Below are 107,657 nucleotides of genomic sequence, written 5' to 3'. Positions count from 1 at the left end.
CAGTTTTCAAAGGTCTACATTGTTTAATAACACAACTTCTTGAGTTTAACATGTAATCCATTGCTTGTCAACTTGTTTTTTGAATAAATATTCAGAAACAAGTTGTTTTATTCAAAAGAATCTATTCAAGCTCAAGGTCATCAAGTCATCAAGGAGTAATACTAACTCCTGCGCCTCAACGACAATAAATATAATACCAAGTATAAGCTTCATGGTCAAGCCTTTTATCAAGGTTTTTTTATTATTTATACAAAAGCACATATTAATTCAACTTAATAAATTATTATTCGTGTTTTAGCAAAAAAATACTCAAAATTATAATTCAAATGGCTTTTTAAGTAATCAAAAAAATACAATTAAAATTTACTACACATTCTATATTCAATACAGTTATATCAATTTTGCTTTATCTAAATAACCAGCAAAAAAATTCTTTTGCTAATGGACTGAACATCTACAATATCAAACTATGTAGTACTTTTTAGCATGGCTAACTTTTGACTAATTCAGAATTCACAAATGATGCTCATATTAGCTACCTGTACAGGTTTCGAGTTCCACTGCCGTATAAATCCAGCTTTTTCCTAAACGCTGAGCTAAAATGCCGTTTTACACCTAATCATTTACCATATCTCGCCTGGCTTGCATTTCGTTTCAAATTCTATTTTGATATAAAATACAGTAATTTTTAAGCCATTCATTCAAATAAAAAAGTTTGGCGGTAAAGCAACTGCTTTACCGCCAAACCCAGATTTAAATCTTCTAAGCCATCACCAATTATAATTAGACTACTTGTTCTCATCCTTCAACTCAGGAGCATCAGTACTAAACAAATCAGTCGTAGATTACCACCATGTTCTTGAATCAAGCTCTTTTTATTCTTTTTGTAGCATTTTTTAGCTGTCTCATTCCATCACTATACTTGTAGCTGTAATCATTTTTATTAACCTTTTTAAAATTGGCAGGCGTGTAGAACCGTAACAAGTCACCTGTAATTATTTTATCTGACAGTGACAAGACTTTATCCGTACGTTCCTGTTGCTTGCTTACTTCTTCTTTTTGCTCTGTAGTCAAGTTATTCAGTTCTTTTCCAGCATTATCATAGACCTTGCTTCCTACCTTGCTTAACGATGGGGAGACAAAATCTCCATCTCTAAATGCAACTGTTTGATTTCGATCAGAAGCTAAAAGGTCATTTCCAAGTTGGATAGTATCATCATTTTTAATGCCTAAAAGATCTAGCAATGTCGGCATTACATCGATTTCTCCACCATAAGTATGATTAATTCCACCCTTTAATCCTGGCATATGGATCATAAACGGAACCTTCTGGAACATTGCAAGATCATAACTTGTTACGCTCTTCTTGCCAAGTAATTGGCTTATAGCCTTTTTATGGTTATTTGAGATACCATAATGATCCCCATAGGCAACAATCATAGAATTGTCATACAGACCTGACTTTTTAAGGTAGTTAATAAATTCTCCAAATGCCTGGTCCAAATAATGAGCAGTCTGAACATAGCCATCTACAGTCTGATCACCTGTATCTGTCTTAGCAATACTCTGGTTCATTTTATCCAATTCATAAGGATAATGGTTTGTGACCGTAATCACCTTTGCATAAAAAGGTTGAGGCAACTGTTCAAGATACTGGACTGATTGCTTTAAAAAGATTTTATCCTTTAGCCCGTAACCTACACTGTAATTTGTTTTTTCTTTAAAATAATTGTCGTTGAAAAAATACTGATATCCCCAAGATTTGTAAGTATTGTCGCGATTCCAAAAACTACCAACATCTCCATGCATTGCAGCAGTAGAATATCCCTGCTGGTCTAATATAGCCGGCATTGCTTGGAATGTGTTTGAAGTCCCATAAGAAGTCATAACTGACCCAGAAGGAAGCCCAAACAGGGAGTTTTCGAGCATTGTTTCTGCATCAGAAGTTTTTCCTTGTCCTACTTGGTTGAAAAAGTTATCAAAAGATAACGTACTATTATCACTGTAAAACTTATTTATATTCGGTGTAACTTCTTTTCCATCCACTTTGTAGTTAATAAGAAACTGTTGAAAACTTTCCAGATGAAAAATAAACACATTCTTCCCTTTTGCCTTACCATAATATGAAATATTAGGTGAAGTTCTGTTAGTTTTCATAAAATTAAGAACGGACTTCAAATCACTACTACTTGCGTTTGCACGCGTTGAACTTTCTTTATAAGTCTGATAAGCGTTATAACCAGCATAAAAGTTTATCCCTAAATATTTAACAATATAATTGTTATCGAATGTCCGCGTTAACAATTGTGGCCTATTTTTTTCGGCTAAAGAAAGGTTTACACCGAATAATAAGACTGCTGCCGCCGAAACCAAAGCTGCGGTACGCAACTTTATTTTGCGATCATCTATTTTGATAATCTTGAAAACCAATAACAAGCTGATAATGATAAAATCAAGAAAAATCAAAAAGTCGCTAGGATGAATTATCTCCATGATACTCAACCCTAAATTGTTAGAAACTGACCCGGAAGACTTTATTATCCCTAAGGACAAGAAATCGGAAAATTCACGGTAGTACAGAACATTTGCAAAAAGCCATATTGATTGGATCAAATTGATGGTCATCATTATCCAATATGACTTTCGACCTCTAAAATAAAGTGCAATTCCAAATAACAACACCCCTACAGGTATCGGATTAAGAACCAGCAGAGCCTGCTGCATACTGTCACTTACACCAAGATTGAACTTCGTCTGGTAAGTTATATAAGTCTTCAGCCAAAATACCGCAACTAAAAGTACAAAAAAAACTATTCGATTGTTCAAGGCATTTCTAATTTTACTCAAGCCTGACCACATCTAACTACCTCCATTATCTATCCAAAAAGCCCTTTTTCTAAACATTATAGTATGTTATATATACCATGGAAAACTTTTTGCATCCATCTTCAGCTATATTTAATAATTTCTTTTAATCATTCAGTAAATCATAAACTTCAATTGCAACCAAATCAATATTATCGAATTCGAATTGCTGCTTGTCAGGCAGTTCTTCTAAAACAAAAGTCTGCGTAGTTGGATCAAAACTAACTACCCCCAGCTCCTTACCATTTTTTTCAAAACGTCGTGTTTGAATCTCCTGACCTTCACTTTTAGTCATTGCATCTAACCTTGAGATTATCGCAATTAGTTGTGAGCTTTCCATAAAAAGGACCCTCTTTCATAATTTACTTTTAAACTCTAGCATCAACTTTTCCATTATACCCGATTTTAACAGACTAACCTATAACATACACTATATAAATCCAAATTCAGTACTAGATATTAAACAAATGTAAAATAGTTTTTTACTTATTTTCGTCAGTGTTCAATACTTTCTTTGGCTTGACTACCAATGCAACCATTCCCATAAACATTCCCAAATAGTAAGTAATCAATCGCCAGAGTAACATAGCAAGTACTAATTTGCTGGAATTTGAGATAAAACTTGTAAAAATAATTGAGAAGCTGTATTCAGCTCCACCTGAGCCACCTGGGATAGGAAACAATGAAATTATCATTACAATCAATACGTGCATTGTTGTCACCATTATCAAGTTTACATGTGTCACACCTAATGCAAGTAAAATAAAAAAGGGGATAATGTAGTAGAAAAACAGCTGTACCAATGTCAATAGGCTGATCTTAACGAGTAATTTCCAACTTCTTTTTAATCTCAAACTTTCATTATAGAAATTATCAATTTTCTCATCAACAACCTGTTCCCACTTTAGGTAACGCCCTTCCTTTTTAAAAAAGAATCTAAGTTGTCTAAAAAAGAACTTGACTATTTTCTTAGTGAAATTATACCAGTACATGATGAGCACTAGGCTGATGATAACTATAAAATGAACTGCGAACCCCAAAACGAAAAGAAGTGATAGCACATGTATTTTGTCTGATACGTACTGAAAACCCACCAACAATGAAACTATAAAGTTTATAACGATCATCGATTGGTAAACAACAAACTTCATTAGCAATACTGATGTCGCCCGACCAGCATCAACTCCAGACTGAAGCAATGCGAACAATTGTGCGGGTTGTCCGCCAGAGGAAAAGGGGGTTATTCCGTTAAAAAGCTGCTCAATCAAGGGTATTCTGATAGCATCGCGCATCGGAAACAGAGACCCCTCTCTTTTCAAAAGAACCCTTACAACCAAGGCCTCTAAAAAGAAAGAAAGCAACATACTCACGACAGCCACAATTAACCATTGCCATTTTAACTTTGTAATATCTCCGACAAGCGACCTAAAAGATACATTACGGACAGAAAAAGTAAATATCGCAGTTCCCAAAATAAGCATCAATACAAGTACAATTTTGTTATTCCTTGTCATTATTTCACCATCTCAGTCTGCTCTTTATAAAAAGAATACCACCTTTGAGCGAGGTGCTCCTCCGAATACCTAGAAGAGGCCTCTACCGCCTTTCCACGCAATTCTTTTAATTTTTCTTTATTATCACTCAGACACTTAATGCCTGCTTCCATCTCATCTACATTGCTTGTAGGTAGATAAGCTCCTGCGATAATTGATTTGTACAACGTTAGGTCCCTGAGCATCACTGGCAAAGCACAGCTAAAAGCTTCCAAAACACTCATTGGAAACAATTCATTGAAAGACGGAAGTAGAAATAAATCAGCTAAATTATAAAATTCATTCATTTGCTTCCGCTCTACAATTCCAGGAAATACTAAATTAGCAGGTGGATTATCCACAACTTTTTTTAGTTCGTTATAGCCATCAGTCATTTTTCCAAAAGAGAATCCGCCTACCCAAATAAACTGGATATGCGGCAATCGATAAGCCAATTCGATAAAATCAGCAACACCCTTTCTTTCCTGAATTTGGCCGGTGCCAATAACAACAAACTTGTCTACAGGTATTTTGTTTTTTTTACGAAGTTCTTTTTTTTCTTCTCTAGATAACTCAAAAAAGCTCTTTTTGGAAACAAAATTAGGAATGTACACTATCTTTTCCTTCGGTACACCGTAACGCATTAAATCCTCAATAAAACTTGGATTAACAACAACCAGCTGGTCCATCCTCTTATAAAAAGCTATGAGATAATGAAAAAAAATCCCCTTGAAAGGCTGGGGTATCTTCAAACTGCCATCTATAGTCTCTGGTAAAAAATGGACATAACCAATCTTCCTTCCTCTATTCGGTAAAAAAGTTGAAAGATAAAATTTAAAATCAACTGTATGGTAATGGCTAATATCAGAACGGCTAAATTTATTGATCTGAACATCAATCTCATCTGCAAAGTGCTCTCTTAGCAAGTTAACGAGTTCGGTGTAAGCACTTCCGACGCCCTGTCCCTTGACTTTAGTCGCGGAAGAAAACATGTGAACCTTCAACATAAAAAAACTCCTCAAAAATAAAAATTAACTGATTTCACTAGAATGGCTCGTTTGGTTCTCCTTAGCATAAATTATCTGACATCCCTTGTATAACTGCAGAACACGCTCCCCAAAATTATCAGCTGAAATATCATGTAATTTAGATGCTAGTTTCTTCTTATCATCGAATTTGGTTGTACTAGTTAAATATTGACAGATGCTAGCAACTAGCTCATCCTCATTCAAAAAAGTTGTGCCTATTGCTGGATCATCCAAAAGCTGATCGGTATAAGGGCTGTGTGTAGCCACAACCTGCAATCCCGAAGCTAGCGCTTCAATATACGTTAGGCCTTGCGATTCAGAAATAGAAGTTGAAACAAACAAATTCGCCATATGATAATAATGAGGAACGTCGTCATTATCAACTTCACCAGTAAAGACAATCTTATCTTGCAATGCTAATTTTTCGGTTTGCTCAACCAGATCTTCCCTTGCCGGGCCATCACCTACAATTAACAAACGTGCCCTAGGGACCTTCTCAATAATCTTAGGCATTGCTGCTATCAAATTATTAATATTTTTCTCATAGGCCAGTCGACTTACTGTCAAAAGTAAAGGCGTCTGCTCTGCAATGCCATATTTAGCCCGCCACTTTGGCACCGAGTCGTACTGTTGAAATTTTTCAATGTTGACACCCGTTGGTATTATTGAGATTGGTGCTTTTATCTTATAATTCTTGAGGGTGGTTAAAACCCTCTCACTTGGAGCGATAATTCCAGTCATATGGTAACAAAAAGAACGCGACATCTGCTTAACATGGTAAGGCTTTAACAGTCTCCCTTTAGCCACATAATGCAGATAATCTTCATACATCGTATGATAAGTATGTAGGCACGGGATTTTTAAGTTTTTTGCAACAAACTTTCCAATCCAGCCCATCGAGAACTCCGTTTGTGTGTGTACAATGTCTAAATTCAATTCCTTTGCAACCTGATAAGCGCGAAAAAGCCCTCTTACCGCTATTCTACGATCAGTAAAAGAAATGAAAGGTATGCTTTTAAATCTAAAAATATTGCGTTCATAATGATTTTGATCCACCTTGGGATCTGTAGTCGTAAAAATATAGACGTTATGCCCATGACTTTCAAGTTGTTCCTTTAATGTTTTAATAGAGGTAGCTACGCCACTAACTTGCGGATAATATGTATCCGTAAAAATACCAATATTCACGAGCATCCCCCCTAGTGTTAATTAGTCATCACTAATTATATTGTTTCTGTTACTGCTATGCAACAATTCATACGCTGTTCTTAGCAAAACGCCGTAAATCTTAACAAAAATATTATTTGAGTACCAATTTTTCGCAATTTTTATCATTAGATAGAGTAACATGCTCACACCAAAAAAGTCTGCGACAAAACGAGTGTTTCGTCACAGACCTTAAATTTAGATGTGCATAGTACACTAGCTATTTAGTGTATTCTTTAACCAATTCGACAACTTCTTCTGTCGTTTCACAATCATCAGTAGCTTTCTTTGCTAATTCTTGCATTTTGGTTGTATCAATCTTTTTCAACAAACTACGTGTCTTCAAAATTGAAGTAGCACTCATCGAAAATTCATCCAACCCCAATCCGGCAAGAATAGGAACAGCTATTTGATCTCCAGCCATCTCACCGCACATTCCGGTCCATTTACCTTCTTTGTGTGAAGCATCGATAATATTCTTGATTAATCTTAAAATCGAAGGGTTATATGGTTGATACAGATACGATACTCTTTCATTACCACGATCAGCGGCCATTGAATATTGAATCAAATCATTGGTCCCGATGCTAAAGAAGTCAGAATATTGTGCCAATTTATCAGCAATCATAGCAGCAGCTGGGATTTCCATCATCATACCAACTTCAATATCATTTGAAACTGCTACGCCTTTTTTAACAAGCTTTTCTTTTTCTTCTTCAAAGACAGCTTTAGCTTCTTTGAATTCTTTAACGGTTGCAATCATTGGGAACATAATTGCAAGTTTGCCATAGTTAGAAGCTCGCAGTAATGCACGTAACTGTGTACGGAAGATATCTTGTCGATCCAAACTAATTCGAATAGCACGATAGCCCAAGAAAGGATTCATCTCTTCTGGAAGCGGCAAATACGGTAATTCTTTGTCACCACCGATGTCCATTGTCCGGACTACCACTTGCTTGCCATTCATCCCCTCAACGGCTTGCTTGTAGGCTTCAAACTGATCATCTTCGCTAGGCAACTCACTAGCATCCATGTACAAAAACTCTGAACGAAACAGTCCAACTGCTTCCGCACCATTATCAGTAGCGCCTTCAACATCTTTAGGTGTTCCAATATTTGCACCTAAGATAAAGTTTTTACCGTCAGCTGTAACAGTCTTAGCATCCTTCAGCTCTTTCCACTCAGCCTTTTGCTTGGCAAAAGCATCAGATTTTTCAGCATACTTCTTCAATTCTTCGTTCGAAGGATCAACCAATGCATTGCCTTCTATTCCATCGATTATAACTGTTTGACCTTCCGAAATAGTCGTTGTAGCTGATCCAGCACCAACAATTGCAGGAATCTCCAAAGTTCTGGACATGATAGCTGAATGTGATGTTCGACCACCAATATCAGTAATAAAGCCCTTCACGTATTTGCGATCGAGTTGTGCTGTATCTGACGGTGTCAAATCGTGTGCCACTATTACAACTTCCTCGTCAATCAATGCAGGGTTAGGCAGTGTTACCCCTAAAAGATGGCTCAACACGCGCTTTGTAACATCGCGAATATCACCGGCACGTTCTTGCATATAGCATTGTCGGTCATACCTTCAAACATCGCAATAAATGTATCCGTGACATCTTTTAAGGCCTTTTCTGCATTCACCTTTTCATCTTTGATCTTATCATTAATGTTTCCCATCAACTCTGGATCAGAAAGAATAGTCAAATGAGCCTCAAAAACTTCTGCTTCCTCGGCACCAAGGTTTGCTGCAGCTTTTTCTTTAATGATCTTCAATTCATTTTTAGCAGCAGCTACAGCCTCTTCAAGGCGTTTAATCTCTGCTTCCGGATCATCAATGCTTGCTTCGGAAAATGATAAGTCGGGTTGTACAAGCATATAAGCTTTCGCAGCGGCTATTCCATCGCTAGCAGCAATCCCCTTCAACATTTTCGTCATTATTCAGCAAGTCCTTCCTTTTTCATTGCATCCCCAATAGCTGCGATAGCATCAGCTTCATCAGCACCATCTGCTGCGATCGTTACATCAGCATTTTGACCAACGCCCAAAGACATGACACCCATGATTGACTTCAAGTTAACTGACTTGTCCTTGTATGTCAAAGTAATATCTGCATTATACTTGCTTGCAGCCTGCACTAATAATGTAGCTGGACGAGCATGAATACCTGTTTCTGCAATGATGTGAAATTCTTTCTTCTCCATAATAAATCGTACCCCTTTACTATATATAAATGTTATTAAGAATCATCCCGCAAAATAATGCATCCTTTCAAGAACGCGTTTTCATTATTCAATGCGACATTATCCTCACTAGACTAAATGTTAGCATGAATCAAATTTCAAAACAAGTATTTTTCCATCATTCACTAGTATGTTTGTCTTCTCGTTTGTATATGATACTTCCTCCTCTTTGAGCAGTCCCAACTATACTTTTTCGATGTTGAAAATTCATGAAAATCTCCTGAAAAACCATAAACTCTTTCGGAGTTATCTCAAGACTTTCTATCTTCTCGTCCATTAATTGTTCTAACAATTCCTGATAATTTTTTTCCATTTGCTATCCCTCTCAAATTCACTGATTCTCCCCAGTAATGGTAACTAAAAAAAGTCTATAATACAAATTAAAATCTCATAAGCATTCTACTTGCGCTTTTTTATCTGACTATGTATACTATTCTCGAAAGGTCAAAGATAGTCAAATTGATCTTTATTCGATAATGAAAGGTCGTGATTAGTACTATGTTATGTCAAAATTGTCATCAAAATCCTGCTACGATCCATTTATCAACTAGTATTAATGGACGTCAAACTGCGATCGATCTCTGTCAAAACTGTTATCGCTCTATAAAGGAAAGAAATCAACAAAATAGTCAAAATATGATGTCAGATCCTTTTGGGTTTGGTAGTTTGGATGATATTTTCCGCACTATGAGTAATGAAAATGCAAATCCACAATTCCAAGGTCAACCTAAAGGACAGCGCCCATCTGCCGGCAGTACAGGCCGCGGCAACGGAGGCGGTATTATTGCACAGTACGGTTTAGACTTAACTGCAGAAGCTAAGAACAATCGTATTGATCCAGTCATTGGGCGTGATAAAGAAATAGCACGGGTCATTGAAATATTAAACAGGCGAACCAAAAACAATCCTGTTCTGATTGGTGAGGCTGGTGTCGGCAAGACAGCAGTCGTTGAGGGACTAGCTCAGAAAATTGTTGATGGTGATGTTCCGCAAAAGCTACTCAACAAGAAGGTCATTCGCCTTGATGTTGTTTCTTTAGTTCAAGGTACTGGAATACGTGGTCAGTTTGAGCAACGAATGCAACAACTGATGGACGAGCTAAAGCAACAAAAGGATATCATTTTGTTCATAGATGAAATCCATGAGATTGTCGGTGCTGGTAATGCTGAAGGTGGTATGGATGCTGGTAATGTGCTTAAACCAGCTTTGGCCCGAGGCGAATTGCAGCTGGTCGGTGCAACTACGTTGAATGAGTACCGTGCTATTGAAAAAGATGCGGCGTTAGCTCGCAGATTGCAGCCTGTCCAAGTCAACGAACCAAGCATTGAAGAAACTGTTAAAATACTGAAGGGAATTCAAGGCAAGTATGAAGGGTATCATCACGTTAAATACACTGATGCTGCACTCAACGCGGCGGTTAAACTTTCAAACCGCTATATCCAAGACCGCTTTCTTCCCGACAAGGCCATTGATTTACTAGACGAATCAGGTTCTAAGAAAAACTTAACTATCCAATCCATTGATCCAGCAGTTGTCGCTGAAAAGATAGCAAATGCTGAGAAACAAAAGCAAGAAGCTTTGAAAAATGAAGATTATGAGAAAGCAGCTTATTATCGTGATCAAGTCAATCGATTTAATAAACTGAAAGATTCAAGCATTGAGGAAAACAACGTGCCGGTCGTTACTGACCAAGACATGGAGAAAATCATTGAAGAAAAAACTAAAATTCCTGTTGGAGAATTAAAAGCCAAAGAGAAGCAGCAGTTACGAAATCTGTCGGAGTCGCTTGAGAATCATGTTATTGGTCAGGATGAAGCTGTTAACAAGGTTGCCCGCGCTATTAGACGGAATAGAATTGGCTTCAACAAGTCTGGGCGCCCAATCGGTTCATTTCTCTTTGTCGGTCCAACCGGTGTCGGTAAAACAGAAACGGCTAAACAGCTTGCAAAAGAGTTATTTGGTACGACAGATGCGATGATCAGATTCGATATGAGTGAGTACATGGAGAAGCACTCAGTCTCAAAACTGATCGGATCACCTCCAGGCTATGTTGGTTATGAGGAAGCGGGTCAATTAACCGAAAAAGTACGACGCAACCCTTATAGCCTAATTCTTTTAGATGAAGTTGAAAAAGCTCACCCAGATGTGATGCATATGTTCCTACAGATTTTAGATGATGGCCGTCTGACTGATTCGCAAGGACGCACTGTCAGCTTTAAGGATACAATCATCATTATGACGTCAAACGCAGGAAGCGGTGATGCAGTTGCCAGTGTAGGTTTCGGCGCTGCGGCATCCGGTACAACTCACTCAGTGATCGATAAACTCTCCAAATACTTTAAGCCAGAATTTCTAAATAGGTTTGATGATATCGTTGAATTCAATCCACTGTCAAAGAAGGATCTTGTCTCCATCGTTTCGCTGATGCTAACCGATGTCAATGATATGCTTGCCCAGCAAAACTTAACTATTAATGTAACACCGAAGGTTAAAGAAAAATTAGTAGATCTGGGATATAATCCACAAATGGGAGCTCGTCCGCTGCGTCGTGTTATCCAAGAACAAATAGAAGACAAGCTGGCTGATTATTACCTTGACCATCCAACTGTAAAGGAATTTAAGGCTTCTGTTGAGGATGAAAACATCGTAGTATCTTCACTTAATGATGTTCCAGCATCTAAGTAACTAGTTACCTTTATCAAGCCTAAAAATTTAATATTACTAGAATTAATCTAAGGGGCTGTGACAAAACTAATTGTGTTTTGCCTCAGCCCCTTATTATTTTTCCAAGAAATACTGTTTTAAACTAGCAAACCTTAGTTTAAGCTGCCAAGCTTTATGTTTTTCGAGTTATTACAATTTTTCTTTGTTTCATTTTCTAATTAATAGGTCTATATTAAGAAATGAGTTAACAAAGTACACATGTTCTGCTTTTTAGACATGATTAACATGTATATTTTTGTATAATGTAGTTAGTAGGATAAGGAGGAATTTATATGCACTTAATAGATGTCAGTAACAGTTACTCAAGAAAAATTCAAAGAGAACTAGCACAATCTTCTACTCACTTTATAAAAATTTATACCCTTGGTCGTACAAGAATAGTTTACAAAAAAAGTCCTAGCAAAGAAGAAATTGTCCTTTCAAACAAAATTCGTCAAGTTACGAATGAGGAAATCGATTTTACATTGACCAAACTAACTAATTTAACCAGAAAAGATGTCGAAATCACGAAAACTAAAGACTTGGTCGAGATCATCATCAATGATGGTGCTGATTAAAATTATAAATTTCAGTTCCTACTGTTAATAGTCGGTAAAGACGATTATAATTTATGTATTCAATAACTTATTAAGGTGGTGTTATTATTGTCTTTTTCTGACCTTGTTAAACGCTTAATTACCAGAAACCCTCTTCGCAAAAATAGGCATCCTAAAAGAAACTTCGACTCTGTTTCAGTAACTACTGCTCCCGCATCTCAATCAGCAGCACCTTTCCCAGAGCCAGCAGTAACTGAAAGAAATGTCACAAAGCCCGAAGAGGTTAATCGTCAGAAAGCGATAACGATTGCACCACAAAAAAATATCACTCGCCAAAATGCCTTACTTTTAATTGTTTATCAGGACATCCACAACAAGCTCCTTTTCCCTTCACAAATAATTAGTGGTCAGCTTGGCGAAAAACTAAGAATGCAATTTAAAGTCTTCCCCGACTATAATTTAGTTAGAATCAATGGTTTTACCAGCTATTTTGCTTCTCGTTATGGCATTATTACCTTAACTTACAACAAGAAAGATGCCGGTGTAATTTGGATACTTTGTCGTGATATTGATACTAACTTTTTCTTAAGTGATCCATATCTGATCAGGGGAAAAGTCAAGGAACCCTTTGAACTATATTCCCCTACGCTTGCAGGTTATAACTTGATTCGAGTTAAAGGTAACTTGCGTGGCAACTTTTCTTACGACCAGAAATTTGTCACCTTCTATTATCGACAAAGCAGCTGGAAAGATGTTAGAAAAGTCGAAAACTATTTAAAGATATTGGGTCCGCTTGCAAGTTATGAACAACCACAAGGAAAGGAATTGAATATTTCCTTCGCACTGAACACTGTCTGGCGCACTTTCTCATCAATTACCATGGAAAACGGTGATCTTTGGTACTGTTTAGGTGGGGCAATTTGGATCAAATTTGATCCTCAAAAAGTTGTTTATTCAAATAAACGAGCGGAGTCGACCTTGTTGCCGGCTAAGGCCTCAGTGGAAATCAACAACTTCAAAGAATCACGTGAAGCTCTAGTTGACTTTATTCCAAATGGGAAAGTAGCTGCTTACGACTCTCCATTCGGACAAAAAATCGGTCTTTTTGCAGATAAGACTAAAGTCGTTGTTACAGCTCAAGCTATAAATGATGGGGTCACATGGTTTAAATTGCGTCAAGGAGCTTGGATACCACGGCAGTATCTGAAATTTCTTTAGAACTTCGCTATAAGTCTAACGGAATCATTACCTTTGCCTAAGTCTTCAAATTACTACACGTAGTCCACATTCTATTCATAGCTGAACGAAAAAAACTAGCTACTAAAAATTTGTGCAACATAATCAATAAAAGGAGGAGCTGAGTCAAATTAAAATTTGACCCAGCTCCTCCTTCTATTCCGTATAAACGTGTTACAGTATACCTGTCACTAATTTCGTGCTTGTTTTTTCTTTGTAATAATTTCTAACTACTCAATATTTTATAGTTTAGCTGTCAGCTTAACCTTGGGATATTTATCTTGGAACCATCTTTCTGCAAATTCATTTTCAAATAAAAATAGCGGTCGATCTTGGCGATCTTTGACTAACAAATTCCGTGAAGTTGACATTTTTTCATCTAATTGTTCCGGCTCAATCCAACGCGCTGTTTTTTTACCCATCGGAGTCATTAAAACTTCAGAATGATACTCATTCAACATTCTAAATTGAAACACCTCAAACTGCAGCTGACCGACAGCTCCAAGAATGTAATCCCCTGTACTGTAACTTTTATATAGTTGAATTGCACCTTCTTGAACTAGCTGTTCAATTCCTTTATGAAAAGACTTTTGTTTCATTACATTTTTAGCAGTAACTTTAACAAATATCTCTGGGGTAAACTGAGGCAATTTTTCGAATTGAACAGCCTTTTTACCACTATAAATTGTATCACCAATTTGAAAGTTTCCAGTATCATACAACCCAATGATGTCTCCGGCAACTGCATAATCTAAAGTCTCACGTGTATCAGCCATAAATTGAGTTGAATTAGATAAGCGCATTTTTTTGTTTCCTCGGGTTAAGATGACATCCATTCCACGTTCAAATTTTCCCGAGCATATCCTGACAAACGCTATTCGATCACGATGATTCGGGTTCATGTTCGCTTGAATTTTGAACACAAAACCTGAAAATTCAGTGTCGATAGGTTTGACAACATCCCCCGTCTCCGTATGATGTTCATTTGGTGCTGGAGCAAATTGAAGATAAGCATCTAAAAATGTTTTTACTCCAAAATTAGTTAGTGCCGAACCAAAAAATACAGGAGTCTGTTTACCAGAACTTATCTTTTCAGTATCAAAATTATTCCCAGCATCGTTTAGCAACTCAACTTCGCCCAATACCTGTCGATAGATGCTCTCATCCTTCAATCGGATTGATTGCGCCAATAATTTCTCCCTTGTCATCAAGTTTAACAAAACTTTCCGCCTTATCTTCACGGCGGTAAAGTTCTATTCGCTTGTTGAAAATATCATAGATTCCCTTCAAGCCCTTTCCCATCCCAATGGGCCAATTCATTGGGTATGCTTGAATACCTAAGACATCCTCCAATTCAGTAACTAAATCCAACGGTTCTCTTCCGTCACGATCCATTTTATTAATAAATGTAAAAATAGGTATCCCGCGCATTTTACATACTTGAAATAGCTTTTTTGTCTGTGGTTCTATCCCCTTAGCCGAATCAATCACCATAACCGCTGAATCCACTGCCATTAAGGTCCGATAAGTATCTTCTGAGAAATCTTCGTGCCCTGGCGTATCCAAAATGTTAATTCTTTTATCAGCGTAATCAAATTGCATCACTGAACTGGTAACCGAGATACCACGTTTTTTTTCAATCTCCATCCAGTCAGATTTAGCAAAACTACCAGACTTCTTCGCCTTGACAGTTCCCGCCTTGCGAACAACTCCTCCAAAAAGCAGCAACTGTTCTGTTATAGTTGTTTTACCAGCATCCGGGTGAGAAATAATTGCAAATGTTCTTCGTTTATTAACGGCATCAATCAATTTTTCTTTTTCCATTTCAAACCTCTTTCTTGTACACATTTATAAAATTCAAATTAGACACATTTCAATCATGGATCAAATCCTATTTATTTGTTAAAGCTGATGAACACTTTTTTCCTTTCGCACATGTGCTATTACTAAAGCCGGTGGTAAAGTCACACGAACTTTCATGATACGCGAATCATCAATTTCTTCGGTTACAAGCACTACTCGTTCTTCGGTCTCAATTTTGAGCTTCTCACCATCATTTGGTATGAAGCCCAACTTTGTAATTATATACCCTGCAATTGTGTCAACTTCGTTCACCATCAAAGTTGTACCAAATTCATTATTAAAGTCATCCAACGAAAGTTTTCCTTGCACGATGAATTCATTGTCAGAAATCTTATGATAAATCTGATCAGGCTTGTCAGATTCATCATCAATCTCACCTACAATTTCCTCCAAGAGATCCTCTAACGTAACTAAACCGACAACTCCTCCATATTCGTCAAATAAAATTGCCATTTGATTTTGTGTTTTCTTCATCTCAAACATTACTTCGTCAATTGTCATCGTTTCAGGAATAAACAAGGCGGGCTGCATTACTCTTCTGATTGTAACGTGCTCAAAACCCTCTTTTCGTGCCGTGCGCAATAAATTTTTTATGTGTACCACACCTAAAATATTATCTTTATCCTCATTGTAAACCGGTACACGTGAGTAAGGCATCTGCAAGATAGCGTCAATATTACGATCATTGTCATTTTGAATATCGATCATAAAGCATCGGTTCGTGCAACCATCACTTCACGGGCCATTTTGCCGTGCATGGAGATAACCCCCTCAATCATCTCAAAGGCTTCATTATTGAGTTCCCCGTTTTCTCTTTCGTGTGTGATCATATCGATAATCGTTTTCCATGAAGCTTTATTCGAAAACTCTTTTTTCACAGGTTTGGCTATTTTTAAACTAACTTTATTTAAAAACCATGTACAAGGATAAAATATTCGTCCGAAAAATACCGCCAAACGATAAAAGTGCGTAAAAGATTTAGTTGGATTATTGTCAATCACTTTGAGAGGCAATATATACATTAATGGATACAAAACACAAGCTAGCAGACAATTGACGAGGACAAAGTAAACAATACCATCTAAGGTCAGACCGTACAGACTTAAACAAATAAGAGTCACAATAGCTGCATCCATCGCTATTAGAAAAACAACCGCCAGCTTTATCGCGCTTAAGTATTTGGCAAACCTTGTAATTTTTTCTGGATCTTTTTTTATATCATTATTTGTTTTCAGCAACGAAAAAGCCGTGACTGAAATTGAAAGGGAACATAAAACTAACGCTATTAAAATTATTAGCGACCATCCTATAGGTACAGAATATAAGCTCATATCAGTCCTTACTCCAATTCTAAAAATTAATCTTACCTCAGACTGTTCTTCTCACCCATTTCATTTTGGAACGCGAATAATATCACCGGATTTCAGTTGACTGTCTGAATTCATACTATTTATCTCTCGAATTTTATCAGCTGTCGTGGCATACTTTTGTGCCAAGCCTTCTAATGTGTCACCATCTGAAACATTAATAGTCTGCGTATTTTTCATTAGGTTTGCTTTACTTTCACTTGCTGCTTTGGCGGAACTTTCACTTGCTGCCGCCGCTGATGAAGAGGACGCAGCTTGGGAGGAAGATGCTTTTGCTTTTGACTCTGATTCTGATACTGCTTTTGTGCTACTCTGACTTTCAGAGGATTTTTGTTTTTTGGACACTGATTTTTGCGTTTGTTTATTCTTCTCAGCAATTGTTTGACTACTTTTGCTATCACCAAAACCAGCAAAAATATGACTGTCAAAACTAAGCCAAACGGCAGCCACAATTACTACAACCGCTAAGATACCAACAATGTACTTCACTTTACTTTGACTATTTTTACTTTGTGATATATCCTTCTTATCTTTTGTAATAATGCTTTCCTTATTCACTGGGTCTGCACCATGTTCTTTATAAAATGCTTTTCGCATTCTCGGCTCATCTTTACGAGTAAAACCGTGTTTGAACTGTTCAACTTTGAATGTTTCGTAAACTGAAGCAACATCAAAATTCAGCCGTTTTTTTTGATTTTCCGCAAGATAATCATTTTTTTCTGGCAAGCTTAATGCCCGGAACCAATTGATGTGGTATTCAAATTGTTCCAACACATCACGCGTTGGTCCAAAACCCTGAGCTACACCAAAATTGAGCCAGAGAGTTCTTTCGCAGAAACGCTCTATGTTAAATACATTTGTATCCGCAACAATAAAGGAAACCCCCATATCTTTAAGCGCTTGAATTTTTTGAGCCACTTTTATGTGGAATATGTTATCCAAATTATTCAAAACACTATCTAGCAGCACTAACTTAGGTGCCACAAAAAGAGCTATTCCCAAACTTAGCCGTGCGTAAACTCCAAGTGAATAGTCACGTACGGGGCGGTACAACCATTCACCTAGATCTACAAAATTAACGATCGCATTACATAAATGACCAACCTTTATTTCATCAAGATCAGCCGCCATAATTGCCTTTCGAATATTTTGCAGTCCCGTCAGGTCTTCCTCTAAACCACGACTCGCACTTGCGCGGTTGATCTTGCCATCAATAGTTATGAATCCTGTCGTCTGTTTAACAGTTCCAGCTAAAATATCAATCAGTGTCTGTTTCCCAGAACCGTTCGTTCCAATTACGCCGATTGCCTCACCTTGGACAATATCCAGCGAAACACCGCGGAGTTCCCAAAAACTTTGTTTTTCATCTAGTGGAAGTTTCGTTTTTCCAAGATCCTTTTTATCCAATACTAGCGGTTCATTTTTAGTAATATACTTTATTTCCATTTTTCCCATAATTATTCACCCAATATTTTGTTTACGTCGAAACTGACGGTCGTTACTATCACAATAAAATGCAACATCGTTGCTACAATAAAAATAGCCTCGGTTGACATAAAAATGTTACCAAAGCCTAAACCCACTTATTTTTCTAGTTCATTCCTAAATCATCTTTTATTCTTGCTGTCGAAATACCTTTGGTACGCGGCAAATAAACGACCTCACAGTAATCCTTCAAAAAATCAAATTTACCTTTCCAATCATCACCCATCACAAAAAGGTCGATCTTGTACTTAATAACATCATTTATTTTTTGATCCCAATTTTGCTCAGGTATCACTTGATCAACATACTTGATCGCTTCCAAAATATACTTTCGATCTTCATATGAGGTATACGCTTTTTTTCCCTTGATTGCATTAAACTCATCAGTCGAAACACCAACCGTTAAATGATCACCTAAAGCTGCTGCTCGTTTTAATAACCTAACATGACCTTTGTGCAATAAATCAAATGTTCCGTACGTAATAACTCTCTTCATTTTTTTCAACCTCATTGTTCAACTCGAAATCAAATCTTTCAATATAACCAGAAGAGCTACGAGCCCTAAAAAGGTTACTGTTCCACGCGAACTTCCAGCAGCAACAGGAACAGATCCCCATGAACTGACGGCACTTCTATAAACTTAATATACAATAACATAGTTGCATAATACCGTCAATCACGCTAAAAAGCAGCACCTATTTTGAACCATTGTCCTTTTCCAAGCGATATATATCCACAAAGTATTTAATGACGACTTTCAAAACTGCATATGTCGGAATTCCCAAAATCATTCCCATTAAACCAGCAATATTTCCAGCCACCAGAAGCAAGACAATAATCGTTAGCGGATGAATATCCAGCGACTTCCCAATGACATTCGGGTAAATAAGATTGCCGTCAACCTGCTGTACTATCACACAGATCACAATAACGGTGAACAACATTTTGGGGGAGATAAAGATCGCCAAGATCAAAGCCGGAAGCAAACCGATGTAAGGCCCCAAGTAAGGAATTATATTGGTAATGCCCGCTAAAACTCCCAGCAAAAATGCATAAGGCATTCCTACCGCCCAGTAACCTAAAAAGGTAAAAGTTGCAACAAACGCGCACTCGATAGCTTGCCCGCCAATATACTTAGAGATCGTATCTCCCATTTTCCCTAATAAAACTTCCGTTTTATCAGCGGGACGTGCCGGCAGCATTTTTTTAATGTTTGGAACCAGTCTATGACCATCTTTCAACATATAAAATAACATGAATGGGACAGTTATTGCTGTTACAGTAATGCTGGTTATTGTACCAATTACTGTTCCTAAACTAGTTGTGACATTGCCCATGAATCCCTGCAAAGATTCCTCAACTGTTTTTTCAAATTTTCCAGTGTAACTTTCAAGATTTAATTGTCTAATCCATTCATAGCGATTCAACTCAGTGTAATACTGATTGAAAATCTCCTGCAGTTTAGCAAGGTATGTAGGTGTTTTAGCTATTAATTGTCCAATTTGTGAAGCCAACAACGGAATTAAAAAAATTAACGCCAGTGCAACAATCGTTGCTAATAGTACGAAAACAATAACAACAGCTAAAGTACGGCTAATCTTGATATTTCTGATCTTGATCCTCATCAGCATGTTCACTAATGGTCGAAACAAATAATACAGAAATCCAGAGATGATGACTGGTGTAAATAGTGTTGAAATAAAGGTACCTATTGGTTCAAAAACAAAACCAATGTTAGAGCATACCCAGACAATAGTTGCCAAAAGCAGCAATTCAACTGTCCAAAATAAAATTTTCGATTTTTTAAAACTTTCAAACATTAAAATAACCATCCTTACAATATTTGCTGCAAAATCAACCGCTATCAGCCCAAATGTGTCAAAAAAAACTGTAATCACAAACCAAAGGACTTTGTAACTACAGATTTTTTGTTATAAACTGAGACATTCACTGCCGCCGTGACAACTCGAGATACCTTTTATACCAAATCTCGACGTATTCCTTCGAAAAGGGCCCCTTGCCTTGGTTTATCCAATCAACAAGTGTCAAAACATTATGCTTTAATATCTTGTCAATCTCATTTGAATAATGCCACTGTGCCCCATGCTCCTCATACTCATCAACGTCCAATAACTTTTTCTCTCCATTAGGAAAAACTTTGACATCAAGATCATAATCAATATACTTCAAAGCTTCCCTGTCAAGAACAGCTGGTGATGCAAGATTACAATAGTAAGACACTCCATTATCCCGAATCATCGCAATGATGTTAAACCAGTAATGTTTGTGGAAGTAGACCAGCGCGGGCTCCCGTGTGACCCAACGTCGACCGTCAGATTCAGTTACCAATGTATGGTCATTACATCCAATCAAAGCATTCTCACTCGTCTTCAGTACCATCGTGTCACGCCACGTTCGGTGTAAACTACCGTCATGTTTATAACTCTTGATGGTGATGAATTCACCTTCTCTTGGCTCTTTCGACTGACGCATTAAAAACCCTGCCTTCTATAAACACAGGTGTATGTTACACCGATATCATTCATATTATAGCAAATTTATTCAAAAAAACCTAAAGTTTATTGCATGTTTTCTTGAACTTCCAAACTTTTTTAATGCGCCAGTAAAAAATGATATAGTTTTGAATCAAACGCTATATTAAAAGGTCTATTAGCATTTGAATTGTTTGTCTGCAGAATCACAGCCTGCTGCCCATCAGCTGAGATATCGCTATTGTCTCGTAACCATACTCAATTCCGTGGAAATGATAACCATTATGTATACCCAAGCTATTAAATGGCTCCATATACTTTAGATGGTAAAGTCCAGAACTATACGTATTATTAGGTGGAAATACAGTATATAGTTCAGTTGTATATTTAGCGTTCAACACGCCACCCGTGATAAAGGCACGCAGCATTTTGTACAGGTCACCGTTTGTCATATACAGATTTCCAGTGCCCAACTCATTAGTATACTGATATCCCTTCTCACTCACAGGCATTCTGTAATCCCGTTTGTTTCCAGAACTATAGGCAATAGTCCTTCCGTCCGTCAGCTTATAATAGTCATTGAAAAAGTAAGTATTTCTTAGACCCAAGGGCTTTTGAATCATTCGTCTAAACTCATCATAGTAACTTCTCTTCGTCACTTTTTGAATTATCCCAGCCAGCAAGACAAAATTAGCGGGTTCATAATTCTGCTTGCCAATGTTTTTGGGATTTACCCTTACATTTTTTACATCGTATTTCACAAACTGATCCTGCGACATTGCTTTTACAGGCAAACTTTTTAAAGAAATACCCGAAATCATGTTGAGCATCTCTCTTAACGTGACCAAGCTGCCATAGCCGATACTGGGAAAGTACTTAGAAAGTTTGTCGTTAAGTGATACACGACCCTCTTGAACAAGCTTCATCAGCATCACCCCTGTCGCACCTTTTTGAACCGAACCAATTTGAAAAAGTGAATTGGGTGAATTCTTCTTATTTTCTAATCTCTCTGCGTAACCATACCCTTTTTGAAAGATAACCTTCCCATTTTTGATAATCAACGCTGTTCCGATAAAGCCATCATTTTTTAATTCATTTTCCACAAAGTTCGTGACTATTTTTTCATGCTTATCCTTGACAGTTGTTGCGAACTGGTCTCGCTTTCGTTCAGGTGTTTCTATTTTCTGAAGCGCCGGTGTTTTTCCTTCATTAACCACACTTGGTGTATTACTTTCTATCATTTGCTTACGTTCATTTAGTCTATGTCCTATAAAAATGCCGGTCAAAAGCGCAATTAAAAGAAACGCCACTATCCATTTGTATCTTTTCTTTGTCATCATAAATTACCTGCCAATAATAAAAATAAACAGCTTTTCAAGCTGTTAGATTACATTTGTCCACATACTACCTACTTCTTCTTGTCAGCTTAACGACAGCCTCGCACCTCGCAGTTTGTGGAAACATGTCAATCGATTGGATATACTCAACTCGATATTCCTGCGCCAACTTGACCAGATCGCGCGCTAAAGTAGAAGGATTGCATGAAACATAAACAAGCTTTTGAGGTTTGACGTATAAAATAGTTTTTATCAATTTAATATCCAACCCGGTCCGCGGTGGATCGACAACTATAGCACTGGGGACAAACCCTTTTTCAATCCATCGTGGTATCACCTCTTCAGCTTTTCCTGTCTCATAAGTTGTGTTAGTGTACCCATTCAGCTTGGCATTAAACTGCGCATCTTCAATTGCTTCAGGGATAATATCCATTCCACGTACTTCTTTGGCTTGCTCCGCAACGAATAATCCAATCGTCCCTACTCCACAATACGCGTCAAGCAAAATTTCATCTGGCTTCAAGGCTAACGCTTTTTTAATTTCCGTATACATTTTCTCTGTTTGTTCAGGATTTAATTGAAAAAAAGCACGCGCAGATAGTTTGAAGCTAATATTGCCTAACTTCTCCATCAGATACTCTCTTCCCGCTAGATGGATCGTCTTATCTCCCCAAACCAGAGCATGTCTTCCTTTATTAATATTTTGCATAACAGAGACTACCATAGGCAGTTCTTCCTCAATTTTCGCCAGTAATACTTTCTTTTGCGGAAGTTTAGCTGAATTTGTGATAAAAGTTAATTGTATATTTTTCTCAGCACGCGATTCGCGTACAACCAATGTTTTTACAATTCCTGAATTCTTCTTCTCGTCATAAATCGGTACTTCTAATTCTTGCAACATTCTACAGACTGTACGGATAACCTTCAATGTTAAGGGGCGTTGCGTACTAAAAGTCGGTAATGCAACCAAATCATGGCTGTTGCGTCGATAAAGTCCCGCAATTACCTGCCCGTGCACATTTTTACGCACTTGAAACTGGGCCTTATTCCGATACTCAAACGGTTTCTCCATACCAATCGTAGGCAAAATTTTGTATTTTTTGTAGCCAGAAGGTTTAAACTTTTCAAGCGCTTGTTTAATAACATCCCGTTTAAACTCTAACTGTCCTTCATAATTCAGATGTTCTAATTCAATACCACCAACATCATACTTATCTTTTTTTTCAACTCGCTTCTGGCTTTGTCGTCTGATTCTGTGTATTTTGGCAGTTGCATAATTGCTCTCAACATCTACAACTTCGGCAACAATTACCTCCTGTGGCAAAGCACCCGCGACAAAAATTACTTTGTGTTTAAAATACCCGATACCCTCCCCATTTATACCCAGACGTTTAATTGTGAGTGGAAAACGCTGTCCGATCTTAATTGGATAATCATTTTTTCTTTGTCTTCGATAATCTGCTGCCATTATTTTCTCCCTTTAAAATATTATAAATAATTATAGCATGTCTCTTTGAATATTTTATAATCCGCACTAAATTGTTATAATAATTGTAATGGTTTATAAATCACTATCAAAGGATGATTGCGCCTTGAAAATAACTAAAATTCAACTTCAAAAAAGAAAGGGACGCTTTAATATCTACATTGATGGCAAGTATTCATTTTCACTGAGTGAAGACGTACTTGTTAAATATCATTTGTTTAAAGATCAAGAACTGACAAGCACACAAATTGAGAATCTCTCCAATGCTGATGAGACAGCTAAAGCTCACTCAAAGGCACTCACTTACCTTTCTTCCCAGCTAAGAACTGAAAAAGAGGTAACTGATTACTTGAAGAAACACGATATCTCTCCTGAAAAGATCCAACTTGTTCTTGAAAAGTTACGCTATGAAAAATTGTTGGATGATAAAAAATATGCGGAAAGTTATATTAGAACAATGATGAAAACCTCAGATAAGGGTTTCAAAGTAATTCGCAACAACCTTCGCTCTAAAGGGGTCCTTGAAAAAACAATCGAAGATGCCGAAAAAGAATACAATAGCTCCTATATGATACAAAAGGGGATTGCTTTAGCCAAAAAATATGAAAGACAGTACTCTCGCTATCCTTTTAACCAGAAAATTCAGAAAATAAAGCAGCGCTTTTTAGCTAAGGGATTCTCTTCAGAGGAACTGCGCGCAATTACTGACAGCGTTGACTTTGGAAGGAATGAAGATGCCGAAAAACAGCTTTTGCAAGAACAAGCTACAAAACTATGGCACAAATACCATTCAACAATTCCTAAACAACGCTATTTTAAAGTAAAGCAGGCCCTTTACCGTAAGGGCTTCTCATTAAGTGAAATTGAAACTGTGCTTGCAAATTTCACCGAGTAAAACATTAATACTTTATTGTTTCTTCAAAACACCGGGCAGAATCAAACAAAGGGTTAAACCAAAATGGAAATAACACATTTTGGTTTAACCCTTTATTCTTCATGGATAAGGCCTTCCAGAAAACTCTGTACTATCAATAAACGCACCTGTTATATTTACAATACAAATTGCCCAATTCCATATCTTTAACTTTCATTTATCATAATTATTACGTAAGTATTTGCGTAATTTACCTTCTTTAGGTTTTATGATATTATGCTGCCGATACTCTAGAGTTGCATTAAGGCTGGCACCTAACATTATGACCCAGCCAGAATAGTTAAGCCAAAACAAAAGTACAATAAAGGTTCCAATTGTTCCATAACTTAGGACAGACCTAGCAAAATAATGTACATAAATCGAAAAGCCTTGCGCTAAAATAATCCAACCGACAGTCGCAAGTAACGCACCTGGGAAAACGAGCAACAAATGAAGGTTGGCATTCGGCAAGAAATAATACATCAAACTCAAAATGATAAACAACCCAAAAAAGGTAAGCGGCCATTTTAATCTGCCAAATATCCCAACAAACTCAACTGGTAAATTTAAAATTGGTGTGATATAACTTAGTACCATCTGACCAAAACTAAATAGGATAATAATTGAGATCAGCAAAATAGCAAAAACAATTGTCAAAAAAAAGGAAATCAATCTTGCTGTAATGGCTCCCTGTGAATCCTCAACATCATAGGCATTATTCATTGCTAACTTTAAAGCGTTGATCCCCTTGCTAGCCGCCCACAAGGCTACAAGAGCACTAATTGAAATTAGCCCTCCGCTTCCTCTATTTAAAAAAGATATAACAATTGGATGCAGTGTTTCATAAATCGTCGCCGGAACTGCAGTTTCTAAGTATGATAACACCGTTCCCGCTTTTATATTCAACAGCGGTAAAACATTACCCACCAGAATAATAGATGGAAAAAACGCTAAAAGAGAATAGTATGCGATCACAATTGACGTATTACTGATATCAATATCAGTTGCACGCTGAAACATTGATTTTATTATTTTGATTATTTCTCCAATACTGCTTTTTCCCCCTTTAATCATTTCCACCCCCAACATCTGTTAACTAAATAATCCTATTCACCAATCTACGATATATACGGGCTCAGATTACCACAATAATCCCTCTCAGTCACTCAACTTGCACTAAGACGCGTATTTTTTTATTCATTATCATTTGTCACGGAAGATGAAACTGTTGACGATCCCTTCATGCTTGGAACGATTAATTTTGCACCAGGATTTATAGTTCCTGTATCTAACTTATTCAAATCCATTAACTCGGTTGTCGTCGTATGGTATTTTTCTGCTATAATTGTTAAACTGTCCCCATACTTCACAGTATATGAGCCATATTTTTTCTTACTTGCACTGCTTTCAGACTGTGTTTTTTGAGCCTTATCAGGATCTGGATCGCTACTACTGGAGTTTTTGACCACTGTGGAGCTTTTGACACTCGTTTTTTCAGCCTGAGACGAACTCTTAGTGGTTCCATATTTTTCTCTAGCAATACTCTGTTGTTTTTTGTATTCGGCCTTCTGCGCACTCTTGTTGTCACTGAATGAACTATTCAATCTTGCACGAATGTTTTCATTTTTCCACCCAAAGAAACCAAGCAGCAAAATAATAATAGCTACTGCCGTGCCTTGTATTAATTTTTTATGTCCTTTGTGTGCTTTTTTCCTTGCCATTGTACTCTCCCCCTGAAATCAGTCTCCTATCAATCATAAATAATTATTAAATATAAATCAAATAATTTCAATAAAAATATTGCGTGTGTACAAAAAATAAACCGGGACCAAAAGTTATCTGTTCCCGGCAACTTACTATATCCTTTTTTAATAATTGAGCTTATGAATCCAAGAAAAGAATAACTAACTCTTCTCATTTTCCAAAGCTAATTTACTTTAAAGTTTTTGATAATTCTTTGATGTATGCTCGTAGGTCATCTTTAACCTCAGGGTGTTCAAGGCCAAATTGAATCGAAGTCTTCAAATAACCAAACTTATACCCTACATCAAAACGTTCTCCTTTAAACTCATGTGCAAAAACACGTTGAATTTTGTTCAAGCGGTCAATTGCATCGGTCAGCTGGATCTCGTTACCTGCTCCTGGCTTTTGAGTTTCTAACATTCCAAAAATTTCAGGAGTCAGCAAGTAACGTCCAATAATTGCCAAATCGCTAGGAGCTTTCTCAACTTCAGGCTTTTCAACGAATTTCTTAACATCATACAAACCTTTACTTGTCTCCGATCCCGGATCGATCACGCCATACTTATATACTTCCTCATGTGGAACATTCATGACCGCAAGTGTTGAAGCATGCGTCTGATCGTAACGATCGATCAATTGCTTAGTTAAAGGAACCTTGTCGCGCATTAAATCATCACCCAGCATGACAACAAAGGGTTCATTTCCAACAAAATCCTTTGCCATCAAAACTGCATCACCAAGGCCTCGCGGATGGGACTGACGAATAAAGTATAAATTGATATCTGTTGTCTGTTCGACTAGTTTTAGCAACTCTGTTTTGCCTTTTTCTTTTAAATTCTGCTCAAGTTCTGGAACAGAATCAAAATGATCTTCAATTGGGCGTTTGCCTTTACCAGTAACAACAAGTATATCTTCTATTCCTGATTTTTTTGCTTCCTCGACAATATATTGAATCGTTGGTTTATCAATTATTGGCAGCATTTCTTTTGCCAATGCTTTAGTTGCTGGAAGGAAACGTGTTCCCAATCCAGCTGCTGGAATAACAGCTTTTCTGACTTTCATTATGATAGCTCCTTATCTGTTAGCGTTATCAGAATACATAGATTATTATAGCATTCTTGTCCTGCAAAACAAGTGAAAAAATTTTTCCAGCCTGTCTTTCAATCTTGGGACTTTGTGAACACCAAGAATCACGACGATATTGCTTTAGAAGATCTATTTCAACAGATATTTCTTATCTCTTTCAGGATCTTGGGAAGTTAGGATCTTAGGACCATCATTCGTGATAGCCAATGTGTGTTCATATTGACACGACAAACTCCCATCGGCAGTTCTCGCTGTCCAGCCATTTGGATCATCCATTTCTGCCTTCCAAGTTCCCATGTTAATCATTGGTTCAATCGTAATCGTCATTCCAGCTCTCAACCGCAAGCCTTTACCTGCTTCACCGTAATGAGGAACGTTAGGACTTTCATGCATCGTCGGACCAATGCCGTGTCCAATAAATTCACGAACATCACCATAGCCATTCTCATCTTCCGTGAAATGTTGAATAGCTGCACCGATATCGCCAATTCGATTACCTACTTGTGCCTGCTCAATTCCCAAGTATAAAGCATCCTTAGTTACTTTCATCAAATGATCTATCTCAGGTGTCGACTTTCCAACAACATAAGACCAACACGAATCGCTCATCGCTCCATGATAATTAACCACCGTATCGACCTTAATCAAGTCGCCGTCTTTCAAAATCAAATTTTTGCGAGGGAAACCATGACAAATCTCGTCATTTACACTTACGCAAGTTGCGTATTTATAGCCTTCAAATCCAATCTGTTCTGGAATCGCATCATGCTCTTTATAATATTTAAGAGCGAATTTTTCAATTTCCCAACTGGAGATCCCTGGTTTGATGATGTCTCTGAGTCCTATATGCATACCTGCAAGAATAGCACCAGATTTTTGCATTTCTTCGATCTCACGTGGTGATTTTAATGTAATCATTATTTCTGAATTCCTCCCATTTATCTTCACTACCCATTATAACTTAATTTCTTGAAAATAGTGCAATAAGTTTATCTCAGGCATATAACATCAATTGTTATCGTCCGCTATCCTTGTTATCTGTTATAATGTTTCATAGTGAAATATTATGAAAGAGGGTATTTTAATGGCTAAAGCCAAAGTAGTATTTGCATCTATTACCGGCAATAATGAAGATGTGGCTGATATTATTTCTGAAGCTCTTGAAAGCAAAGGACTCGAAGTTGATACAGAAGAGATATCGCAGTGCGATGCCGCAGATTTTGAGGACGTTGATATCTGTGTTGTAACCCCTTATACCTACGATGAAGGAGCCCTTCCTGATGAAGGAATGGATTTCTTCGAAGATCTCGCCGAACTTGATCTAGCTGGCAAGATTTACGGAGTCGCCGGTTCAGGCGATACTTTCTATGGTGAATATTACTGTGTTGCAGTCGATAAATTTGACGAAGCATTCACACAAGCTGGTGCCACCAAGGGAGCCTCAAATGTCAAAATCAATTTGGCACCGGATTCCGATGAAGACATTAAACAATTAGAGGACTTCGCTGACTCATTAATCACTGCATACAATAAAAATAACTGATGTATCTTCTGTCAGCATCCCTAAGGAGCTAGGTTAAAATTTAACTTTTGACCCAGTTCTCCTATTTATTGCATATAAACGTTCTCTGGCTAGTTCGAATTACTCATGCCAAAAAACTCACTATGCTCATATTTTCGCGTTAGTTCCTAAATTTCACTGATTTTGTAATGCCTTAAAAGTAATGGAATATTAAAATAACCCCTACTTGACTTCACATGGACATTGTTTGTAATGTACAATACTTGAAGATAGTCAGGAGGGGCTTTTTGTGCAGTTTTCCTTTGAAAAAAAACGTAATAGTTCGTTGTATCTCAAATATACATTAATTTTTTCATTTGTTTCACTTTTTGTTTATGGCACTTATTTGCTAACTGGTCATTCACTTATCTGGCGCCTTGATGGTGCGCAACAACATTTACCGCTTCTTCAGGAATATCAGCAATTGCTGCATTCTTTTTTGCATAATCCTTTTCAAAAACTGCCCCAATGGTCATGGAGTTTAGGTGCTGGTGGCGATATTTTCCAAATTTATAGTTACTACGTACTGGGGGATATTTTCAGCTATTTGACCTTGTTATTTCCCACCAGCAAAATCGTATTTGTATACCAATTCTTGATTGTTATCCGTCTTTACTGTGCTGGAGCTGCTTTTTGCTTTTTCGCTTCGCACTTTAAATTTGCTCAACCAGTAATAATCACAGGGTCACTAATTTACATTTTCAATGCTTTTTTACTGTACTCAAATGTTGCCCAGCCTTTTTTCACAATCCCTTTTATCATTTTTCCTTTACTGATCATCGCTATTGAACGTGTTTTACAGGGATTATCCATCTGGCCTTTAATTATTGTTTTTTGCTGGATGCTCTTTAATAACTTTTATTTTGCTTACATGTTAGGTATTGGCGCAATCATTTTCCTTGTCTTGCGTTATCTGTTATATTACCGAAAAAAGATTCCCTTGCTGCAAATTTTTATTAAATTAAGTTTCTGTACTCTAATGAGCCTTTGCCTAACTGCTATTGTTCTTATTCCTGAAGTAATGGCGGTTCAAAATTCAACCCGTAACGGCGCTGTCTTTGCTAATGGACTAAAACTGTATCCCTTTTATTATTACCTTGCACTCCCTTCACAACTAATAAACGGTGGTAATCGCGATTTTTATTTTTGGAGTGCACTCGGATTTGCCAGCATCGTCTTCTTTGCCATCATCTACATTCTAGCTAAATGGAGACGCTACCCCCTCCTTGCAAGCATCTTTATGATAGGCGGCATAATGCTTCTCTTTCCTCTTTTTGGTGCCCTTTTTAACGGATTTATGGCTCCTTCTAACCGTTGGACGTTAATGCTTGCGCTCCCATTGTCGTTTGCGTGCTGTATCTTAATTACCAATGTTTCCAAACTTTCATCCAAACTCATACATTTATTTCGTAACTTACTCATAATCTACTCTGTATTCATTATTTCCTGTTATTATTTTCAGAATGATGAGAAAATATTTATTCCACTTTTGTTTTTGTTTGTAACTTATGGGGTGCTTGCTTTTTATTCACAGCATCACACAACAAAAGTTTTCCCTATCTTCCTTGTCTTGGTCCTGTTGAACGTGACTTTGAATGCAGTCTATTTTGAAGCACCTTATAACGGCGGTTATTCTAATGAGATGCTTCCACTAGGCTCATATAACAAGCTCGTCAAACAACGATATGCAGGCCTTAATACTGACCTGAAAGATACAAAGGACTATCGTGTTTCCACGATAAGCGGTAATTATTCTCTTGGATCAGGATTTCATATGTACAATACACTGCCGAGTAACACTAATTCCATTAGTTCTTACTACTCTCTGCAAAATAAAAATATAGGATCTTTCGCCAATATAATGCAGAATTCACAATTTGAAGCAAATATTCCCTTAGCTCAGCTTGATGACCGGACTGTTCTAAACAATTTCTTTGGCGTCCGCTACCTATTCACACAGCTTAATCGGACAAATGACCAGAAAATTCCAGCTGGATATAAGCTTGATAAAGTTAGCACATTGATCTCTGACGCTAATCAGAATGCTTCTCAAAACAGTCAGACTCAACGATATCGTAGTGATTATGCTTTTCCTTTGCTTTACTGGCAAGATCGCGCTTTTTCACGTTTAGATTATGCTAAGCTGTCCCCTACTCAAAAAGAACGAGCTTTAGCAGCTGGGGTTTTCTTAGGGACCAAATCGAGTAAACATTTAAAAAAAGCATCTGTCCGCAATGAAGTCAAAAACATTGATTATCAGCTAATATCCAGCAGAGGAAACATTGTTTCGCCAACTGATATCCAGCGAAAAGACAGTGCTGAGTCTTACCTGATCGTACTCAAAAATCCGAATGCATTCAAAAATTGCGAACTGCATTTAGAGTTCAGTGATATTAGTTATACACCAGAAACGTTGCAGAATCAGCTGGAGCTTGAGCAACAGAAACGTCGTTCTACCGCGGTCAATAGTCCATTGATGTTAAATGATTCTCTTAGTTACTACCAAAACCTCCGCTATCACATTCTCCAGGGGACGCCCGACAGCAGTTTTTCATTAACAGCTGTTTCACCGTTGACATCGGCAACGATTAAACAACCTAAGCAAAACGAATTGTCATTCTACAAAACTGTTAATAACGGTATTCTCAATATGGGATATTTTACTACCTTGCCGTCCAGTTTGGAACTAACACCATCAAAAATTGGTAACTATCATTTCAAACTAAAAATTACAGCTGAAAAAATAGACAAACGGTACTTTGCAGAGGTCAAAGAAATTCAAAAAAACGGCCTGAAAAAACTGCAATTTTCTCGTAACAGTGTTTCTGGCATCATTACTACTTCGCACACTGGTATTCTCACTTCAGCTATCCCATATTCTAAGGATGGCATGCAAGTGATAACGGTACTCCTGTGCATGTACGTAAGACAAATAATGCATTTGTCGGGATTAAATTAAAACCTGGAAAACACCAGATAAAGCTAACCTATCAAACACCAGGATTAAAGATGGGACAGCACTTCAGCTTGGTGGGAATTATGCTTCTTGCTATCAGCATTTTAGTAATCAAAATTAGAAAAAAGAGAGCTTGAAACTCTTTTTGATAGCAGACAACTCATGTTTCAAAGTCATCTAGTTAAAAGAACCACTAAAAAGGAAAAAATATTAGGGAAGGAAAGATTCCATGTGAAGGATGGGGAATGGCTAAATTAGAGGATGCTTCTATGGCAGACATGTGAGGTTAAGAAGCAAGATCCTCCCATTTTTTTCTACATGCGCACAAAAAAGGAAGCCTTTACTAATTTTCTTAAGGCTTCCCTAGTATTGAAACTTATTTACACACTACCACTATGCTTAAAAGATACATCTAGACAGGACTAAAATAGTTGTCCCTTAACTAACTAGTTGTTTTCTAATTCGATTCACCGAAACAACAGGCGAAAGTATGGGAAATTTTACCGCACAAATAATCTTCGTCTCTATCGGGGTATTTTTAGTTTTTCATTATTTTCTAAAATTATCTAAATCTAAAATTTTGTCTTTTATCGCAGTTCCCCCATGTGTTCCTTCGGGGTCATGTGCAATCGTATACTTAAGATGTTCCAACACATCAATAATTTCACGCAATTCTTGAACTTCTTGCGATATTTTTTCATCGGTTTCATTCGAATTACTGACGGCTTGTAGGTTAACCAAATCCTTTGTCATTTCCTGATAACGCAAAATTGCAAAAACAACGTTCATATTTGAGGAAATAGTTCGCGTATTCTCTATGTCGGGATGTTTTTCTATAAGATTAAATAATTCAGGATAATATCTGAGTGCGATCGTATATCCTGCAAAGTAACGATTAAATACATGTTCCTCAATGCCAAAACCGTAACGATCTACTTTTTTTTCACTCACACCTATTCCTCCTATAAGCACTATTAAAAATCAAACGGTCTTCGTTCCTGGGCACCGAAGAAATATCGCAGACTTTCAATAATTCGTTCAGCTGCATGACCATCCCCATAAGGATTGTTTGCCTCTGACATCCCCCTATAGGCTGCTTGATTATCAAGCAATTTTTCCATCTCTTTTTTCACACTATTAAAGTCGGTTCCAATTAATTTTAACGTTCCAGCAGCTACTCCTTCTGGTCTCTCGGTAGTGTCGCGTAACACCAAGACTGGTTTTCCTAATGCTGGCGCTTCCTCTTGAACTCCACCGGAATCCGTCATAATGAAGTAACTTCTCGCACTAAGATTATGAAAATCAACTACATCCAACGGCTCAATTAAATGAACTCGCTCAATGTCTCCAAGTATTTCACGTGCCGTTTCACGCACTTTAGGATTTAGATGCATTGGATAAATAACGTCAACTTCAGGATGATTCAGTAAGACATCACGCACTGCTGCAAAAACATTTTTCATTGGTTCACCTAGATTTTCACGCCGATGCATTGTCAACAAAATTATTTTGTGCTGCGCCTCTATCTCTTTTAGTGCATCATGCTCGTATCCCTCATGAATAGTCTCTTTCAGAGCATCAATTGCAGTGTTTCCAGTTACAAATATTTTTTCTTTATCGTGCCCTTCCTCTAGCAAATTGTTTTTACTTTGCTTGGTAGGTGCAAAATACAGATCGCTGAGAACATCAGTCATCTGACGATTCATTTCCTCAGGATATGGCGAATATTTATTCCATGTCCGCAGTCCAGCTTCGACATGCCCCAATGGAATTCTTTGATAGAATGCAGCTACACTTGCTGCAAATGTTGTTGTTGTATCACCATGTACTAGAACAATATCTGGTTTATTCTCTACAAGTACTCTATCCAATAATTGCAAAACGCTAGCCGTTATTTCGCCAAGTGTTTGATTAGCATGCATTATATTCAAATCATAATCGGGCTGAATGTTAAATGTTTTTAAAACCTGATCCAGCATTTCACGGTGTTGTGCTGTTACAACTGTTATGGCTTCGAACTCATCACTGTGTTTTTTTAATGCTAACACCAGTGGAGCCATTTTAATTGCTTCTGGTCGAGTACCAAAAACGGTCATTACTTTAATTTTTTTCAAAAACAATCAACTCCAGTATATTATTCCTTAGCTACATTGTACTACAAAACACATGCAGCAAACATTCTTATTAGCAAATAAGACAGCCTCTCCGCTTAGAGACTAAAAGGGTTGCGCCCAAAATAACATTTGGACACAACCCTCTTCTATTCAATAATGCGCTTGATCGGAATCGAACCGATGACCTACCGCTTAGGAGGCGGTCGCTCTATCCTGCTGAGCTACAAGCGCATTCCATAATAACTAACAACCATATAAGTATAAAAACTTATGTCATTAAAGTCAATACTAATCGTATTTTCAACTTTAGTTAATTAGAAATGGAAAAGATAGCTCGGTTAAAAAATGACACTATTTTTTACTCTTATCATGCTTTCCTTTATTCAGCTGTTGGCGTTTACGCTTTTTCTTATGTCTTCTAGGTACAATTGACTCTTTTCTTTTAAGGTCAGTCGTCTTCCTTTTGGCTTTACTCTTAGTTTTTACTTTGCGTTTGCCCTTTTCAAAAGTTTCAGCGGCCTCTTGTTTCTTCTGCGTAAATAATTCCTTATCAATCAGTTCACCTTTGTATAGATATCCTTCGTGCAATACATAATTTTCATGTGTGAGCAACTGTCTAAAATGCCGCAAATCATGTTCATTTCCCAAGTTAATTACTACACCAGCTGCACCCATTCTTCCAGTTCGACCGACACGATGAATATAAGTATTAGCATCTTTAGGCAAGTCAAAATTGACAACTGCTGGCAACTCAACAATATCCAAGCCACGAGCTGCAACATCAGTTGTCAACAACAGTGAGATTTTTCTTTGACGTAAATCACGCAGAGCCTGCTCTCTTTGTACCTGCCGCTGCTGTCCATCAAGAACTGCAACTTTAACTCCAAGGTAGCGCAAATTTTCAGCTGCAGCTTGGATAGTAGCAACCTGTTTAAAAAATACCAGTGCATAGAATCCATCTAGATGTGCTAATTTTCTCAAGGCATCAACACGCTTACGCACCGGTGTTTCAAGGAGATAATGAACCACTTTTCCTTGTGTATTATCACTTGCACGAACATCGACCGTTTCGACATCTATCCCAAACCAATGCGGCAACTCATTCAGAATTTCAGTTTTAGTGGCTGAAAAAAACACATTTGAATGCGACCGGGGCCATGACTAATCAACTCACGGCATGAAATCAAAGTTTCTTCCGTCAACAATTCATCCGCCTCATCCAAAACTACTGTGCGTAATTTATGAAGTTTCAATTTTTTTGCTTCTGCCAACTCAAGCATGCGTCCTGGAGTTCCAACAACAATTTCTGGATGTTTTTTAAGTTTTTCGATCTGCCGCTTCACGTTCGCACCGCCAATCAGTGACACAACTTTGAGTTCCATGACCTTTGCCCATGTTCGAATGACATCTGTCAGCTGTGCAGCTAATTCTTGTGCAGGAGCAACTATCATCAGTTGTGTCCCTTCACCCCTTACCAACTTCTCTAATAAAGGAATAGTGTATGCTAACGTTTTACCAGAGCCAGTTGGTGCTAATCCCAAAACATTACTACCAGAAATAAGTGGTTGATAAACTTTTTCTTGGATAGGTGAAAAATCTTTAAAACCTTGATCTTTAAAGAAAGCTTCTAATTTTCGCTTCATTTTTTCCTCTTTATTGTATATATTTTGAATCCGCATCGAAATATAAGTGTGCGCTGGTGCGCAAATCATACATGACACGATTTACTTGAACAGCGACCGCCAGCCAATCGTCCATTTGCTGCCATGAATCCAGCGAGGTTGGATCATTCAAGACACTCGTAAAATCTTGAACCTCTGACAACATCGGATTTTTGTCAACCTCTTGTGTCAAGTCACGTTGACTGCCCTGGCCGTCAAACAAAGTTATCTTTTTCAATTCCGCTGCATTGTCCATCACGATCGTCTCTTTTAAACCATACACTTCACTTGCGAGGTAAGAATTGGCAGTCTTCCCAAAATTCAAATTAACTTGATAATTCGGATATTTCAGGATTGCGGTTCCCTTCCCATCAATTCCATTGTGCAATTTAGTTGGATAATAGACAACCTCTTGGGGGACACCGAACCAAGATACTGCATTGTAAACAAGATAGACACCTAGATCTTGCAATGCTCCTCCAGAAAACCGCGGTGAAAAAACATTTGGTTCATTTCCAGCTAGAAAACTATCATAGCGTGATGAATACTTCATATACGTCAGCTCTGCGCCTTGGATGACATCCATTTCCTTTATCTGCTGCTTGAGCATTTTGAAATTGCGTTCATGAAAATGACGTGCGGCTTCAAAGTAATAGACACCTCTATTTTTGCGTAGCAGCTTAATGATCTCGCGCATCTCTTTTGGATTCGAACACGCTGGCTTCTCAACAATGACATGTTTTCCTGCAAGAATAGCTGCTCGTGCTTGCTCAAAATGCAGACTGTTAGGTGAAGCGATGTACACTACTTCGAATTTTCCTTTTTTAAAAAAGCTTTCTAAATCCGTATAACATTCTGCATCATTTGTAAATTTTTGTGCAAAATCTTCAGCCTTAGTCAACGTTCTTGAATAGACACTTGCCAGCTGCCACTCTTTTGTTTCAAGCACTGCTTCAATAAATTGCTCTGTTATCCAATTGGTTCCGATAATTCCCAATTTCAGCATCCTAAGTTCCTCCTTTTTTAATCGCTTTCTATCCATTATTGTAGCAGAAATTGCATACTGCGTATATATTACAGATTTCATGTTCTTAACATAATCATTACAAACGACAACAATATTTCATTTTCATCATGTTACTGTTAAATTTCAATTCATTAGCTACTTTGTGCTATAAAAGATGTTATATTAGTTTTGAAGATATGTGGTAACTTGTACAGTTCCGTTGTCTATCCAGCAGTACCCAAGGAGGGGCATTTTTATAATGAAACCCGGAAAAATAAAGAAGTTTAGCTTACTTCTAAAGAAACACCTTTTTAATCACCTTCCAGCTGATAATTCTCATAGTCAAAATACAGTTTTGCCGTCCCTTTATGTCGGGATCTGGAACTTTTTTGATGAACTTAGTCATCGGAAACATCAGTTGGAAATCACACCAGCATTTGACATATTGATAGACAATCAAAAACTGCCAGGCAGCATTCAACATATAGACACGAAGGAGCTTATTTTTTTGGATAATTATGGCTATCATTTGCGTATTGATGCCACCGACTATCAACCAATCAGTTTATTTGATGAAGCTGATAACCGTGTCTATCCGATTAATACCGTCACTCTTCCTGAGAGTTATGATAATAAAAAAAATAAGCTTAACTAAAAAATATATATGCAGCACAAGTCAGTAAGTTTAAATGCTGACTCAGCCTAACATAACAAACATCCTAAACTCTTTACTTTGAAGAATTTTGAATTAACATGAATAACTTTGGCTCGCGAATACGTTTATACACAAATGGGCGGAGCAAAGTTTATAAAGTGAATCCTCCAAAGTGGCATAAACTCAACCTAGAGTTTCACTTTCTTTTAAGAGAAACTGAAACTTAGTGGGCGCAACTGACTTGTCGCCACAAAAACCACATCTCCAAGTTTGAGCTTGGGAGAAAAGTCAAATTCAGGCTATTCTCATGGCTAGATGACACTTGACCATCTTTATTCATACAAGGCTATCTGCGACCTTATCTCGTTTAGGATAGAGCCTTTTTTATAACAAAGGTTCTGCTACATATTATAGATAGCAACGTCCTAAATCCAGTTACCCTGTGAGTTAAAAATAAAGCCAGAAAAACAACGACTTTGGTGATAAATAACACACCTATGTTTTCCCATTGAGCCTTCAACTTGTTCTGCCTAATTTTCACGTTCACTAATCTGTCAGAAATAAAAATTAAATCTGATTTTCAATAATATTATTAATTTCATCAACTGATTTACGTGCTTCTTCAACCCCTAAAATTAGTCGTGTATACTCGTCATTTCTCAGCTGGATAACAACAGGAATACTAGAACGTTTGATGTTAAAAAAAGTTTTTTCATTGTTTTTACGGAATGTCCCTGCATAATATCCTGGAACGCTTGTTCCCGGTGCCTTCAGTCCCCGTGATTCATTGAGAATTCCCTCGTCGATCGTTGCTCCAGCTACATTACACAAAGGTATTTCTAAGCGACGTTTTATAGCAAATATTTTGTTGATTCCTTGCGGAATTACCACTAATTTTCCATCTGTAATCGTTATTCTATTTTCCATTATTCAGATTCCCTCCTGAGAGATGACTTCGTTTCAATATGGCTTCACCTAAAAGCTCTGCGATGTTTAAGAAAGAATTTTCTTCATACCAGTACTCTACAAGTTTCTTGACAGCTTTATCTTTTGCAGTTAATTCCATCATCGCAATGATGACTAAATTAATTGTGGTTTCACTATCCTTTCCCTGCTTAATGTTTTCCGCCAAAGCAGCACTAAACATTCCACGCTTACTGCCAAAGGCTGAGTAAAGACTCCCACGCAAAAGACCAGTAGCTTTCACTAAATCATCAAGTGATGTTCCTTCAAACCCATATTCTATAAAAACATTACTTATAATTACTAATATTTCAGCTTGCTGAAAACCTTTTTTTCTTCCCATGACTCTATTTTAGATATATTTGACCAATCAGTCAACAATTTTTTTGACTAATAAATTAAAAAGGGGACTGCGCTAAAAGTGAAGTCCTCTATAATAGTTAGACAAAAATCTCCGTCTAGCTTCAAATTACTCATAGCAAAGTACTCGCTATGTTCGTAATTTCGAGTTAGTGCTCAAATTTACTCGACTTTGTACTGCCTTATTTCAATTCAATATTTTGTTGGTATCAGCCGAAATTTTCTGTTCCCTGTCTACTATCGCGATAAATAGTTTCATAGTCTGTGGATCTTTTTTTACCCATCCCGAATCATCATTATGTCTCTGAAAAACAAGCAAGCCGTATTCTTTGTTTTTATAAGTAAAATAAAGATTCTCGATGGCAGTATGTCCTTTTCCTTAGTTAATAATTATAGTAAAATTCTTAGCTTTTTCTCTAATATGCTTATGCCCCTCAGTAAGTGGTTTTCCAACAGGGAGAAGCATAATCGGCGACAAAGTTTTATCAATATCCAAGCTGACAAGTACCTCGTTGAAATCAACGCCTCTCATTGGAACAGAATCATATCCAAAAGTCCGAATCACATGCATCAGATTCATGCTGAATAGGCCCAGATCTAAACGTAAACCAGGTTCTTCTCTATCCTCTGGATGCATTGCAAAGTACGCTTCAATTCTTTTCTGCTTGTTCCCAGCTTGATCTTCGGAGATAAGCTGGTGTTCAATACTATTCTGCACTAGTTTCTTTACTTCGTATAGCTTTTTATCACCCAAGATCAAAAATACTGCCGCTGCTTCTGCCACCTGTTCCTGACCGAAAGACAATTTTTTTAGCTTATTTTTCAAAGCAGTACTTTTGACGACAATAACCTTCCACGGCTGAGAATTGTTGTTTGAGGGTGCATTTGCAGCATGATCTAAGATTTCTAATATTTTTTGATCGCTGATTTTCACTCCTGGCACAAAATGACGAATTGATCTCCTATTATCCAAGTTATTTAAAAAACTCATTAACAGCACATCCCTTTTTTGTTATAAAATAATTGTAGCGGTAAAATGTTGCAATAAATAGAACGCACATTTTTGTAACCTAAAAAAAGGAGTTAAATCATGCAGTCGACAAACGATTGGTCTTGTGGTATTTCAAAAGTGATGGATATTTTTGCTGGGAAATGGAAACTTAATATTCTTTGGTTAGTTCACAACGACGAGGGAATTCGCTTTAACCAACTTAAAGATAGAACTATTGGCATCACCAATATCATGCTGACTAGATCTCTTGAAACCTTAATTTCTGAAAAACTTATTTTCAACAAGCAAATTGGAGATAAACCACCATTCAGGTCTGAATACTATTTAACAGCTAAGGGAAAAAGTTTGGTTCCGCTTATGCAATCCCTAAATGATTGGGGCAAAAACAATTTGTGATCAAAGTTATTTCTTTATACACAAACTGGAATGTGACAATAATTGATAACCTTTGAATATGGGTATTTAGCGCTTAACCGAAAAAAGCTATCTATCAAAGCATGTATTAACGAGCGTACTCAAATAAAGGCAAAATATCAAAACGCAAAGCGAATTTCGACTTAATTCGCAAGATAGTTCAGGAAATACGGGCGTGCTATTTTTTGCATTATAAGTTTCCAATAACTTGCAAACCTATTTAGATTGACACTTATCTTCATTTTAAATAGCCTTCAATTTCAGCGGCACAATTCTCTAGCAATATTGCGGTATATTTTTTCTCCTGTTTACTTTTTTTTACATATTGCCATAAGATAGCTGCCACTTTAAGACGGTCATTATATTGCGTGGTTTTTGAATCTAAGAAAAAATCACGCACAAAATTATTCCACTGGTATGTCTGTTCTTCAGAAACAGCTGCAATTTGTTCTTTGTCCCTGCTTAATTTTAAAGAACGTTTAATCAAGTCTCCCACCGTCAATTCAGTGTCATTTTCCTTTTCAGCTTGTCGTTTAATCATTGCCATTTCTTTTTTGAAAGAAAACTTCTTTACTCCGAAGTAAGACGAAAAAAACTTGCGTGCCTCGTTATTAAAAGTAAAACCCGTACCGATAACTTTGGTATCAAGCCTGATTTGATTTGCAGTTAGTATTTTTCTTCTAGTTCTAGTCACAAAAGGACGACTCGCTCTTATTTTGGAAACAGAAATACCAGAAAGGTATTGTTCAAGATAGAAATTTAATTCTGCTTTTGTTCCTGAAACTGGCAGTTTAAGTATGCGACATAATTCAACTAACTCGGTTTTGTAGTAATACTTCTCTTTAAATTCTGCCAAATCCGCTGGTACAGCAATTTTTCTCATCAGTTTCAACCCTCTTCTTTTATTTATCAACCCTTGCCTTTTATATTTATTATTATATTTTATAAATTTAAATACAATATAAAAAAGCCTAACAACTTAGAATAAATCTTCTTTGAAAAACATTCAAAATCTCCTTAAGGTAATCTGGAATTTTACCCGCCATCCTTGCTTAAATTTATCTTCCGCCACATCAGCTTTGATTATCATAATTTTTTTGATTTAGAACTTAGATACTGTATATTTCTTTAGATTCATGACGAACTGTCAAATCAAGCGCAACTTTGTCCCAAAGAAAACTTCAGATGGACTCTTCCAGCCGGTAATGTCAAACTCGATAAGGCCAAACCTACTGAAAAGATCGATCGTTTTGTGGCGACCATTATAGGTCTAGATCGAGCAGTTCGAAATGAGGGCAGCGGCGACTCAGTTTACGCTGGTCTATTCGCAAGCAGGCTGCAAGTGGCGACTTCAGAGTATCGTCCGCCCCATATGGTTATGACATTCAGGATGGCAATTTAATTGTTAACCATGCTGAAGCTAGAATCGTAAAATCGATCTTTCAGCAATTTCTGCACGGCACATCGACTAATCAAATTGCTAAAAAACTGAATGCTCAACACCTCCCTACACAGCGTGGTCATCATGGTAGAGCAATACAATGATTAATATTCTTCGCAATATCAATTACACCGGTGACATGCTCTGCCAGAAGACCTACCGTGATGACCAATATCATCGGAACTTTAACCACGGAGAATTAGCACAATACTTGATTGAAGAACACCACCATCTCCCAACGTTACATGGAGTTCACGTTCAAAGATGGTTAAAAAATTAAAGTTAAGATGTAAATATTTAGTCTATGCGTCATTCAACTATTTTGGCTGGGTGCTCTCTCTTCTTTCTTTAAGGCTTTGTCCACAGTGTCGCCCCAAGCCTTTTTGCTACATCGCAAATATCTGGTCCACTCAATCTTGCCATAGCTATTTTAAAATTAGAAACACTTAAATAAGAATCAGTATTTGATGATTCAAAATCACCAAATGGTTCATCACCATCAAGCACTTCAGCTTTTTTTATTCTTTAATAACTTATATTTTTCTAGATTCATATACCTTGCATCCTCCCCAGTAATTAAATCATACATTGAATATACTACTGCCCCACAGATTTCCTATGCTATAAAGCCAAACACTTATTATGTCGCAGCACATTAATCAGCTCAATCGGCAAAATAAGACATAGAGAGCTCAATTCTCCAGTAAAAAATAGAAAAAGTGTACTAATTCCAATCAGCAAGAAAGGAAAAAGTACACTCTTCATCATCTATAAATGTCGTTATAACCCGGTTTGTCGCCTATTTTTCTGCCCGTTCAAGGACCGTAACAGACTCAACATGCACCGTCTGCGGAAACTGGTCAACTGGCTGAATCGGCTGTGCGACTTTGAATCCTTTTTCAAGGAACAACTGTAGATCTCTAACCAAAGTTGCGGGATTACAGCTGACATAAACGATCTTGTCAGGTCCCATCTTAACCGCACTTTCAATCAAACTTTCAGCAAGTCCCTTGCGTGGGGGGTCAACGACGATAACATTTGGCTTGATTTCCTGTTCTTCCCATTTCTGCATCCATTCTTCTGCACTTCCAGTTTCGAATTGTACATTTTCAATTTCATTGGCGGCTGCATTTAATTTGGCATCAATTACCGCCTCAGGAACGATTTCCACCCCATAAACCTTTGCTGCTTTAGCTGCTAAGGTCAATGAAATTGTTCCGATCCCGCAATAAGCATCAATCACAGTCTCTTTGCCTGTTAAGTTTGCCCCTTCAACGACCGCTTTATAGAGTTTCTCAGTTTGAAGCGGATTTACTTGATAAAATGAATGTGCTGAGATATTAAAGGTTATTCCATTCAGTTGGTCTTTAATTTGTTCTTTACCCGCTAATAGCTTATCTTGCTTGCCCAAAATTACATTAGTGGATGCTTGATTAACATTTTGAATAATGCTGCAAACATCTGGACACTTTGCTTGGATTGCTTCCACAATCTGTTCCTGCATTGGAAGTCTCTTTGATCGTGTCACAAGGACCACCATGACTTCATGTGTATAGTAGCCTCTTCGAACCATGATATGTCTAATGACACCATTATGTTTGCGTTCATCATAGGCTTCTATGTTAAATTCACGTAAAATATCACGAACTTCTTTAATTACTTCATCAATTCTCTTATCTTGAATAAGAAAGTCTTCTAACGGAACAAATGTGTGGCTATTTTTCTTAAAAAAGCCCGTTTCCAATTTCCCATTGACTGCTCTGACCGGTACTTGTGCCTTATTGCGATAATGATAGGGCTCAGTCATCCCAATGGTTGGTGCGACCTTAATTCCTTCTAAGTGAACCTTACTGAGCAACTCCACTATTTGGGTACGCTTAAATTCAAGCTGCGCTTCGTAGTTAAGATGCTGCAATGGTGCAATGCCGGTTTGCAGATACTGATTTTCAGTAACTTCAACACGCTGTTCACTTGTACTCAACCGTTCTATGACTTTAGCAAAGCCGTAATTTTTGGCAGCTTTAAGTACATGAACTTTTACTCGTTCTGTTGGCAGCGCATTTTCGATAAACAACGGATAATGTTCAACTTTAGCCACCCCCATGCCTTGATACGTTAAATCTTCAATAGTAACTGTCAATTTCTCATTTTTATTTACTGGTGCTTTGTTTCCCATATTTTTCTCCTCTTTAATAAAAAACACCACGGCTCTTATCAACAAAAAAGACCGCGATGTTTTTTCTGATTACTTTTTCTCTTTTTTCCCAACTGTTCCGTCGCCATTCATATCTTCACCGATTAGATCTTCCACACTTTCAACAAAATGCTGACTTGCGTCTATCTCTTCCGGAGTTTTGTCTGACGAAGTAATTGCTCCCTTAGGGATTTTCTCAGTATTAGCGAACATTTGAATGTGCTGCTCTAAGTTCTTGAAAACCATAGGTGCATCTCCACCATATTCGCCATCAATATTGATCATCATTTTATCATCAACAGGTTTAGCTATCAGCTTCGAGGTTTTCACATAAAGTATGCGCGAATCATTAATGTGTCTGCCGCCGTTTAGAACCATTGTCATCAACTGCAATATTTCAACAAGATTGCTTGTTTTAACAACAATCAGCGTAAATTTACCGTCATCCAAAGATGCATCTGGCACGATTTGCTCAAAACCGCCAATAGAATTCGTTAAGGCTAGTAGGAACATCGATGCCTTTCCATCAAAAATTCCGTTATCATATTCTAAGTGCATTTTTATTGGTTTAATCCGCGGCAGCATTTCAGCGCCCTTTACGAGATATGCCAGATAGCCAAACAAAGACTTGAACTGTGAGGGGACACCATAAGTTAACTCTGTCAATAAGCCGCCACCGGCAATGTTTACGAAGTACTTCTCCCCAGCTTGACCGATATCCATGTTGACTGTTTGTCCCTTAGCGATGACCTTAGCTGCGGCGACTGGATCTTCCCGCGGTATTCTCAACGCACGCGCATAATCATTGGTCGTTCCAGCTGGAATGATTCCCATTTTGGGGCGCTGCTTAAGTGGCGCGATCCCATTAACAACCTCATTGATTGTTCCATCTCCACCAGCTGCAACAACCAGATTAAAACCTGCGCGTGCCACACGTTCAGCTTCATTGCGTGCAGAATCAGGTTCAGGTGTTGTCTGAAAAGCACTAGTTTCGTATCCAGCACGTTCCAAAATATTTAAAATTTCGACTAGATCATTTTTCATCGCTTCACGACCTGAAGTTGGATTATAAATAATCCTACAACGCTTTTGCATCACTAACTCCCCTTGCGTTCAAGATTAGGTTACGCTTAAAGCTGCTTTAAGCTTGCTATCAGTAATTGGTTAACAACTTTGGGATTGGCCTTTCCCCGTGTTTGTTTCATAATCTGACCCACTAGGAAACCAATCGCACGGTCCTTACCGTTTTTATAATCTTCGATTGATTTTTCGTTGTTTTGCAGCACATCATCGATAATCGGTTGCAGTACAGCCGGATCCGACAATTGAACAAGACCTTTTTTCTCGACCCAAACCTTTGGCTCACTGCCGTTTGTAATAATTTCTTTAAAGACCTTTTTGGCTATTTTGGAAGAAATCGTTGCGTCTTGAATCAATTTAATCATAGTTGCCAGATGTTCTGGAGTTAATTTTGTCTCTAACAAACCAATCTGATTAGCATTCAGATACGCATTAACATCCCCCATCAGCCAATTACCAGCCAACTTGGGGTCTGCTCCTTGCGCAACAGTTTCCTCGAAGAAATCCGACATTTCCTTGGTTTGTGTGAGAACATTGGCGTCATATTCTGGCAATCCCCAGTCATCAACATAACGTTTGCGTCGTTTATCTGGCATTTCAGGGATCGAATTCTTAACTTCCTGCACCCACTCATCCGAGATATGTATCGGTGGCAGATCAGGTTCCGGGAAGTAACGATAATCACTTGCCCCTTCCTTAACACGCATCAAAACAGTTTCACCTGTAGCTTCGTCAAACCGACGTGTTTCCTGTCTTATTTTATCGCCAGCCATCAAAACCCTTTGCTGACGTCTAGATTCATAATGTGCTCCTTTGCGGACATGTTCGAATGAATTAAGGTTCTTCATCTCAGTTCTGGTTCCCAACTTATCAGACCCGATTGGGCGTACAGAAACGTTGACATCAGCACGCATTGAGCCTTCTTCCATCTTTACATCCGAGATGCCGGTAAATTGAATTATTTGACGCAAACGAACCAAGTAAGCATAGGCTTCTTCAGCAGAAGCAATATCCGGCTTCGATACAATTTCAATCAAAGGGGTTCCTTGACGATTAAGATCAACATATGAATAGCCGTCAGGGTTATGTGTGTTCTTACCAGCATCTTCCTCGACATGCATTTCTTCGATCCCTATTTTTTTCTTGTGTCCATCAACTTCAACTTCAAGCCAGCCGTGACGCCCAATCGGCGTTTGAGCCTGTGTAATTTGGTAAGCTTTTGGATTATCAGGATAGAAATAGTTTTTACGGTCAAAATGGATATCTCGTGTAATTTCGCAATTCAAGGCTAGCGCAGCACGCATTCCAAACTCAAGAGCACCCTTGTTAACCGTCGGTAACACCCCTGGGAAAGCCCAGTCAACCACATTAGTATTAGTGTTAGGTTCAGAACCATACTGCACGGGAGCTGGTGAAAAAGCCTTCGAATTTGTTTTCATCTCAATATGAACTTCCAGACCGATCGTTGTTTCAAAATTCATTAATTTTGCCCTCCAATCGTTGGTGCTTGTTTATGAAATTCGGTTTCTTGTTCAAAAGCATATCCTGCCCGATACATGGTTTTTTCATCAAACTGATTTGCAATTAATTGCAATCCGATCGGCAAACCTTTACTGTAGCCCGCAGGAAGCGACATCCCCGGTAAGCCCGCAAGGTTTACCGGAATAGTCAGAATATCATTCATATACATTGTAACAGGATCCTTAATATCCTCACCGATTCCAAATGCTGTTGTTGGTGTTGTTGGTCCCAATATTAAGTCATATTCAGCAAATACTCGTGCAAAATCTTGACAGATCAAAGTTCTGACCTGTGCAGCTTTTTTAAAGAATGCGTCATATGTACCAGCAGACAGAGAAAATGTTCCAAGCATGATCCGGCGCTTGACCTCATCACCGAAACCTTCAGACCTTGATTTTACATAGACATCTTCCAAGTTCTTAACATTCTGAGCTCTGTGTCCATAACGAATTCCATCAAAACGCTGCAGATTAGATGATGCTTCTGATGAGGCAATAATATAATAAACAGGTACACCGTATTTACTGTGAGGCAAGCTGACCTCATCTACAGTTGCTCCTAATTTTTCAAATACCGTAATCGCATTTTTAACTGCCTTTTTAATATCAGCAGCGACACCCTCACCTAGGTATTCCTTGGGAACTGCAATACGCATTCCCTTAACCCCGCCATCTATTCCTTGCGTGAAGTCCGGAACTTCGCGCTTCGAGCTGGTAAAATCACGCGGATCTGCGCCGCTAATTGCATTTAAGAGTGTAGCGTTATCTCTAACACTTCTTGTAAATGGTCCGATTTGATCCAAGCTGGACGCGAAGGCTATTAGCCCATAACGTGATACACGACCATAAGTTGGTTTAACACCGACAATACCATTAAAGGAGGCTGGTTGCCGAATCGAACCACCAGTATCAGAACCAAGAGAAGCTACTACTTCACCAGATGCAACTGCCGCTGCTGAGCCACCGGAAGACCCGCCAGGTACTTTAGTCTGATCCCAAGCATTTTTCGTTAACTTAAAAGCAGAGTTTTCTGTCGAGCCACCCATAGCAAACTCATCCATATTGGTTTTGCCAATCGTAATTGCTTTAGCAGCTTTTAACTTTTCAATGACTGTCGCATCGTATATCGGGTCAAAATTTTCTAAGATCTTGCTTGCAGCTGTTGTTTTCAGTCCTTTGGTCACAATGTTATCTTTAATTCCAAGCGGAATTCCTGATAAAACGTTAGTAGCATCAACCCCTGCTTCGTCAACTTCTGCTGCTTGTTTCAAAGCTCCTTCTTCATCAACACTCAGAAAGGCATCTACCTTTTGTTCACGTTCTTTGATTGTAGCAAGAGTTTCCTTTGTCAGATCAGTTGCACTGATTTCCTTTTTCACAAGTAAATCATGCAAACTTGTTAAATCATTTGCAAAGTAGTTCATTACTATGCCTCCTCGCTTTCATCGATAATTGCTGGAACTTTGATAAAACCATCTTGATGATCAGGTGCGTTTTTCAGCAATAATTCACGGTCTGTGCCTTTGACCGCCTTGTCCTCACGCATTGTATCAACAGCGTCAGTAACGTGTGTTGTCACCTCAACGCCCGTTGTGTCAACATCACTGAGTTGTTGGACCATGTTGATGATCTCACCCATTTGCCCAGTAAACTTTTGTAATTCTTCTTTTGAAAAAGCAAGTTTAGCCAAGCCGGCGACATGTGCTACTTTGTCTTCACTAATTGCCATTTATTCTCCTTCTTTCTTCGTTTATAGTTTTATTTTAGCATATCTGATTAGTCAAGTGCGTTGTTGAAATAAATTCAGCAATATTAATAATGAATCCTATGTCCCTAGTTTAGTAACTGCTGAAGACATGTGTATAATAACTGCTTTCTTTTGCTTTTTTAGCAAGGAAGCTCTGAACCGTTCCGTCGCTTCCTTTGACAGTGATATCAATCGGGATTCCATTTGGAAGATATGTTTTTGCAGTTTGCGCGATGAACTGTGTGAAACTAGTTATCTCTGTTTCACTGTAAAATTGCGTCGTAATGTTCACATGCAATCCCTTCAATGACTTATTCTCATACTGCCCCTGAGCAGTGACCCCTGCCAAATTCGGGAAGAAGTTTTGCACCTGTTTTTTGAAGCTTTCAAAAGACGTTTCATCATTATCATTGGGCACAGAAGCAGTTGACGTTGACGGAAATACATAACTCTTTACATTAACATCGTTCCAAGATGAAATTGTGTTTCCGCTCTTGCTAACAGTATAGGAATAAAAAGATCCGCCTACTAAGCTATCATTTGATGATTGCTGGTACATTCCAATCAGAATAGGCACATTGTTTGGAACTCCTTCAGTATTTCGCAGTCTTGACAAAACCTTTGCAGCTGCTGCTTGACCTTCTTGAACCATTTTTTCTTTGGAAATATTGGTCGTAAACGTCGCACCGTATTTTTCTTTTTCATAGTAGTCCTTAGTATTCATTCCAATGCCGACTGTTATTCCTGACAGCGTCAATTTGCCATCTTTTTGCTTCATATAGTCTTGTTCCTCTAGCTGCTGCACATACATTGGGTTACGTTTATTAGCATCTTTTTGCCCATTGTCAATTGGATTTAACCCGTCTGGATTATCTTTTGATTTTCTGTCTAGCCATTTCTCAACCGTAGCAGAAGTTAACAACTGTCCCTCACGAAAAACATAACTATCTGTCGGAAATTGATCTTTCGATAATTGTGTCAGCCCAGCTTCAAAACTCTTCAGATTCAAAATATTATCTGAGTTCTGTGCCACTCCGACACCGCGGGCCTTGCTTGTTAAATATTTTCCATTTTTAATAACGCCCTCATACTCGCTATCGCTATTTTGACCAGTTGTTTGATATCCTGAGGAAGAATTTTTGGCGACATTATTGCCAGTTGAAGTCGAATCACCGATTTTTCCACAGGCTGCAAGTAATAGCACACTCAACCCTAAGCTAAAAATAACTCCTATCTTTTTCACTTTTTTTCCTCCATTTGTTCAATGAACTGTGCTTCATTTATAACTTTAACGTCCAATTTTTGTGCCTTCGTCAACTTACTTCCTGCACTGTGACCTGCAATTACCAAATCCGTTTTTTGCGAGACACTTCCGGTAACGTCAGCTCCATGCTCTTCTAGCCATTTCTTAGCTTCAGATCTCTTCATATGGTCTAAAGTTCCAGTCAGGACAACTCTTTTATCAGCAAAATAGTTGTCACTTGTGTTGCTGACTGACCGCTCTGAGCCTTTGTAAAGGAGATTGACTCCAACTTCATCCAACTCTTTGATCAATTCTTTGACCTCTGCGTTAGAGAAATAAGTTACAACACTATCAGCTATCACGTCTCCCATCGAGTCAATTTCTAAAATTTCAGCGGGCTCGGCTTTCATTAGGTTTCTCAAGTCTTGAAAATGCTGCATCAACAGACGTGCTACCTTGGCACCCACATGACGAATTCCTAGGCCAAAAAGAAGTCTCTCAACGGAATTATGCCTACTTTTAGCGATAGCTGTCAACAGATTACTGGCTGCTTTATCTTTAAACTTATCTAATTTAATCAAATCTTCAAATTTTAACCGGTATAAATCTGCAATGTCGGCTACCAGATTCTGATTAAACAACTGTTCAACTACCTTAGGACCTAAACCAGAAATATCCATCGCATTCCTTGAGCCAAAATGAATCAAACTTTCCTTTATCAGTGCTGGACACTTTGGATTAATACACCTCAGGGCAACTTCATCATTCAAGTGTACTAATTCAGCCTTGCAGATAGGACAATTTGTCGGCACAGAACTCGGTTGCGAATCATGCAGCCTTTTTTTCATTACAACATTTGAAATTTCAGGAATGATATCCCCAGCTTTGTGCAAAACAACGGTATCCAGCAATCGTATATCCTTTTGCTTTAAATAATCGGGGTTATGCAGGGATGCTCGAGAAACAACTGATCCAGCTATCGTAACTGGGTCCATTACAGCAGTTGGAGTAACTATCCCCGTTCTTCCAACAGTCCATTCTATCTGACGGACAATTGTTTCTTGCTCATCCGGTGGAAATTTATATGCGATTGCCCAGCGAGGAACTTTGACCGTGTTTCCAACCATACGCTGAACATTAAATGGGTCGGCTTTCAAAACAATCCCATCAATATCATAAGGAAGGGATGTTCTTTTTGCCTGATACTCATCAATATAAGCGTTTATTTCAGCAGCAGATGTCACTACTCGTGATTCAGAATTGGTTCTAAACCCCCATTCAGCCATTTTTTTCAGTGCTTCACTCTGCTTTTCAATTCCAAGACTCTCTGGCTTCATCAGATAGTAGATGAAGGTACTTAAATGCCGCCGTGCTGTAATGCTTGTATCCAGCTGCCGCAAACTCCCCGCAGCAGCGTTACGCGGATTTGCAAAAACCGGTTTGCCCTCTGCTTCACGCTTAGCGTTCAACTCTGCAAATGCACGCTTAGGCATATAGCACTCTCCTCGCACCTCAAGTGAAACCGGTTCTGTTAATTGCAATGGAATAGCTTTGATCGTCCGCAGATTCTCCGTAATGTCCTCACCAATAACGCCATTGCCTCGAGTTGATCCTTGAACAAATACCCCGTTTTCATAAACTAGCGAGATCGCTAACCCATCAATTTTTAATTCACAGCTGTATGCGAAATCTTTGTCTGCTGTCTTGCGCAACCTCTCATCGAATTCCATTAGTTCTTGCTTGGAAAAGACATCTCCCAACGATAACATTGGTAATTCATGATTGAGTTTGTTAAAACCTGATAAGACTTGGCCTCCGACACGCTGAGTTGGAGAATCACTTACAATGATCTTAGGAAATCTTTTTTCCAAGCCAACTAATTCCTTGTAGGCTTTATCATAAACTACATCCTCAACGGTTGGCTGATCCATAACGTAATACTGGTGACTCCAATCATTAAGCTGTTTTCTAAGTTCCTGTGCACGTTTTTGCGCAGCGTGTTCAGTCAACAAATCGCTCACTCCTCTACTGTTCTCGTAATTGAGAATCTCCACCTACTCTTTAGCTATTTTTGTTATTGGTGCAAACGCAGCTAATAGCCGCTTAATCCCCTTGCCTTCAAAAGCAATATCCAGCTCCAGATCTTCTCCTTGACCAGAAGTCTTGACAACAGTTCCTGTCCCCCACGCTTTATGCATGACTTTGTCCCCAATCTGCCATGCTTTCTTGTCTGCACCGGTTCCTCTATTTTTTTCAATCGTCCCAGCAGGTTGACGATATATTGGTTTATGAAATTCTTTTCTATCCGAATGCCTCATGCTGCCCAACGAAGTACTTGCAACATCGTGATTATCGGCTTGCAACAGGTCAGAATCAATCTCTTGGATAAAGCGAGAGGCTGGATTAGTTTGGCGCCGACCGTACAGCATACGAGAAAAAGCATTTGTTAAATACAATGCCTTTTCTGCACGTGTAATACCAACGTATGCTAAGCGACGTTCTTCCTCCAGCTCACTTTCATCCATCATTGACCGTGACAGTGGGAACAAGCCTTCCTCAAGCCCCATCAAAAAGACTACCGGAAACTCCAATCCCTTGGCAGCATGAAGTGTCATCAATGTCACTTCATTTGCGTTTTCTTCAACACCATCTTGGTCTGAAACAAGTGCTAAATCTGCTAGGAAGTCAACAAACGGATCACTTGTTTCATCTTCTGGTTCCCAATTATCGTCAAACTGCTTGGTTACTGTTAAAAACTCATTCAAGTTATCAAGTCTGCTTTGATTCTCCAAATTTTTAGTAGCTTCTAAGGCAGCTTTATATCCTGTTTTATCTAATAGACTTTCCGTTAACTCTGTCACATTCATTTTTTCCTGCATTACATGCAATTGTTTGATCGTATAGGCAAAGTCACTCAAGGCACGACTCGCTTTGCCTGAAATATTCGCTAAAATTGCATCACTGGCTGCATCAAGCAAAGACAAATCATTCATCTCGGCGAAAGCTGTTAGTTTCTCGAGACTTGTTGCCCCAATGCCGCGTTTGGTTCATTGACTATTCGTTCAAAACTGATATTGTCCTGTGGGTTAGCTATCAGCCGAATATATGCCAGTACGTCCATGATTTCCTTACGGTCGTAAAATTTATGAGCACCTACAATTTTATATGGGATATTTGCTTTGATAAATGTTTCTTCGATCACACGTGACTGTGCATTCGTTCGATATAGCACAGCAAAAGAGCCATAACTATAATTATTTTGTTCCATTAATTTTTGAATATTACGAACAACATAAAACGCTTCATCATTAGCATTCTGCCCACGATAATAATGGATTTTTTCACCTTGTATATTATTTGTCCATAACTGTTTTTCTTTTCTTCTTACATTGTTTCTAATAACTGCATTTGCCGCCTGCAAAATATTTTTCGTCGATCGATAATTCTGCTCAAGCTTAACAATTCGTGCATCAGGATAATCTTCTTCAAAATTAAGAATATTCTCCATATTTGCACCGCGCCAGCCGTAAATACTCTGATCTGCATCACCAACAACACATATATTATGCCCTGCTTGAGCCAAACTATTAACAAGTTCGTATTGTGCCTTGTTTGTATCTTGATATTCATCAACATGAATATACAGAAATTTTCTCTGATAATAATGTAATACTTCCGGTTCCTCTTTGAAAAGTCTCAAAGTCAGCATAATCAAATCATCAAAATCAACTGCTTGGTTTTGCTCCAGTCTTCTTTGATATTCCGCATAAACATCAGCTACGACTTTTTCAAAAGGGGATTGTGCTTCTTGCAAGTAATCTTTTGGCGTTTTCAAGTCATTTTTGGCATTTGAGATAGCACCAAGAAGTGAGCGCGGATCAAATTTCTTGGGATCAATATTCAAATCCGTCAGAATATGCTTGATCAGAGTTCGCTGTTCACTTGTACCTGTAATTGTAAAGGCACGATTGTATCCTAACTTATCAATATCCCTTCTCAAGATGCGGACACATAAAGCGTGAAAGGTTGAAACCCAAACATCCTCTGACCCTTCACCTAACAAGTTGTTTACTCGCTCACGCATTTCCTTGGCTGCTTTATTAGTAAAAGTAATTGCTAAAACATTCCACGGATTGACATTTTTTTCCTTGATCAAATAAGCCACACGATGTGTTAAAACTCTTGTCTTGCCACTGCCGGCACCAGCAATTATTAACAACGGCCCTTCAGTACACAAAACAGCATCTTTCTGCTTATCATTCATTTCGTTCAATAGATCATTTGCTACCACTTGATTTCAATCCTCTCTTTTGTCCAGTCGGCTTCCATTATAGCAAAAAAAAGATAACACTTCTCTAAAAAAGAGAAACAAATCCGCTCCCGTCAGAGCGGTTTTCTTTTTTAAAGCCGTGTATCTCCCAACATGTAAAAATACGCCTATAATTGATGTTCATTCCCTTAATACATAAAAACTATTTTTTAATCCTTTTCTTCAGCTTCCTTACTGTCTTCAATCTCTGCTGGGGCCTTTTGTTTAACTTCAATATCTTCGTTGCAAATCCCTGTCGCGTCGATTTGCTGAACAGCAGCCTCGACCGTATCAGCTAGAACTGTCAAATAGCCTGCTTCTTGAACATGCGTTGTTTGAGGATAACGATAAAAATGATAGTACCAATTGTCTTTAAGAATCCACTGGGTCCTAAGCTGGTCAACATCCTCGGTGCGCAATGCAACTGCTACAGTCGGCTGGAGTAATTTTACTTGTGGTAACGGCATATGTGCGAGTGCACGCAAGTGCTGTTCAAACATCGAAACATTTGTTGCCTTATCAAAAAGATATCCTGCCTTATGAAGAGTCGGCACAATCCTTTTTACATATAAAGTACCGCTTTTGGTCAAAAAGAAAGCAATCTCCAAGACACCAACATAATGCAATTCGTTTGAAATGTCACTTGCCAGCCGTTGGACTTCAGCTTTGATTTCAGCAGAAACATCTGCTTTAACTACTGATTGATGCAGCTGATGCTCGTGATAAATATTTTCAACGATAGGGAACATATTAAGTTTGCCATTTGCTTCCTTTGCAATAACAACTGACAGCTCTTTTTCATATGGTATCCAAGCTTCTAAAACAAACGTTCCCAGATCAACCAAATCTGCACACTTAGAGATGTCAGACTGCTTTCTAATAATCTGTTGTCTTCTTCGACCATACCCCTTTTGAATTGGTTTTAAAACACACGGATAACCAATAGAACCTATGGATTGATAAATGTCATCTAAACCAACAATCGTTGCATAAGGTGCAATATTGATGTTGATCTGTTCTAGAAATGCGCGTTCCAACAACCTATCCTGCGAATTTTCCAGAGCTTCTCTTCCTTGAGGGATGCGTGTAAAGCGTTCTAAAAAAGCAACTACTTCCGCCGAAACATTCTCAGACTCATAAGTTACAACATCACACCTCTCGGCGAAATCTTGCAACTTGGTTTTGTCGTCTTGTGCGCCTATAATTCTCAGGTCTGCTTCCTGCATGGTAGGATCCGCTTCATTCGCTCCGTACGCCACGACCTGAAAGCCATTTTTTGGCAGTTTCAGCCAACATTATCCCATTTGGCTGCTGCCTATTATCCCAATCGCGCTTCCAGGGAACAACACTTCATTATCCATTCTCTCACTACTTTCTCTGTGGTCAGTTAATCTTATAATCGTAAGCCATCTTTGCCCTTGCTGTTTAATCCGCAAGGTGTCCTCTCGTCTAATAGTTTACCATACATTGTAGATTTCAATTCTTTATTAATTCTAAAAAAACGATTTATGGTGAAGTCATTCTCCACAATAAAAAAGCGTACCAGAAATTGTAGTAATCTTTACCCATCAACAACGAATTGTATACATAGGCTATTTGGCTATGAGCAAAACGCAATTAAGTGGCAAAATTTGACATCTGGAACACTCTTAATATGTAGTTCTTAAGCTGCTTGTAAAATCTATCGCTAAGTCACAAGGAATATTTTGCTACTGTTTCTTGTTTTAAATCTTGCATTGTAGATGGTGTGCCTCAATAGCTAGTCAGACTCTCTATAACACATGTGAATTACCCTTCATCAATCTCTAACCATACCCGTAATTCACACTTAGTACTCAAAAGCTGCCTTCGACATACCATTTGCCTGATACTGTCACTACTCTTCTAAACCGCTGCGTCCTTTAAAAATAACATTTAGCAAAACTGACACAAGGCTCGCAACAACAATTCCATTGCCTAAGAGAAGTTGCAGTGTTTTTGGGAAAAACTGGAAAACTTCAGGATAGACTGCAACGCCTAAGCCCAAGCCTATTGAAAGAGCAACTATCAGCAAATTTTTCTGATCCGAAAAATCAACCTTTAGCAGCATTCGCATCCCTTGAACACTTATCATGGCAAACATCACCAGCATTGCACCACCTAAAACCGGTGTTGGAATAATGGTGGCTACCGCACCTATCTTGGGCAAAAGTCCCATCAGCATCAGTAAACCTGCAGACCAATAAATTGGTTTCTTAGTTTTAATACCCGATAGCTGCAAAAGACCAACATTCTGAGAAAATGTAGTGTAGGGAAAAGTATTGAAAACTCCTCCCAGTATAGCAGCCATCCCTTCTGCACGATAACCGCGCTTTAAATCCGCTGCTGTTACTTGCTTATTCAACACATCTCCTAATGCAAAAAAGACACCCGTTGACTCAACCATCGAAACCAGTGAAATTATGATCATCGTAATTGACGAAGACCACTCAAAATGAGGTGCGCCAAAATAAAACGGCTGCGGTATTCTGAACCATGAAGCATCAACAATCGGTGCCAGTGAAACTAAACCCATCATTGATGCTATGAGCGTGCCAGCAACCAATCCCAGTAAAACAGAAATAGTACTTATGAATTTTTTACCCCAAACTTGAATAATTAAAATAACTAAAATAGTTATAAAACCAAGTAAAACATTATGCAGTTCACCAAAACTTTTTGAGGCTGCATCTCCGCCTCCAATATTTTGGACCGCAATCGGTATCAATGTCAATCCTATCACAGTGATCAATGAGCCTGTTACAACTGGCGGAAAAAGTTTTTTTATCTTCGAAAATTGACCGGCAATCAAAAAGACAAAAACTCCAGCAACAATAATAGCTCCATACATTGTACCGATCGTGAATTCTTTGCCGATCATCTTTAATGGCCCAACAGCTTGAATCGCACATCCTAATATAACTGGTAGCCCTATTCCAAAATAACGATTCCGCAAAAGTTGCAGCAAAGTTGCTAACCCACACATGAATATATCAATCGAAACAAGATATGTCATTTGTGTACTATTAAATTTCAAAGCAGTTCCTATCAGCAAAGGAACTGCTATTGCTCCTGAATACATTGCTAGCAAATGTTGCAACCCTAATATTGCTGCTTTGCCATTACTAACATTTTTTTCGACTTGATTAATCATTCTCAGCGCTCCCTGCAAAATGAACTTTATTACCCGCAAAAGAAGAAATTCGTGCTAATGACTCTAATCTGACGCCGCGTTTTCTAATCAGTTCTGCTCCTTGCTGAAATGACTTTTCAATTACAATACCAGCACCAACAACATGGCTTGCGCCAGTTTGCAAATATCTAACAAGCCATTCACAGCTTGACCGTTTGCTAAAAAATCATCAATTATCAACACGTTATCATTGGTACTTAAAAACTTTGCATCTACAGATATCGTATTTTCGACTTTTTTCGTATATGAATAAACTTTTGCTGTATATAGACTTCCATTCAAAGTCGAGCTCTTCTGCTTTTTCGCAAAAACCACTGGAACATGCATCAATAAGCCTGCCATAATAGCTGGTGCTATCCCTGAAGACTCTACCGTTAATATCTTAGTTATGTCCTCCTCACCAAACAAACGTTTAAATTCTTGCCCCACAGCATACATCAGTTCGGGATCGATTTGATGATTTAAAAATTGATTCACTTTTAGCACATCTCCGTCCAATACGACCCCATCTTCACGAATCCGTTCTTCCAGTAACTTCAACTTATCCGACCTTTCTTTTTAAAGTACAAAAAAGGCTTCTTTTAACACGACAAGTCGTAAAAGAAGCCCCTCCCACTATTAGTAGCTTTTTTTACTTATAGTCCAAGATTTTCGGTCTTGGGTAGAAACTTGTCAACCATATTATGACATTATATAAGTACAATACCTACGTAGATTAGCATATATTATGCCAATCGGCAAACTCTATTATTCGACTTTATTTTGTTAAAGTCTTATCATACCTGTCTAATTGATACTCTTGAATAATCTGAATCAATTTCTGGGCATATCCAGGATCTGTGGCATAACCTTGTTTTTGCAAGGCAGCAGCGGCTTCACGATAATCTTTGGCCGCTAACACTGACCGATAATGATCCTGATCCCAGCCGGTTCCATTCACAAATAAGCGTGTATGTGCTTCAATTGATTCATTCCAATCTTTATAAGTTGCAAATTTAGCTTTAACTGTTATCCATTGCCCATTAACGTACTCAGCAGTTGTCATTAGCTGTGCATTAGCTGCATCACTTTTAACACCAAACAAATTATGATAACGACTTGCTAATTGACTCTGGCCCCAATTTGATTCAAGGGCCGCTTGTGCAAGTGTAATGCTGGTCAATAGTTGATGCTGCCTTTGTTCTTTCTGTGCAACCGGCAAAATCTGATTAATAAAGTTTCTTTTTGTATTATCATTGATTTGTGTAGTATCAGCATCATTATTATCGCTTGTTGAATACTTGCCTAACCAATTCATTACCTGGACTGTTAACAAGCTTATAACTAAAACCAGCACTAAAACATTAGTTATCTGTAATTTTCCATTAACTATCAAGAAGCCTTTCTTCTTGCGGTTGGTCTTCTTTCTTCTCTTCTTAGCCAAATTTTTCAATCCTTTGTATAGTCAGCACAACTTTGCCTCCTGCACGATTCTTCTTTGTCCAGTTTTTTTCTTTGCTTTATCTCAAAACTGCTCGTGCCGATTATAGCATATAAAACAAAGCTTACTTCATACAAAACATCTAAAAAAATACTCGTTTGTCAAAATTTAACATAATTAATTATTTTTTAAAGGTATGTCCGGTTTAAATAATACTTCATCGAATAAACATAGCTGTCTTTCCTTCCATTAAAAACAAAAAAGTCGAGATACTATCTCAACTTTCAGCCATCAATATATATATAACACACTCTTTTATTAAAATTCATCCAAGCTCTCATCCGTAACTATCTCAATCGTCTGACGCAAAACTCGCTTAAAAATAGCTAAGTCCTTAGGTGCGACTTCATCTTCGAGCTTATTTTCCAATCTCTGCCAAAATTCATTGTCTGAGTCCATCATTTGATGATACTTATCTGTTACCATCAAATGTGTAACACGACGATCTACATCATCTAACCTTTTTTCAATTAAGCCCAACTTCATTAGCTTTTTAATATGGTAGTTAGTATTAGGTGTGGATTGATCAAGCAGTTTAGATATCATCCCAATTGTCGGCTCTTTAAGTTGATAAATAGCTTCCAAATAGTAAATATCGATTGCGCCCAGTTTTTCAAAATCAGGTGCATCTTGATGTCGTTCATGCAGCCTTAAAACCTGCGTTAAGTTGGTCAAAGATTTTTGTAAAGTAATCACGCTTTTTTTCCCCCGAATGTTTAAAAATTTTTATATAACATGTGAACTATCATAATATACTAAAATAATATAGCCTTGTCAAGTAAACGCTATAAATTATGTGTTTTCCTATCTTCCATGCGTACATTTTACACTAATATGTTTAAAAATTCTAAAAATATGTTTCTTATCAAAGTCTTGGTATTTATATTACTCTCCCAACATTTTTTTGTGTGTTGCATGCAGAATTATCGATACCCCCAGCAGGTTTAAACCACATATTTTCTATTCTACTATTTTTTTGACAATATTTAAATAACATATCGTAATACGTATCATTTAAATTATTAAAAATGATAATTTTTTACTTATTAATATTCCTCACCTTCTTTCTTAAAACATCCTCATTTCAACTTATATTACACTATAGCCCTTCTACGAAAACATTGCACAAGTCCACAATTAGCATAAACTCATTTTTCTACATTATCGTGCTCTCTTTTAAAGTACTGCCTAACAGTACTTTAACTTTATCTTACCCCCTTTTGAAAGAACCGCATTTAGCACTTGCTGTTGTCCAATGATAATATAAAATGCTTTTTATATTGACTTGTACGCTGAAGTCGCTAACAAAACTTGGCTAGTCCATATAAAATGTACCGCTTATTTTTTTGACTACTACTATTTATGTGCAACTCTATTATAATTTACCGTTTTAGCAGAGTCATTTTATCTCTTATATTACACGAAAATTGTGGACTAATCATATAAATCTACCCGCCTATCTAAAAAAACAGGTATTTCACCACGAATTGCTTCGAGTGAATCTAAGTCTAAATTGACATCAAAGATTCCTTCTTTGTCATCTGGAGCTCGCAAAAGAATGTTGCCCAAAGGATCGATTGCAAGCGAGTGACCATTAAAATGATCTCCTTCCGGACCTTCCCCCACTCGATTAACAGCTATAACAAACGCCTGATTTTCAATAGCTCGTGCTCGCAACATAATTTCCCACTGCTCAATCCTTTGCTCTGGCCACTGCGCACTGACAAATAAAACTTTGGCTCCTTGATGCATCAATGACCGTTCCCATTCTGGGAAACGGATGTCGTAGCAAATAACACCTGTTGCTGGAATGCCATCTAAAACAAAACGATTAGCTTTTGCTCCCGCAGTTATCCACTTATCTTCATGCATCAGGCCAAATAGATGTACCTTATCATATTCACTGCAAAGTTTGCCTTTGCGATCAAAAACATAGCTGGTATTGTAGAAGGAGCCGTTCTTCACCGTTGCAACAGACCCACCGACAATATTCACTTCCAACTTTCGTGCTAATTCCGCCAAAAAAGTTTTAGTTCTATTCCCCTCTTTGTCAGCTAACTCATTTAGCTGATCCAATGCATACCCGATATTCCACATCTCTGGGAGAACAATTATATCAGTTTTAGCAGCAGCTGCTTCCGTAACCAGCTGCTGCACCCTCTCATAATTGACTTCTGCCTGAGCATATTTTACATCCATTTGTATCAAGCTTATTCTCAAAGACATTTTTGATCTTCCTTTCTAAAAACGTTGTTGCTTTTATTTTAAAATTATTTAATTAAATTTACAAAAAATTGGAGTTAAATCTAAAAATTATCTACAGGAACGTGATTTAACTCAGATTTAATTTTACCAAAAAAGACCATGTTTTTATACATAGCTTTATATAAAAAAGCAAAGCCGCAGTTGACTTTAAGCCCAGAACATTTAAAATTGAGATTATAATAGCTTTAGATTATTTTAATGGAGGTTCATTGAATGAGAAAAATTGGTGTGATAGGTCTAGGCCATGTTGGTGCAACTATTGCTTATACACTTGTGACAAAGGGGATTGCCGATGAACTTGTTTTGATTGATTCAAATGAGGATAAGGCAGTTGCAGAAGAGTACGATCTTCGCGATACCCTTTCTCGCTTAGACACTTTTACCAAAATTATTCCACAAGATTATACTGCCTTAAAAGATGCAGATGTTATCATAACAGCTTTTGGAAATATTTCGGCCATAAAGATGGATGGAGATCGTTTTGGTGAATTGAACTACAATGCTGCTGTTGTTGCAGAGGTTGCTCAAAAAATCAAAAAAGTTGGGTTTAATGGCGTACTTATCAATATTAGCAATCCATGCGACGTTATTACTACTCTATTGCAGCGACAAACTGGTCTCAGCAAGAAGCAAGTCTTCGGGACAGGAACATTCTTGGACACTGCAAGAATGCAGCGAGCAGTTGGCCAAGCCGTCCATGAGGATCCTAAAAATATTAGCGGTTATGTTCTTGGCGAGCATGGAGAATCACAATTCACTGCTTGGTCAACGGTCGAAGTTAAGGGACACACAATTGAAGATGCCGCTGCCGTATGTGGTTTAGATCTTGCTGATTTGGATCACCGTGCTCGTCGCGGAGGATGGTTGATTTTTTCAGGTAAACACTATACATGTTACGCGATTACGACCTGTGCAATTAAGCTTGCTCTCGCGGTACTTTCAGATGCACACCTTGCATGCCCGACCTCTGTTTATCTTGAAAATTATGGTCACTATATTGGATACCCTGCAGTTATAGGTCGTCAGGGAGTTGTTGAGATAAATAAAATCAAGCTAACTATCGAAGAACAAGCTAAACTAGACAATTCTGCTAAGATAATTTCAGAAAAGCTAACATCACTGCATTAACTTTTTTATTCTCAAAGATTGCTGCTAGTTATACTATACTGGAAGCGGAAATGCTTAATGCTGCTAAGCGAGTATTTGATTGCTTGAGACGAGTTGATGCAGATAATATGCGTTTATTTTAAATAAGGCAGTACAAAGTCGGGAAAATTTGAGTACTAACTCGAAATTACAAACATAGCGAGTACTTTGCTATGAGTAATTCGAAGCTAGACGGAGAATTTTGACTTATGGAACACGTTTATACGGAATAAAAAGAAGGAGCTGTGCCAAAAACTAAATTTGGCACAGCTCCTTATAAATTTGCATGAAGATACATTATAATTCAAAATTCTCTATCCAACTTCGCATTATGCATGTTGAACAACTCACTACATACATTTCTAATTTTACGTCAGTACTCTAAGCTTTAACAAATATGCCACACTTTTCCCATCATTTTATTGTAGATAGCAAGAACAAATTCATCCAATAAGTGCTTACTTATTGAGACAAGCCAGCTGCAATTTTTTCTAAATTCCATTTCATCATTGAATAGTAACTATCTCCAGTCTGACCCTTCTTAGCGACAGAATCTGTAAATATCTCAGAGTAGATCGGAATACCAGTTTCTTTCGAAATAGTTTTCATTGGTCTTGAATCTACGCTACTTTCCACAAATAGTGCTGGGACCTCTGAATTCTTAAGTTTCTGTACTAATTTTTTTAATTGATCTGGTGTGCCTTCTTGTTCAGTATTAATTTCCCAAATATAAGCCGAAGGAACATTGTAAGCCCTAGAAAAATACTTGAAACATCCTTCACTTGTAACAATCATCTTTTTAGCAGCAGGAATATTTTCAAACTCGCGTTTAGCTTTGCTATGAAGCCCATTTAATTTCTTTACATATGCGTTCAAATTTTTCTTGTAAAACTTCTTATTTTTCGGATCTTTAGCTGCAAGCTGTTTCTCAATATTCCTCGCATAAATAACACCATTTTTAAGATCCAACCACGCATGGGGATCCTCTTTTCCCTTTTCCGACGCTCCTTCCAAATATATTTTTTTCACACCATCACTAACTGCAAAATAATCTTTATTTGCCTTTTTACCTGCATTTTTGACAAGTTTTTCAAACCATGCATTGCCACCAGTTTCTAGATTGAGTCCATTATAAAAAATAGCATCAGCTTCAGATACTTTTTTCGTATCTTCAGGCAGTGGCTCGTACTCATGGGGATCTCGTCCAGCTGGAACGATACTGTGTAACTCTATACGATTCTTACCAATGTTTTTAGTAATATCAGCTATGATAGAATTAGTTGCCACTACTTTTATTTTATCTGATTTTTCCGATGTACTATTTTTAGTTGAAGAACACCCTGCAAACGCCAAAACGATGAAAGCTGTAAAAGCCACGTAACTTAAATATTTGCGCATCTTTTTCACCATTTTTGCACCTTCCTTTTCACATATTTTTGTTTTGGTGAGATGAAAAAACTAACTAAGAACACTACAGCAGCGGTTAACACAATGCTTGAACCAGCTGCGATATTATAACTGTATCCGATAAAGAGCCCTATTACCGAAACAACTGCCCCGATTCCGGCCGCTAAGAAGATCATTGTTTTCAAAGTTTTAGTGAATAAAAATGCTGTAGCAGCCGGTGTTATTAAAAGCGCCACAATTAAAATTGTTCCCACACTTTGCATAGCAGTAACAGCAACCAAGGTCAACATCAACATAAGTAGATAGTGATAAAAATTGACTCGCATCCCCAATGCTTTAGCCATTTGCGGATCAAATGATGTCAATAAGAGTTCTTTGAAATATAAAACAATCACTAATATAACTAGGAAAGAAACTGCAATCGTTATCCATTTATCCACATCCTGAACTGCAAGAATATTCCCAAAAAGTATATGGAATAAATCAGTTGAACTGCGTGCAACCCCAATCAATATAACTCCCAGTGCTAAAAAGGAACTAAAGGTTATTCCAATCGCAGTATCACTCTTGATAAGACTGTTTTCTTTAATATAAGTAATTATTATTGAAGATAATATTCCAAATGCAATTGCTCCGACAAAAAAATTGATACTCAAGATGTATGCAATAGCTACTCCTGGCAAAACTGCATGAGAAATCGCATCCCCCATTAGCGACATTCCACGTAAAATAATGAAACATCCGACAATACCTGAAACAGTACCTACAACAACTGCAGTTATTAAGGCATTTTGTAAAAAATGAAAAGTCATCAATCCATGAATAAACTCTGCAAGCATCTTTATTCACCCCTGTCTACAAAAATATTTTCGCCATAGGCGCACTTCAAATTTTGCATGTTAAAAACTTCAGCAGTTGCCCCTGCCGCAATTACTTTGCTGTTCAACATTACCAACTGATCAAAATAATCTTTCACTTTGCTTAAATCATGGTGAACAATTAAAATCGTTTTACCTTCGTTTCTCAAATTTTTTAAAATTTTTATTATAATATCTTCACTTATCATATCAACACCCACAAAAGGTTCGTCTAAAAAAAGGTAGTCGGCATTCTGAACCAAGCAACGTGCAATCAGTACTCGCTGAAACTGCCCACCTGACAATGCACTAATTTGGCGTTGTTCCTGCTCTCTCAACCCTACAATATCCAACGCTTTTTCTACTCTTTTCCAATCTGCCTTTTTTATTCTTTTAAAAAGTCCTAGACTTGGCAATATCCCTAAGGATACACATTCTTTAACAGTAATTGGGAACGATAAATCGATCAAACTTTTTTGTGCAACATAAGCAATTTTTTTTTAAAAACTTTTTAGAAGTAACACCATCAATATTGATTTCTCCATTAAATTGAGCCATTCCCAGTATTGCTTTCAAAAGCGTAGACTTACCTGATCCATTTGGACCGATGATTCCAGTAATTGTTGGACCCTTAATCGCCAAATCTATATGGTGTAAAGCTTCGACCTCATTGTTGTATACCACACTGACATTCTTGCACTCAATCATTCCCATCACCTCTTATACAAAGTTAACTTCTTCACATTTTTAGGTTACCCTAAAAACACAATTTAGTCAATTTTTAACATTTTTTTCTTAACCATTTCCTAGGAAATATTTTTTTTAGCAAACTTTAGCACTCTATAGACTGTGCTTATGTTTTTGCTTTTCAGCTCAATCTTTTGATTTCTTTCCAAAAAGCATGCATTGCTTTTTGATTGGCTTGATGTGCACTTTGACCGTTCGATCCGTAGTTTGGATCCTTTTGGCAGTTGTATATTTTTAAAGAAGGCGACTTGTAATTTTTAACAGTCTTTAAACGAAATATTGGCTCCATTTTAGATGGAATACTAATATCTAATTTATAATGGTCTGAATGGACAGCATTCCATTTTGGACCTTTGCTTGCTTTATAATCATTTGAAGCAGCATAATTAAAGCTTGCTCCATTTACTATACCGTTTTCATTTTCAAATGGCTCTTTTTCCACATCAATCTCATTGATCAAATTCCCATTGCCATCAAGAATGTATTCCGAGTGAAATCCGACTACTACTTTGATATTGGTTTTATAATAATTCGCTGGTGCTTCGCCATTTTTACGCCTATGTTTTTGATGAAGACGGGCCGATTCATCTAATGAAAACTGTCCTTCTGGCAACGTACTTAGATACCATGCTAATGCTTCAAATTCTGTTTTTCCCTGCTGCAAATACTTTTCTCTGACAAATTGTATCTGTTGTGCTGAAATAAGATAACGAAATTGATGAACGTTTTTAGCTAATTTTTCATTCAAAGTTGCATTTAATCCCTCAGGAAAGGCAGTTTGCACTGTTTTCGCTAAATCTTTCCAGAAAGCGGCAGCAGGCTGATCGGTGCAAAATATCGTAACAAATGCTTTGTCTGACTTTTGCTGCCGTTTAAATCACACATTTTTGAAACTGTCATCAGTAATGTTAGTTTATTTTGCGCACTTTTTTGCTGCATGCAGCTTTGCTGATACGAATCCCACATTTCGCTAAATAATCTTGTCCCTACTCGCTTATAAGAATTTGCACTATCGCTGTTCTGAAAACTTTTTTCTTGAGCCTCACTCTGCCTAAATCTGACTTGAAGGAAATTACTTAACAGTACTTCAATACTTTCAGGTGGCCAGCACAACATATCTGCATTGCGCACTTCATGAACAGCTCTCTCGCACATACTTTCTTTTTGAGGGGGTTGCAGTTTCATTTTTCTGATCATTTTCTTTACCATATAGGTGTGATAACAATGTTCCATTTTTTCTGTTTCAGCCCGCAATTCTCCAGCAGTTTCAGTATGTTTTGCTTTTTCCAAAGCAGATGTACCGACTATGATAATTTTTGCTACTTCTTCTAAGTCTTCCCAACCCTTTCTTAAAGAAACAACATTCTTTTTTATCTCAATCATCCTGTCACTTTTTTGTAGGATCATCTTTTCAAGTTCTACTTCGAATACTTGCGGATAACATTTTTCCAACGGAGATATTTTCTTAAGATTGTTTGTTGCTTTTTTAAGAAATAAGAAAACTGCGGTACCCCTACTAATCCTTTTGATTTGACCCGTTTCACGCTTAATTTTAAAAAAAAGCTCGTTGAGCAACAGCAATTGGTCTACATAAATAAATAATACTTTGAGTAAACTTAATTTTACCTTATAGTAATGTCGCGCATGCTTGTTTGATCCAACCCCAACCATATTTAAACTATAAATCACATCTTCCATTTGCGACCTTAAACGCTTCTTCATCTTTTTTGCAGCCGTTATTTCTTTTTTTGATCGATATTTAGCAAGTCTCATTTGTGGTCTCTCCTCATTGCAAACTACTTATGTTAACTCTATAAAAATCTCCTTTGGGGTGCAATTAAAATGATCGATTACCCAACAGCATTATTGCTGAACCAAAATCTACTAGTGAAAAGAATAACAAAGATCAATAAGTTTTACGTGTTAAGTGTGGCTTTAACAGCATTGCCCTGTCTTAATTGTGAATAATGCATGCAGTACAAGCTTACAAAAGGAGCCGGTCAAAAATAACTTTTGACTCAGCTCCTCAGGTCTAATCTATGAAATTGTTAAAACTATCTTACTAGATTTTTGTTAGCTGTCGCAAGCATCAGCCGTATTCGATTAAGCTGGTTAACGACAGAAACACTTGGATCATAATCAATCATAGTGATATTAGCATTTGGATATTGGCTGCGCAATTCCTTAACTGCACCTTTTCCAACTATATGATTAGGCAAACAACCGAAAGGCTGCATGCAGACAATATTATCAATTCCTGACTTCAAACACTCTATCATTTCTCCTGTCAGAAACCATCCTTCCCCAGTCTGATTACCCAAAGACAAGATGGAACTGGCATCCTTTGCCAGTTGCTCGATTGCTTCAATTCCCGTAAATCTATCAGAATTCTTAAGTGCCGTATTCATTGGTTTCTCACACCACTTGATCACTTTGAGCGCCAATTCAGCAAATAACTTGCTCTTATTTGAAAATCCTAGATGATCATGCCGATAGATTTGATTGTACAGTGAATAATTCATAAAACCAACAATATCGGGACAAATAACCTCTGCACCTTCTTTTTCAAGCAAACGGACAATATTGTTATTTGCAATCGGTGAATATTTGACTAATATTTCACCAACAATTCCGACTCGCGGTTTGATTATATCCTTAAGTGGTAAGTTATCAAAATCTTTTACGATCCGCTGTACATTTTGTTTAAACTCGTGAAAACTACCATTAACAATGTTTTTTCTGACCCGGTCTAGCCAGGCAGCATGCATTTCGTCTACTTGACCAGCTTTCAATTCATAGGGTCTCGTTCGATAAACCACACGTTCAAACAAGTCCCCATATAAGAAGGCCAAGGCCACACGTTTAGCCAATGGAATAGTCAACTTGAAGCCCGGAGTATCCTCGACCCCTTTATTACCAAGAGAGATAGAAATTACTGGGACCTGTCCGAAACCAGCATCTCTTAAAGCTTTGCGAATCAATGGTATATAATTGGTTGCTCGACAACCGCCACCAGTTTGACTCATCATAACAGAGGTATTGTTAACATCATACTTTCCGCTCTTCAACGCTTCAATCATTTGTCCAATCGTTATGATTGCTGGATAGCAAGCATCATTGTTAACATACTTGGTTCCGATATCAATTGCTTTGTGATCTTGAAGTGGTAGATTAACCACATTATACCCAGAAGACTGCAATGCAACATCAACCAGCTGTGACTGATGGATTGGCGATAGCATTGGCATTAGCAATGTATGCTTTTTCTTCATTTCTTTAGTAAATTTGATAGGTTGCGGGAGGTCATATAATTTTTGCGGTTCAATATGCTGTGCGTGACGCTCATTAACCGCTGCTTTTAATGAGCGCAATCTGATTCTAATAGCACCAATATTTGTTCCTTCATCAATTTTTAAGACCGTATATAGCCTATTATGCTGTGCAAGAATTTCTTCAACCTGATCCGTCGTTATCGCATCTATCCCACAACCGAATGAATTTAACTGTACAAACTCTAATTCAGGAGTCTTAGCAGCTACTTTAGCAGCCGCAAATAAACGCGAATGATATGTCCATTGATTAACAACTCTCAGTCCTGCGACATCTTCCATATGTGAAATACTGTCTTCTGTCAAAACATTAAAACCTTCGGCTGCAATGATCTGCGAGATTCCATGATTTATCTGTGGATCCAGATGATAAGGACGTCCAGCTAAAACGATTCCTTTTTGATGATTTTGCCGCATTAAACGCAGCGTTTCTTCACCACGATTTTGAATCCATTGCTTGAATTTTTTTAATTCCTTATATCCTTCCTCAAGTGCCTCTTTTACTTCCTTGAGTGTCACGCCTTTATCCTTAAAAGTCTCGTATAAATTCTGTGCAGTAGATTGATGGTCGTTCAGATTTAGATACGGGTTGCGATAGTCAACTTCCCCATTGCGAATTTGGTCAACATTGTTACGGATAACATCTGGATAAGATTGTACAATTGGGCAATTAAAATGATTATCAGCATTTTTACTTTCTCTGCGTTCAAAAACAACACTTGGATAAAAAATCGTTTTAAGTCCACGATCGATCAACCACTGCACATGCCCATGAACCATTTTAGCTGGATAACAAACTGTATCACTAGGTATCGTTTCAAGACCTTTTTCGTACATCTGTTCACTGGATCTGGTCGAGAGCTGTGCCCTGATTCCCAGTTTCTTAAAGAAAACTGCCCATAGAGGGTAATTTTCATACATATTCAAAACACGCGGGATGCCAATAACTCCACGAGTAGCGAGTCGCTTACGCAAGGGGCGATACTCGAAAAGCCGATGATATTTCTCTTTAACTAGATTAACTCGTTGGTCTTGTGGTTTCAACTTAATCCGCAGGCCCTTTTCACAACGGTTTCCTGTAATAAATTTGCGGCCGTCATTAAAAACAGTGATCGTGAGCAGGCAGTTATTTTCACAACGGCCGCAATGATCAAATTGTTTTGTAGATGAAAGACCATTCATTTCTTCCGTTGTCAAAAGTGTCGTAGTATCACCCTCTTTTGCGCGTTCTTGAGCAAGCAGTGCTGCTCCATACGCTCCCATTAAACCGGCAATATTAGGGCGAATCACCGTTTGACCGCTTAGTTTCTCAAATGAACGCAAAACAGCTTCGTTGTAGAAAGTCCCCCCTTGACACACAATATGACTACCCAAATCTTCAGCACTACGAGCTTTGATGACTTTGAATAAAGCATTTTTAATTACCGAAAGCGACAACCCCGCAGAAATATCTCCCACTGAAGCACCCTCTTTTTGAGCCTGCTTAACCTTTGACTGCATAAAGACTGTACATCGTGAGCCTAAATCAGCTGGGCTCTTAGCTAACAATGCAACTTTTGCAAAATCCTTAACATCGTAATTTAAAGACTTCGCAAACGTTTCAATAAATGAACCGCAGCCAGATGAACAGGCTTCGTTTAATTGAATTGTCGATAATGCACCGTTCTTAACGTGCATTGCCTTCATGTCTTGTCCGCCAATATCTAAAATAAAATCAACATCTGGCATGAAATAGTGCGCAGCCTTATAATGTGCCACAGTTTCAACTTCGCCCAAATCAGCTTTCAAAGCACTTTTTATCAATTTTTCACCATAACCAGTGGTGCATGTTTTGACAATCTTAACTTTTGTAGGCAGATGCCGATACATTTCTTTTAATATACTCATCGTTTTTTTGAGCGGGTCGCCATCATTGTTGCCATACCAAGTGTACAGTAAACGATGATCCTCACTCATCAGGACAATCTTCGTTGTAGTTGACCCAGCGTCTATACCTAAAAAAGCATTTCCTTGATAACTGGCTAAATTCCCCTTTTCAACCCGTGCTTTTTGATGCCTTTTCCTGAATTCTTCCAGTTCGTTCTGATTATTGAACAGAGGTGGTAGTGTTTTAGTTGGTTTCAATGCCTGACCATCTGCTTTTTCCAGGCGTTCTATCAGTTGAGCTATTGTTGTTGGAGAACTTTTTTTGGCATAAAGTGCTGCGCCCTTAGCGACAAATAGCTGTGGATTTTGGGGGAAAATAATATTTTCAGGGGTTAATTTCAATGTTTCAATAAATCGTTGGCGTAATTCACTCATAAAATAAAGCGGGCCACCTAGAAAAGCGACTCTTCCAGTTATCTTATGCCCAGATGCCAGACCTGCAATCGTCTGATTGACAACAGCCTGAAAAATACTAGCAGCCAAATCTTCCTTACGTGCACCATCATTAATCAAAGGCTGCACATCAGTTTTAGCAAACACACCACAACGCGATGCGATGGGATAGATCGTTTCATAACCCTTTGCCAGCTCATTCAAACCAGCCGCATCAGTCTTCAACAGGCTGGCCATTTGGTCGATAAATGCACCTGTCCCTCCTGCACAGCTTCCATTCATTCTTTGTTCTAAAGAAGCTCCAAAGAATGTGATTTTAGCGTCTTCACCACCTAATTCAATTGCTACATCAGTTTCTGGAATTACCGTTTCAACCGTTCTAGTACAAGCAATCACTTCTTGAACAAACTCTAACTTGAGTATCTCCGCTAGGCCCATACCGCCAGATCCAGTTATTTTGAATGAAATGGGATGTTCAGTGCCTACTATTTGTGCAGCTTCGCACAAAACTTTTTTGCTTGCCTTTCTTACATCAGAAAAATGACGCTGATAGGTCTCGTAGAGAGAATTATTATTTTCATCTAAAATAACAACTTTAACAGTTGTCGAACCAACATCAATCCCGCCATATAACTTCTGTTTAATCATGCTTACCCCCTCAAGGTCTCTTTATCAACTTTGTAATATCCGCCATAGTGTTGAATAACCGACACTCTGTTGCTATACTTACTTTATATTGTAAGCAATTAAGAGCGACATGCAATCGACAATATTTTATGTTTTGCTCGTTATACAACAAATGCAGCAGTTATGTTGTTTTTAGATGGAGGTTATTTTAATTGAGCAAAGAAGATTTGCGCATCACACGGACAAAAACGATGATTTTTAATGCCTTTATTGATTTGATTGAAAAGAAAGGGTTTGACTGTATCACCATCCAAGATATTGCGGACAAAGCGATGATTAATAGGTCCACCTTTTACGCTCACTTCAGAGATAAACAAGATGTCTACGAACAAATCTTTTCATTCATCTTAAATCCACTTTTTAATAAACTTGAAAAAGACATACTCGAAGATGGCAGTATAATCCAAGAACAAAAGTTGGTTGAATTGCTAACGACCGCTTTTATCATGATTAAAGAAAATAAAAAATTCTATCTAATTGCTACTGAAGGCAGAAATAATCTTATTTTGACCGATGCTTTTTCAGATTTTTTGCGTAACCACTACACTAAAATATTTGCAAAGTTGAGAATCGAAGAAGGGGAAATCGTTATGCCCACTGATTTCATTATTTCTTACATGGTTTCAACTTTTATGGGAACTATTCATTGGTGGCTGCATTCCGATTTTAAACTTCCACCTGAACATATGGCACATCTCATCATTAAGCTGCTCCATAATGGTAATCTGACTGTTTTAGGTATCAAGGTAACAAAATAGAACGTGACGGCCCAAGCAGCCGCTTATACTTGTTCTTAACTAGCACTCACTCACTTATTTATAAACAAAAAAAGCACCCCTTGTCCATCCAAGGAGTGCTTGTCTTCGTCGATAAAAAATAATATTAACGTTTTGAAAATTGTGGAGCCTTACGAGCTTTCTTAAGACCTGGTTTCTTACGTTCTTTCATACGTGCATCACGTGTTAATAAACCTGCACGTTTCAAAACGCCACGAAAATCTGGGTCAATTTCAAGTAAAGCGCGGGCAATCCCATGACGGATAGCACCTGCTTGACCAGAAAATCCACCACCATTAACATTAACAAAAACATCATATGAACCAGTTGTTTCTGTAGCTTCAAATGGCTGAACCATAACTTTACGTAGGTTAGCAAATGGAATATAATCTTCTGCTGGTTTGCCGTTTATAGTAATCTTACCTGCTCCGGGTGCTAAAATTACACGCGCAACAGAGTTCTTACGACGGCCTGTTCCTCTATATTGTACTTGAGCCAATTAAGTTTCCTCCTAGATTAAGTTTGTGATATCCAATACTTCTGGTTGTTGAGCTTCATGCTTGTGATCTGCACCACGATAGACATGCAACTTCTTAGCTTGTGCTTTTCCGAGTGTTCCCTTTGGAAGCATTCCTTTAATTGATAAAGCAATCAGCTTCTCAGGATCATTTTGACGGAATTCGCCAGCAGTACGGCTCTTCAAACCACCTGGATGATCTGTATGATGATAATAAACTTTACGATCTGCTTTATGACCTGTCAAAGCAACCTTTTCTGCATTGATAACAATAACGAAATCGCCTGTATCAACGTTAGGCGTAAATGTCGGCTTATTCTTGCCACGCAAGACAGAAGCCACAACTGAGGACAAACGTCCCAGTGGAACATCAGTTGCATCTACGACATACCATTTACGTTCCACTTCACCTGGTTTTGCAATATATGTTGTACGCACGTTTTATTTCCTCCATTTTTATATGCTTGTTTGACGCAAAATAAGTTTCCGGGGCCTACTGTGGGGCAAACAATACCAGATACTATGATACTTTTTTTGCTCCCTAAAGTCAATGTTTATAAATTAATTAGTAATATTATCTATACTATCTTCATCGTAATAAACCTTTTTCAAATACAAACCACTTGCTGGCGCTGTTGCTCGACATTGATTGCGATCTTTTACCTCATACAATCGTAAAAAATCATGGACGGCTCGTTTGCCATTGCCAATCTCAAGTAAGGCCGCCACCATGATCCTTACTTGATTATATAGGAAGCCATTGCCATAAAATTCGAAGATAACTTCACCATTAGCTTCGTCATACTTAACAGTTGCATCATAAATAGTCCGCACATGACTTTTAGCCTGACTTCCTGAAGCAACAAAGCTTGAGAAATCATGTGTGCCAATGACGTCAGGCAAGGCTTCTTTTATCAATTCTAAGTTAAGTGGATATTTATAATGTCCTGTATAAAATCGCTTAAAAGGATTAACAAAACGTCCTAAACCAACTCGATATAAATACCGCTTACCATGTGTTGTAAAGCGGGCATGGAATGTCTGGGAAACTTTTTTTGCACTTAAAATTTCTATGTCCAACGGCAAAAGACTATTCAGTCCATTAACAATCCCTTTTTCTGGAATATCATTTTCAAGATCAAAGTGGACGACCTGCCCCAGTGCATGCACGCCCGCATCCGTTCTTCCAGAACCAAAAATATGCACAAAAGATACGGCTGTACTCATTTTATTAACTGCTGTTTCCAACACCGACTGAACTGTTCTTTGATTAGGTTGGCTTTGAAAACCAGCAAATTTGGTGCCATCATATGCCAGTGTCACCATATATCTATTAGTCATCTTTCCCTCATCACCAATTTCGTAAATATAATAGCACAAGCGTTGCCAGACCAAATACAATACAAGCTAGCGTATCATTTCGTTTCCAGAAATGAATGCGATATTTGGTCCTTCCCTCGCCTCCGCGATAGCCCCTTGCTTCCATTGCCGTCGCAAGATCTTCAGCTCGATTAAAAGAACTGACAAATAAAGGAATCAGTAGTGGCACAACAGCTTTTATTTGTTTCATAATACTGCCCTCGCCGAAGTTGACTCCTCTTGAGCGTTGCGCATTCATTATTTTTTCCGTTTCATCCATCAATGTCGGCACAAAGCGCAACGCGATTGATAACATTAATGAAATCTCATAAACAGGAACCTTGAATTTCTTTAAGGGCTCCATGAGAGACTCCAGTGCGTCAGCGATCTCTAATGGCGCAGTAGTCAATGTTAATAACGTCGACATAAAGATAATTAAAACGAACCTGCAAAAGACATAGCTCCCATTGATCACACCGAAACTTGTTAAAGCTAACGGCCCGAATTGCCAGTAGACAGTGCCACCACGTGAAAAAAATATTTGTAGCAACACTGTAAAAAGAATTAGCCAAATAAGAGGCCTTACCCCTTTTAAAAAGAAGCCAAAACTGACTCCAGATAGAAATACTCCCCCAAGAGTCAGAACCAAAAGTAGCGCATATGACTGCCAATTGTTGGCCAGAAAAATAATTATAATAAAGTAAAAACTCAAGATGAGCTTTGAACGGGGATCTAAATGATGCACAAGGGATTCTCCTGGAATATAACGACCTAGAATTACTTTATTCAGTTTGATTGCCTCCCTTTTTCAAAGAAGCTGCTAATGCAGCCGCGAGTTCTTTTTCCGTTAGCGGCATCTTCTCAAACGAAAACTTCCCAGTTTTTTGTAGTTCATAAGCAAAATTGGTTGCTTTAGGTAACGCTAAGTGATGCTTAACAAGCCAGCGGGGATCTTTAAAAATATCTTTTGGTGCTGCCGCTGCGATAACTTCGCCCTTCTCCAACACGATTGTGTGATCTGCGTAATTAGCAACATCATCCATCTGATGCGTTACTAAAATAATGGTTAGCTGGTGCTGCAAATGAAGCTCTTCAAACATCTGCATTATTTCAATTCTTCCCTTAGGATCCAGTCCTGCTGTTGGCTCATCAAGCACTAAAACTTCTGGTTTCATTGCTAAAATTCCCGCAATTGCAACTCGCCGCATTTGTCCGCCTGACAATTCGAATGGTGAGTGGCTAAGAAGCTCATCAGGCAGACCAACTAAGTTAGCCATTTCAACAGCAATTTCTTCAGCTTCGGCTTGTGTTTTACCAAAATTTTTGGGTGCAAATGCAATATCTTTGAGAACAGTTTCTTCGAAAAGCTGTGCCTCAGGGAACTGAAAAACAATTCCCACATGTTTTCTCAAGTCTCCTAGTTCTTTATTCTTCGTGCTGGCAGTTATTACTTTTTCAGCAACTGTCACACGCCCGCTGGAGGGTTTCAAGAGCCCATTTAGATGTTGCAGCAAGGTTGATTTTCCACTCCCTGTGTGTCCAATAATAGCCGTATAGCTTCCCTCAGGAATTGAAACTGTTACATTTTTCAAAGCCTGATGTTCAAAAGGCGTATTTGGTTGATAAACGTAATTTACTTTTTCGAAATGAATTGACACAACCAATCCACCATCCCTTTTTCAGTAAGATATTCTTGTGGGACATCAATTCCTTGATTCCTTATTTCATTTTTTAGCTTCTCGGAGAATGGAATATCAAGTCCGCTTTCGATCAATGCGGCGCCGCGTTGAAACACCTTTGCCGGTTTATCATCTTGAACTAAAAGGCCATCGTCAATAACCACGACTCGTTGAGCCAGAGAGGCTTCTTCAATATCATGTGTTATTGAAATAACCGTAAAACCATTTTTCTTATTAAGATTTTGAATAAGCTGAATAATCTCTTTGCGCCCCTCAGGATCCAGCATGCTCGTTGCTTCATCCATAATGATGATTTTGGGCTGGAGAGCTATCACACCTGCTAAAGCAACACGCTGCTTTTGTCCTCCCGATAAACGTGCGGGTTCATGTTGTGCAAAATCCCACATTCCAACATCCGTCAGTGCCGCCTCAACGCGTTTGATCATCGTTTCTCTAGGAACACCCTGATTTTCTAACCCAAAGGCTACATCTTCTTCAACATTTGCTCCCACAAATTGGTTATCAGGATTTTGAAAAACCATCCCGATATTTTTGCGAATATTCCAGAGAGTACTTGAAGTCAACTGTACTCCTGCGATTTTTATCGTCCCAGTCTTTGGAATTAGCAAACCATCTATCAGTTTTGCAAGCGTACTTTTTCCACTTCCATTGTGTCCGATCACCGCTAGCCATTCGCCAGCGGCAACAGCTAAATTAAGATGGCTCAAAGCTTCACTTTCTTGCTGCGGATACTGAAAAGACAGATCTGAAATCTCAATCATTGGTTCTTCCATGAGTGTCTCCTTTTATCTATTTATACAGATTATCATACCATAGTTAAACAAAAACAGCCTTACCCAAATGTTAGTGATGTCAAACTGATTAAAATAATCATAGTTCTAAAAAACCGAGATAGCAGCCTTACAAGAAGTAAGCTTCTGTCTCGGTAATAAATTCTTTAAATAGATATCGATTAAAATAAAAAATCACTTTTTATAACGAAGGTTTCCCATCTAAGATGGTACTTAGGACTAGACTCGGTTTAACACCAGCATCGTAACGCCCAGTTATCGTTATAAAAGTGACAAATAGAACTAAAGATTAGTCGACTAACTCAAGAACAACCAACTTAGCAGCATCGCCGCGTCGTTCATTCATCTTGAGAATACGCGTATATCCACCGTTGCGTTCAGCGTAACGAGGAGCAACTTCTGCAAATAATTTTTGCAAAGCTGATTGGATAGTAATATCATCGCCATCTTCTTTAACGTCAGCAACAACATCCATTAAAAAGGCTGCAGCACGACGACGTGCCACTAAATCACCCTTTTTTCCAAGTGATATCATTTTTTCAGCTGTTTTACGCACTTCTTTCGCACGAGTTTCAGTTGTAACGATTTTACCGTTAACAATTAAATCTGTCGTCAAATTGCGCAACATTGATTTACGATGAGCACTTGTGCGTCCTAATTTGCGGTAACTCATGAATTATTTCCCTCCCTCAACAAATATTAGTCATCATGACGTAATGATAAACCAAGATCGATTAATTTATTCTTCACTTCTTCAAGTGATTTACGACCTAAATTGCGAACCTTCATCATGTCAGCTTCTGATTTATTTGTTAACTCTTGAACAGTATTGATACCAGCACGTTTCAAACAATTGTATGAACGAACAGATAAATCAAGCTCTTCAATCGTCATTTCAAGCATTTTCTCTTTATGTGTTTCTTCTTTTTCGACCATGATTTCAGCATTTTTTGCTTCATCAGTTAAATCAACAAATAAAGTCAAGTGCTCTGTCAGAATCTTAGCCGATAAACTGATTGCTTCACTAGGTGTTATAGCACCATTGGTCCAAACATCAAGTGTCAGTTTATCATAATCATCTTTTTGACCAACACGCGTTTTTTCTACTTGATAGTTGACACGTTCAATCGGGGTATAAATTGAGTCGATTGGCAAAACACCGATCGGCATTTCATCAGACTTAGTTTTGTTTTCATCAGCTGAAACATAACCACGTCCTGTATTAGCAGTCATCCGAACATGGAATGACGCCCCTTCTGCTACTGTACAAATGTACAAATCTGGATTTAAGACTTCCACTTCACTACTACCTTGGATGTCTCCAGCTGTAACTTCGATAGGCCCTGTAACATTGATTTCTAATGTTTGATCCTCTTCAGAATCAATACGTAAAGCAACCTTTTTCAAATTCAGAATAATTTGCGTTACGTCTTCGAGCACGCCCTTGACGGTCGAAAATTCATGCAAAACACTGTCAATTTGAATATTTGTTATCGCTGCTCCAGGTAAGGAAGAAAGCAGAATTCGGCGAAGAGAATTACCTAATGTTGTACCATAACCACGTTCAAGAGGTTCTACAACAAATTTGCCATAATTAGGACTTTCTTCAATTTTATGAATTTTTGGTTTTTCAAATTCGATCATTCTTATCTTTACCCCTTTCAAAACGTTACGTGTAATCTGGCGAAAACATTATGAAGATTTACCTCAAAATGAATATGAGCCACATTAAACACGACGGCGTTTTGGAGGACGACACCCATTATGAGGAACAGGCGTAACATCGCGAATTGACGTTACTTCAAGGCCTGTTGTTTGTAAAGCACGAATTGCGGCTTCACGACCAGAACCTGGTCCCTTAACAGCAACCTCAACACTCTTCATTCCATGTTCCATTGAACCCTTTGCAGCAGCTTCAGCAGCCATCTGAGCAGCAAATGGTGTTGACTTACGACTACCCTTGAATCCTAATGAACCAGCTGATGCCCATGCAACTGCATTTCCATGAACATCCGTAATCATAACAAGTGTGTTATTGAATGTTGAATGAATATGTGCAATCCCGCTCTCAATATTTTTCTTGGCGCGGCGTTTACGTGAACCTTTCTTAACTGCCATGAAATAGCTAACCTCCCTTTATATTTTAATTATTTTTTTCTGCCGGCAATTGATGCGGCTGGGCCTTTGCGTGTATGCGCATTGTTCTTGGTATTTTGACCACGAACAGGTAAATGACGACGATGACGCAGACCTCGGTACGAGCCAATTTCTGACAGACGTTTAATATTTAAGCTAACTTCACGACGAAGATCACCTTCGACTTTGTAGCTGTCTACAACTGCACGAATTTTATCTTCCTGTTCAGTTGTTAAATCACGCACACGGATATCCTCTGAAACAGCTGCTTCAGCCAAAATCTTTTGTGCACTTGAATTACCGATTCCATAAATGTAAGTTAAGCCGATCACGATACGCTTATCACGTGGTAAATCGACACCTGCAATACGAGCCATAACAATTACACCTCCTAATTATTTATTATCCTTGACGTTGTTTGTGTTTTGGATTTGAACATATTACCATAACACGGCCTTTGCGCTTAATTACTTTGCAGTGTTCGCACATTGGTTTTACTGATGGTCTTACTTTCATGAATTATACCTCCCAAATGTATTTGAAGTACAATCTATTTAAAGCGATAGGTAATGCGGCCCTTAGTCAAATCGTAAGGGGACATTTCAACAGTCACTTTATCGCCAGGTAAAATACGAATATAATGCATCCTAATCTTACCTGAAACGTGAGCTAAAATCTCATGTCCGTTTTCGAGTTCAACTTTGAACATCGCATTGGGTAACGTTTCTTTGATCGTACCCTCGATCTCAATCACATCATCTTTCGCCACGCAAAAGTACCTCCTTAAATGGTTTTATAACTTAACACGCAAATCCGTGAGTCCCAAAAACTGACTCGCTTGTTTCCGCAAGCTAATCCATCCAAATGGACAGACTAATCCTATAGAAAAGATAAACCTGAAATAGTATATCATTCAAGGACTATTATTGCAAGCTTTAGTCTAAAAATATTACTTTATTGTATCCAAAATCTTTTTTACATCTTCGAAAACTTTTTCAATAGCCTGATTTCCGTTCACTTCATGCAAAATGTTCTTTTGCTTGTAGAAATCAAGTAAGGGTGTGTTCATCTTGATATTCACATCAAGACGATTTTTGGCAGTCTCAGGCTTATCATCTTCACGTTGGAAGAACTCTGTACCACCACAGCGATCACAAACGCCTGCAACCTTGGTAGGATTAAATACTTTATGATAAGTTGCTCCACAATTGCGGCAAATATAACGACCAGTCAAGCGTTCCAGCAAGGAAGCAGGATCAACATGAATATTGATCACTCCAACTAATTTCCTATCTAGCTCCGCTCCAATACTATCTAAAGCATTTGCTTGGACCATATTACGTGGGAAACCATCAAGCAAATAGCCCTTCTGGGTATCCTTTTCCCCCAGACGTTCCTTCACAATACCGTTTGTCACTTCATCCGGAACAAGTTCACCTTTATCAATAAAACTTTTAGCTTTCAGTCCCATTGGTGTTCCATTTTTGATAGCAGCTCTGAAGATATCTCCTGTTGAAATATGTGGAATCTTGTACTCATCAACAATCCGTTCTGCCTGTGTTCCTTTTCCAGCTCCAGGAAGGCCCATCAGCATTAAATTCATTGCAGTCATTTCTAAAAAAACTCCTTTTTTACTAATTATCAATCAATAAAGAGCAGTACAACCTAATGATTCATCACAAAATCTTCTCTTGTCAGTAACATAAATATTACAAAATTAAAAAGCAGGCTCCACAAATGTGCAGCCGAACTTTTTAAACCATTATCTGATAAAACCGACATATTCACGTTTCATCATCATACCCTTTAATTGTCTGATTGATTCAAGTGCAACCCCAACAACAATTAAAAGGCTGGTACCACCTAAACCTATAGACTCATCAAGGCCCCAAATATTGGAAGCAACCAGTGGAATTAAAGAGACTAAACCCAAGAAAATCGAACCAACTGAGCTCAAACGCATTAGTAAACGTGAAACATACTTCTCAGTTTCTTTTCCTGGCCAGACGCTTGGAATATAACTTCCTTGCTTTTGAAGGTTTTCTGCTAATTTCTCAGGATTTACCTGTACAAATGCATAGAAAAACGTAAACAAGACAATCAAAACAGTGTATAAAATCATTCCGCCAGTCGCTTGCATGTTAAAAATATTTGTCATGACGCGATACCAAGTATCTTCGGAATGATTCTGTGTAAACGCCATTAAGATCGTTTGCGGTGTAGCAATAAATGAACTCGCAAAAATGACTGGAATAACTCCAGCAACATTGATTTTAAGTGGTAAATATGAGCTCTCTGTTGCCCCCGCTAAACGACGAGTGTACTGGATTGGAATCTTGTAATTAGCCTGTTGAACATATGTAACAAATGCAACGATGACTAATATAGCAACAATTAAAATGACAACAAACAAGATACCCTTCCAGAGATCACCTGGTGCAGCTTCTAAAATTTGTTCAGTAAATATCTGATGAACACCAGTAGGAACTCGTGCAAGAATACCGGCCATGATAATCATTGAAATACCATTACCAAACCCGCGATCTGTAATCATATCACCTAACCAAGTAGTAAACATCGAACCCCCAGTCAGGATCAATCCAATACTAAGGTATGTTTCCACACCAGGATTATTAACTAGATTCAAACTACTCAATGCGTTAAAACCAGCCGTAATCCCGATTGATTGTACAAACGCCAGCACAATAGTTAAATATCTTGTAGCTTGGTTAAGTTTTCTTCTTCCAACCTCACCCTGCTTACTCCATTCAACAAACCGTGGGACAATATCCATCTGCAATAACTGAACAACAATTTGCGCAGTAATGTAAGGAGACACTCCCATTGCTAAGATTGAATAATTAGTTAAGCCGCCACCACTAAAAGTGTTTAAGATACTAACTAACCCTGAAGACGCAACACTATCTAAAGCTTTAGCATTGATCCCAGGGACTGTGATATATGTGCCTAAACGAAATACAATCAAGACGCCTAACGTAAACAAAATCTTCTCGCGAATATCTTTGACAGCTAAGGCGTTCTTCATTGTTTTAAGCATTAAATCACCTCAGCTTGACCGCCAACTGCTTCAATGGCTTTTTTAGCAGCAACGGAGAATTTATTAGCTTTCACTGTTAATTTCTTCGTCAATTTGCCATCAGCTAAAACTTTAATGCCATTTTTTTCATCTTTGATTACACCATTTTCAACTAATAATGCTGGTGTTACTTCTGTTCCTTCGTTGAACTTCTCGAGAGTTTCCAGATTAACAACTGCATATTCTTTACGGTTGATATTTTGGAAACCACGTTTAGGCATACGACGGAATAATGGCATTTGGCCACCTTCAAACCCTAAACGGACTTTTCCACGAGCCTTTTGACCTTTTTGACCACGACCAGCTGTTTTACCGTTACCAGACGATGTTCCGCGTCCAACACGATTACGCACCTTACGTGACCCTTCACTTGCTTTTAATTCATGCAATTTCATCAGGTCGACACCTCCTTGTTGATATATTATAACATGTCATCAGTATTTAGTCGGCAACCGTAACTTCAACCAAATGATTGATTTTGGCAACGGCACCACGAGTTGCAGCATTATCGGGCAGAACAACCGCACTTTGAACACGTCCTAAGCCTAAGGCCTTAACGATGTCGCGTTGCTTCTGAGGACGCCCAATGACACTACTCGTTAATGTAATTTTTAAATTAGCCACAAGTGAGCCCTCCTTATTCTGCTAAATGTTGTGTTGATACACCACGAAGAGAAGCAACGTCAGTAGCACTCTTCATCTTTGTCAATCCGTCCATTGTTGCGCGGACAACATTAATTGGTGTGTTTGAGCCAAGCGACTTACTTGTCACATCGGCAACACCAGCCAATTCCATGACGGCACGAACCGCACCACCGGCAGCAACTCCTGAACCAGCAATAGCGGGTTTCAACAAAATGCGACTTCCACTATATTCTCCGACAACTTCATGTGGCAGTGTTTCTTCAACCATCGGAACTTTAATCAAGTTCTTGCGAGCTGCTTCAACTGCTTTACGAATAGCGTCAGGAACTTCTTGTGCCTTACCAGTACCAAAGCCAACGTGACCATTGTGGTCTCCCACAATAACTAAAGCTGCAAAACGAAGACGGCGCCCACCTTTAACAACTTTTGTAATACGATTGATTGCAACAACACGATCTTCTAAATCTAATTGAGCTGGATCAATAACAGTCATAAATGCGTTTCCCTCCTTTTCCTAAAAATCTAATCCGTTTTTACGAGCAGCTTCGGCAAGAGCTTCGATTCGTCCATGGTAAAGATACCCGCCACGATCAAATACTACTTCCTTGATGCCCTTTTTTTCAGCACGTTTTGCAACTACTTCTCCAACTGAAGCAGCTTGCTCAGTCTTTGTATTACCCTTAACTTCACTGTCTAATGTAGAGGCACTAACTAGCGTCACACCCGCTACGTCATCAATCACTTGAGCGTAGATGTTTTTGTTTGAACGATAAACATTTAAGCGTGGGCACTTAGCTGTACCAGATATCTTATTACGAACACGCAGATGGCGCTTTTGACGTGTTTTATTCTTGTCTGGTTTCGAAATCACTATTATTCACCTCTTGAATTTTTTATCTTGCATTCACTAAGACTGTTAATTACTTACCAGTCTTACCTTCTTTACGACGAACATATTCGCCAACGTAACGGATACCCTTGCCCTTGTAAGGCTCTGGTGCACGAGTCAAACGAATTCTAGCTGCCAAATCACCAACAGCTTGTTTTGAAATACCTGAAACGGTAATTGAAGTTGCAGAAGGTGTTTCTAACTTCAAACCCTCACCAGCTTCAAACTCAACTGGATGTGAGTAACCAACATTCAGTACAAGCTTTTGACCCTTCATTTGTGCACGGTAACCAACACCTTGAAGTTCAAGTTCCTTTTTGAAACCTTCACTTACACCAACTACCATGTTATGGAAGTTAGCTCTTGTCGTTCCATGCAAAGCTTTCGTCTTGCTGTCATCGCTTGAGCGATCAAATGATACAACATTTCCTTCGATTTTCATAGAAATTTTATCAGTAAATTCACGTGTTAATTCACCCTTTTGACCTTTGACAGTCACAGTATTGCCGTTTCTTTTAACTTCAACACCATCAGGTAATACAACGTTCTTATAACCAATTCGACTCACAGTTGTTACACCTCCTTGTGTTATCTAATTTTTACCAAACGTAAGCTAATACTTCGCCGCCAATGTTTTTAGCACGAGCTTCTTTATCCGTAACTACCCCTTCTGAGGTAGAGATAATTGCAATTCCAAGTCCGTTCAAAACTTTGGGAACAGCATCAGCTTTTACGTATGAACGTAAGCCTGGTTTTGAGATACGCTTAATACCGGAAATAACACGTTCACTGTTTTTTCCATACTTTAAGAACACGCGAATGATTCCTTGTTTGTCATCATCAATGTATTCAACATCGCGTACAAAACCTTCATTTTTTAGAATTTCAGCAATATCGTGCTTAATTTTTGATGCAGGCACTTCAAGTGATTCGTGCTTTGCTAAGTTAGCATTACGAACACGAGTCAAGAAGTCTGCTATTGGATCAGTCATGACCATTTGTTTGCGCCCTCCTTTACTTTATTGGATTACCAGCTAGCCTTTTTCATCCCAGGAATTTGACCTTTATGTGCAAGATCTCGTAGGCAAACACGGCATAACTTAAATTTACGATAAACTGAATGTGGTCGACCACAACGTTCACAGCGTGTATATTCTTGCGTCGAGAACTTAGCTTGGCGTTTGTTCTTTATAATTTGCGACTTTTTAGCCAATGTGAAACCCCCTTTATTTAGCGAATGGCATTCCTAATTGCGTCAATAATTCTTTAGATTCTTCATCACTATTAGCGGTCGTAACGATAACAATATCCATCCCACGAACCTTATTAACATCATCAAAATCAATTTCAGGGAAAATTAATTGTTCACGGATACCCAATGTGTAGTTTCCACGACCATCAAACGCACGCTTGCTGACACCATGAAAATCACGAACACGCGGTAATGATACAGAAACTAATTTATCTAAGAAATCATACATCCGCTGACCACGCAATGTAACTTTAGTACCAATCGGCATACCTTCACGCAAGCGGAATCCAGCAATTGACTTTTTAGCCTTTGTAATAACCGGCTTCTGCCCTGAGATCAAAGTCAATTCTTCAACAGCTTCATCCAAGTTTTTGGCATTGCTGACAGCATCCCCAACACCCATGTTGATGACTATTTTCTCAACCTTTGGTGCTTGCATGATTGACGTGTAGTTGAATTTTTCAATCAAAGCTGGAACGATTTCTTTATCATACTTTTCTTTTAAACGATTAACCATGAAGAGAGTATCCTCCTTCCTTATTCTTTATCTTCTGGTGCATTACTTAAAACTTCACCAGTTTTTTTAGATACACGGACTTTTTTGCCATCAACAACTTTAACTCCCACACGAGTTGTTTGATTGTTTGATGGATCGATTATCATAACATTAGAAGCATGAATCGGAGCTTCAACTTCAACTATTCCACCATTAGGATTAGCATTAGTTGGCTTCTGATGTTTTTTTACAACATTTACACCTTTTACGATTACACGATTCTTGCTAGGCAAAACTTTTTCAATAATGCCTTCTTTGCCCTTATCTTTTCCAGCAATCACTTTAACTTTATCATTCTTTTTAACAAACATTTTGTTCCGCACCTCCTTACCAAAATGGTTTTCTTACAATACCTCAGGTGCTAAGGAAACGATCTTCATAAAGTTTCCGTCACGCAATTCACGAGCAACTGGTCCAAAAATACGTGTACCCTTAGGTGATTTATCATCCCCAATGATTACAGCTGCATTTTCATCAAATTTGATGTATGAACCATCTGCACGATGTGCACCGAATTTTGTACGAACAATAACTGCTTTAACAACATCGCTCTTTTTGACAACACCACCTGGCGTTGCTTGTTTGACAGTAGCAACAATTACGTCACCGATATTTGCAGTTTTAACACGAGAACCACCCAAAATTTTAATTACTAAAAGTTCACGAGCTCCCGAGTTATCAGCGACCTTTAAACGACTTTCTTGTTGGATCACAGTATGTGACCTCCTTTCGTTAACGAATCAGAATACGAATCAAAGTACATTTTATTCAGCAATAGTGCTAAATAATAACTGCTTTTTCAACGATATCTAATAAGCGGAATCGCTTTGTAGCTGACAATGGACGAGTTTCCATAATTTTCACGATATCTCCAACTTTTGCTTCGTTCTTCTCATCGTGTGCCTTAAATGTCTTGGAATACTTAACACGTTTGCCATAAACTTTGTGGTTCTTGTATGTTTCAACAACAACAGCAATTGTTTTATCCATTTTGTCCGAAACAACACGTCCTTGATAGACTTTACGTTGGTTACGAGCTTCAGTCATACTTTATTTGCCTCCTTTTCGTATTCTACTTGTTGATTTCTTGTTGACGTAATGCTGTTTTTATACGAGCAATCGTCTTTCTAACTTCACCTAAGCGTGCCGTGTTTTCTAATTGTCCGGTAGCTAATTGGAAGCGCAAGTTAAATAATTCTTCTTTGAATTGTTTTTCTTTTTCAAGCATTTCAGCAGTGGTTAATTCATTAATTTCTTTAGCCTTCATTTGATTCGCCACCTACTTCCTCACGTTTTACAACCTTAGTTTTCACTGGTAACTTATGGGAAGCTAAACGCAATGCTTCGCGAGCAACTTCTTCTGAAACGCCGCCTACTTCAAACATAATCTTCCCACGTTTTACAGGAGCTACCCATCCTTCGGGAGCACCCTTCCCAGAACCCATACGAACACCAATGGCTTTAGCTGTATATGATTTATGAGGGAAAATCTTAATCCAAACTTTCCCACCACGTTTCATATAACGTGTGATCGCAACACGAGCTGCTTCGATTTGACGGTTGGTAATCCAATGTGAATCAACTGCTTGCAATCCATAATCACCAAAAGCAACTGACTTGCCGCCCTTTGCTTCGCCACGCATCTTACCACGGAATTCACGACGATGCTTTGTACGTTTTGGTACTAACATAGACTATTTCCCTCCTTTACGATTATCTTTCTTTGCAGGGAGAACTTCACCACGATAAACCCAAACTTTAACGCCCAATTTACCATATGTTGTGTTTGCTTCCACCCAAGCATAATCGATATCAGCGCGAAGCGTATGCAAAGGAACTGTACCTTCAGAAAAATGTTCAACACGTGACATATCTGCCCCGTTCAAACGTCCAGCAACCTGCACCTTAATTCCCTTTGCTCCAGAACGCATTGTACGCTGAATACCTTGTTTCATAGCACGACGGAATGCAACACGGTTTTCCAACTGAGTTGCAATATTTTCGCCAACTAATTGAGCATCTAAATCTGGCTTTTTGATCTCAATAATGTTAATGTGCACTCTTTTACCTGTTAAACTATTTAATTCTTTGCGAAGCTTTTCAACTTCAGATCCACCTTTACCGATAACCATACCAGGTTTTGCTGTATGGATTGAAACATTAACGCGCTTTGCAGCACGTTCGATTTCAACGGTAGAGACAGATGCATCGGCTAATTTTTTTTGAATGTATTCACGGATGTGTAAATCTTCGTGCAAGTTAGTTGCAAAATCTTTTTCTGCATACCATTTTGCATCCCAGTCACGAATGATTCCGACACGTAATCCCGTTGGATTTACTTTTTGACCCACGCATTATCCCTCCTTATTTTACAGATACAACTACAGTTATATGACTTGTTCGTTTGTTGATTGGAGAAGCAGAACCCTTGGCACGGGGACGGAAACGTTTAAGCGTTGGTCCCTCATTGGCATAGGCTTCACTTACAACCAAATCTTCAACATCTAAATCAAAGTTATTCTCTGCATTTGCAATCGCAGAGTTCAGCACTTTTTCAACAATTTCAGATCCAGCTCTTGGTGTGAACTTCAAAATCCCTAATGCTTCTGCGACACTCTTACCACGAATTAGATCGATCACAAGACGTGCTTTACGTGCAGGGATTCGAACTGTCTTGGCAGTTGCATTTGCTGATGTTACTTGTTCAGCCATTTTAATACCCTCCCTTACTTAGCTACTTCAGTCTTCTTGTCTACACTACCATGACCATGGAATGTACGTGTAGGAACAAATTCACCTAATTTATGTCCGACCATATCTTCTTGAATGTAAACTGGGACATGTTTCCGCCCATCATACACAGCGATTGTATACCCGATAAAACTAGGAAAAATTGTTGAACGACGTGACCATGTCTTAATAACAGACTTTTTTTCTTGATCTGCTTGTGCTTCGATCTTTTTCATGAGATGAGCATCTGCAAATGGTCCTTTTTTCAAACTACGACTCAATGTGAATCCTCCTTTCGGATCAGCTCTATTCTTTATGCGCTAACACCGGACTTATTTATTACGTTTACGTACAATAAATTTATCAGATTGGGCCTTCTTCGAACGAGTCTTGTAACCCATCGTTTTCTTACCCCATGGAGACATAGGACTTGGACGACCAACAGGTGCTTTACCTTCACCACCACCATGAGGATGATCGTTAGGGTTCATTACAGAACCACGAACAGTAGGACGTTTGCCTGCCCAACGTGTACGGCCTGCTTTACCAATCTTAATAAGTTCATGTTGTTCATTTCCAACTGCACCAATAGATGCACGGCAAGTTGAAAGAATCATACGAACTTCACCAGAAGTCAATTTAACAAGAACGTACTTGCCTTCTTTACCAAGAATTTGTGCTGAAGCACCGGCAGAACGTACTAATTGACCGCCTTTTCCTGGCTTTAACTCGATATTATGCACGATTGTTCCAACAGGAATATCAGAAAGTGCTAAAGTATTACCTACCTTGATATCAGCGTCCTTACCTGATTGGACTTTTTGTCCTACGACAAGTCCCTTTGGTGCAAGAATATATGATTTAACCCCGTCAGCGTAAACAAGTAAAGCAATGTTAGCTGAACGATTTGGATCATATTCGATTGCTTTAACTGTTGCTGGCACTTCGTCTTTAGTACGTTTGAAGTCGATCAAACGGTATTGACGTTTATGTCCACCGCCACGATGGCGAACTGTAATACGACCATAGCTGTTACGGCCAGCCGTTTTACTTTGTGATTCAAGTAAAGATTTTTCTGGAGTTGTTTTTGTGATTTCAGAAAAATCTGAACCGGTCATATTACGACGTCCGTTTGAGGTCGGTTTGAATTTTTTGATCCCCAAGTGAATTCCCTCCTATTGCTTATTTTTATTCTTCAAATAATTTAATTTCTTTTGAATCTGAACTCAAAGTAACAATTGCCTTACGACGCTTTTTTGTATAGCCAGCGTAACGACCCATGCGTTTGAGTTTACCTCTGACATTTAAGATGTTTACCTTAACAACCTTAACATCAAAGATTTCTTCTATAGCTTTTTTGACTTGTGTCTTTGTTGCGCGTGTATCTACATCGAATGTATAGCGCTTATCATCCATATCTGCCATAGATGCTTCAGTAACAACTGGTTTTAAAATAATTTTACGTGATTCCATTATGCAAGAACCTCCTCTACTTGAGAAAGAGCTTCTTGAGTCATGACTAACTTGTCATTGTTGATTACATTTAAGACGTTAACGCCCTTTGCATCAACAACCGTAACGTTTTTCAAGTTACGAGCTGAAAGTGCAGCTAAGTCATTGCCATTTTCAAGAACTACTAAAACTTTCGTATTAACATTCAAGTTATCTAAAACTTCTGCAAAAGCCTTTGTCTTTGGTTGTTCGAAAGACAACTTGTCTACTACTAGCAAACCTTCATCCAGTACTTTTTGAGAAAGAACAGATTTGATTGCTAAACGACGAACTTTCTTAGGAAGTTTATAACTATATGATCTTGGTGTCGGTCCGAAGACTGTTCCACCACCAACCCATTGTGGTGAACGAATTGATCCCTGACGTGCACGACCTGTTCCTTTTTGACGCCATGGTTTCTTCCCACCACCAGAAACAGCACTTCTGTTTTTCACAGCATGTGTGCCTTGGCGTAATGATGCGCGTTGCATAACGACTGCATCAAAAACGACGTTGTTATTTGGTTCGATACCAAAAACAGTTTCGTTTAACTTAACTTCACCATTTTTGCTACCATCTTGTTTGAATAATGCAACTGTTGGCATTTAAAATTCCTCCCTTCCTCGAATTAGTTTTCTTTTGTTGTACCTGTAATTGTTAATAATGATTTATTTGCGCCTGGTACATTTCCTTTGATCAATAGAACGTTATTATCTGTATCTGCTTTAACAATCTCTAGATTCTTGATTGTTACGCGGTTGCCACCCATACGTCCTGGAAGCAATTTACCTTTGAAAACACGGTTGATAATAACACCCATTGAACCTGGGCGACGATGATAACGAGATCCATGCGCCATAGGCCCACGTGCTTGTCCCCAACGCTTAATGTTGCCTTGGAAGCCATGTCCCTTTGATGTACCTGAAACATTAACGATGTCGCCTGTTTCAAAAACATCTGCCTTGACTTCGTCACCGACTTTGTATTCTCCAAGCTCAACATCTTTAATTTCACGAATGAAGCGCTTAGGAGCAGTTTTTGCTTTTGCTGCATGACCTTTAGCAGGTTTGTTTGCCAAAACTTCACGAAGGTCATCAAAGCCTAATTGAACTGCTTCGTAACCATCATTTTCGACTGTTTTAATTTGTAAAACAACGTTAGTTCCAACTTCAACAACTGTTACTGGAACTAATTCGCCGTTTTCAGTAAAAACTTGTGTCATACCTACTTTTTTACCTAAGATTCCTTTTGTGGTCATGAGTACACCTCCAATTTATTTTTATTTATGATTATAATTTAATTTCAATGTCAACGCCGCTTGGCAGGTCTAATTTCATTAATGAATCAACCGTCTTCGGTGTTGGATTAACAATATCGATTAAGCGTTTGTGTGTACGGATTTCAAATTGTTCACGTGAATCCTTATATTTATGTGGTGAACGAATAACCGTATATAAAGTACGCTCTGTTGGCAATGGGATAGGCCCTGAAATTGCTGCGCCAGTTCTTTTTGCCGTTTCAACAATCTTGTCAGCAGATTGATCTAAAGTACGATGTTCGTAAGCCTTCAAACGAATACGAATCTTTTGTTTTGCCATTGTGTTCCCTCCTTCGTCTATTTTAAAAAACAAGACTAGCTCCGCAAAAATTCCCGCCACGTCCTTCCATGGCAAAGCTCCCGGGCGTGTCGCAACCTTCTGCATCATAGCTTGAAATTCAATTCATAGGTGCGCACTTGTCCCTCAGAACAAGTACCTATCTATAATACCTTTTTTTTACTTCTTGCGCAAGCATTTTTTTAAAAACTATTATTTTTTAGCTTTTTGTTATATGCTGAATCTAACTATAGCAAGGAGGCTATCAAGATGAGTAAAAAAGCTCTCTTAATAATTGATTATACTAACGATTTTGTTCATTCCAAAGGTTCATTAACTTGCGGAAAACCAGGACAAGACATTGAAGATGAAATAATTTCATTAGCTGAAAATTTTTTAGATAAGGACGACTATGTCATTCTTCCAACCGACTGTCATAACGCTGATGATCCATTTCATCCTGAAACAAAACTTTTCCCTCCACATAATATTATTAATTCTTGGGGACGAGAATTCTACGGTAAACTAGCCGTTTGGTACAAACAGCATAGTACTGACAAACATGTTTATTTTTTTGACAAAAACCGCTACTCTTCTTTTGCAAATACAAATTTAGAAAATTATCTGCGCAGCCACAATGTTTCAGAACTGCACTTAACCGGTGTCTGTACGGATATTTGTGTGCTTCATACCGCTGTCGATGCTTATAACAAAAACTTCAATCTATGTGTACACAAGAATGCAACTGCCAGTTTCGATCCCACCGGTCATCGTTGGCTCTTAATCACTTCAAAAATTGTCTTGGAGCAAAAATAGTCTGATTAACCCCATGCTTCTGTTCTACATTAAAATTTTTCGACTGTATCAATCTTCCCGCTAAGCTGCTGTAAAAGCGCAGGTAAGGATAGGCTATTGAAATCGAAAAAGTTGCAATGTTAACTATATTGCATTGATGATAAATAACATGGGAAAGCTAAAGTAGTTATTCATTTATTTAAAAAACCAACAAAAAAAGAGGTAGAAAACTCTCAAAGTCCGAGAATTTTCTATCTCTTTTTTGATAGACTCAGAGTTGTATCTAAGTCTCTTGCTACTTGGCGTCTCCACCATTTTTTTTGATAATCTCTTCTTGAATAGACTTCGGAACTGGTTCGTAATGATCCATTGTCATTGTGAACGTTCCACGTCCTTGTGTTGCAGAACGCAATGTAGTAGCATACCCAAACATTTCTGCAAGCGGTACAAAAGCATTTACAACTTGAGCGTTGCCACGAGCTTCCATACCTTCAACACGACCACGACGAGCTGTAACGTGTCCCATCACATCACCTAAGTAATCTTCTGGAGCGACAATTTCAACTTTCATGATTGGTTCAAGAATAACTGCACCAGCCTTCTTAGCAGCATTACGTAATGCAAGCGAGGCAGCAACCTTAAAGGCAGCTTCACTTGAATCGACATCATGGTAACTACCATCGTATAACTTGGCTTTAACATCAATCAAAGGATATCCAGCTAAAACACCGTTCTTCATTGATTCTTTCAAGCCTTGTTCAACTGATGGAATGTACTCACGAGGAACAACCCCACCGACAATGGCGTTTTCAAATTCGAAGCCTGCACCTTCATCATTAGGTGTAAATTCAACCCAAACATCACCATATTGACCTTTACCACCAGACTGACGAACAAACTTACCTTGAGAAGATACTTGTTTAGTAAACGTTTCGCGATAAGCAACTTGTGGTGCACCAACTTTAGCTTCAACTTTGAATTCACGTTTCATACGATCAACAATGATATCCAAATGCAATTCACCCATCCCAGCGATAAGAGTTTCACCAGTTTCTGGATTGGTTTCAGCTTTGAAAGTTGGATCTTCTTCGGCAAGCTTTTGCAATGCAACATCCATCTTATCTTGGTCAGCCTTAGTGTTAGGCTCAATCGAAACTTGAATAACTGGATCTGGAAATTCCATTGATTCAAGGATCAATGGGTGTTTAAGGTCTGTTAAAGAATCTCCAGTCGTAGTATCCTTCAACCCAATAGCAGCTGCAATATCTCCCGCAAAAACTTCAGGAATCTCTTTACGATGATTTGAGTGCATTTGCAGCAAACGACCGACACGTTCACGTTTGTCTTTAGTTGCATTCAACACATATGAACCAGCTTCAAGAGTTCCAGCGTACACACGGAAGAATGTCAGACGTCCAACGAAAGGATCTGTCGCAATCTTAAATGCCAAACCTGCGAAAGGCTTATCGTCACCAGCAATCAATTCAACTTCTTCATCGGTGTCAGGATTCGTTGCTTTGTATGGCTTAACGTCTAATGGTGATGGCAAGTAATCATTAACTGCATCAAGCATCATCTGGACACCCTTGTTCTTAAATGCTGAACCTGCAAGGACTGGGTACAAATCCAAATTCAATGTAGCTTTACGAATAGCTGCTTTAATCTCATCATTCGAAATTTCTTCGCCTTCAAGATATTTTTCCATAAGATCTTCATCAACATCAGCAATAGCTTCAATCATTGCTTCACGACGCTTTTGAGCTTCTTCTTTGTATTCATCTGGAATATCAACTGTATCCCAACTTGAACCCAGCTCATCTTCATCATAAATATCAGCTTTCATTTCAATCAAATCAATAACACCTTCAAAGTTATCTTCCGCTCCAATAGGCATTTGGATAGCAACTGCATTAGCTTGAAGACGATCTTTGATTGTGCTGACTGAATAATCAAAGTTAGCACCAATTTTATCCATCTTATTCACGAAGACGATCCGCGGTACAGAGTATGTTGTAGCTTGACGCCACACATTTTCAGTTTGTGGTTCAACACCTGATTGAGCATCAAGTACCACAACAGCTCCATCAAGAACACGCAATGAACGTTCCACTTCTACCGTGAAATCAACGTGTCCTGGGGTATCAATAATATTGATACGATGATCCTTCCATTGAGCTGTCGTCGCAGCAGAAGTAATCGTAATTCCACGTTCTTGTTCTTGTGCCATCCAGTCCATTTGTGAAGCACCTTCATGGGTTTCACCAATTTTGTGGATTTTCCCAGTATAATACAAGATACGTTCGGTTGTTGTCGTCTTACCAGCATCGATATGAGCAACGATTCCGATATTACGTGTCTTTTCTAGTGGGAATTCACGTTTATTAGCCATCTGAGATTTTATCTCCTTCCAAACCTGCTTAATATCTTTTTAAATTTCATTTCATTCAAAAAAATGACTACTATAGGATTACTTGAAATCATATAATAGCCATTTTAAAAAAATTACCAGCGATAATGTGCGAATGCACGGTTGGCGTCAGCATTTTATGTGTATCTTCGCGTTTCTTCACTGAAGCGCCAGTATTGTTAGATGCATCAATGATTTCTTTTGCTAAACGTTCTGGCATTGTATGTTCGCCACGCAGACGAGCATAATTAACTAACCATCTCAAACCTAACGTTGTCCGACGTTCCGGACGTACTTCGATAGGAACTTGGTAGTTAGACCCACCAACACGTCGTGCCTTTACTTCAAGTACAGGCATAACATTCTTCAATGCTTCTTCGAAAACATCTAATGGTTCGTTACCTGTTTCTTCTTTAATCTGATCAAATGCTTGATATAATAATTTCGATGCAGTCCCGCGTTTGCCATCAATCATAATACGATTGATCAAACGAGTTACCAATTTAGAGTTATAAATTGGATCAGGGAGCACTTCGCGCTTTGAAATAGCACCTTTTCTTGGCATCTAAATAACCTCCTCGAATACTTTACAATTATTTCTTAGGTTTCTTTGTACCATATTTAGAACGGCTTTGTTTACGATCCGTAACACCGGCCGTATCTAATGCTCCACGCACGATATGGTAACGAACACCAGGAAGATCTTTTACACGACCTCCACGAATCAAAACAACACTATGTTCTTGCAAGTTGTGTCCAATTCCTGGAATATATGCTGTAACCTCAATCAAGTTTGAAAGACGAACACGAGCATACTTACGTAAAGCAGAGTTAGGTTTCTTAGGTGTCATTGTACCTACACGAGTTGCCACTCCACGTTTTTGTGGTGCAGGATTATTAGTCTGCACTCTCTTATAACTGTTATACAAAGTTTAAAGCTGGGGAATCAGATTTTGAACCTTTAGATTTACGCCCTTTACGGATCAATTGATTAATTGTTGGCATCTAAAGCTTCCTCCTTCCTTAATTTACATGTCTTAAGTACACACATCCAGGTGATTCTTTTTTTAGCAAAAAAATAAACCTAGACGCACAACAAAATGTATGCCACCGTAACACAGTCAGCATGTCCCACACCTGCCCTGGGAGAACTGTCCACATAAAGCACCTTTTACAGACTACCACGTTACAACTGAAACTGTCAATAAATTATTAATAAAATAGCATTATAAATTAGTTCTTTCGTATTTTATTATCGAAAGGGGTGTCAGCTATGATGGTTTTGATTTACTTTTTGATTTTTATCTTGGGTTCTTCCAGCGGGTCCTTCGCCGTTTGCTGCGGTTGGCGCTTTGCTAATTCCTATTCATTAATTTCTTATTGCTCATTTTGCGAAGCCTGTCATATTCCGTTAAAAAAACGATACTTAGTCCCACTTATCGGATTTTTGATGCAAGGTGGGCGGTGTGTTTTTTGTCATGCCAAGATTTCCGCAATCAGCTTTATTGTGGAACTATTATTTGGTTGCTACTATCTATTTTTATTCGCCTTAAACTCCAATAAGACAGTTTTTCCCTTTCTTGCTGCATTAGCACTTTGGTCACTTATTCTTGCATTTCAAGATTTTTATAGTCTGACCATTTCAAACGGCCTTCTTTGGCTCGGAGGATTTTTTTTATTACTTGTAAATTATTCTGAATTTCTGCGTCATTTACTTGATTGGAAGTTCATACTTTTTTTCCTCATAGCACTTGCATTTTTTTCGTATTTCCAGTATCTGGGACTAGGCGATCTTATATACATTGGTTTTCTTTTCTTGCTTTTAGGTTTTTACACCACACTGTACATCATTTTGTTAGGTTCATCTTGTGCTGCATTTTATCAGTTTTTCTCCCTCAAAAAGAAGATTGCCTTCATCCCCTTCCTATCCTTAGGGCTACTAATAGTTTTACTGTGGTCAAAAAATATTGTTATCTATTAAAAGTAAACTTCAAAAACATTTTCTAAGCTAATTGCTAACTTCCTACAAAATGCTTTCTAAATAAAAGGCAGCTATTACAAAATAGTTAGTTGCCTAACAGTTAGCCAACAAATTTAAAAGCAGCGACCGCCCAAAAAATATGATTATTTTTAGTTTAGCATTCTAGTCTAATTTACGTTTCAAAGCAGTTTGATTACTGGTATGATATAACTCATTTGCTTAAAAAGAACCTCTATATTATTTTTTATTTGGTTACAATAGAAAAATCTATTACCAACAATAGCCATTGCAGAAGCCTAAGAAAGCAAAAGCAGCTCTGAGAAATCAGGATACAATTTCTCAGAGCTGCTTTTTTAGAATTTAAGACCTTTGTCCCAAACTTTTTGTTTTAACACTTAATTATTCGTTACCATTTTGTGGCTGCTTTTCTTCTGCCTTTAACTTCTTCTCTAAATCTGAGATCGAATAGACATTTTCAGAAACAGCTCCCACTTCTTTAGGCTTGATACCACGATAATCCGGCATTCCAGTTCCAGCTGGAATAATCTTACCGATGATAACATTTTCTTTTAATCCGATCAATGGATCGTTCTTTCCACGAATGGCTGCATCTGTTAAGACACGTGTAGTTTCCTGGAAGGAGGCTGCCGACAAGAAACTATTAGTTTCAAGTGAAGCCTTAGTAATCCCCAACAGTACTGGACGAGCCGTCGCAGGAATACTCCCCTTAATCAATGTCTGATAGTTTTGATCTCTAAAATCATTGATATCCATCAAAGTACCCGGCAATAATTCAGTGTCGCCTGGATCCATAACACGTACTTTACGCAACATTTGACGTGCCATAACCTCGATATGCTTATCGGAAATTTCAACACCTTGCATACGGTATACTTTTTGAACTTCACGCAAAATATAATTTTCAGTTGAGAGGACATCTCGAACCTTGATTAATTGCTTTGGATCTATCGAACCAACAGTCAACGCTTCACCTCGATGAATGCGATCACCCTCGGCTACTTTAAGCACAGATGTGAATGGAAGACTATATGTCCGTGTGTCAGTTTCACCCTTAACTGTAACCTCTTTTGTACGCTCAGCCGGGTTCTCCTCAATACTTTCAACGACACCTGTAACTTCAGAAATTTCGGCACGACCTTTAGGATTACGTGCTTCAAAAATTTCTTGAACACGAGGAAGTCCTTGCGTGATATCGTCTCCAGCAACACCACCTGTATGGAATGTCCGCATCGTTAACTGTGTACCAGGTTCACCGATCGATTGAGCAGCAACAGTTCCGACTGCTTCACCAACCTCAACCTCATCCCCAGTAGCCATGTTGCGTCCATAGCAGTGTTCACACACACCGTGTTTTGTATTGCAGGTAAATGCGGAACGAATAGTTACCCTTTCAACACCTGCTTTGACAACTGCTTGTGCCATGTTCTCGTCTATCAATTCATTAGCAGGAACGATAACCTCACCAGTCTGAGGATTCTTAACCGTCTTCATCGCATAACGACCTAAGATTCGATCGAATAAAGGTTCAATCAATTCATTACCTTCACGAATTGCAGTTACGTCAAGTCCACGATCAGTCCCACAATCTTTCTCACGGATAATAACATCTTGTGCCACATCAACTAAACGACGTGTCAGATAACCTGAATCAGCCGTCTTCAAAGCGGTATCAGTCATTCCCTTACGGGCACCATGGGTAGAAATAAACATTTCCATAACTGATAAACCTTCACGGAAGTTGGCAACAATAGGCAATTCCATTGTCTTGCCATTAGGTGCCGCCATCAGTCCACGCATTCCCGCCAACTGAGTAAAGTTTGAGATGTTCCCACGAGCGCCTGAATCCGACATCATTTGAATTGGATTCTCTGGATCCATATTCTGAATCAATTTTTCCTGAATCTGGTCTTTCGCATTATTCCAGATGGCAATAACACGTTCATAACGTTCATCTTCAGTAATCAGTCCGCGACGGAACTGTTTGGCAACATTGTTGACTTCCTTATGCGCAGCTTCAATAATACCAGATTTTTCTTTTAAATCAGTAATATCAGCAATTCCAACTGTTAAACCGGATTTAGTCGATTCATAATAGCCTAGGTCCTTCAATCTATCAAGCAATTTAGAAGTTTCAGTAACCTTAAACTTCTTATAAACCTCAGCAACAATATCACTTAAGAAACCAGCCTTGAATGGCCCCACCAGCTCATGATCTGCTAAGAACTGATGTATATCAGTCCCCGGTTCAACAAAATATTTATCAGGTGTTTTGCCTGTCAAATTATCATCTGTAGGTTCGTTCAAGTATGGGAAATTAGCAGGCAGAATCTCATTAAAAATTGCTTTTCCTGCAGTAGTCACCATAATACGTTCTTTTTGCCAATCGGTAAATGGTTTCCCGGCAGCGGCTAATGTCGCTGTCTGCAGCCCAATACGTGTGTGCAAATGAACATAATTATTAAGGTAGGCTGTTCGAACTTCGTTAACATCTTTGAAAACCATACCTTCACCTTCACGATCAGCTTCTTCGATCGTCAAGTAATAGTTTCCTATAACCATATCTTGTGATGGTGTCACAATTGGTTTTCCATCTTTTGGAGCCAAAATATGATGTGCCGCCAACATCAGCAAACGTGCCTCGGCTTGAGCTTCATCAGACAATGGAACATGGATCGCCATTTGATCGCCATCAAAATCGGCATTGTAAGCTTCACATGCCAGAGGATGTAATCTCATAGACTTACCATTGACCAACTTAGGTTCGAAGGCCTGAATACCCAAACGGTGAAGCGTAGGCGCACGGTTAAGAAGAACTGGATGTTCCTTGATAACATCTTCTAAAACATCCCAGATGTCTTCATCACGGCGATCAATCTTGCGTTTAGCATTCTTTATGTTAGAAGCCATTTCACGTTTAACGAGTTCTTTCATCATAAAGGGTTTAAACAACTCAAGTGCCATTTCATGTGGGATACCCATTTGATTCATCTTCAACTTAGGTCCAACATCAATAACGGAACGACCTGAATAATCAACACGTTTACCCAATAAGTTCTGACGGAAACGTCCTTGTTTTCCTTTAAGCATATGCGATAAAGATTTAAGTGGACGATTGCCTGGACCCGTAACTGGACGACCACGACGCCCGTTATCGATCAATGCATCAACTGCTTCTTGTAGCATTCTTTTTTCATTTTGAACGATAATTCCAGGTGCATTCAAATCTAACAAACGTTTCAAACGGTTATTACGGTTGATTACACGACGATAAAGATCATTCAAATCAGATGTTGCAAAACGTCCGCCCTCCAATTGGACCATAGGCCGCAAATCTGGTGGGATAACAGGAATAGCATCCATTACCATCCATGCGGGATCGTTTCCTGACTTCAAGAAAGATTCCAAGATGTCTAATCGTCTGACCGCACGTGTCCGCTTTTGACCAGTAGCTTCTTTTAATTCTTCTTTCAATTCATTACATTCATTTTCAAGTTCAACATCGCGCAGCAAACTTCTAATTGCCTCAGCGCCCATTCCAGCCTTAAATTCCTGACCATATTGTTCACGCTTTTCACGATATTCACGTTCTGTCAGTAATTGTTTCTTCTCAAGTGGTGTATTCCCTGGTTCAGTTACCACATATGAAGCAAAATAGATTATCTCTTCAAGCGCACGCGGACTCATATCAAGTACGAGGCCCATCCGGCTAGGGATACCCTTGAAATACCAGATATGTGTGACAGGTGCAGCAAGTTCGATATGTGCCATTCGTTCACGGCGAACCTTAGCGCGAGTAACTTCAACACCGCAGCGGTCACAAACAATCCCCTTATAACGAATGCGTTTATACTTACCACAAGCACATTCCCAGTCTTTAGTAGGTCCAAATATTCTTTCGTCGAACAAACCATCTTTTTCAGGCTTCAACGTACGATAGTTGATCGTTTCTGGTTTCTTCACTTCTCCATAAGACCAGCTGCGAATCTTATCAGAAGACGCCAGACCAATTTGCATGCTATCGAATTTATTGACATCGATCAAGTGACCGACCTCCTTTTTTATAGTTGACTTCTAAATACTATTTTTGTCCTATCCATGTTCCGTCTTACTTTTCTGTCTTGGTTTCTGCTTTTTCTGTTTCTTCTGCACTTTCAGCTTGTTCCTTAGCTTTCTTCTCAGCCTGTTCTTTAGCAAGCTTACTCAAAGCATCAACATTAACGACATCGTCATCATCGTCATCCATATCTCTTAATTCAATTTCTTTCTTCTCAGAATCAAGAACCTTCATGTCTAATCCCAATGACTGCAGTTCTTTGACCAAAACACGGAACGACTCAGGGACGCCTGGTTTCGGAATCGGTTCTCCTTTTACAATTGCTTCATAAGTCTTAACACGACCAACAACATCATCAGACTTGTATGTCATGATTTCCTGCAAAGTATATGCAGCACCATATGCTTCAAGGGCCCAAACTTCCATTTCACCAAATCTTTGGCCCCCAAATTGTGCTTTACCACCAAGAGGTTGTTGTGTAACAAGTGAGTACGGCCCGATTGAACGCGCATGGATCTTATCATCAACCATATGTGCAAGTTTCAGATAATACATAACACCGACTGAGATCCGATTGTCGAATGGTTCTCCCGTACGTCCATCATAAACAATTGTCTTACCATCACTTGAAATTCCCGCTTCTTTTAATGCTTCCCAAATATCTTCATCACGCGCACCATCAAAAACAGGTGATGCTACATGAATTCCTAATTTGCGTGCCGCAATCCCTAAGTGAAGTTCGAGCACTTGCCCGATGTTCATACGCGAAGGAACACCCATTGGACTCAGCATAATATCAATTGGTGTACCATCTGGCATGTATGGCATATCTTCCTCGGGGATAACGATCGAAACAGTCCCTTTGTTACCATGACGTCCAGCCATCTTATCGCCGACTTGGATCTTACGTTTTTGTGCAATGTAAACACGAACCATCATATTTACCCCCGGTGATAACTCATCACCAGCCTCGCGCGTAAAGATCTTAACATCCTGTACGATTCCGCCACCACCATGTGGCACACGTAATGACGTATCTCTAACTTCCCGAGCTTTCTCACCGAAGATAGCATGCAACAAACGTTCTTCAGCTGATAATTCAGTCACACCTTTAGGCGTTACCTTACCAACCAAAATGTCACCATCATGAACCTCAGCCCCAATACGAACAATGCCGAATTCATCGAGATCCTTTAATGCGTCTTCACCGACATTCGGTATTTCACGTGTCATTTCTTCAGGCCCGAGCTTGGTATCACGTGCTTCAGATTCATGTTCTTCAATATGAATAGAAGTATAGACATCTTCTTTAACAAGTCGCTCATTGATGGCAATCGCATCTTCAAAATTATAACCATCCCATGTCATAAATGCGATCAATGGATTTTGCCCTAAAGCTAATTCACCGTTTTCCATTGATGGTCCATCAGCCAACACTTCATCAGCATCAACATGGTCTCCTACACGAACAATTGGCCGTTGATTATAGTTTTTACCACCATTCGAACGACGGAATTTCATTAACTTGTACTTATCCAGTGAACCATCTTCACGACGTACGCGAACTTCACGAGCATCAACATATTCAACTGTTCCTTCATTCTTACAAATCAAAGCAACACCAGAATCATGTGCGGCTTTATATTCAATCCCTGTTCCAACCAAAGGTGCATGCGGATCAAGTAATGGAACTGCTTGACGCTGCATGTTGGCTCCCATCAGAGCACGGTTAGAGTCATCATTTTCCAAGAAAGGAATACAAGCCGTCGCCACTGCAACTACTTGCTTAGGCGAAACGTCCATATAATCAACTTTATCTATTGAAATTTCGATATTTTCACTCTTAGCACGTGCCATAACAATATCGTCCACAAATGAGCCATCATCATTTAAAGGTGAGTTAGCCTGTGCAATAACATAGTTATCTTCTTCATCTGCAGTTAAATAATCAATTTTTTCAGTTACCTTATGTGTTGTCCATGAGACACGCCGATATGGTGTTTCAATAAAACCATATTTATTAATTCGCGCATAAGATGACAAACTATTAATTAAACCGATGTTAGGTCCCTCAGGGGTTTCAATCGGACACATACGCCCATAATGGGTGTAGTGGACATCACGAACTTCATATCCAGCACGATCACGTGTCAAACCGCCCGGTCCTAAAGCCGAAAGGCGACGTTTATGTGTCAATTCACCCAATGGATTTGTTTGATCCATGAACTGTGACAACTGTGAACTGCCAAAAAATTCTTTAATGGATGCAACAACAGGTCGAATATTGATCAATTGTTGCGGAGTTACCGTTGAAGTATCCTGAATTGACATTCTTTCACGAACTACACGTTCCATTCTTGAAAGACCAATTCTGAATTGATTCTGAAGCAGCTCACCAACAGAACGAATACGTCTGTTACCCAAATGATCAATATCATCCGCAGATCCGATGCCTTCTTGCAGGTTAAAGAAATAATTCATTGAAGCAATAATATCAGCAGGAAGAATATGCTTGTACTTCAGATCAATATGTCCGTTACCAATCATTTTAACAACTTTTTCAGGATCTTTTTCAGAATAAACATTAATAATCTGCAAAGTCATTGGATCGGTAACAACCCCTTCTTCTGAAGGGTGGAAGGTCACCGTCTTAAAATCTTCGCGATCAAGATATGGTGCAAGTTTATCCATAACATGCTTATCGATAACTGTATCTTTTTTAACAATAATTTCCCCAGTATCAGGATCAGCAAGTGTTTCGGCTAAGGTTTTATTCAATAAACGTGTCTTTAAGTTTAACTTTTTATTGACTTTGTAACGCCCAACAGGAGCAAAATCGTAACGTTTTGGATCGAAAAAGCGCGCTGTTAAAAGGCTTCGTGCACTATCGGCAGTTTTCGGCTCACCAGGACGCAAACGTTCATAAACATCTTTCAAAGATTCAGCAACACGTGAATCTTCAGTATTTTTGTGTACATCCTTTTCTAATGTCAGCATCAAACTGTCATTAGTTCCCAACATCTTGATTATTTCGTCATCTGAACTATATCCTAAAGCGCGGATCAATTCCGTCAGTGGTATCTTACGTGTCCGGTCAATTCGAACATACGCGATATTCTTTGCATCTGTTTCATATTCAAGCCATGCACCACGATTAGGGATAACAGTAGTTCCGTAGTTTTCACGACCATTTTTATCTAATTCTTCACTGTAATAAACACCTGGCGAACGAACCAATTGAGAAACAATAACACGTTCTGCACCATTAATGATAAATGTTCCTTGTTCAGTCATTAACGGGAAGTCACCGAAGAATACATCCTGTGACTTGATTTCGCCTGTCTCATGATTAATTAAATTCAATGTGACATGGAGCGGAGCTGAATAATTTGCATCATGCTGTCTTGCCTCATCAACCGTGTATTTTGGCTCTAATAACTGATAGTCGACAAATTCAAGTGATAAATTACCAGCAAAGTCTTCGATCGGCATAATGTCCTCGAACATTTCACGAAGGCCTTCGTCTAAGAACCATTTGTAGGAGTTAGTCTGAATTTCGATCAAGTTTGGCAACTCTAAAACTTCTTTGATCCGGGCATAACTTCTACGTGTACGGTGTTTACCGTATTTTACTAAATGTCCTGCCAAATTGTTCACCTCTCAAATTTTTTCTGTGAATTGCCCAAAAACAAGCTAAAAATTATTACAATTTGATTACAATTTAATTTTTATCAGTTTTTTTGGCAAAAAAAAACCAAAAACAGTATATGTCTGTCTGTCGACCATCACTATTTTTGCTTCATATCTAGCCAGTTATGGACAATATATCACAACTGACAAAATTCACAGTATTTTCCAATTACAAATTCTAGCAATTAATGGATATATTGTCAAGAGATACCCTTATTAATTGCCTACAAAAAATTTTTTAATCATCCCATCACATTATTCGAAACATAAGGGAACATCTCACCCATGGTTGCTAGTTTTTGAATATTAAACACAAATTGCTCAAAGAAAGTATTTTGAAACATACTAATATACATAGTAATAATACTAAGCCTAAAACAAAGGGACAGATCATTATATTGTCCTTGATCTATCCCCTAGTTTTGATTTGTTTAAATTATACTAATATCGTGTTACTTAGCTCAAAATACAGCTGCAGCCAACTACTTGGTAAGCTGTCCTGCTTCCTTTTGGTCATCATCTTGAACCTTTATATTTATCTTACCCTTACTTGCACCAATCGTTACTTTACTGTTAACTTTTATTTGACCGGTAATCAGTGACTCACTCAGTTTATCTTCTACTTCAGTTTGTAACGCCCTTCTTAGTGGACGTGCTCCATATTCAGGATCAAACCCAGCCTTTGCAACCACATCAATAGCCGCAGGTGTGATTTTAATGTCAACTTTTTGTTCACGCACACGGTCCAAGACATCCTTAGCCATCAACTTGACGATCGCATGCAATTCTTTTGATGTCAGTGAATGGAAAATAACTGTCTCATCGATCCGATTAAGAAATTCTGGTCTAAAAGCCTTTTTCAAAGATTCTCGTATTTTAGCAGACATTGCTTTAAAGTCATCTTGTGCTTTGGAGCTTCCAAAACCTACTTGCTTTTCATCACGCAGAGCCGTTGCTCCAAGATTGGATGTCATGATAATAATCGTGTTTCGGAAATCAACTCTTCGTCCCTTAGAGTCCGTCAAATAGCCATCATCCAAAACTTGCAGAAGAATATTGAAGACATCTGGATGAGCCTTTTCAACTTCATCAAATAAAACAACAGAATATGGATGCTGTCTTACCTTTTCTGTAAGCTGACCGCCTTCTTCATACCCAACATAACCAGGAGGTGAGCCAACCAAACGACTAGTAGCATATTTCTCCATGTACTCACTCATATCGATTCTAATGATCGAATCCTCTGTTCCAAACATAGCTTCAGCTAAAGCTTTAGCCAATTCAGTTTTACCAACACCTGTCGGGCCTAGAAACATAAAAGAACCAATTGGGCGAACAGGATCCTTCAACCGCTGCGTGCACGTCGAATTGCTCGAGATACAGCAGAGACCGCTTCTTCCTGCCCAATAACACGCTTATGCAAGACACCTTCAAGTCCGACCAAACGATCGGATTCTGACTTCTTCATCTGAGTCAGCGGAACGCCTGTCCATTCAGAAACGATTTCAGCAACATTCTCTTCGGTAACACTGACCCCATATTTTGCTCTGCTTGAGGTCGCATCTTTTTCCTTCTGCTGCATTTTTTGCAGTTGCTTCTTCGTCCGCAATTCCTTTTGCCTGATATCTGCCGCAAGCTCAAAGTTTTCAGTACTGAGGGCTTCAATTTTTTGTGTTGCAAAATCAGCTAACATATTTTTCTTGTCAGCAATTTTCTTGGTCTGACCTGAGGTTTCCAGCCGAACTCTGGCAGCTGATTCATCCATTAAATCAATTGCTTTATCTGGCAAGAAACGGCTAGTAATGTACCTTGTGCTTAATCGAACTGCTGCCTCGATAGCTTCATCAGTAATCTCTAATTGATGATGCTCTTCATACTTCGGACGTAAGCCCTTCAAAATCTGAATTGTATCCTTCGGTGAAGGCTCATCAACTATGATTTTAGCGAAACGACGTTCAAGCGCGGAGTCAGTTTCAATGTACTTCTGAAATTCATCCAGAGTTGTAGCACCAATAACCTGAACTTCTCCTCGCGCCAAGGCCGGTTTCAAAATATTTGAAGCATCAATTGCTCCTTCAGCTCCACCAGCACCGATCAAAGTATGCAATTCATCAATAAACAAGATAACATTGCCGTCAGAATAAATTTCATCGATAATCTTTTTGACACGATCTTCGAATTCACCACGATACTTGGTCCCTGCAACTAAGGATCCCATATCCAGCATCATAACCCGTTTTTTCTGTAGACTTTCAGGAACATCCCCTGTGACAATGCTTTGAGCCAAACCTTCAGCGACAGCAGTTTTCCCGACCCCCGGTTCTCCAAGCAGGACCGGATTATTTTTTGTTCTACGGCTAAGAACTTGAATAATACGTTTAACTTCCTTTTCCCTGCCTATGACTGGTCGATTTTATTATCTTCGGCCAATACATTCAAATTACGTGCCAATGAATTTAACGTGGGTGTTCCATTCTTTTTGGGAACTTTTTTATCAAATCTTTTAATTTGCGCCTCACTTAATCCCAATTTGTGAATAACAGTCTGATACATTTTACGCGTATCAACATTCAAGCTTTGAAGTATCCGCGATGATAAAATGTCATCATTTCTTAAGAGGGCTAATAAAAGGTGCTCTGTTCCAATCTTCGTGGAATTAGTTCTTTTAGCCTCGTCGCCAGCAATCGACAATATTTCTTTTGCCCTAGGCGAATAAGGTAAATAATTATTAGCACCATTACGTTTCAAGGTTCCATAACCTGTCAGGCGTTCTATTTCTTCCCTGATGTCTGTTTCAGTCACAATGAATTGCTGTAAAACTTTGCTGGCTATTCCATTTGTTTCAAGTGTTAACGCCAGCAATAAGTGCTCCGTCCCAACAGCCTGATGTCTAAAATACTTTGCTTGCTCTTGGGCTAATACCAGAACTTGCCTAGCACTTGGTGTAAATAAATTATCCATAACATATCCCTCGCTTTCTAATCGTCATACTTCAGGCGATTCAATATACTGATTAAGATCCGGGCGCGAACAGTATTTTCAATCCTTTTGTCTTCAAAAGCCAATGTTCTTTGATCCATTGCTGCTAGCACAAGGTTGGCCTCTTTTCGTGTCAAGACACCATCTTCAAACAAACTCTGAATAATTTGAAATGCCTGAGCGGAATTAATATCATCACCAATCACAGCTATCAATTCATCCAATACATCAGCATCACTGACCAAATTAACCTTTGCAATTCTTATATAGCCGCCTCCACCTCTTTTGCTGCGAACGATATACCCATTTTGAATAGTAAAACGCGTGTTGATCACATAGTTGATTTGGGATGGTACACAATTAAACAGTTGTGCTATCTCAGAACGTTTGATCTCGATCTGATGCGTATCAGCCAAGATTCTTTTTAGATATTCCTCTATGATATCAGAAATATTTTGTCCTTGCATTTATCTCATCCTCTAAACTTTTTGACTAATGTTGACTATTATTATACGTAAAAAATCCAGAAATGCAAAGATACAGCTCTGTTTACAGATTCTCATCCACCTACATTATAAAGTTACTTTCAACAAACAACAATCCAATTCCCCCGCAAGTGAGGTTTTCTAAATAATATCGCACAAATAAAAAACTCGTAACATTATTTCAGTTACGAGTTCCAGATATCGGGAAAACAAGATTCGAACTTGCGACCCCTACGTCCCGAACGTAGTGCTCTACCAAGCTGAGCTATTTCCCGAAAATATACATCATAGAAGGATAAGTGATTCTAAACAACAAACTTCTATCTTAACACGAATAATAGACCTATCGGGAAGACAGGATTCGAACCTGCGACCCCCTGGTCCCAAACCAGGTGCTCTACCAAGCTGAGCTACTTCCCGATGAATATGCACCCAGTAGGAGTCGAACCTACAACCTTCTGATTCGTAGTCAGACACTCTATCCAATTGCGCTATGGGTGCAATATATAAATGAAAATGCCGAGGACCGGAATCGAACCGGTACGGTAATCACTTACCGCAGGATTTTAAGTCCTGTGCGTCTGCCAGTTCCGCCACCCCGGCAAAAAAAAGCAAGCAAACATTAACAAGCGGAAGACGGGATTCGAACCCGCGACCCCCACCTTGGCAAGGTGATGTTCTACCACTGAACTACTTCCGCATAACATGGTGCCGACTAGACGATTCGAACGCCCGACCCTCTGATTACAAATCAGATGCTCTACCAACTGAGCTAAGTCGGCAATATAAATAAAAAATGGTGCGGGTGAAGGGATTTGAACCCCCACGTCTTTCGACGCTAGAACCTAAATCTAGTGCGTCTGCCAATTCCGCCACACCCGC

The 107,657-nt window shown here is 38.5% G+C and carries 91 protein-coding genes, 8 tRNA genes, 14 pseudogenes and 1 riboswitch; of the genes and pseudogenes, 14 read left to right on the top strand and 99 right to left on the bottom strand.

What is annotated here, in order from left to right; translation table 11 throughout:
• Positions 1-788: 788 nt before the first annotated feature.
• The 8 genes and pseudogenes from JCM15457_RS10300 to ykzS all read right to left on the bottom strand — a co-directional run bounded on the left by JCM15457_RS10300 (position 789) and on the right by ykzS (position 9,190).
• Positions 789-2,859: pseudogene (locus JCM15457_RS10300) on the bottom strand (LTA synthase family protein).
• A 112-nt stretch (positions 2,860-2,971) separates the two neighbouring features.
• On the bottom strand, positions 2,972-3,205 hold the full coding sequence (locus tag JCM15457_RS10295; RefSeq protein WP_034989771.1) for a YkuJ family protein: 234 nt from the start codon (positions 3,203-3,205) through the stop codon (positions 2,972-2,974).
• A 142-nt stretch (positions 3,206-3,347) separates the two neighbouring features.
• The gene (locus tag JCM15457_RS10290) at positions 3,348-4,379 is read right to left on the bottom strand and encodes a lysylphosphatidylglycerol synthase transmembrane domain-containing protein (protein WP_034989770.1); all 1,032 of its coding nucleotides are present in this window, start codon (positions 4,377-4,379) and stop codon (positions 3,348-3,350) included.
• Positions 4,379-5,404, bottom strand: a complete 1,026-nt coding sequence (locus tag JCM15457_RS10285) for a glycosyltransferase family 4 protein (RefSeq protein WP_034989769.1) — start codon at positions 5,402-5,404, stop codon at positions 4,379-4,381. The genes JCM15457_RS10290 and JCM15457_RS10285 overlap by 1 nt, the downstream gene beginning before the upstream one ends.
• Before the next feature lie 24 nt (positions 5,405-5,428).
• A complete protein-coding gene (locus JCM15457_RS10280; RefSeq protein WP_034989768.1) occupies positions 5,429-6,613 on the bottom strand; it encodes a glycosyltransferase family 4 protein in 1,185 nt (394 codons plus the stop codon).
• A 238-nt stretch (positions 6,614-6,851) separates the two neighbouring features.
• A pseudogene (gene ptsP, locus JCM15457_RS10275) lies at positions 6,852-8,572 on the bottom strand (phosphoenolpyruvate--protein phosphotransferase).
• A complete protein-coding gene (locus tag JCM15457_RS10270; RefSeq protein ID WP_034989766.1) occupies positions 8,572-8,838 on the bottom strand; it encodes a phosphocarrier protein HPr in 267 nt (88 codons plus the stop codon). The pseudogene ptsP and the gene JCM15457_RS10270 overlap by 1 nt, the downstream one beginning before the upstream one ends.
• Positions 8,839-8,995: 157 nt before the next feature.
• Positions 8,996-9,190 carry a protein YkzS gene (ykzS, locus tag JCM15457_RS10265; RefSeq protein WP_034989765.1) on the bottom strand — a complete coding sequence of 65 codons (195 nt, stop codon included), beginning with the start codon at positions 9,188-9,190 and terminating at the stop codon, positions 8,996-8,998.
• Between the two features lie 185 nt (positions 9,191-9,375).
• Between ykzS and JCM15457_RS10260 the strand changes: the two genes are divergently transcribed.
• The 3 genes from JCM15457_RS10260 to JCM15457_RS10250 all read left to right on the top strand — a co-directional run bounded on the left by JCM15457_RS10260 (position 9,376) and on the right by JCM15457_RS10250 (position 13,355).
• A complete protein-coding gene (locus JCM15457_RS10260; protein ID WP_034989764.1) occupies positions 9,376-11,562 on the top strand; it encodes an ATP-dependent Clp protease ATP-binding subunit in 2,187 nt (728 codons plus the stop codon).
• 311 nt (positions 11,563-11,873) lie between these two features.
• On the top strand, positions 11,874-12,158 hold the full coding sequence (locus tag JCM15457_RS10255) for a DUF1827 family protein (RefSeq protein WP_034989763.1): 285 nt from the start codon (positions 11,874-11,876) through the stop codon (positions 12,156-12,158).
• Between the two features lie 87 nt (positions 12,159-12,245).
• Entirely contained in the window at positions 12,246-13,355 is a 1,110-nt protein-coding gene (locus tag JCM15457_RS10250; RefSeq protein ID WP_034989762.1) for a MucBP domain-containing protein, read from the top strand.
• A 260-nt stretch (positions 13,356-13,615) separates the two neighbouring features.
• Here JCM15457_RS10250 and JCM15457_RS10245 read toward each other — a convergent pair.
• The 9 genes and pseudogenes from JCM15457_RS10245 to rlmD (JCM15457_RS10210) all read right to left on the bottom strand — a co-directional run bounded on the left by JCM15457_RS10245 (position 13,616) and on the right by rlmD (JCM15457_RS10210) (position 23,385).
• Positions 13,616-15,197, bottom strand: a pseudogene (locus JCM15457_RS10245) (peptide chain release factor 3).
• Positions 15,198-15,275: 78 nt separating this feature from the next.
• Positions 15,276-15,944, bottom strand: a complete 669-nt coding sequence (locus JCM15457_RS12445) for a hemolysin family protein (RefSeq protein WP_235725685.1) — start codon at positions 15,942-15,944, stop codon at positions 15,276-15,278.
• A complete protein-coding gene (locus tag JCM15457_RS12440) occupies positions 15,941-16,567 on the bottom strand; it encodes a CNNM metal transporter family protein (RefSeq protein ID WP_235725682.1) in 627 nt (208 codons plus the stop codon). Before JCM15457_RS12440 ends, JCM15457_RS12445 begins: the two co-directional genes overlap by 4 nt.
• Before the next feature lie 60 nt (positions 16,568-16,627).
• A complete protein-coding gene (locus JCM15457_RS10235) occupies positions 16,628-18,058 on the bottom strand; it encodes an ATP-binding cassette domain-containing protein (RefSeq protein WP_034989761.1) in 1,431 nt (476 codons plus the stop codon).
• Between the two features lie 136 nt (positions 18,059-18,194).
• On the bottom strand, positions 18,195-18,584 hold the full coding sequence (tagD, locus tag JCM15457_RS10230; RefSeq protein WP_034989760.1) for a glycerol-3-phosphate cytidylyltransferase: 390 nt from the start codon (positions 18,582-18,584) through the stop codon (positions 18,195-18,197).
• Between the two features lie 199 nt (positions 18,585-18,783).
• A complete protein-coding gene (locus JCM15457_RS10225) occupies positions 18,784-19,908 on the bottom strand; it encodes an AI-2E family transporter (protein ID WP_034989779.1) in 1,125 nt (374 codons plus the stop codon).
• 127 nt (positions 19,909-20,035) lie between these two features.
• Entirely contained in the window at positions 20,036-20,581 is a 546-nt protein-coding gene (gene ntdP, locus JCM15457_RS10220; protein ID WP_034989759.1) for a nucleoside tri-diphosphate phosphatase, read from the bottom strand.
• A gap of 205 nt (positions 20,582-20,786) precedes the next feature.
• On the bottom strand, positions 20,787-21,920 hold the full coding sequence (locus JCM15457_RS11765; protein ID WP_051993459.1) for a serine hydrolase domain-containing protein: 1,134 nt from the start codon (positions 21,918-21,920) through the stop codon (positions 20,787-20,789).
• A gap of 64 nt (positions 21,921-21,984) precedes the next feature.
• Positions 21,985-23,385, bottom strand: a complete 1,401-nt coding sequence (gene rlmD / locus JCM15457_RS10210; protein WP_034989757.1) for a 23S rRNA (uracil(1939)-C(5))-methyltransferase RlmD — start codon at positions 23,383-23,385, stop codon at positions 21,985-21,987.
• A 124-nt stretch (positions 23,386-23,509) separates the two neighbouring features.
• Here rlmD (JCM15457_RS10210) and recX point away from each other — a divergent pair, with 124 nt between their 5' ends.
• On the top strand, positions 23,510-24,298 hold the full coding sequence (recX, locus tag JCM15457_RS10205; protein WP_034989756.1) for a recombination regulator RecX: 789 nt from the start codon (positions 23,510-23,512) through the stop codon (positions 24,296-24,298).
• 192 nt (positions 24,299-24,490) lie between these two features.
• Here recX and JCM15457_RS10200 read toward each other — a convergent pair whose 3' ends face one another.
• The 4 genes from JCM15457_RS10200 to map all read right to left on the bottom strand — a co-directional run bounded on the left by JCM15457_RS10200 (position 24,491) and on the right by map (position 28,063).
• Entirely contained in the window at positions 24,491-25,390 is a 900-nt protein-coding gene (locus JCM15457_RS10200) for a YihY/virulence factor BrkB family protein (RefSeq protein WP_235725678.1), read from the bottom strand.
• A gap of 119 nt (positions 25,391-25,509) precedes the next feature.
• Positions 25,510-26,037 carry a LysM peptidoglycan-binding domain-containing protein gene (locus JCM15457_RS10195; RefSeq protein WP_034989754.1) on the bottom strand — a complete coding sequence of 176 codons (528 nt, stop codon included), beginning with the start codon at positions 26,035-26,037 and terminating at the stop codon, positions 25,510-25,512.
• A gap of 211 nt (positions 26,038-26,248) precedes the next feature.
• Positions 26,249-27,121 (bottom strand): UTP--glucose-1-phosphate uridylyltransferase GalU, encoded by an 873-nt coding sequence (galU, locus tag JCM15457_RS10190; RefSeq protein WP_034989753.1) that lies wholly within the window; start codon positions 27,119-27,121, stop codon positions 26,249-26,251.
• Between the two features lie 153 nt (positions 27,122-27,274).
• Complete coding sequence (map, locus tag JCM15457_RS10185; protein WP_034989752.1) at positions 27,275-28,063, bottom strand: type I methionyl aminopeptidase; 789 nt, start codon at positions 28,061-28,063, stop codon at positions 27,275-27,277.
• 166 nt (positions 28,064-28,229) lie between these two features.
• Between map and JCM15457_RS10180 the strand changes: the two genes are divergently transcribed.
• Complete coding sequence (locus tag JCM15457_RS10180; protein ID WP_034989750.1) at positions 28,230-28,688, top strand: flavodoxin; 459 nt, start codon at positions 28,230-28,232, stop codon at positions 28,686-28,688.
• Positions 28,689-28,956: 268 nt separating this feature from the next.
• A pseudogene (locus tag JCM15457_RS10175) lies at positions 28,957-31,664 on the top strand (YfhO family protein); the annotation flags it as partial.
• A gap of 547 nt (positions 31,665-32,211) precedes the next feature.
• Here the strand turns inward: JCM15457_RS10175 and JCM15457_RS10170 are convergent.
• The 5 genes and pseudogenes from JCM15457_RS10170 to JCM15457_RS10150 all read right to left on the bottom strand — a co-directional run bounded on the left by JCM15457_RS10170 (position 32,212) and on the right by JCM15457_RS10150 (position 36,443).
• On the bottom strand, positions 32,212-32,613 hold the full coding sequence (locus tag JCM15457_RS10170; protein WP_034989748.1) for a hypothetical protein: 402 nt from the start codon (positions 32,611-32,613) through the stop codon (positions 32,212-32,214).
• 23 nt (positions 32,614-32,636) lie between these two features.
• Positions 32,637-33,776 carry a non-hydrolyzing UDP-N-acetylglucosamine 2-epimerase gene (gene wecB, locus JCM15457_RS10165; protein ID WP_034989747.1) on the bottom strand — a complete coding sequence of 380 codons (1,140 nt, stop codon included), beginning with the start codon at positions 33,774-33,776 and terminating at the stop codon, positions 32,637-32,639.
• Between the two features lie 157 nt (positions 33,777-33,933).
• Positions 33,934-34,007, bottom strand: a tRNA-Arg gene (locus JCM15457_RS10160).
• Between the two features lie 120 nt (positions 34,008-34,127).
• A pseudogene (locus JCM15457_RS10155) lies at positions 34,128-35,419 on the bottom strand (DEAD/DEAH box helicase).
• Between the two features lie 10 nt (positions 35,420-35,429).
• Entirely contained in the window at positions 35,430-36,443 is a 1,014-nt protein-coding gene (locus tag JCM15457_RS10150; protein ID WP_034989746.1) for a Gfo/Idh/MocA family protein, read from the bottom strand.
• A 259-nt stretch (positions 36,444-36,702) separates the two neighbouring features.
• Between JCM15457_RS10150 and JCM15457_RS10145 the strand changes: the two genes are divergently transcribed.
• Positions 36,703-37,098, top strand: coding sequence for a DUF4828 domain-containing protein (locus JCM15457_RS10145; protein WP_081778253.1), 396 nt, complete (start codon positions 36,703-36,705; stop codon positions 37,096-37,098).
• A gap of 567 nt (positions 37,099-37,665) precedes the next feature.
• Here JCM15457_RS10145 and JCM15457_RS10140 read toward each other — a convergent pair.
• The 3 genes from JCM15457_RS10140 to JCM15457_RS10130 form a co-directional block, all read right to left on the bottom strand.
• Positions 37,666-38,025, bottom strand: a complete 360-nt coding sequence (locus JCM15457_RS10140) for a hypothetical protein (RefSeq protein ID WP_034989745.1) — start codon at positions 38,023-38,025, stop codon at positions 37,666-37,668.
• Positions 38,015-38,404, bottom strand: a complete 390-nt coding sequence (locus tag JCM15457_RS10135) for a TetR/AcrR family transcriptional regulator (RefSeq protein WP_034989743.1) — start codon at positions 38,402-38,404, stop codon at positions 38,015-38,017. Before JCM15457_RS10135 ends, JCM15457_RS10140 begins: the two co-directional genes overlap by 11 nt.
• Positions 38,405-38,800: 396 nt before the next feature.
• Complete coding sequence (locus JCM15457_RS10130; RefSeq protein ID WP_034989742.1) at positions 38,801-39,412, bottom strand: nitroreductase family protein; 612 nt, start codon at positions 39,410-39,412, stop codon at positions 38,801-38,803.
• A 99-nt stretch (positions 39,413-39,511) separates the two neighbouring features.
• Between JCM15457_RS10130 and JCM15457_RS10125 the strand changes: the two genes are divergently transcribed.
• Positions 39,512-39,829 (top strand): winged helix-turn-helix transcriptional regulator, encoded by a 318-nt coding sequence (locus JCM15457_RS10125; protein WP_034989741.1) that lies wholly within the window; start codon positions 39,512-39,514, stop codon positions 39,827-39,829.
• 256 nt (positions 39,830-40,085) lie between these two features.
• Here JCM15457_RS10125 and JCM15457_RS10120 read toward each other — a convergent pair whose 3' ends face one another.
• Positions 40,086-40,730 carry an SAP domain-containing protein gene (locus tag JCM15457_RS10120; RefSeq protein ID WP_034989740.1) on the bottom strand — a complete coding sequence of 215 codons (645 nt, stop codon included), beginning with the start codon at positions 40,728-40,730 and terminating at the stop codon, positions 40,086-40,088.
• A 306-nt stretch (positions 40,731-41,036) separates the two neighbouring features.
• On the opposite strand from JCM15457_RS10120, the pseudogene JCM15457_RS12735 reads away from it, so the two are divergent.
• Together JCM15457_RS12735 and JCM15457_RS12680 are read left to right on the top strand one after the other, a co-directional pair.
• Positions 41,037-41,162 (top strand): annotated as a pseudogene (locus JCM15457_RS12735) (terminase); the annotation flags it as partial.
• Positions 41,163-41,170: 8 nt separating this feature from the next.
• Complete coding sequence (locus JCM15457_RS12680) at positions 41,171-41,392, top strand: recombinase family protein (protein WP_152537317.1); 222 nt, start codon at positions 41,171-41,173, stop codon at positions 41,390-41,392.
• Between the two features lie 695 nt (positions 41,393-42,087).
• On the opposite strand, the gene rlmD (JCM15457_RS10115) is transcribed toward JCM15457_RS12680, so the two are convergent.
• The 14 genes and pseudogenes from rlmD (JCM15457_RS10115) to JCM15457_RS10050 all read right to left on the bottom strand — a co-directional run bounded on the left by rlmD (JCM15457_RS10115) (position 42,088) and on the right by JCM15457_RS10050 (position 60,292).
• Positions 42,088-43,464: a 23S rRNA (uracil(1939)-C(5))-methyltransferase RlmD gene (gene rlmD / locus JCM15457_RS10115; RefSeq protein WP_034989739.1), complete on the bottom strand. Its 1,377-nt coding sequence runs from the start codon at positions 43,462-43,464 to the stop codon at positions 42,088-42,090.
• A 69-nt stretch (positions 43,465-43,533) separates the two neighbouring features.
• On the bottom strand, positions 43,534-44,577 hold the full coding sequence (locus JCM15457_RS10110) for a diacylglycerol kinase (RefSeq protein ID WP_034989738.1): 1,044 nt from the start codon (positions 44,575-44,577) through the stop codon (positions 43,534-43,536).
• Between the two features lie 35 nt (positions 44,578-44,612).
• Positions 44,613-46,043, bottom strand: coding sequence for an Asp-tRNA(Asn)/Glu-tRNA(Gln) amidotransferase subunit GatB (gene gatB, locus JCM15457_RS10105; RefSeq protein WP_034989737.1), 1,431 nt, complete (start codon positions 46,041-46,043; stop codon positions 44,613-44,615).
• Complete coding sequence (gene gatA / locus JCM15457_RS10100) at positions 46,043-47,506, bottom strand: Asp-tRNA(Asn)/Glu-tRNA(Gln) amidotransferase subunit GatA (protein ID WP_034989736.1); 1,464 nt, start codon at positions 47,504-47,506, stop codon at positions 46,043-46,045. The genes gatB and gatA overlap by 1 nt, the downstream gene beginning before the upstream one ends.
• 2 nt (positions 47,507-47,508) lie before the next feature.
• The gene (gene gatC, locus JCM15457_RS10095; RefSeq protein WP_034989735.1) at positions 47,509-47,811 is read right to left on the bottom strand and encodes an Asp-tRNA(Asn)/Glu-tRNA(Gln) amidotransferase subunit GatC; all 303 of its coding nucleotides are present in this window, start codon (positions 47,809-47,811) and stop codon (positions 47,509-47,511) included.
• 109 nt (positions 47,812-47,920) lie between these two features.
• On the bottom strand, positions 47,921-49,072 hold the full coding sequence (locus JCM15457_RS10090) for a CamS family sex pheromone protein (protein ID WP_034989734.1): 1,152 nt from the start codon (positions 49,070-49,072) through the stop codon (positions 47,921-47,923).
• A complete protein-coding gene (gene ligA / locus JCM15457_RS10085) occupies positions 49,069-51,081 on the bottom strand; it encodes an NAD-dependent DNA ligase LigA (RefSeq protein ID WP_034989775.1) in 2,013 nt (670 codons plus the stop codon). Before ligA ends, JCM15457_RS10090 begins: the two co-directional genes overlap by 4 nt.
• Before the next feature lie 45 nt (positions 51,082-51,126).
• Positions 51,127-53,336 (bottom strand): annotated as a pseudogene (gene pcrA, locus JCM15457_RS10080) (DNA helicase PcrA).
• 215 nt (positions 53,337-53,551) lie between these two features.
• Positions 53,552-54,742 (bottom strand): annotated as a pseudogene (locus tag JCM15457_RS10075) (5-(carboxyamino)imidazole ribonucleotide synthase).
• Between the two features lie 515 nt (positions 54,743-55,257).
• Complete coding sequence (locus JCM15457_RS10070) at positions 55,258-56,553, bottom strand: nucleobase:cation symporter-2 family protein (protein ID WP_034989733.1); 1,296 nt, start codon at positions 56,551-56,553, stop codon at positions 55,258-55,260.
• Positions 56,546-57,132, bottom strand: a pseudogene (locus JCM15457_RS10065) (xanthine phosphoribosyltransferase). Before JCM15457_RS10065 ends, JCM15457_RS10070 begins: the two are co-directional and overlap by 8 nt.
• A gap of 78 nt (positions 57,133-57,210) precedes the next feature.
• Positions 57,211-57,309, bottom strand: a riboswitch (purine riboswitch).
• Between the two features lie 40 nt (positions 57,310-57,349).
• On the bottom strand, positions 57,350-58,015 hold the full coding sequence (locus tag JCM15457_RS10060) for a glycoside hydrolase family 73 protein (RefSeq protein WP_051993465.1): 666 nt from the start codon (positions 58,013-58,015) through the stop codon (positions 57,350-57,352).
• 315 nt (positions 58,016-58,330) lie between these two features.
• Complete coding sequence (locus JCM15457_RS10055; RefSeq protein WP_034989731.1) at positions 58,331-58,768, bottom strand: MarR family winged helix-turn-helix transcriptional regulator; 438 nt, start codon at positions 58,766-58,768, stop codon at positions 58,331-58,333.
• Between the two features lie 738 nt (positions 58,769-59,506).
• The gene (locus JCM15457_RS10050; RefSeq protein WP_034989774.1) at positions 59,507-60,292 is read right to left on the bottom strand and encodes a carbon-nitrogen family hydrolase; all 786 of its coding nucleotides are present in this window, start codon (positions 60,290-60,292) and stop codon (positions 59,507-59,509) included.
• Between the two features lie 258 nt (positions 60,293-60,550).
• Between JCM15457_RS10050 and JCM15457_RS10045 the strand changes: the two genes are divergently transcribed.
• Positions 60,551-61,465 carry an L-lactate dehydrogenase gene (locus JCM15457_RS10045; RefSeq protein ID WP_034989730.1) on the top strand — a complete coding sequence of 305 codons (915 nt, stop codon included), beginning with the start codon at positions 60,551-60,553 and terminating at the stop codon, positions 61,463-61,465.
• A gap of 480 nt (positions 61,466-61,945) precedes the next feature.
• Here the strand turns inward: JCM15457_RS10045 and JCM15457_RS10040 are convergent, their stop codons facing one another.
• The 6 genes and pseudogenes from JCM15457_RS10040 to JCM15457_RS10020 form a co-directional block, all read right to left on the bottom strand.
• Positions 61,946-62,881, bottom strand: coding sequence for a metal ABC transporter substrate-binding protein (locus JCM15457_RS10040; RefSeq protein WP_051993463.1), 936 nt, complete (start codon positions 62,879-62,881; stop codon positions 61,946-61,948).
• 5 nt (positions 62,882-62,886) lie between these two features.
• Complete coding sequence (locus JCM15457_RS10035; RefSeq protein ID WP_034989729.1) at positions 62,887-63,729, bottom strand: metal ABC transporter permease; 843 nt, start codon at positions 63,727-63,729, stop codon at positions 62,887-62,889.
• 2 nt (positions 63,730-63,731) lie between these two features.
• Positions 63,732-64,455, bottom strand: a pseudogene (locus JCM15457_RS10030) (metal ABC transporter ATP-binding protein).
• Positions 64,456-64,615: 160 nt separating this feature from the next.
• Positions 64,616-65,332: a DUF3114 domain-containing protein gene (locus JCM15457_RS11760; RefSeq protein WP_081778252.1), complete on the bottom strand. Its 717-nt coding sequence runs from the start codon at positions 65,330-65,332 to the stop codon at positions 64,616-64,618.
• Positions 65,287-66,267: a hypothetical protein gene (locus JCM15457_RS11755; RefSeq protein WP_051993453.1), complete on the bottom strand. Its 981-nt coding sequence runs from the start codon at positions 66,265-66,267 to the stop codon at positions 65,287-65,289. Before JCM15457_RS11755 ends, JCM15457_RS11760 begins: the two co-directional genes overlap by 46 nt.
• 281 nt (positions 66,268-66,548) lie before the next feature.
• On the bottom strand, positions 66,549-70,790 hold the full coding sequence (locus JCM15457_RS10020) for a 2-hydroxyacyl-CoA dehydratase (protein ID WP_081778251.1): 4,242 nt from the start codon (positions 70,788-70,790) through the stop codon (positions 66,549-66,551).
• Between the two features lie 191 nt (positions 70,791-70,981).
• Here JCM15457_RS10020 and JCM15457_RS10015 point away from each other — a divergent pair, with 191 nt between their 5' ends.
• Positions 70,982-71,587 (top strand): TetR/AcrR family transcriptional regulator, encoded by a 606-nt coding sequence (locus JCM15457_RS10015; RefSeq protein ID WP_034989728.1) that lies wholly within the window; start codon positions 70,982-70,984, stop codon positions 71,585-71,587.
• A gap of 124 nt (positions 71,588-71,711) precedes the next feature.
• Here JCM15457_RS10015 and rpsI read toward each other — a convergent pair whose 3' ends face one another.
• The 35 genes from rpsI to rpsJ form a co-directional block, all read right to left on the bottom strand.
• On the bottom strand, positions 71,712-72,104 hold the full coding sequence (gene rpsI / locus JCM15457_RS10010; RefSeq protein ID WP_034989727.1) for a 30S ribosomal protein S9: 393 nt from the start codon (positions 72,102-72,104) through the stop codon (positions 71,712-71,714).
• Between the two features lie 12 nt (positions 72,105-72,116).
• Positions 72,117-72,560 (bottom strand): 50S ribosomal protein L13, encoded by a 444-nt coding sequence (gene rplM, locus JCM15457_RS10005; RefSeq protein ID WP_034989726.1) that lies wholly within the window; start codon positions 72,558-72,560, stop codon positions 72,117-72,119.
• A 123-nt stretch (positions 72,561-72,683) separates the two neighbouring features.
• Complete coding sequence (truA, locus tag JCM15457_RS10000) at positions 72,684-73,463, bottom strand: tRNA pseudouridine(38-40) synthase TruA (RefSeq protein ID WP_034989725.1); 780 nt, start codon at positions 73,461-73,463, stop codon at positions 72,684-72,686.
• Positions 73,464-73,473: 10 nt separating this feature from the next.
• On the bottom strand, positions 73,474-74,271 hold the full coding sequence (locus tag JCM15457_RS09995; RefSeq protein ID WP_034989724.1) for an energy-coupling factor transporter transmembrane component T family protein: 798 nt from the start codon (positions 74,269-74,271) through the stop codon (positions 73,474-73,476).
• A complete protein-coding gene (locus JCM15457_RS09990) occupies positions 74,264-75,139 on the bottom strand; it encodes an energy-coupling factor ABC transporter ATP-binding protein (RefSeq protein WP_152537315.1) in 876 nt (291 codons plus the stop codon). Before JCM15457_RS09990 ends, JCM15457_RS09995 begins: the two co-directional genes overlap by 8 nt.
• Positions 75,115-75,954 (bottom strand): energy-coupling factor ABC transporter ATP-binding protein, encoded by an 840-nt coding sequence (locus JCM15457_RS09985; RefSeq protein WP_034989722.1) that lies wholly within the window; start codon positions 75,952-75,954, stop codon positions 75,115-75,117. Before JCM15457_RS09985 ends, JCM15457_RS09990 begins: the two co-directional genes overlap by 25 nt.
• A 307-nt stretch (positions 75,955-76,261) precedes the next feature.
• Positions 76,262-76,645 carry a 50S ribosomal protein L17 gene (rplQ, locus tag JCM15457_RS09980; protein WP_034989721.1) on the bottom strand — a complete coding sequence of 128 codons (384 nt, stop codon included), beginning with the start codon at positions 76,643-76,645 and terminating at the stop codon, positions 76,262-76,264.
• A gap of 26 nt (positions 76,646-76,671) precedes the next feature.
• On the bottom strand, positions 76,672-77,616 hold the full coding sequence (locus JCM15457_RS09975; protein ID WP_034989720.1) for a DNA-directed RNA polymerase subunit alpha: 945 nt from the start codon (positions 77,614-77,616) through the stop codon (positions 76,672-76,674).
• Between the two features lie 84 nt (positions 77,617-77,700).
• Positions 77,701-78,090: a 30S ribosomal protein S11 gene (gene rpsK, locus JCM15457_RS09970; RefSeq protein ID WP_034989719.1), complete on the bottom strand. Its 390-nt coding sequence runs from the start codon at positions 78,088-78,090 to the stop codon at positions 77,701-77,703.
• A gap of 29 nt (positions 78,091-78,119) precedes the next feature.
• Entirely contained in the window at positions 78,120-78,485 is a 366-nt protein-coding gene (gene rpsM / locus JCM15457_RS09965) for a 30S ribosomal protein S13 (protein ID WP_034989718.1), read from the bottom strand.
• A 25-nt stretch (positions 78,486-78,510) separates the two neighbouring features.
• The gene (gene rpmJ / locus JCM15457_RS11975) at positions 78,511-78,624 is read right to left on the bottom strand and encodes a 50S ribosomal protein L36 (protein WP_003689393.1); all 114 of its coding nucleotides are present in this window, start codon (positions 78,622-78,624) and stop codon (positions 78,511-78,513) included.
• Between the two features lie 34 nt (positions 78,625-78,658).
• The gene (infA, locus tag JCM15457_RS09960; protein ID WP_003689399.1) at positions 78,659-78,877 is read right to left on the bottom strand and encodes a translation initiation factor IF-1; all 219 of its coding nucleotides are present in this window, start codon (positions 78,875-78,877) and stop codon (positions 78,659-78,661) included.
• Between the two features lie 180 nt (positions 78,878-79,057).
• Positions 79,058-79,711 (bottom strand): adenylate kinase, encoded by a 654-nt coding sequence (locus tag JCM15457_RS09955; RefSeq protein WP_034989772.1) that lies wholly within the window; start codon positions 79,709-79,711, stop codon positions 79,058-79,060.
• 159 nt (positions 79,712-79,870) lie between these two features.
• Positions 79,871-81,166: a preprotein translocase subunit SecY gene (secY, locus tag JCM15457_RS09950; protein WP_034989717.1), complete on the bottom strand. Its 1,296-nt coding sequence runs from the start codon at positions 81,164-81,166 to the stop codon at positions 79,871-79,873.
• Positions 81,166-81,600, bottom strand: a complete 435-nt coding sequence (rplO, locus tag JCM15457_RS09945; RefSeq protein WP_034989716.1) for a 50S ribosomal protein L15 — start codon at positions 81,598-81,600, stop codon at positions 81,166-81,168. Before rplO ends, secY begins: the two co-directional genes overlap by 1 nt.
• 46 nt (positions 81,601-81,646) lie before the next feature.
• Positions 81,647-81,829: a 50S ribosomal protein L30 gene (gene rpmD, locus JCM15457_RS09940; protein ID WP_034989715.1), complete on the bottom strand. Its 183-nt coding sequence runs from the start codon at positions 81,827-81,829 to the stop codon at positions 81,647-81,649.
• Positions 81,830-81,842: 13 nt separating this feature from the next.
• Positions 81,843-82,343: a 30S ribosomal protein S5 gene (gene rpsE, locus JCM15457_RS09935; protein WP_034989714.1), complete on the bottom strand. Its 501-nt coding sequence runs from the start codon at positions 82,341-82,343 to the stop codon at positions 81,843-81,845.
• A gap of 21 nt (positions 82,344-82,364) precedes the next feature.
• Positions 82,365-82,721 (bottom strand): 50S ribosomal protein L18, encoded by a 357-nt coding sequence (gene rplR, locus JCM15457_RS09930; RefSeq protein ID WP_034989713.1) that lies wholly within the window; start codon positions 82,719-82,721, stop codon positions 82,365-82,367.
• Positions 82,722-82,770: 49 nt separating this feature from the next.
• A complete protein-coding gene (rplF, locus tag JCM15457_RS09925) occupies positions 82,771-83,307 on the bottom strand; it encodes a 50S ribosomal protein L6 (protein ID WP_034989712.1) in 537 nt (178 codons plus the stop codon).
• A 31-nt stretch (positions 83,308-83,338) separates the two neighbouring features.
• Entirely contained in the window at positions 83,339-83,737 is a 399-nt protein-coding gene (gene rpsH / locus JCM15457_RS09920; protein WP_034989711.1) for a 30S ribosomal protein S8, read from the bottom strand.
• Positions 83,738-83,766: 29 nt separating this feature from the next.
• Positions 83,767-83,952 (bottom strand): type Z 30S ribosomal protein S14, encoded by a 186-nt coding sequence (locus JCM15457_RS09915; RefSeq protein ID WP_034989709.1) that lies wholly within the window; start codon positions 83,950-83,952, stop codon positions 83,767-83,769.
• A 13-nt stretch (positions 83,953-83,965) separates the two neighbouring features.
• Positions 83,966-84,508: a 50S ribosomal protein L5 gene (gene rplE, locus JCM15457_RS09910; RefSeq protein ID WP_034989708.1), complete on the bottom strand. Its 543-nt coding sequence runs from the start codon at positions 84,506-84,508 to the stop codon at positions 83,966-83,968.
• A gap of 20 nt (positions 84,509-84,528) precedes the next feature.
• Complete coding sequence (gene rplX, locus JCM15457_RS09905) at positions 84,529-84,858, bottom strand: 50S ribosomal protein L24 (protein WP_034989707.1); 330 nt, start codon at positions 84,856-84,858, stop codon at positions 84,529-84,531.
• 33 nt (positions 84,859-84,891) lie between these two features.
• A complete protein-coding gene (gene rplN / locus JCM15457_RS09900) occupies positions 84,892-85,260 on the bottom strand; it encodes a 50S ribosomal protein L14 (protein ID WP_034989706.1) in 369 nt (122 codons plus the stop codon).
• A gap of 67 nt (positions 85,261-85,327) precedes the next feature.
• A complete protein-coding gene (gene rpsQ / locus JCM15457_RS09895; RefSeq protein WP_034989705.1) occupies positions 85,328-85,594 on the bottom strand; it encodes a 30S ribosomal protein S17 in 267 nt (88 codons plus the stop codon).
• Positions 85,595-85,619: 25 nt separating this feature from the next.
• Positions 85,620-85,814, bottom strand: a complete 195-nt coding sequence (rpmC, locus tag JCM15457_RS09890) for a 50S ribosomal protein L29 (RefSeq protein WP_034989704.1) — start codon at positions 85,812-85,814, stop codon at positions 85,620-85,622.
• Positions 85,804-86,238: a 50S ribosomal protein L16 gene (gene rplP, locus JCM15457_RS09885; protein WP_034989703.1), complete on the bottom strand. Its 435-nt coding sequence runs from the start codon at positions 86,236-86,238 to the stop codon at positions 85,804-85,806. The genes rpmC and rplP overlap by 11 nt, the downstream gene beginning before the upstream one ends.
• Before the next feature lie 3 nt (positions 86,239-86,241).
• Complete coding sequence (gene rpsC, locus JCM15457_RS09880; protein ID WP_034989702.1) at positions 86,242-86,898, bottom strand: 30S ribosomal protein S3; 657 nt, start codon at positions 86,896-86,898, stop codon at positions 86,242-86,244.
• A gap of 13 nt (positions 86,899-86,911) precedes the next feature.
• Positions 86,912-87,259 carry a 50S ribosomal protein L22 gene (gene rplV, locus JCM15457_RS09875; protein ID WP_034989701.1) on the bottom strand — a complete coding sequence of 116 codons (348 nt, stop codon included), beginning with the start codon at positions 87,257-87,259 and terminating at the stop codon, positions 86,912-86,914.
• Positions 87,260-87,273: 14 nt separating this feature from the next.
• A complete protein-coding gene (gene rpsS / locus JCM15457_RS09870; protein WP_034989700.1) occupies positions 87,274-87,558 on the bottom strand; it encodes a 30S ribosomal protein S19 in 285 nt (94 codons plus the stop codon).
• A 51-nt stretch (positions 87,559-87,609) separates the two neighbouring features.
• Positions 87,610-88,440: a 50S ribosomal protein L2 gene (gene rplB, locus JCM15457_RS09865; protein WP_034989698.1), complete on the bottom strand. Its 831-nt coding sequence runs from the start codon at positions 88,438-88,440 to the stop codon at positions 87,610-87,612.
• 25 nt (positions 88,441-88,465) lie between these two features.
• Positions 88,466-88,750, bottom strand: coding sequence for a 50S ribosomal protein L23 (gene rplW / locus JCM15457_RS09860; RefSeq protein ID WP_034989697.1), 285 nt, complete (start codon positions 88,748-88,750; stop codon positions 88,466-88,468).
• Positions 88,750-89,373 (bottom strand): 50S ribosomal protein L4, encoded by a 624-nt coding sequence (gene rplD / locus JCM15457_RS09855; protein ID WP_034989696.1) that lies wholly within the window; start codon positions 89,371-89,373, stop codon positions 88,750-88,752. Before rplD ends, rplW begins: the two co-directional genes overlap by 1 nt.
• A 23-nt stretch (positions 89,374-89,396) precedes the next feature.
• A complete protein-coding gene (rplC, locus tag JCM15457_RS09850) occupies positions 89,397-90,026 on the bottom strand; it encodes a 50S ribosomal protein L3 (protein ID WP_034989695.1) in 630 nt (209 codons plus the stop codon).
• Between the two features lie 31 nt (positions 90,027-90,057).
• Positions 90,058-90,366 (bottom strand): 30S ribosomal protein S10, encoded by a 309-nt coding sequence (gene rpsJ, locus JCM15457_RS09845; RefSeq protein WP_034989694.1) that lies wholly within the window; start codon positions 90,364-90,366, stop codon positions 90,058-90,060.
• Between the two features lie 267 nt (positions 90,367-90,633).
• Between rpsJ and JCM15457_RS09840 the strand changes: the two are divergent.
• A pseudogene (locus tag JCM15457_RS09840) lies at positions 90,634-91,184 on the top strand (cysteine hydrolase family protein).
• Positions 91,185-91,453: 269 nt separating this feature from the next.
• Here the strand turns inward: JCM15457_RS09840 and fusA are convergent.
• From fusA to rpsL, 3 genes and pseudogenes are all read right to left on the bottom strand, one after another.
• Entirely contained in the window at positions 91,454-93,547 is a 2,094-nt protein-coding gene (gene fusA, locus JCM15457_RS09835; RefSeq protein WP_034989692.1) for an elongation factor G, read from the bottom strand.
• Between the two features lie 113 nt (positions 93,548-93,660).
• Positions 93,661-94,130: pseudogene (gene rpsG / locus JCM15457_RS09830) on the bottom strand (30S ribosomal protein S7).
• Between the two features lie 28 nt (positions 94,131-94,158).
• Positions 94,159-94,570 (bottom strand): annotated as a pseudogene (gene rpsL, locus JCM15457_RS09825) (30S ribosomal protein S12).
• 268 nt (positions 94,571-94,838) lie between these two features.
• Here rpsL and JCM15457_RS09820 point away from each other — a divergent pair.
• The gene (locus tag JCM15457_RS09820) at positions 94,839-95,546 is read left to right on the top strand and encodes a prepilin peptidase (RefSeq protein ID WP_034989689.1); all 708 of its coding nucleotides are present in this window, start codon (positions 94,839-94,841) and stop codon (positions 95,544-95,546) included.
• A gap of 399 nt (positions 95,547-95,945) precedes the next feature.
• Here the strand turns inward: JCM15457_RS09820 and rpoC are convergent, their stop codons facing one another.
• The 11 genes and pseudogenes from rpoC to JCM15457_RS09765 form a co-directional block, all read right to left on the bottom strand.
• On the bottom strand, positions 95,946-99,608 hold the full coding sequence (gene rpoC / locus JCM15457_RS09815) for a DNA-directed RNA polymerase subunit beta' (RefSeq protein ID WP_034989688.1): 3,663 nt from the start codon (positions 99,606-99,608) through the stop codon (positions 95,946-95,948).
• 64 nt (positions 99,609-99,672) lie between these two features.
• The gene (rpoB, locus tag JCM15457_RS09810) at positions 99,673-103,278 is read right to left on the bottom strand and encodes a DNA-directed RNA polymerase subunit beta (protein ID WP_152537314.1); all 3,606 of its coding nucleotides are present in this window, start codon (positions 103,276-103,278) and stop codon (positions 99,673-99,675) included.
• Positions 103,279-103,793: 515 nt separating this feature from the next.
• A pseudogene (locus tag JCM15457_RS09805) lies at positions 103,794-106,272 on the bottom strand (ATP-dependent Clp protease ATP-binding subunit).
• A 17-nt stretch (positions 106,273-106,289) separates the two neighbouring features.
• On the bottom strand, positions 106,290-106,757 hold the full coding sequence (locus JCM15457_RS09800; RefSeq protein ID WP_034989686.1) for a CtsR family transcriptional regulator: 468 nt from the start codon (positions 106,755-106,757) through the stop codon (positions 106,290-106,292).
• 219 nt (positions 106,758-106,976) lie between these two features.
• Positions 106,977-107,050 (bottom strand) — tRNA-Pro (locus JCM15457_RS09795).
• Positions 107,051-107,121: 71 nt separating this feature from the next.
• Positions 107,122-107,195, bottom strand: a tRNA-Pro gene (locus JCM15457_RS09790).
• Between the two features lie 7 nt (positions 107,196-107,202).
• Positions 107,203-107,276 (bottom strand) — tRNA-Arg (locus tag JCM15457_RS09785).
• 16 nt (positions 107,277-107,292) lie between these two features.
• Positions 107,293-107,378: transfer RNA gene (locus JCM15457_RS09780), tRNA-Leu, on the bottom strand.
• A gap of 25 nt (positions 107,379-107,403) precedes the next feature.
• Positions 107,404-107,475, bottom strand: a tRNA-Gly gene (locus tag JCM15457_RS09775).
• Between the two features lie 6 nt (positions 107,476-107,481).
• Positions 107,482-107,557, bottom strand: a tRNA-Thr gene (locus JCM15457_RS09770).
• A gap of 15 nt (positions 107,558-107,572) precedes the next feature.
• Positions 107,573-107,657, bottom strand: a tRNA-Leu gene (locus JCM15457_RS09765).

The sequence above is a fragment of the Liquorilactobacillus sucicola DSM 21376 = JCM 15457 genome (assembly GCF_000612445.1).
In the GTDB taxonomy this organism is placed as follows: domain Bacteria; phylum Bacillota; class Bacilli; order Lactobacillales; family Lactobacillaceae; genus Liquorilactobacillus; species Liquorilactobacillus sucicola.
This window is presented reverse-complemented; position numbering and strand designations above follow the sequence as displayed.

Bases quoted from the DNA above. Each gene is read 5' to 3' on its own strand.
- JCM15457_RS10295 (WP_034989771.1), bottom strand. From the start codon at position 3,205: ATGGAAAGCTCACAACTAATTGCGATAATCTCAAGGTTAGATGCAATG.
- JCM15457_RS10290 (WP_034989770.1), bottom strand. From the start codon at position 4,379: ATGACAAGGAATAACAAAATTGTACTTGTATTGATGCTTATTTTGGGA.
- JCM15457_RS10285 (WP_034989769.1), bottom strand. From the start codon at position 5,404: ATGTTGAAGGTTCACATGTTTTCTTCCGCGACTAAAGTCAAGGGACAG.
- JCM15457_RS10270 (WP_034989766.1), bottom strand. From the start codon at position 8,838: ATGGAGAAGAAAGAATTTCACATCATTGCAGAAACAGGTATTCATGCT.
- ykzS (WP_034989765.1), bottom strand. From the start codon at position 9,190: ATGGAAAAAAATTATCAGGAATTGTTAGAACAATTAATGGACGAGAAG.
- JCM15457_RS10260 (WP_034989764.1), top strand. From the start codon at position 9,376: ATGTTATGTCAAAATTGTCATCAAAATCCTGCTACGATCCATTTATCA.
- JCM15457_RS10255 (WP_034989763.1), top strand. From the start codon at position 11,874: ATGCACTTAATAGATGTCAGTAACAGTTACTCAAGAAAAATTCAAAGA.
- JCM15457_RS12445 (WP_235725685.1), bottom strand. From the start codon at position 15,944: ATGATCGATATTCAAAATGACAATGATCGTAATATTGACGCTATCTTG.
- JCM15457_RS12440 (WP_235725682.1), bottom strand. From the start codon at position 16,567: ATGAGCTTATATTCTGTACCTATAGGATGGTCGCTAATAATTTTAATA.
- JCM15457_RS10235 (WP_034989761.1), bottom strand. From the start codon at position 18,058: ATGGGAAAAATGGAAATAAAGTATATTACTAAAAATGAACCGCTAGTA.
- tagD (WP_034989760.1), bottom strand. From the start codon at position 18,584: ATGAAGAGAGTTATTACGTACGGAACATTTGATTTATTGCACAAAGGT.
- JCM15457_RS10225 (WP_034989779.1), bottom strand. From the start codon at position 19,908: ATGTTTGAAAGTTTTAAAAAATCGAAAATTTTATTTTGGACAGTTGAA.
- ntdP (WP_034989759.1), bottom strand. From the start codon at position 20,581: ATGCGTCAGTCGAAAGAGCCAAGAGAAGGTGAATTCATCACCATCAAG.
- JCM15457_RS11765 (WP_051993459.1), bottom strand. From the start codon at position 21,920: ATGATGACAAAGAAAAGATACAAATGGATAGTGGCGTTTCTTTTAATT.
- rlmD (WP_034989757.1), bottom strand. From the start codon at position 23,385: ATGGCAGCAGATTATCGAAGACAAAGAAAAAATGATTATCCAATTAAG.
- JCM15457_RS10200 (WP_235725678.1), bottom strand. From the start codon at position 25,390: ATGATTAAAGGGGGAAAAAGCAGTATTGGAGAAATAATCAAAATAATA.
- JCM15457_RS10195 (WP_034989754.1), bottom strand. From the start codon at position 26,037: ATGGCAAGGAAAAAAGCACACAAAGGACATAAAAAATTAATACAAGGC.
- galU (WP_034989753.1), bottom strand. From the start codon at position 27,121: ATGAAAGTCAGAAAAGCTGTTATTCCAGCAGCTGGATTGGGAACACGT.
- map (WP_034989752.1), bottom strand. From the start codon at position 28,063: ATGATTACATTAAAATCACCACGTGAGATCGAAGAAATGCAAAAATCT.
- JCM15457_RS10180 (WP_034989750.1), top strand. From the start codon at position 28,230: ATGGCTAAAGCCAAAGTAGTATTTGCATCTATTACCGGCAATAATGAA.
- JCM15457_RS10150 (WP_034989746.1), bottom strand. From the start codon at position 36,443: ATGCTGAAATTGGGAATTATCGGAACCAATTGGATAACAGAGCAATTT.
- JCM15457_RS10145 (WP_081778253.1), top strand. From the start codon at position 36,703: ATGAAACCCGGAAAAATAAAGAAGTTTAGCTTACTTCTAAAGAAACAC.
- JCM15457_RS10140 (WP_034989745.1), bottom strand. From the start codon at position 38,025: ATGGAAAATAGAATAACGATTACAGATGGAAAATTAGTGGTAATTCCG.
- JCM15457_RS10135 (WP_034989743.1), bottom strand. From the start codon at position 38,404: ATGGGAAGAAAAAAAGGTTTTCAGCAAGCTGAAATATTAGTAATTATA.
- JCM15457_RS10130 (WP_034989742.1), bottom strand. From the start codon at position 39,412: ATGAGTTTTTTAAATAACTTGGATAATAGGAGATCAATTCGTCATTTT.
- JCM15457_RS10125 (WP_034989741.1), top strand. From the start codon at position 39,512: ATGCAGTCGACAAACGATTGGTCTTGTGGTATTTCAAAAGTGATGGAT.
- JCM15457_RS10120 (WP_034989740.1), bottom strand. From the start codon at position 40,730: ATGAGAAAAATTGCTGTACCAGCGGATTTGGCAGAATTTAAAGAGAAG.
- rlmD (WP_034989739.1), bottom strand. From the start codon at position 43,464: ATGGGAAACAAAGCACCAGTAAATAAAAATGAGAAATTGACAGTTACT.
- JCM15457_RS10110 (WP_034989738.1), bottom strand. From the start codon at position 44,577: ATGCAAAAGCGTTGTAGGATTATTTATAATCCAACTTCAGGTCGTGAA.
- gatB (WP_034989737.1), bottom strand. From the start codon at position 46,043: ATGAATTTTGAAACAACGATCGGTCTGGAAGTTCATATTGAGATGAAA.
- gatA (WP_034989736.1), bottom strand. From the start codon at position 47,506: ATGAACTACTTTGCAAATGATTTAACAAGTTTGCATGATTTACTTGTG.
- gatC (WP_034989735.1), bottom strand. From the start codon at position 47,811: ATGGCAATTAGTGAAGACAAAGTAGCACATGTCGCCGGCTTGGCTAAA.
- JCM15457_RS10070 (WP_034989733.1), bottom strand. From the start codon at position 56,553: ATGATTAATCAAGTCGAAAAAAATGTTAGTAATGGCAAAGCAGCAATA.
- JCM15457_RS10045 (WP_034989730.1), top strand. From the start codon at position 60,551: ATGAGAAAAATTGGTGTGATAGGTCTAGGCCATGTTGGTGCAACTATT.
- JCM15457_RS10040 (WP_051993463.1), bottom strand. From the start codon at position 62,881: ATGCGCAAATATTTAAGTTACGTGGCTTTTACAGCTTTCATCGTTTTG.
- JCM15457_RS10035 (WP_034989729.1), bottom strand. From the start codon at position 63,729: ATGCTTGCAGAGTTTATTCATGGATTGATGACTTTTCATTTTTTACAA.
- JCM15457_RS11755 (WP_051993453.1), bottom strand. From the start codon at position 66,267: ATGAGACTTGCTAAATATCGATCAAAAAAAGAAATAACGGCTGCAAAA.
- JCM15457_RS10020 (WP_081778251.1), bottom strand. From the start codon at position 70,790: ATGATTAAACAGAAGTTATATGGCGGGATTGATGTTGGTTCGACAACT.
- truA (WP_034989725.1), bottom strand. From the start codon at position 73,463: ATGACTAATAGATATATGGTGACACTGGCATATGATGGCACCAAATTT.
- JCM15457_RS09985 (WP_034989722.1), bottom strand. From the start codon at position 75,954: ATGGAAGAACCAATGATTGAGATTTCAGATCTGTCTTTTCAGTATCCG.
- rplQ (WP_034989721.1), bottom strand. From the start codon at position 76,645: ATGAGTTACCGCAAATTAGGACGCACAAGTGCTCATCGTAAATCAATG.
- JCM15457_RS09975 (WP_034989720.1), bottom strand. From the start codon at position 77,616: ATGATCGAATTTGAAAAACCAAAAATTCATAAAATTGAAGAAAGTCCT.
- rpsK (WP_034989719.1), bottom strand. From the start codon at position 78,090: ATGGCAGTTAAGAAAGGTTCACGTAAACGCCGCGCCAAGAAAAATATT.
- rpsM (WP_034989718.1), bottom strand. From the start codon at position 78,485: ATGGCTCGTATTGCAGGTGTCGATTTACCACGTGATAAGCGTATCGTG.
- rpmJ (WP_003689393.1), bottom strand. From the start codon at position 78,624: ATGAAAGTAAGACCATCAGTAAAACCAATGTGCGAACACTGCAAAGTA.
- JCM15457_RS09955 (WP_034989772.1), bottom strand. From the start codon at position 79,711: ATGAATTTAATGCTGATGGGCCTTCCTGGAGCTGGAAAAGGAACACAG.
- secY (WP_034989717.1), bottom strand. From the start codon at position 81,166: ATGCTTAAAACAATGAAGAACGCCTTAGCTGTCAAAGATATTCGCGAG.
- rplO (WP_034989716.1), bottom strand. From the start codon at position 81,600: ATGAAATTGCATGAATTAAAAGCAAGTGAAGGGTCACGTAAGGTGCGT.
- rpsE (WP_034989714.1), bottom strand. From the start codon at position 82,343: ATGACTGTTATTGATCCAGCTCAATTAGATTTAGAAGATCGTGTTGTT.
- rpsH (WP_034989711.1), bottom strand. From the start codon at position 83,737: ATGGTCATGACTGATCCAATAGCAGACTTCTTGACTCGTGTTCGTAAT.
- rplE (WP_034989708.1), bottom strand. From the start codon at position 84,508: ATGGTTAATCGTTTAAAAGAAAAGTATGATAAAGAAATCGTTCCAGCT.
- rplX (WP_034989707.1), bottom strand. From the start codon at position 84,858: ATGTTTGTTAAAAAGAATGATAAAGTTAAAGTGATTGCTGGAAAAGAT.
- rpsQ (WP_034989705.1), bottom strand. From the start codon at position 85,594: ATGACTGAAGCTCGTAACCAACGTAAAGTCTATCAAGGACGTGTTGTT.
- rpmC (WP_034989704.1), bottom strand. From the start codon at position 85,814: ATGAAGGCTAAAGAAATTAATGAATTAACCACTGCTGAAATGCTTGAA.
- rplP (WP_034989703.1), bottom strand. From the start codon at position 86,238: ATGTTAGTACCAAAACGTACAAAGCATCGTCGTGAATTCCGTGGTAAG.
- rplV (WP_034989701.1), bottom strand. From the start codon at position 87,259: ATGGCTGAACAAGTAACATCAGCAAATGCAACTGCCAAGACAGTTCGA.
- rplW (WP_034989697.1), bottom strand. From the start codon at position 88,750: ATGGAATCACGTAAAATTATTTTAAAACCAGTTGTTACTGAAGCATCT.
- rplD (WP_034989696.1), bottom strand. From the start codon at position 89,373: ATGCCAACAGTTGCATTATTCAAACAAGATGGTAGCAAAAATGGTGAA.
- rplC (WP_034989695.1), bottom strand. From the start codon at position 90,026: ATGACCACAAAAGGAATCTTAGGTAAAAAAGTAGGTATGACACAAGTT.
- rpsJ (WP_034989694.1), bottom strand. From the start codon at position 90,366: ATGGCAAAACAAAAGATTCGTATTCGTTTGAAGGCTTACGAACATCGT.
- fusA (WP_034989692.1), bottom strand. From the start codon at position 93,547: ATGGCTAATAAACGTGAATTCCCACTAGAAAAGACACGTAATATCGGA.
- JCM15457_RS09820 (WP_034989689.1), top strand. From the start codon at position 94,839: ATGATGGTTTTGATTTACTTTTTGATTTTTATCTTGGGTTCTTCCAGC.
- JCM15457_RS09800 (WP_034989686.1), bottom strand. From the start codon at position 106,757: ATGCAAGGACAAAATATTTCTGATATCATAGAGGAATATCTAAAAAGA.